Origin of the sequence: Sporosarcina limicola, from assembly GCF_014873855.1 — a bacterium.
Taxonomy (GTDB): Bacteria; Bacillota; Bacilli; order Bacillales_A; family Planococcaceae; genus Sporosarcina; species Sporosarcina limicola.
The window spans coordinates 1-92,503 of sequence record NZ_JADBEL010000005.1; the positions used below are offsets into that span (position 1 = coordinate 1).

Sequence of the window (92,503 nt, forward strand, 5' to 3'; positions counted from 1 at the left end):
CGATACTTAAAAGGTTGAACCGCCGTATACCGAACGGTACGTACGGTGGTGTGAGAGGTCGGCTGATCAAATAATGATTAGCCTCCTACTCGATTGTACCGCCCATCCGCTTTATTGCATATAATAAGGATGTGAAAGTATGTCGATTATATTTTGGGGAAATGAAAGGGGATTGAGTGGATAATTCTACAGGGAATGAAAAGCATATAGTAGAAGAGAACAGTAAGGATCAGCAGTTGGCACAGTTTCGTGTGAATAATTATGGAACAAAGATGACGACGAATCAGTCGGTGAAAGTTTCAGAAGATGAACAATCGTTGAAGGCAGGTATACGAGGTCCGACGTTGTTAGAGGATTTTCATTTCCGTGAGAAAATTACTCATTTCGATCATGAGCGTATTCCTGAGCGTGTTGTTCATGCACGAGGCTATGCAGCGCACGGTGAATTCGAATTGTATGAATCAATGAAGGAATTTACCAAAGCGGGATTTTTACAGCAAGCGGGATCGAAAACACCAGTGTTCACGAGATTTTCAAATGTCGTAGGGAGCCGTGGGTCTGTAGATACAGCAAGAGATGTGCGAGGATTTGCTGTTAAATTTTATACAGAGGAAGGGAACTACGATCTTGTAGGCAATAATATTCCTGTTTTCTTCATACAAGATGCGATTAAGTTTCCTGATCTTATCCACGCGATACAGCCGGAACCGCATAATGAAATGCCTCAAGCTGCTTCTGCACATGATACATTTTGGGATTTTGTAGCGAATAATCAGGAATCGGCACATATGGTCATGTGGCAAATGTCAGATCGGGCTATACCGAAAAATTTCCGGATGATGGAAGGGTTTGGTGTTCATACATTCCGCTTCGTTAATGCCGAAGGTAAAGCCCATTTTGTGAAATTTCATTGGAAACCTGCGCTCGGTATACATTCACTCGTATGGGATGAAGCCCAAAAAATTGCAGGGAAAGATTCGGATTACCAACGACGAGACCTATGGGAGTCAATCGAACACGGAAACTTTGCGGAATTCGAACTGGGTGTACAGATGATTGAAGAGAAAGATGAATTCATGTTCGATTTTGATATTCTTGACGCAACGAAAATCTGGCCTGAAGAGGTCGTTCCTGTGAAAATATTTGGGAAAATGACATTGAATCGCAATGTTGACAACGTGTTTGCAGAAACAGAGCAAGTTGCATTCCATCCGGGGAATGTCGTTTCTGGAATCGATTTCACGAATGATCCGCTTCTTCAAGGAAGGCTGTTTTCTTATTTAGATACACAGCTGATTCGTCTTGGTGGTCCAAACTTTACCGAGATACCTATTAACCGCGCTGTTTGCCCATTTCATAATAACCAGCGTAATGGCTTTAGCCGCCAGCGAATTGATGTCGGGCAAGTCAGTTATCATAAAAACTCCCTTGCGAATAATACACCTTCAACATCCACCGCAGCGGAAGGCGGATTCGTCCACTACGCAGAGAAAGTTGAAGGTCGCATCATCCAGGCACGTAGTGATTCATTCAAAGATCATTTCTCCCAAGCAAGACTTTTCTGGAATAGTATGACACTTCCAGAAAAACAACATATTACAGAAGCATTCATCTTTGAGGTAGGGAAAGTGCAAAGTAAGAGTGTGAGGCAACAAGTTGTCGACATGTTCGTCCATGTTGATAAGGCGATGGCGACGACAATTGCCGATGCTGTCGGGGTTGATCGACCAACAGGTGAGCAATCGACTGTTACCGCCTCATCTCCAGCGCTCAGTCAAGCGAACACGATAAGAGTTCCGCAAACATTAAAAGTGGGCGTATTAATTGGTAACGGATTCAACGGGGCAGAGGTGAAAGCAACTGTTAAAACATTCAGAGATAATGGAATTACCGTTGATATTGTTGGGGAGAGATTAGGATGGATCCAAGGTTCAGATGGACTTAGGGTAATGGTTAATGAATCGTTTGTCACAACAGATTCTGTGTTGTTCGATTCGATTTATGTTGTTGGAGGAACAGCTGTTAATCAAGCGAAATTCGATAGTGATATCGTGTCCTTCATTAATCAAGCGTTCATGCATTATAAACCAATCGGGATAGCGACGACTGGTGAATCGTTCTTTAAAGCCTCAAATGCAACGGCGGGTCCAGGGATTGTTTTTGCGGAAGGAAATCCGAGTTTTGACCAAATATTTGTGAAAGCAATTGCGCAGCAACGCTTTTGGAATCGTGAAATCTATTGAGACATGCCAGGCACCAACTCAATTCGGAATTAGTCGAATTACGCTGATGTCTGGCACTTTTTATTCGTGTATACTTAAGCTAAAAGGAGATGTTTGTTTTATGATAAAGGCAATTATTTTCGATTTGGATGATACGTTGCTATGGGATAATAAAAGTGTAGCAACTGCATTTAAAATGACTTGTAAACATGCTGTAAATACATATGATTTGGATCCGACGTCACTTGAAGAAGCTGTCAGATTAGAGGCAAGAGAACTTTACGCGTCATATGAAACGTATGCATACACGCAAATGATTGGCATTAACCCGTTTGAAGGGTTATGGGGAACCTTTGACGATGAAGGAGAATCTTTTCAAAAAATGAAGGAAATCGTACCAAGCTATCGTCAGGAAGCGTGGACAAGAGGCCTCAATAGAATTGGGATTGAAGACGCTAAACTGGGGGGGGAGTTAGCGGAATTGTTCCCACAAGAGCGAAAGAGACGTCCATTCGTTTACGAGGAAACATTTTCAGTGCTTGATAAGCTGAAGGGGAATTATAAACTTGTTCTATTAACAAATGGTTCAACAAGTTTGCAACATACGAAACTTGAAATCACACCTGAAATTTCACCTTACTTTGATCATATTATCATTTCAGGAGCTTTTGGAAAAGGGAAGCCAGAGCCGACGATTTTTGAACATGTACTAGCACTTAATGATGTAACCGCAGATGAAGCGCTTATGGTAGGCGATAATTTAATGACGGATATTCTGGGCTCTTCTCGAGTTGGAATGAGATCTGTCTGGATTAATCGAGAGCAGAAAGAGCGAAGCGGAGAAATTATTCCGACATATGAAATCGATAATCTTGAAATGCTTTTTCCAATCTTACAGAAACTATAAGAAAGAGAGGCGTTCCGGTGATAAGTTCACTAGACGCCTCTTTTTTTATAGGATAAGTGTTGAGGCCATTACAATCCGCACAACGCAGCGACCAATCTTCCGCTTAAGCGACCGATTCGCCCATCGAAGCGACCATTCTCTCAATGAAGCGACCAATTCGCCCATCGAAGCGACCAATCTCTCAATCAAGCGACCGATTCACATGTCGAAGCGACCAATCCCACTTACAAATCAATCACTTTGACATCATAGATATCCGTAAGCTCTTTCAACCGATTTACCTCCGAAGTCTCCACATGATTATCCACGCTCAACATCATGATAGCATCCCCACCGGAGGCTGATCTACCCACTTGCATTGTCGCAATATTGACATTTTCCTGTGCCAACAATGTACCGACGCGACCGATTGCTCCAGGCTGGTCCCAATGTCTGATGAACAGTAAATGTCCTTCCGGAACTACGTCCACCACATAATCATCCACTTTCACAATACGTGGTCCTAATCCGTTGAGTAAAGTACCCGCAACACGTCTTGCGCCTTTTTCAGTGACTATTTCCACCGTAATTAAATTCAAAAAACCTTTTGTCGTTGTTGTTTTATGTTCATTAACTTTGATGCCAAAACGGTCTGCCAGTAACTTTGCATTGACATCATTGACATGACTGCCAAGATTGCGTTTCAACAATCCCTTTACTGTATTGCGTGTGAGTGGGCGCACATCAAAGTTCGCTAGGTCTCCCGCATAATGGATATTGATTTCTTCGATCACCGCGTTTTGCAAGCGAGATAAGAACACACCCATTTTTTCCGCCAAATCGAAGAATGGAGCAATCTTCGCCAATACTTCATTTGAAACAGAGGGTAGGTTTACAGGATTGCGAACAGCTTTTCCACTAAAGAAGTTGACGACATCGATACTCACATCGACGGCTACGCTTTGTTGGGCTTCATACGTACTTGCTCCTAAATGTGGTGTTGCGATGACTTCTGGAAGGGTCAACAGCTTATGGCCGACAAATGGCTCTTCTTCAAATACATCAAGTGCGGCTCCAGCAACTTTCTTTGAGATGATTGCATCATATAATGCCTCTTCATCGATGATACCACCGCGTGCGCAGTTAATGATTCGCACGCCAGCCTTCATCAAATCGAACGCTTCTTTATTGATCATATGGCGTGTTTCCTTTAATAGAGGTGTGTGGACAGTGATGAAATCTGCTGCTTTTAACACATCCTCAACTGTTCCAAAATCGATGCCCATTTTCTTCGCTTTTTCTTCTGTCAAGAATGGGTCATACGCAATGACGTTCATGCGCTGCCCCTTTGCACGGTGAGCCACTTCTGCTCCAATTCTTCCAAGACCTACTACACCAAGTGTTTTGTTTTTCAACTCGACGCCGATGAAAGATTTACGGTCCCATTGTCCATTTTTCAATGAAGTGAATGCTTGCGGAATTTTTCTCGCAAGTGCCATGAGCATTGCCATCGTATGCTCTGCAGCAGAGTTCGTATTGCCGTCGGGTGCGTTGACGACAATGATGCCGTGCTCGGTCGCTGCATCTAAATCGATATTATCCACACCGACTCCGGCACGTCCAATAATTTTCAGGTTCGTTGCTTTTTCAATGATTTCACGTGTTACTTGCGTCTGGCTTCGGACAAGCAATGCATCATATGCCCCGATTTTAGAAGCCAACTCGGCAGTAGTACTTTCCGTGTCGATGACGATATTTAACCCTTCAGCCTGTCTTAATGGATAAATTCCTTCTTCGCTTAGCGGATCGCTAATTAAGATGTTGAAAGCCATTTATACCAGCACTCCTTGGTTGAGATAAATTTGTTGTGCAGCTGCGGTTCCTTTACCTAACTCGATATTTTTTCCAATCTTCATCAAACCAATTTCCATTGCGCTAATGGTTTGCAACACATCTGCGGGTGAGCAATAGCCCATATGACCAATTCGGACTATTTTACCGCTTAAATGTTGTTGGCCGCCTGCGACAGAAAGGCCAAATTCTTTTTTAATTACTTTGCGAAATGCTTCTGCATCGAAATCATTTGGTTGAACAGCGGTAACGGTAGGAGAGGCATCTGCATCGCTCGTCAATAAAGGGATTTCCAATGCTTTAAAAGCGGCCCGTGTCATATTCATCATTAACGTATGTCTTTCATAAACCTGTTCCAAACCTTCCTCTGCCATTAGATTAAGTACTTGTTCCAACCCGAAAAGGAGGGACAATGCAGGTGTGAAGGGAGTCGTATCCTTCAGTAAATTGTCCCGATATTTTGCCAAATCCAAATAGTAACGGGGACGTTCGTTGTTTTCAATAATTTCCCATGCGCGTTCACTTGCTGCGATGAATGTCAGTCCCGCTGGAAGCATGAACGCCTTTTGAGAACCTGTCACCATGACATCGATTCCCCATTCATCCATTTTTGTTTCGACTCCAGCCACACAGGATACGCCGTCGACGATGATGAGCGCATCGGATACTTCACGAACAGCTTCCGCAAGTTTGTTTATGGGATTCAGAACGCCTGTTGATGTTTCACAATATGTAGAGAACACGGCTTTTATTTTTGGATGTGTTTGTACGTATTGTTTGATTTCTGTAGGATTTAAGGCTGTTCCCCATTCGACATCTAATCGGTGCGTGTGGATGTTGTATGCTTCACAAATTTTGGAGAAACGGTCGCCAAATGCGCCAGTGACAATGACTAATACTTCATCGTCAGGTTGAACTGTATTCACGACGGCTGCTTCCAAACCAGCTGTCCCACTGCCTGTAATGATTGCAACTTCTTGTGTTGTGCCAAAAACACGTTTAAGTCCAGGGCCAATATTTTTCAGCATAGCCGAAGTCTCTTGCCCCCGATGGCCAATCATCGGTTGACTCATTGCTCGCTGGACACTTGGCGGGATAGGACTCGGACCTGGGATTCTCAATAACTGTTGATCTGGTAACATTTTCATTCTCCTCTCGATTTTTGAATACAAAAAAAGCCCTTCTCCCCTTACGAATGTAAGGGGCGAAAAGCTGAATTACTCACGCGGTACCACCCTTTTTTACTGCCAAAGAATACCGGCAGTCTGGTTAGCATGCTTAACGGGCATGTGTCGTATAGGCCTACTAAATTGGTTCAGCCTATCTATTCAGAAGTGCTACTTTATTTTGAAATCACTGATTCTCACCAACCATCAGCTCTCTTAAGATCTCGTCACATAAAGTGTATCTCCATCACAATAGTTAGAAGCGTTATGGAATTAGGACTAATCATAACAAAAGAAAATAGAATGTCAACTATTAAATTCTTATATTTCTACATAATTATTCATGAGCGGGGGAAGAGTAATAATTTCTGTGCCTAGCACACAATTAATTATACGAATAGTGTGGTAAAATATGTTGGTAGAGAATGTAAGGAGGAATTTAATTGAGCATAACAACAAAAGTTGAAACAGTTATTGAAAATTTTCACGGAACAGAGGTGCAAGATCCGTATCGTTGGTTGGAAAACCCGGGTGCTAACGAAGTGAAAGATTGGGTGGATGAGCAAAATGAAACGACTCAAAAGTTTTTAGCGATGTATTCAGAACGTGCAGAGGTGAAAGAAAGATTAACAAAATCCTGGAATTACCCTAAATACTCTGTACCACAAAAAGAAGGGGCCTATTACTATTTTTATAAAAACGATGGACTCCAAAATCAAGCTGTATTTTATCGGAATAAGGAGTTAAATACGTCTGAACTTGAAGTAGTTATCAATCCGAACACCTTGAACGAGGAAGGAACCGCTGCGATTACGAATCTGACTTTTACGAAGGATGGGGATCGTTTAGCTTACGGTATTTCTTTGAACGGGAGTGATTGGCAGGAGATAAAGATTCGTGATTTGAAAACTGGCCAGGATGAAACTGACGTTGTGAAATGGTGTAAATTCAGTAGTATTGCTTGGAATGAAGAGGGTACAGGATTTTACTATAACCGCTTTCCTGAACCAGGGACTGTGGATCCTGAAGACGAAAGTAATTTCAACAAGGTTTATTGGCATACAGTTGGAACAGTACAAGAAGAGGATGTTTTAGTGTATGAAGACGCGGGGGATAAAGAACTATCTTTCAGTCCATCACTATCAGATGATTATCGTTATTTGATTTTAACAGTATGGAAAGGTACTGAAAACAAGAGCCGTATTTATTATAAAGATATTAAAAATGATGGAGAATTTGTTTATTTACTTGCGGCTGATGATGGGGAGTATTCATTTATCGGGAATGAAGGTACGCTATTTTATTTCACAACGAGTCATGATGCGCCGAAGCGAAAAGTCATTGCTGTTACTTTGGAAAACCCGGAGCAAGAACAGTGGATAGATGTTATTCCAGAGCAGGAAGATGTCCTGTCGTTCGTGAAGATTATCAACAATCAATTTGTAATCTGCTATTTGCATAACGCCCACTATAAACTTGCTATCTATGGCCTAGATGGGATATACCAACGTGAAATTCCATTGCCAGATTATATTTCAATAGTAGGGGTAACAGGGAAAAAGTCAGCAACAACAATGTTTATAGAGTATACATCATACTTGGTGCCAACTACAATTGCCGGTTATGACTTTGAAAAAGCTGAGCTTACGCCGGTATTTAAAGGTTCAGAGTTAGTTGGAACGGAAAATTTTGAAACGACGCAAGTGTTCTATCCTTCCAAAGATGGGACGCGTATTCCGATGTTCCTAACGCATAAAAAAGGCTTGGAATTGAATGGGGAAAATCCTGTTCTATTATATGGTTATGGCGGTTTCAATGTGAGTTTGACACCAGCATTCTCTCCATCTCAGCGTTTGTGGATTGAGGCGGGCGGCGTGTATGTGGTTGCGAATTTACGTGGAGGCGGAGAATTTGGGGAAGAGTGGTACAAAGCGGGTACATTGGAAAGTAAGCAAAATGTTTTTGACGACTTTATTGCCGCGGCGGAATGGTTGATTGAACAGAATTATACGAACAGCAAGAAGCTCGCGATTATGGGTGGAAGTAATGGCGGTTTACTTGTTGCGGCATGTATTACGCAGCGACCTGAGCTATATGGGGCGGCACTTTGTCTCGTGCCGGTTACGGATATGTTGCGCTATCACAAGTTTACTGTAGGTCGTTACTGGGTGACCGATTTTGGAAATGCAGAAACCAACCCGGAAGATTTCAAGTTTATGTATGCTTATTCGCCGCTTCATAATGTAAAAGCTGGAGTGGAATATCCACCAACATTGGTGACGACAGCTGATACAGATGACCGTGTTGTTCCGTTACATGCTATGAAATTTGCTGCGACTTTGCAGGCGGCGCAACAAGGAGACAATCCGATTCTTCTTCGTGTGGAGAAAAATGCAGGGCACGGACTAGGGAAGCCGACTGTGAAAATTATCGATGAGCAGACGGATATGTATTCGTTCTTGTTTAAGACATTGGAAGTTAAGATCTGATTTTTTGCCAATCACCGGTAATGTTGAAGTTAGTCGGTGATTGGTATTCTATTTAAGGAGGGGAAAGAGCTGGTTCCAGATAATGAATTAATGGAAATGCAAACTGAGGTTTTATTTAAAACTGATAGTTTAGGGAGAATTACAGAAATAAATGAACCGTCGAACTTACCTGCACCTTTATTTTTCCTTGGTCGTACCAAACAGGGCAATAGAATACATTTTAATACATATTTTCCCGAATCTTATAAAAATAAAATAATAGAAGTTATTAACCAAGATCAAACTACTATTAATTTGGCGAAGTTAATAGGGATTTTAAATAAAGTAAAGACAATCAGTAACTTGTGGGTAGGGCCTGCTTATGTCTTTCCTGAAAACTTCATGATGACTTCTAATGCAGTTAAAATTACAAATGAAAATAAGGAATTACTAGAAATCGGATTCCCTAATCTTTTAGAGCAATTTAAATGGAGACAACCCTTTTTTGCCATCATAAAAGATGGTAGAGCTGTGTCTGTATGTTGTAGTGCAAGAAAAAGTACAAAAGCTGCTGAGGCAAGTGTGGAAACGATGGAAGCATATCAAGGACAGGGCTATGGTACGGAAACTGTTATTGCTTGGGCAAATCAAGTACGAAAAGAAGGATTGCTTGCTCTTTACAGTACAGCTTGGGACAATTTCTCTTCACAGGCAATCGCGAAGAAATTAAATCTTTACAGTTACGGCATAGACCTGCATATAAGTTGAAGGTTCTAGAGGTACAACTTCGAAGGTAGCCACGACCGATTAATATGGAGTGCCGTATGTGATGAAAGTGGCTCGTACGGTGTGGAGGATGGGAAGAGAGAAGCGACATTTCAAAGTCTTACCTATTCCCATTAATAAGAAAACGTAGAGGAAGATAATGTAATTTTGTCGAAATCTCTTTTTGTGTTTTCTACGAGGAGGTTCATAATGGAAATTTATGGATTTGATAAAGAGGTTGGTACACATATCTCTAAATTTAACTCGGATTTCATAATATCTCGTATAATTAAGACTACTATGCCAGCTCATATAGGATGTATGCACTTAGAAGCAAGTGGTATTATTGGCTATCATCAAGCTGTTGTCCCCCAATTAGTAGTTATTGTAAATGGAGAAGGTTGGGTTCGAGGAGAAGGGGATACGAATATTTTTGTTAAGAAAGGTGATGTAGTTTTTTGGAAGAAGGGCGAATGGCACGAAACTACAACCGATATGGGTTTAACTGCTATTGTTATTGAAAGTGAGGAGTTAAACCCTTCTTCTCTAATGACATTAAAAGTTAATAATTAAAATGCGCATTTCTTTAACCTTTTTGGCGTTTTACATGATCAGCTGGGAGGGGTTGATTCGGATGTGTGAAACATTTTTGATTGCACGACATATGGGTGTACGGGGTACAGCTATTTTAAAAATAGATAGAGGCAAAGCGATTCAGGTACTTAGAGACAACCGTGGCGTTGATTTTCAGTTAGCTGTGTTAGGTGGGGTTTGTTCCTACTATGGATAAGAGGATTTTCTGACAACCCCAAAATAGGACTGATGGGAGAAATGAAAAGTGAAATCGATAAATGTTTACCATTATGATGCATTTAGTAAAGAACCAAACAAAGGGAATCCAGCGGGAGTAGTTTTAAACGGAGATGATCTAACAGATACGGAAATGCAAGAAATAGCTTTCAAGGTAGGTTTCAATGAGACTGTCTTTCCGGTTAAATCGGATGTAGCCGACCTTAAAATACGTTATTTTACACCGGGACACGAAATGGATTTATGTGGGCATGGAACAATGGCCACCCTTTCCGCCTTAAAGTCTATGGAGTTATTAAGTGCGAAAAGTGAATTGACAATTGAAACAAAAGTAGGCGTTTTACCAATACGTATAGAGACAATAGCGGATGAATTTTCCATAACGATGAAGCAGGCTTCACCACGGTTTGAAGAATTTACTGGTTCATCTGAAGAATTGGCCCATTCGATGGGACTTGAAATAGATGATGTAGATTCTACTTTACCGATTGTCTATGGAAGTACAGGTGCATGGACATTGTTAGTTCCGATTAAGAAACTAAGTTCTTTTAGTAGAATGAAACCTACTAATAAATTGTTCCCAACTATTTTAAAAGAAATGCCCAAAGCATCTGTACATCCTTTTTGTTTGGAAACATATGATGTAAATGCACATATGCATGCTCGCCACTTTTCATCACCTTATTCAGGTACAATTGAAGACCCAGTTACAGGAACTGCTTCAGGTGTAATGGGGGCTTATTATGCGAAATATATAAATAGTAATTTTGAAAAAAATCTAAATCTTATAGTTGAGCAAGGGCATGAAATTGAAAAAAATGGTCGAGTACTGGTTAGCGTTTCTAAAAATAAAGTTAGTTATGATGTAGAGATAACAGGAAACGCAGTGTATGTAAAAGAGTTTGACGTTGTTTATTAATATGTGGAGATATAGTGACACTCTCTTCAATTAAGAACTAATGGGGGATTAATAATGGTAAATTCAGCAGAGAAAATTTTAGAATTAACAACAACGGAACAATGGAAAGAAGCCTTCCCAGTTATGCATCAGCTTCGTATCGATTTAGCGGAAGAGGCGTACCTTGATTTACTTAATGAGATGAAAAAAGAAGGATATCGTCTTTTTGCATTATTTGCTGAAGATCAGATTGTAGCCTTAGCTGGTTTAATCATCAGGGTGAATTTGTATAGTGAACGCCATGTATATTTATATGATTTGGTAACAGATGCATCTCACCGTTCTCTTGGATATGGTGAAAAACTATTAGATTATATTCATAACTGGGCAAGAGAAAATGGAGCGGGATATGTGGCTTTAGAATCGGCAACCCATAGAATAGATGCCCATAGATTCTACGAAGATAAATTTAATTATGATAAATGGTGTTTCTCATTCAGGAAAAAGTTGTGATCTAGTTGTTTAAATTTGAAATAAAGTGCCCCAAAATGATTCGAATTAGAATCGTTTTGGAGCACTTTATTTACTTTTATGATGAATTAGTCCAAGCCGTCTTATAGTTCTTTCTTTATTTCTTTTGTTCAGTAAGACGTATTCTACTCTCTAATAATTCAAATTCTTTATCCTTGCCACATTGCACATACGAAAACACTCCAAAGAGTTGTCGGTATTCCTAGTAGTAAGATAATACAATACAATGAGATTTCCATTTTCAACAGTTGATTTGAAGCCTTTTTTGCGTAGATGAAAGCCGTCACAAACATAACAATACTTAAAATTGTTAGTATATCTACGTAATAGACTGGTGAAACTGCCCAAAAATTATCATTCAAAAAGTAAGCGAACCATTGGGCGAATACACCGAATATAGTTGCTGAAAAAAGTAATCCACCAAACACTAGCCCATGCTTCATTAACTGCACTCCTTCGATAAAATCTTCTACCTATATTGTTAAACAATTGCATTTCTAATAATAGTACGTTCTTAATGAGTAATAAGTTTCATTAATTAGATATAAATAGCTTTTAACTATCATTTTACTTATAGAATCCACAGCGCTTCTATGTTTCACAATATCAGGGAATTGAAACCATCTCAAATAATTGCCGAGATATTTTGTTGACACACCACTAAAATGTTGAATCCAGCCTTTCAAACGGCTGTGATAGTTATTTATATTCCTTTTTCTTATATCAAATAAAACAAAAAAGAAAAAGGAGATGCTTTATTTATGGTATTATCACCGTCGCTAATTGAATTTTCACTTATATTATCAGTTATCGATAATGTTGAATGGAGTTAGTGACTAATGTTTTATTTCCACACAAGAAGATATGGTGTAATTTTCATATAATTGTTGTGGCATTATAAAAAATTCACTTTAGAAGATTGGAGAGAAGCTATTTGGAAATCTTGTTAATCAGACATGGGGAGTCAGAAGCAGATATATTAAATGTACACGAAGGAAGAGCAGATTTTCCCTTAACAGCGAAAGGGCGTAATCAAGTGCATTTAATGGCTGCAAGAGTGAAAAATGAATTTCCACCTGAAATTATTTGGGCTAGCACCCTTCAAAGAGTAAGTGAAACTGCGTCGGTACTTGCAGAAAAAGTCGGTTGTCCAATCCATTTTGAAGAAGAATTAATGGAATATAATAATGGTATCCTAGCCGGTCTATCTTTCAAGGAAGCAAAAAAATATCCTAATCCAAAATACCTTCATGAGAGAATCGAAGGAGGGGAATCTCATATTGAGTTCAGAATGCGAATAGAATCCATCTTCTCAAAGATTCTATCTTCTGCTCAGTATAATAGAATTGCAATTGTTGCTCATGGTGGGGTTATAAATTGTCTTCTCCGTTCATTTTTTCACATGCCAGTTACTAAGGACTTTTATTTTAAAAATGGCGATACGGGTATTAGTTATATTGAAATAACGGAGCAAGATAAAGTTGTTCATTTTTTGAATAGCATAGCTCATTTATCAAAATAAGAATTTCAGGAGGGTGCTTTATGGAAAAATCAATAACTGTAGTTTTACTTATTGTGAGCTTTGTACTTACTTCCTAAAGGATATACCGAATGAATTCAAATGACAAAGAGCTTAAGTACCTCGAGTCTTTGCATGAATCAACTTCTATTGAACTTATTGGATTTCAACAAACCCTCTTCATTAGAAATTCAGAATTCTAACGAATAAGTGTGAAAAGTAAAGATGGGGTGTAGTCTACGGATAGCTCCTGTCATATTTCTTCTTGTTATACTCTAATTATCTGAAAATACTACATTACTTTTGTAAACGCTTTTATTGTGTAAACTATTCGTTATAATAAGGTAGTGAAGGGGGAATGGGAATATGATCAAACAATCAATTATTGAAAATGTATTGGAAGCCGCACTTTCCACAGGGGGCGATTTCTCCGAAGTGTTCATTGAAGACAAATTTACAAACATGATGGAGTTGCAGGGAGGAAAGATAGAAAAAAGTATATCCGGTCGTGACTTCGGTATCGGTATCCGCATCTTTTCCGGACTTCAAAGCATTTACACGTATACGACCGATTTCACGGAAGAAGGATTAGTTAATGCGGCGAAACGTGCAGCACTCGCCATCAAAGGTGGAGGTAGCGGGACGATTCATCCGCTCCGGAAAGAAACATTTCCTACAATTCATAAAATTTCTCAAATGCCGCAAACGGTAGAACATGCACGAAAAGCAGCGGTCATGAAAAAGGCCAATGAAATCGCAAGAAATTATGATGCACGGATCAAGCAAGCTGAACTTCGCTATATTGATGAAGAACAGAATGTGCTCATTGCGAACTCCGAAGGCAAATTCGTTGAAGACACACGTGTTCATAGCAGGCTCTCAATTCAAGCGACAGCTTCCGACGGAATTGAAATGCAAACAGGATTCTATGCACCGGCTGCACATGCTGGTTTTGAATTTATCGAAAACCTGGACCTCAATCATTATGCAGGTGAAGCAGCGCGTATTGCAGTAACGATGCTCGAAGCGGATGAATGTCCAAGCGGGAAGTTCCAGGTCATTATCGACAATAAATTCGGTGGGGTTATTTTCCACGAAGCTTGTGGTCACGGGCTTGAAGCGACCGCTGTTGCGAAAAATAACTCCGTTTTTGCGAACCGCATCGGTGAAAAAGTGGCGTCAGATATCGTCACTTACATCGATGATGGAACGCTGCCGAACGAATGGGGATCCCTCAATGTTGACGATGAGGGTGAAAAAACGCGAAAAAATGTCCTGATTGAAAATGGGATTTTAAAAGGCTATCTTATTGATAAATTTAATGCACGACGCATGAATGCGGAAACAACCGGTTCTTCTCGCCGTGAGTCGTACCGCTATAGCCCGACATCGCGCATGACGAACACATACATTGCTCTGGGTAAATCGACGCCGGAAGAAATCATCGCATCGACAGAACGTGGTATTTACGCGAGATATATGGGTGGTGGCCAAGTCAATCCGGCAACTGGCGATTACAACTTCGCCGTGGCGGAGGCCTACCTGGTGAAAGACGGTAAAATTGACCGTCCAGTACGAGGCGCGACATTAATTGGTAACGGTGCAAAAACGCTACAGCTCGTAGACATGGTGGGTAATAATCTCGCACACGGCGCGGGAATGTGTGGAGCAATGAGTGGAAGTTTGCCTGTCAACGTCGGCCAGCCTATGATTCGCGTCAGTGAAATTACCGTCGGCGGGACGAAGGGGGAATAATTGATGACTATCAACGAATTTCAAAAGAAACTATTAGCCGAAGCAATGGAAACTGGTTTCAAAGAAGCTGAAGTTTATTATGAGAAGTCCGAATCATTCCGCGTCATGATTTTCAAAGGGGAAATCGATAGTTACGAGACATCTGAGGAAGGCGGTCTCGGTTTTCGTGGTCTCTACAACGGGAAAATGGGCTATGCTTATACGGAAAAAATCGAAGAATCCTCGATTGCATTTTTGATTGACAGCGCAAAAGCGAATGCGGATGTACTTGATGAAGACGACGGAACGGATATTTTTGAAGGCAGTGAAATTTACGCAGGGCATGACTTCTATAGCGAAGAGCTTGCGCAAGTGTCTATCCTTGAGAAAATAGAACTAATCAAGTCAATTGAAAGGAAAGTCTTTGCGTATGATTCGCGTATTATCACACTCGACTATTGCATGCTGCAAGACTTTTCTGAAGAGCGTGTTATGGCGAATAACAAAAGTCTTTCATTGAATGAAAAACAAAATGGTCTCATTATCTATATTTCCGCTGTTGTTAAAGATGGAGAAGAAATGAAAACAGGAAGATTTGGTAAAATGACCCGTAATTTCGCTGAGCTTGATGCCGACGCAATTGCGAAAGAAGTGGCGGAAGAAGCGTTGTCAAATCTTGGGGAACAGTCAATTCCAACACGGAAATATCCAATCATCATGCGTCATGATGCATCCGCGTCGTTACTTGCCGCGTTCACGCCGATCTTTTCGGCTGAAAATACGCAAATGGGTCAGTCGTTACTAAAAGGGAAAGTTGGGGAGAAGATTGCCGCCGATACATTCACGCTGCTTGATGATCCATCCCATCCAGACGCAATTGCCGGTTCAAATTTTGACGGTGAAGGTGTAGCAACTAAAAAACGTGCAATCGTCTCATGTGGAACACTCGAAACGCTACTCCATAATCGGAAAACGGCAAAAAAAGATGGTGTTGAAACGACGGGACATGCACATAAGTCTTCATATAAAAGCACACTCACAATTGCTCCACTGAATATGTATATCGCTCCAGGTAACAGGAGCAAGGAAGACTTGATAGCATCCATGGAAGAAGGCGTATTCATCACAGACTTATCCGGCCTTCATTCCGGAGCCAGCACGGTCTCAGGTGACTTTTCAATCGCAGCAACAGGCTTCCATATTAAAGACGGCAAAATTGCATCAGCTGTCAAGCAGATGACAATTGCAGGCAACTTTTTCGATTATTTAAAAGACATCGAAGAGGCGGGATCAGACCTGAAGTTCATGCCAGGCGGTTACGGATCACCATCGTTAGTAGTGAAAGAGCTTTCTGTTACAGTAGATTAAATCGAGTGGCATCCTTCCATATGAAGGGTGTCATTTTTAGTTCTGTTGCGCTTAACAAGTAAACATATAGTCCAAGAGGTATCTTTGGTTTTCACGCTAACGTTTCTTCAATCCGTTTGGCGAATCAACTTCTAACGAACAAGAGTAAAACGTAAAGATGAAGCGCAGTCTACGGACAGCACTTCATCTTTTTTGTAGTGCTAATAATCTCAAAACTGACGAATCGTAGCCTGTCATGAGATAATGCAATTAGAATGTGAGGTTGGTTAGAATGTTATTTCGAGATTTTCGATTAAGTGATGAAATTACACGGGCGCTAGATGGACTTGGTTATTCTGCCCCGACAGAAGTGCAGGAGAAAGTAATCCCAGCAGCATTGGAACGGCATGATTTGGCCGTTAAATCGCAGACGGGGAGCGGAAAGACCGCGGCATTTGGCATTCCGATTTGTGAAATGGTGAAGTGGGAAGAGAATAAACCACAGGCACTTATTTTAACACCGACACGCGAGCTTGCCGACCAAGTGAAGGAAGACATTACGAACATCGGCCGTTTCAAGCGGATTAAAGCTGCCGCTATATACGGAAAACACCCATTTAATTATCAAAAGGAAGAACTGAAGCAAAAATGCCATGTTGTTGTCGGGACGCCGGGGCGCGTAATGGATCATATTGAACGTGGCACACTTGTTTTGGATCAGATTGAATACCTGGTTCTCGATGAAGCCGATGAAATGCTTAATATGGGATTCATCGATCAAGTCGAAGCGATTATCAATAAATTGCCGAAACAAAGAGTGACGATGCTATTTTCTGCTACGCTTTCGAAAAATATTGAACAGCTATGCCGTAAATATATGAAGGACCCAAAACATGTTGAAATCGCATCCACCGTCACACTAACGGATCAAATTGACCACTCGCTTATCGTAGTGAAAGAGCAGCAGAAATTTGGGTTGTTGCGAGATGTGACAGTTGTTGAAAATCCGGATAGTTGTATCATTTTCTGCCGCACGAAAGATCAGGTAGATAGCGTCAATGAACAGTTGGAAAAACTTGATTATACAAGCGATAAATTGCATGGTGGCATGATGCAGGAAGATCGCTTTGCCGTCATGGATGAATTCAAGCGTGGGGAATTTCGTTATTTAGTGGCGACAGACGTTGCGGCGCGCGGGATTGATATTGACAGTATCACCCACGTCATCAATTACGATATACCGTTAGAAAAAGAAAGCTATGTGCACCGAGCAGGCCGAACAGGACGAGCGGGTAAAAAAGGGAAAGCGATTTCGTTCGTCACACCTAACGAAGATAAGTTCCTCGAGGAAATCGAAGCCTATATTGGATTTGAGATTCAACAACGCAATGCGCCATCTCGGCAATCGGTTGATGTAGCAATGGATGAATTCATAAAAAAACTTGAAAGCATTCCTAAGCTAAAAAAGAATAAAAATGAGATCGTAAATAAAGATATACTAAAGTTGTATTTCAATGGCGGCAAAAAGAAAAAGCTACGAGCCTTTGATTTTGTCGGCACAATTACAAGCATTCCAGGCGTTACCGCAGAAGATATCGGCATCATCAAAATCCAGGATACTGTCACATATATCGATATCCTAAATGGCAAAGGCAAACTGGTTCTGAATGAAATGAAAACGAAAACAGTCAAAGGGAAGTTATTGAAAGTGCATATAGCGAATAAATAAGGTCCAGGTACCGATTCAATTCAGAGTCGGTACCTGGTACTTTTAATTTTTCCTATCTCGTTCCCGTTCCCAAAGCCTTAGGGAAGGATACGGATCGAAAGCCCACTCTGTTCGTCCGTCATACTTGTACATGCCGAAATGGAGATGTGGGGGAAATCGTCCGGAGGTTCCTTCTTTACCGTAACCGGAACTGCCAACATAGCCGATAATGGCTCCCGGCTCAACGATATCACCTTCTTTAATGCCTTTATTGAAATAAGCCAAATGGGCAAAATAGTGATAGGTGTTATGATTATCCCGGATTCCGATACGCCAGCCTCCATATTCATTCCACCCCATAATTTCGATGACTCCGTAAGAGGTTGCTAATACGGGAACTCCGTAGCCGGCAAAAAGATCAGTTCCTTCATGTATTCTTCGACCGCCCCAGCCTCTGTTGGCACCCCAAGTTCCTTTGTAACTGTAGTTGTTTTGGGCGGAAATAGGGAAAGCATGTGTATCCAAATCCAGTGTTTCGAAGTGCTCATACAGTTTGGCGATCGACAAAATTTGTTTAACAGTATCTTCGCGTTTGTAATAATCCCATAAGGCCAATTTAAAATTCTCTTCAGTAGGGCCATAGCCACTTAAATAAGTTGCCATTGTGAAAAGTACATCTTCATCATCGGCCAGATTGGCAAAGCCGTCTCCGTTTCCGTCCAGTCCTCGACCATCAAAAAATGTAATCGATTCGGGAAAAGTATCTTCTTTTTGCGGATTAAGAGCTCCCGACCAGTATTCCTTGGAAAATTGAATGGCAACCAAGCCATCCTTTTTCGGAATATCCTTACGCACTTGTTGGATATTACTTTCAAATTGATCGATGGCGGCTAAGTAATACCAAGGGACATCCAAATTCTCGAATTTTAAATAATAAGCCATTCGTACTTCTTTGGTAGGTGGCTCTTTAGCTGAAACGACAGAGAAGAAAAGCAAGGATAATATGATTAAATAAGTGGGTAATAAAAACCAGTGACGCATAGTAAAACCTCCTTTTCATACGACAATTAGCATTCCCAAATTGGAGTTTTTCATTACAGTTTGAAAATCATTAATAATTCACAGAAAGTATGAACGATTAGCTCTTTAAATGTTACAATTAAAATATAGATTCTCGATTGAATTAATTAGATATAAGAGGTGATTATAGGATGATGAAAAGCGGATCGGAAACAGAGTTGTGCAATCACTTCGGAAATCCAAATTTAGAAAACACTTGAATTAGTTAAAAGGAAGCGTTTCAATTTGGAATTCCATGTTGAAAAGCGTAAGGAAGTCTAACAAGTAAAGTGATGAGTACATTAATAGGAGTGAATTGAAGTGGAGAAACTAAAATCAATCGAACAATACGATAAGCTGAAAAATGAGGAGCGGACAATTTTCATGTTTTCCGCAGACTGGTGCCCGGATTGCAGAGTGATTGAGCCGATATTGCCAAGGATTGAAGCGGACTATCCGGAATATAATTTTCTCTATGTAGATCGTGATGAGTTCATTGACTTATGCGGAGAGTTGGATATCTTTGGTATACCGAGTTTTATCGCTTTTCATAACGGTGTTGAAGCAGGAAGATTTGTGAGCAAAGATCGCAAGTCACAAGAAGAGATTGAAAAATTCATAGATGGACTTTCAGTTTAAGTGAAGTAGGGGGATAAATAATGAAACCAGTAATTGGGATTACAACAGATGTTGATAGAGAAAATAGGCACGAATTACCCAATGCCTATATACAGGCGGTCATCCATGCAGGTGGATTGCCATTAATCATTCCAATCGGGATTGAGGAAGATGCCATCCAAATGTTAGGGATAATTGATGGACTCTTATTATCTGGTGGAAATGATATCAATCCGATGTTGTTTGATGAAGAACCGCACGTTCATCTTGGAGAAGTTTCTCCAGGCAGGGATTCATGCGAACTTGAACTCGCACGTCAAATGCTTCAATTAGATAAACCAATCCTCGGAATTTGTAGGGGGCTTCAAATCCTAAACGTCGCTGGTGGCGGAAGCTTGTATCAGGATATTTATAATCAGCTTGATGGACCGATTCTTCAGCATAGTCAAAAGGCGCCTAGAGCCCATCTATCCCATTTTGTCCAATTAGAAAAAGGGAGTATCCTCGAGTCTATCGCAGGAAGTGAACAGCTGAAAGTGAACTCGTTTCATCATCAAGCAGTGAAAGATGTACCAACAAAATTCAAAGTTACGGGTGTTGCGAATGATGGAGTTATAGAGGCAGTCGAAGGTACGGGGAAACAATTTGTTCTTGGTGTGCAGTGGCATCCTGAACAATTAGCTGTACAAGGAGATACAGTCTCTCAGCAGATTTTTAGAAATTTCATCGAAGCATGTACTAAGTGATCAATTGGAAAAGGGATGTTCTCATTTGAGAACATCCCTTTGATTTATTAAGGTAACTGTTAAGTTTTGATGTCAATTTTTCATCCCGACTAGTCGGGGAATAATTTCCGATGAAAGTGTTAACTTTCGGTGCCGCGGTCATTGTTCCACTGGGTGCTTTCTAACTTAAGCAACGCAAACCCTACCTTCTTTTGCGTCCTTGCGACCCTTTAGTCGCGCCAGTGTGAATAAGTATTCTCAAAAACAGTACGTAGAATGCCATATGTTCAAGTCATTAAAGTTACCTTAGTTGTTAACTAGTACATTATTCCATAGATATAGCATTATGTCAAGGGAATTCATTCGGGCATCTGAAAAGAGGCAGCCCATTGTTCTTCTTCCATGATGGCTTGCAAATCATCCGCAGTGATTGTCAGCACTTGATAATCGGAATTCTCAGCATAGCGTTCGGCCGCTTTCTTCACGAATTTAGGGGAGCCTTCATTCTCTTCGTCATAAACAATTAGAATACCGTCCGAATTACGCATGAAAAACTTATCTTTTTCAATAAATTGCCAAGGAGCTTCATACGGTTTTTTCGTTAGACTAATCTGATAATCCGCTTTGGCAACAATAGAATGATAGTTTTCCTTCCTAGTGTCATTCCAATTTTTCTCTTGGTCGAGAAAAGGAGTAATCACTGCATATTTTAATTGAGGATATTCTTTTTTCAATTCAATCACCACTTCAGCGGCCCATGTTTCAACACCCAACTGCCCGCTTAGGATAACCCATTCCAATCCTTCATCGAGCAATGTCGACAGACGTTTATTTAATGCCTTTTTAATGAATTGGATGCCAGGATGTTGTTCATCGAAAATGCCTAGCTCATGCTGCTTATAACCTGTAATCACCAATCTCTTTAGAATTGTATTCGCCTCCAGTTGCTTACAGTAAAAAAATAATCTATATGGGGATTTGGTTTGGATGTATTGTAAAATGAATGTCCAATCGCGGGATGAAATTAAGGTTGAGTTATTCATGAAAGTGAATACCCCGATTTGGTTGTCTAACTTTACTATAACCTATTCTGATGGCGGAATTTTTCCTTTCGCGATTTATCTCTAGGCTAAGACATTTATAGTTTCCTATGTAACAAAAAAGCACCACCCAATTAAGGATGATGCTAGTCTGTAAACCCTGTAGTGCCAACGGTTTAAATTCAGCCGCCTTTGCCGTATCAGATCGTAGAAAGTTTTAAACCACCACTTCTCCAAGTGGGTGTTCGCAGAAACGGTCCTGTATGTCTTAGTTAATAAATTGAACTAAGCTTGCCATTCCAGTTTCTATATAAAACTCCCTGTTACAGTATAAAGGTTAAAACTTAATTACAATACGTACAATGCAGCCTATAGAATCATTTTACATCATCCATTACTTATAATCAAATGAAAAGATTGGAAAATGAAAGAAAGATATTAATAATGAACTCTATGTTGAAAGCTGCAACAAGCTGACGATATAGAAGATAGAGAGAGGGGCGTAATCAATGAACTCTTCGAAGTTAGGTAGACGAATAGTGCTGTACCTTATTAGCATGATTGTCATTCTTGTTGTTGCGTTTTCAATTCTTTTGTATTTGAATACCACATCTACAGTAAATAAATCGGTTGGAAGCCAAGCGATTAATACAGCTACAAATCTGGCAGCGCTACTGGATGCAGAAAAATACAAAAGATTGAGTGAAAACCCTGAGGAATCGGATTTATATTGGGAATTACGTGAAGAACTAAATGAATTACGTTTGAAAAATGGTGTGATGTATGCATATACGTACGCGATTCCTGAACAAGATGATCCAATCACTTTTTTAGTCGACGGGATGCCAATAGATAATATTGAAGGGGTAGCTCCTATAGGTGATATTTCTTTAGTAACCCATTATAAAGATGTGGAGAGAGTTCTTGAAGGTGAAGGTCATCATACAAATTTGCTTGAGGACGATACTTACGGTCAATTCTTGTCGTCATTTGTCCCTTTATTTGATTCGAAAGGAGAAGTTGTTGCAATTGTCGGTGTGGATATCGCAGCAACACAAATTCAACAAATAAAAAATACGATATTATGGACTACGTTGCCGATTTCACTGGTTATTATACTACTCATCAGTTTCATTTCACTTTTTGCTGTTTATTGGTTTATCAAATCATCTACTCAACCTTTGACAACCCTGAAAGAAGGAACAGCTCTTTTTGCAGTAGGTGATATTATCGGAGCAGAATCGATATTAGCAACTATCGATAACAAGCATGATAATGAAATATCGGATTTTGCAAGTGCTTTTTTACAATCGCTATTCCGATTAAAAGATACGTTTTTGAATCTTAATAAGTCCTCAAAATACATGGAAGATGTCGTTGGATCAATTGGACAAGCGATGCACTCTGTCCGTGCATTAAATGATTCGATGATTGAAAGTATTATGCAGATTGCATCTGGAAGTAAGGACCAAAAAGTGAACAACAATGAGGTCGTTAATGCAATGGAAGAGATGACGATTGGCATCCAACGTATTGCAGATTCGTCGAATACCGTCGCTGTATCATCAAATGAAATGACTTCCCTTGTTGAGTCGAGTGTTCATGAGGCGAGAGGGGTTGTCTCACAAATACAACAAGTCGAAACATCTGTCTTGGCTACGGGAGCCCATGTTAAAGATTTGGGCGAAAAATACAAATCGATTGGAAATATGGTAGAAGTTATCACAAATATTGCAGATCAGACAAATCTTCTTGCATTAAATGCGGCAATCGAAGCGGCACGGGCAGGTGAATCGGGCAAAGGGTTTGCGGTTGTTGCAGGTGAAGTTCGAAAGCTTGCCGAATTATCACGGAATTCGGCAGAAGAGATTCGGAGTCATTTGAAACAGTTTGAGGAAGTCACGTTGCAAGCATTGAAAGAGATGGAAACAAGCTCGGGTCAAGTAAGAAGTGGTACTCAAGCAGTTAAAATTATCGGAGAAAATCTTGAACGCGTTCTTGAAACGGTCTTGCGTGTCAATGATGAAATCCAGGATGTGTCAACCGTGACCGAACAAATGTCGGCTAGTTCGGAAGAGGTGCTTGCTTCGACAGAGTATATGAACGGGATTATGGATGACAATGTTTCGAGGACAAACCAAGTAGCCGAAGTGTCAGATGAACAAGTGAAGTTTGTTGATGCGCTCGAGAAAACGATTGAGCAGTTACAAGGGTCTACCCGAAATATGACGGAGTCCATTAATCATTTCAGAGTTCGATAGGAAAATGTGCAAAAAAAGAGGTCACGATTTCCGTGGCCTCTTGTTGACTCAGTTATTGTTCATGATTTCATCTAACAGTATTTCAGCACCGCGTGGGCTTAAATACATACCGTTTGAATAAATCTTATTGTCTGGTGTGATTTCGCCTGTTACGATACAAGCCTCATTGACTGTGTATTTACGTAAGATTATTTTATCTTCTTCCACAAAAATTTCCATAGGAGAACCTGTGTCCAGTTGTAATGTATTTCTTAATTCTTTTGGAATTACGATTCTACCTAGTTGATCAACTTTTCTTACTATACCTAAACTTCGCATAGTACTCTCCTTTAAATAGTATTTTTTGTTAGCATACTTTCCTATTATACTATAAAAAATGAATAAAGCCAAAAAAATGATTCATTATAAAAGAAAATATGAGTTTTTATGATTTTTATTGCATAATTAGTTTTTGCTGAGATGAAGTTAAAGGTTAGCCAATAATAATTATTTGTGCTATTCATTTGAATTTGTGGTTATATTGACGCTTAAGTAACCTGATTACTTGTATTAATATACTATCACTTTATCTAATTCAGAAAATAAAAAATTCCATGATGTAACCTTATTTTTGATAGAATGAATAGGGTGAAAGAGAGGAATCATTTAAATGGCTATACAAAATTTAAAAAAGACGCTCGTATTTGAATATATACAAATCATCTTGGGTGCAGCATTGGTCGGTCTGGCATTCAATATTTTTCTGTTGCCTTCCAGAATTGCGGCTGGTGGTATTTCAGGGATCAGTACGATTTTATATGAACTGTATCAGTTTAACCCTGCTTATGTCCAGTTGTTCATCAATATCCCTCTACTAATATTGGGTGTAATTGTTGCCGGTAAAGATTTCAGTATGAAAACGTTAGTAGGTACAATTTCTGTCCCGACTGTCATCTGGTTGACAGCGGATATAGACCTTCATATTGAAAATCCGTTATTAGCGGCTATTTACGGAGGAATCATGATTGGTGTAGGCTTAGGTATTGTTTATCGTGGGAATGGATCAACCGGCGGCACGGCTTTGATTGCACAATTGGTTAAGAAATTCACAGGATTGTCCAGTGGATTCTCACAGTTGCTTGTAGATGGATTAGTCGTTGTCACGTCCGCGTTGGTCTTTGACTTTGAGCTTGCGTTATATGCGTTGATGGCCATTTATGTGACGAGTAAAGTGATTGACTTTGTTCAGTTGCAGACGTCTCCGACCAAACTGGTGCTCATCATTACGGATAAGGAAGAGGAAGTCCAAGCAATCATTACGAATGAAATAAATCGGGGCTCAACGAAAATCAAAACAATGGGCGGTTACTCCAATCAGGAGAAGACCATGATTCTATGTGTCGTGGAACAATCGGAGGCAGTTTACTTCAAAAAGCTCCTTCAAGCACAGGAACCGACATCATTTGTTATCTTCTTGAATGCATCGGAGATTCTCGGCCGCGGATTTTCCAGGGCGCAATTTGATGAAGAAGATTTAAAATAGTATGAAATAAAGTGACTCGTAGCTATTTAAACAGCTGCGGGTCACTTTTGCTATCTGTAAAAACAGGGTTATGCTGCCTGTCTGTCGAATTAGAATGTATATAACAATCTAATAACATTATAGGGGGAATCGTGATGAAATTTTCAGTTGAGCAAGTAGAAGATTTGAATGCAATCGATATCAGCTCGTTGGTGAAGGAGAGCGAAGTGGAAGGATACCGTTTCTTATCCCGTTTAGTAGATGATTATAAAGATGGTACGAACACATTCAATCAGCTGGGGGAAGCGTTATTCTGTATTCGCGATGAAAGTTCAAACATCGTAGCTGTTGGAGGAGTGAACCAGTCGCCATTCTCTGATGACGACAAAGTGGCAAGGTTACAGCGGTTCTACGTAGAAGCCGATGCTCGCCGTAAGGGTGCTGGATCTCTGTTGCTTAAAGAAATCGTCAATCATTCACGTGGCTATTTTAATGAAATGACGGTAAGAACAGAGTCTTCGAAGGCAGATGCTTTTTATCGATTTAATGGATTTGGTTTGGATGACAGTGCTTCTGAGACAACACATGTGATGAAACTACAGAAGTGATCATACGTATTTTAGCTAGAGGAGGTTGAAGACATGACTTTTCATTATGAAGAGTATGGCAATAAGGAAGGTCCCCTAGTCGTATTTATCCATGGCGGTGGGGTGAGTGGTTGGATGTGGGACAAACAAGTAGAGCATTTCAGCAATTACTATTGTTTGGTTCCTACACTCCAGGGACATGGCTGCCGAAGTGAAGAAACTTCTTTTTCTATCAAGAAAAATGCTCCAGAAATAATTGATTTAATTGAGCAGAAAAGGAATGGAAGAGAAGTCAATGTAGTAGGTTTTTCAATCGGCGCTCAAATCACGGTGGAGATGCTTAGTTTGGCTCCGGATTTGATTCATTCAGCAGTGATAAATAGTGCGCTTGTCACGCCTCTGAAAATGATGAAGTCACTTGTTGCTCCATCTATTAAACTGACCTTTCCACTAATTAAAAATAAATCGTTCTCTAAAATCCAAGCAAAACAACTATATATGGATGGCGAATACTTTGAAAGATATTATCGCGATAGTTTGAAGATGAAGCCGGAAATAGTAATTGAAATGTTAAAAGAGAACATGTCCTATATACTTCCTGATCGTTTTTCTACTAGTACAGCTCGGATTTTAGTGACTGTAGGAGAACGGGAAAGAGGAATTATGAAAAAATCTGCTGCAATGATGGCTCATGGAAATGCCAACTGTGAATCTTTAATCGTACAGAAAGTTGGACATGGATTCTCGGTTGCACAACCTGAATTGTTTAACCAGGTTGTGGAAGCATGGATGCAGGAGAAGTCGATACTAGTATGAATGGCAGTATTTCATTTGAGAGAATCGGGGGGGATTTTGAGGAAGTGGAAAACAATTTGGTCGGAGTATCATTATAAAACCCCATTTGGCAACCTAAGGAAAGATACTTGCGAGCTTCCAAACGGAATGATCATCAATGACTTTTTTGTCCATGAATATGAAGATTGGGTCAATGCAGTCGTTTTGACGAAAGATAATCAGATTGTTCTTGTAGAGCAGTATCGTTATCCTGGTCAAGATTTCTATTTGGAGATTCCGGCAGGGAAAATTGAACAAGGCGAATCTTATGAACAAGGAATTTTGAGGGAATTACGTGAAGAGACCGGTTTCACTTCTTTAATTGCCCCAATAAAACTAGGGGAATTTATGGTGAATCCGGCAACCCAAACGAATAAGGTGGTCATCTTTTTAATTCTAGATGCATTTAAGGCATATGACCAGGAGCTGGATGATACGGAAGAGTTGGAAGTGAGGTTATTGCCTTTCGATTCGATGGGAAAAATGATTCGAGAGAAGAAGATTACACAGCTGTTTTCTGTTAGTGCATATTATATGGCCAAAGACTTTTTGAGAAATTCGATTGCCTCGTCTTCAGAAGAAGAGGGCATTATAGGACAAATTCAACCGTATGAAGAACGACCGAGATAATAGATTAGCGAGGTCAATTAGTAAACTTCATTAGTGAAAAGGGAGAAGTACCATGGGGAAGTTAGAAGAAGCAATTCAGTTAAGAAGTGAAGGGGAACTTGACAAGTCGAATGAGTTGCTTGCTGATTTAATTGCTGATTTTCCAGATGATGCGTTAGTTAACTATCAGTATGCATGGAGTTTCGATGTGCTTGGTTTAGAAGCGAATGCTGTACCTTATTATGAAAAAGCCATCCAGCTTGGCTTAAACAAGCGAGACGAATTGGGCGCATTTATTGGACTCGGTAGTACATATCGCACGTTAGGTGAATATAACAAATCGAAAACAACTTTTGAAAAAGGAATTAAGCATTTTCCGGAAAACAATGCATTGAAAATTTTTTACTCTATGACATTGTACAATGTTGGTGAGCATAGTAAGGCAATGGAAACTTTGTTGACCTGTCTTAGTCAAACAACGAATGATAGTGAGATTCTATCATATAAAAAAGCGATTGAGTTTTATGCTGATAAACTGGATCAAACTTGGTAAATAAGTTCTACTAGAATAGTAAGGAGGTTCAAAGTTAGTATGGAAATCGGCTACGTCAATCAGTTACCCAACGAGATTGATCTCTACGAATTATATGGTGAGCTAAATTGGAATACATTTTTGAAGTTGCCGCCATATAAGCTGCGAAAGGCCTTGGAAAATAGCTTTTATACTGTATCAGCTTATTGTGAAGGGAAGTTGGTCGGAACAGGACGTATTGTTTCGGATGGGGTTATGAATGCATTCATTTGTGGGTTAGGGGTTTCACCAGAATTTCAAGGGAATGGAATCGGTACTCGTTTATTTAAGCAATTGACTGAGCATGCAGAAAGAAATGCTTTGCATATCCAGTTTTTCTGCGAAGATGAAATACTTCCTTATTATGAAAAACTGGGATTCAAAAAATTTGCGAATGGCATGATGAAATGAGGGTGTTTGTGCTGAAACGGAAATATGGAAGCAGATATGACTGGAAACGAGTAACGGAAAGGACTTATACGGAGCTCTTTATTAAGACGGATTCATCCTTCAAGGGATATGTGAGTCTTTTACATATGAAAGAGGTAAGGGAGCCCTTGTACATGACCTTCGGGGAGAGGGCTGTTTGCATAGCAGATTGTGGATATTACTGGATGCAACATTTTCCTGAAGGTCAGAATTATTCAGTTACTACTGTGTTTGATCCCTCTGGTAGTATTGTTCAGTGGTATATCGACATATGCAAGAGGATTGGTTATTGTACTGAGAACGGCCCATGGATGGATGATCTGTATTTGGATCTCATTGTATTACCAACTGGAAAAATCATTGAAAAGGATATTGACGAGTTGGAAATGGCTTTGAAGAACAAAGAAATTTCAACTAATGATTATGAATTAGCTTGGGCAGAGTTTGAACGGCTTAAATCATTACTAGCGGAGGGTTGTTTGAATTTAGAGGATATGACAATGCCTCATTTTCACCTGCTGTCGCGGTCTCTCGACAACATTGGAAGGGATGATTAAAGTGTTAATTCGTAAAGCAGAGCTAGAAGATACAATGGGTATAGCCAAAGTGCATGTGGATAGTTGGAGAACGACTTACAAAGGAATTGTCCCGGATGCTTTTCTAGAAAACCTTTCCTACGAGCAACGGGAGCAGATTTGGAAGGGGGCGGTAAAAGCGAATCATGTATACATAGCGGAAGATGGGGACGGTCAAGTCATCGGATTTTCTACTGGAGGAACCGAACGAACGGGAAAATATGAATTGTATACAGGTGAATTATACGCGATTTATGTCTTGAAGGAGCACCAAGGTAAAGGAATAGGTCGATTACTCGTCCAGTCAGTCGTGGACGATTTGAAAAATATGAAGTTGAATTCGATGCTCATTTGGGCAATCGAAGAAAATCCGGCTTGCCGTTTTTATGAAGCGATTGGCGGAAAGAAGATTGACAGTATGGAAATTGAAATTGCGGGTAAGAAATTGAAAGAAATCGCTTATGGATGGGATGCTAATTCTGAATATTTCAGAACGTGAGATCATTTATATCTTGAAAAAGTGGAACTTATCAATCGAATTTAGATGGTATGTCGATTTTGAAAGGGAGAGAATGATGGATGAACGATTTTTAATTTCTGATGCAGAAAGAGAAAAAGTGCTAGGCAATTACTTTAGACAAGGTTTGAACGGACCAATCGATGTATTTCCAAGTAAGGAAAAAAGGAAGTACATCATTGCCCAGGAAATAATAAAGCGATTTGAAGCAGATAAAATGTATATAGAAAAAGAAATTAACGAATTATTGAGAACGATTCATCCCGACTTTGCTACAATTAGACGCTTTCTTATTGACTATCGTTTTATGAATCGAAGTGACGATGGCAAGCAGTATTGGATTGAAGGAAACTATATGAAAATACATAGAAATGTCGAACTAGATGCTGTTAAGTTGTTTGTCGAGAATGTCTTTGTTGAAAATATAGATTTAAAACAGGATTTTTATGCAAGTATGCAGAGTCGAATGAATGATGGAGTCTATTTCTTTGAAAATGAGAACGGTATAACAATAGCTATTTCTACTCACAGTTCAACTTGGCATCCACATTGTGTCTATGTTCGTCTGGCATATGATTTCAAGTGTTTTGATGAAAGAGCAATTTGTTTCATACTAGATTTCCTGAAAGATGAATTTAAAAAACCATTATTTTTCTTAATTGATGATCGTTCCAGTCGTTTGAGTGAATTACTTAAGAAAAGGAATTTCCAGTTGATACGAAAGACGGAAATTGTAAACATCGAACCAGAAAAATGCTGTTTAGAAAATGACGCCAGTCAAAAAGAGATTGAAACTGTTTCGCAGATTGTAAATGATCCGGCTTTACTGTCCAGCCTCATTGAGTTATGTAAAAAAACATATACCGAAACCCATGTAGATAATCCTGTTGCAAATTTGCCTAATTCCAGTTGGGAAGACGTTATTATGGCTGATCTTTTAAATGAAAATAGCTATGTTGTACTAAATGGAAAACGGGTTATTGCTTTCAGTCTGATGTATAAAGGTATAGAAGGCTGTTGGGAGTTGGGCTGGCTAGGTGTAGACGATGGGACGGATATATACTTATTGGACTTGATATTGAAGCAACAACTTCATGATGCAAACGAACATAATGTTTCGTTCATCGAAAAAGAAGTGGACTCTACATGTCCCTATTCACTACATGTTGTCCAGTTACTTTCATATGAAGTTTCGGAGACTTGTTATGCATATATTGAAAAGTAAGTGACTCTTTCTACCCTTACCAAATAAATCAAAGCTAGGATGAAATAAATGACCATCATAATTGAACCACCTCGTAATATAAAAGATCTTGCAGCTTTTTTAGAAAAGATGAATAGTGTATCAATCCAGCACGTTGGCTATTGCGGAGAAGAAAAAGAGGAAATCTATCAAACACTTCTTCATGAATTCTCAGATTTGGATTTGTCTCAATCATTTGCGGTCGCTTATGAAGGGGGAAGTATTGTCGGGGCTTTGGGATTGGATATCGATAAAGAAGATCAAAGTGCGGAAGTGTGGGGTCCATTTATTAGTGATGAAGAGCACGATACATCTATTGTAGATAAGCTTTTTGAAAACGTGATTTCTAATTCGTCAATTCAGTTTACCCGAATGGATTTCTTTCTGAATAAGGAAAACATAAAAGGAAAAAAATTCGTCCTGAAGCATGGTGGGGTTGAAATAGGACATCATACGGTCTTAATAGCAAACCGCGATGAGCTTGCAGAAGTTGATGTAAATGAAATTGAGACATATAGCCCATTATATGAAAAAGCTTTTTCTAGGCTTCATGCAGCTGAATTCCCTAGTACATATTATAGCGCTCAAGAAATTCTAAGACGTATGAATGAAACGAATCAGTTACTTATCATGAGAAATGACGAAGAACATATAAAGGGATATGTCTACGTAGAGGCTCAGCCGCAACATCATACAGGTTCAATCGAATATATTGCGGTTTCAAATCAAAGTCGAAAACAAGGCGTCGGAACAAAATTGGTTAAATTTGCGTTAGCTCATCTCTTCTCCTACGATGAAATCAAGGAAATTTCGCTATGTGTGGGGAATGAAAATGAAAGCGCTATTAATCTTTATAAAGCAGCAGGTTTCAAAATAGAGCATGAACTTATTCATTTTAAAGTCATATCGCAAGGAAGTATTTTATGATAATCAAAAATGATGAAGACATTATTGCCTTGATTGGCGAAGATAAATGGATGATGGATTTATTGAAATGTGCCAAATCATTAGGTTTACCTGATTGGTGGATATGTGCCGGATTTGTTCGATCCAAAGTTTGGGATGTGTTGCATGGTTTCGATGAAAGGACCGCGATTCCAGATATTGATGTGATTTACTATGATTCATCAAATATTGATGAGGCTGCAGAAAAGGAATTAGAGGAAGTATTGAACAGTCAGTACCCTACTATCCCTTGGTCAGTAAAAAATCAGGTCAGAATGCATATTGCGAATAACATTCCACCCTATTCTTCCTCTGTTGATGCAATCTCGAAATTTCCTGAAACAGCAACAGCTTTAGGGGTAAAGTTAGACGAAAGAAATAATGTCATATTGGCAGCACCCCATGGCATACAAGACGTTGTAAATTTTAAAGTAAAACCGACTCCTTGTTTCAAAGAATCATCGGAGAGGTATCGGATATTTGAAGAAAGAGTTAGGAAAAAGAATTGGCAAGCCATTTGGAGTAAAGTTGAAGTTAAAGGATTGGAGGTGGTTAAAAATGAATGGAGCAGCACAAATCTATTGGGATGAATTTTGGAAGGGTGGAGAGAAACCGGCTTTCGTTAATGCATGGATGTTTGGTAGTTTGCCTGATGAGCTTGCACAGCTTGTAATTGACGGGAAGAAGACAGCAACGTGTTCAGGAAATGTATTCTATGAACTGGAGAACGAACCATTGCCCGCGGTAGGCGAATACAGCATTATATTGAATAGCAACGAACAACCAGTGGCCATCATTAAAATAATAGAAGTATCCCTTGTACCGATGAATGAAGTGACTGAAGAATTTGCGGTTGCTGAAGGGGAAGGTCCATATGAAGCTTGGAAATTGGCTCATGAACGTTTTTTTAAGAGCGAATTACAAAAAGTTGGACTTGAGTTTTCCGAGGACATGCTTCTTGTTTGCGAACGGTTTACGCTGATTGATGTCAAGGAAAAGTGAAGATTTATTAGGGTAAGTATATAGATTTTAGGGAGGCTATAGTGATGTTGGCAACAAGTTTAGAAAATTATCTCGATGATAGAACACCAAAGCTTTCTGTGGAAATTAGACAAGAAATGTTTAAGGAAATTGGGAATCCGGATAGTTATTTACGGGATAACTTAATCTACCAAAGTTTTGTAAAGTTAATTGATTCCAATCAATTAAATGCGAAAGAAATCCAGGATTTGTTGGAAGTGGTCGTGCAGGAAGACTTTCTGTTGTACCGAATTGGTGAGTTGGGAATGGATTCAGTTTTCACACGTTCATTCTCCGCACTCGTCGTTGCTGCGGTTATAGAATATGATATTGAGAAAAAAGTATTGGACCCAGAGATTGTTCCGAACATAGTGAATAAGGTTACTCGTTATATGCTATCTGAGATAGATACACGGGGTTTTATTCATGAGAAGGGATGGGCGCATGCGGTAGCACATGGCGCTGATGCTCTAGACGCCTTGGCAAAACATCCGCAGATTAAAGAAGAGGATATCGGTCGAATTCTTCACGCAGTCCAACGTTCCCTATTCCTACAAGTCGATTATTTGGATGAAGAGGAAGAACGGCTGGCGACAGTAATCGCTTCATTAATTGCGTATCAAAAGGTCGAACAGGACATTTGTTTATGGATTAAAGAATTAACTGGAATAGTCGACACACAAATGGTCGGAAATAAAGGATCAATTGAAACCTATCATGTTAAACGAACCGTAAAGAATTTTTTGAAGTCGGTATATGTGATGTTGAATTCGAAGAAAATAGGCAAGACAGTGAATAAGGACGTCTTTGAAGTTCTGGAAAAGTGGATGTATCTTCGCTAACGTATTGTCATATTCACCTTTCTTCAAAAAAGGAAACTCATGATAAAAACATTTCACACATAAAAAAATGCAGTCGATGACAAATGACTGCATTTTTAAGTGTAAGTAATTCTAATGGAACAGTCCCGATTCCTTTGATTTCTTCAATAACTCTTCGGTTTTCTGATTGACAAACCCTTTCAGGAAAGCACCAATCAGCAAAATGGCGATGGAAAACACGGTTAGGAACAAAACATCGATTCCAACACGTCTCCAAACCATTCCTCCCACCGTTTCCCGCATCAAGTCGATTGCATAGGTAAACGGTAAAGCTGGGTTTATCCATTGGAAGAATGGCGGCAAAAGATCCACTGGGTACGTTCCACCTGAGCCGGCTATTTGTAATACGAGCATAACAATGGCAAGTGCTTTCCCTACATCTCCGAAAATAGAAACGAGCGTATAGACGATTGACATGAAAACTAGGCTGATAAACAAGCCGAATAGGATGAACCAGAAAGGCTCTGCCACTTTTACACCTAGCAACGCGATATCCCCAATTGTCACAATCACTGTTTGCAGTAAACCGATTGTCAAGAAAGTGAACAGTTTGCCAAAGTAAATAGCTCGATCGTTAAGGAGGTCGTCATGCTTGGCTTCAACCGAAAGAAGTGAAATCAGTAACAGACAGCCTACCCATATAGATAGTACCGTGTAGAAAGGCGTCATTCCTGTTCCGTAATTTTCGATTGGAAATAATCGATGCTCATTTAGAAGAATCGGTTCTTCGAAGAAACTCCGTTCAGCTTGTGGATTGTTTATCAATAATTGAATCACTTCATGAAGGTCTGTTTTGCTTTGCATTTTACGGATTTTATCAGCAAGCTGGTTAACCTTGGTATTGATGAACGGAAATTCGTTAAGGGCCTTCTCAATAACAGATTTTCCGTCAGTCACTTGCGTAGCTGAGTTGTTCAGGATTTTCTGCGCTTTAGGTAATGTGGTAGTGACCTCTTTCAATATATTTCTTGCATTTTGTAAAGTCATTTTCGCTTTAGCCACTTCAGTCAATATCGTCGGTTCTATCGTTTGATCGTATTCTTTGATGAATCTGTTCAAATTGACAGAAGTGTTTTCTGTGATTTGCTGTAACTTGTTCAAAGTACTTTTTACTTGTTGTTGGTTATCTTCAATGACACCATTGATGGATTGAACATTTTTTTGTGCCTCTTGAAGGAAGGATTTTGTTGTTGAAGTCGTCTCGATTGCATGAGTCAATTTTTCATCGAGTAAAGACTGATTTGGATTGTCTTTCTCAGGGGAGGCGGCATTTACTGTATTCAAAGCTTTCAAATCGATTAGATCTGACTTGAGTGCACCAAGTTTTCCAATGGCCTGGTCAATCTTTGAATTCAAAATCCCTTTGACTCGATTCACTTCAGTGAAGTCTAGGTTCACAGCTTGCAGTTCTTTGAGAAAGCTGTTCGCTTCCTGTGAGATAGCCTGCACTTTCTCCACATCTTTTTTGATGCTTGGAGCCATTTGATGTAACCGATTTTCCGCTTCGTTCAGAAAATCGATGGTCCGATTGACTGTATCAAGTCCGTCGGCGGTCATCTGGTTCGCTTCAGGCATCATTTTCTGTATTTTAACAATTATAGTTTGTGCTGATTTCAAATCGGTTAAGGAGTCCTTCAGTAAGTTATGAATGCCTGGTAAACCTTTTTCCAACTCAAAGATATAGCTTTCGAATTTCTCGATATCCGGTAAATCCTGTTGAAGCTCCAATCCTAATGAATTGAACATATCGAAGATGACACCATTCACTGTAGCAGTGAATTCTCTGCTTACTTTATCAACAATGACACTTGCACCTTTTTCAGTGATCTTTGGAGCAATCGAGTTAATCTTTTCATTTACATAGTATTCGATATCCGCTTTTTCGGGATTATTGGAAATGACGGACGAAAGCTTGCCGGAAAAGTTTTCAGGGATGACGATTACCGCAAAATAATCTCCATACTCCAGCTTGTCCATCGCTTGCTGACGATTGGTGAATTGCCAGTCCATTTCATCGCTTGTTTTTAAAGTTGCAACTAGGTCTTTTCCTACGTCAATTTCTTTTTCCCGAATAGTTGCACCTTTGTCTTCATTGACGATGGCAACTTTCATCTGGTTTGTCTGGGCATAAGGATCCCAGGAGGCATATATATTTAGCCATGCGTATAGGGAGGGAAGAAATACTAAACCACCGATGAGAACGGCGGCAACCCAGTTTTTACTGATATTTTTGATATCCAAAGTGAAAATGTTCCAACTTTTTTTCATCCAATCAACTCCAACATTGTTTGTAATTATGTTAGTGTATAAAGAAGTGGTACGTATTTCCATAAATTAATTTAAGTAAGCTAAGTGCCTTTTCGTTAAGTATTGCCGTATATATCTTTTCCAGACAATCAGCATACTATCTACTATGGCATAATGATGTGTAGGAGAGGTGGAGGCGAATGTATTATCCTTGTGTACGACAAATAACCCATCAGCAACAAAGGGTTATGACGGTTACTGGTATCGGAAATCTCTCAATTGAACCGAATATTGCTCAGGTCCAGCTCGGTGTTAGTACCGAAAATAAGAATCTTAATCAGGCCCAACAAGAAAATGCTTATGTGATGAATCAAGTTATCGAGTCGCTGCTGGAATTGGGAATCCATAGGGAGGATATAAAAACCGCATCGTACAACATCTTTCCGCAATATGATTATGTCGAAGGTAAACAATCGTTTAGAGGCTACCAAGTTACAAACGTAATTACAGTGAAAATCAGGAATATTGAGCAGGTTGGAAACGTGATAGATGTGGCTGTTCAAAACGGGGCAACCAGTGTATCAAGTATTCAATTCATGGTAGAGGATGAAGAAATGCATTATCAAAAAGCATTGAGCTTGGCGTTAAAAAATGCTTTAGCTAAAGCGCAAACGATTGCTGAAACAATGCAACTTCAGTTTGACCCTACTCCTATTAAAATTGTTGAAGAAGTTAGGGAAGAGCCTATTGCAAGTCGATCATTTGCTGCCAATGAAATGAGTGGATCCACACCGATTGAACCGGGTCAAACAACTATTAAAGCGGCGGTAAAAGTACAGTTTCAGTATTGAAATAGTAGCGTGAAATAGGTGCTACTATTTCACGCTACTATCTTTAAAAGAGAAATCTATCAACTATCTAAATTTACATGGAGGTACTATTTTGAAAACAATCGAGCAACAATATATCGCTGAAGTAATTACACAATTCACACACTTCAAAGAACGAGCAGAACTGGCATTTAGACAACTGACGGAAGATGAATTACATTGGAAACCGAGTGGGGAGTCCAACAGTATTTCGATTATAATCAAGCATATTAGTGGCAACATGAATTCTAGATGGGTGGATTTTTTGACTACGGATGGAGAAAAAGCTTACAGAGATAGGGGAGCTGAATTTTCAGATGAATGGCTGGCGAGGGAAGAGCTTATGAGTAAGTGGGAAGGAGGTTGGAAACACCTTTTCGATACATTGGATAACCTAAAAGAAGAAGATCTACATAAAACAATTACATTAAGGCAAAAGCAACTAACCGTCCTTAGTGCAATTCAGACCGAGATAGCACATATAAGTTACCATCTAGGACAAATTCTTTACATTGGCAAGCAGATAAAAGATGAAGAATGGACAATATTGAGTATCCCGAAAAAGGATTCAAAATAAATAAGAAGTACAGTTGAAATTACAAATACTTGTGTTAATTTCACAACAAATACAACATTCGTTAACCTCTTTCCGATTAAGTGTTGTTTTTTGTATATGCAAGTACAATTACTTGATTAGACAGAAAAATGTTACTTTTTTCTACTTGAAATATGGTAAACTATAAATGTAGCTGAATATTGTGAGGGTGGTTGGTGGTCGCTCTTCTTTCCCTAATGGAAAGGAGGTGAAACCAATGGAGACATTTCTTGAATTTCTTCGCGAAGTTTTGAAGGGAATTGTGCGTGAAATAAGTGCATTTTTCTTTCGGAAGAACGTATTAGAAAAAAAGAAAACCACCCCGCGCCGTAGGAAGCAAAGGGGTGGTTCGCGAAATAAAAACTAAGTTTTGACAACCACCATCTTAACGGTAGTAGCTGCAAGAGGAAGCGTTTGCGCGCTTCTCTCTTTTATTATATGACCATTATACATAAAAGTATTCAGAAATTCAAATTGTTACACTACGCTACTGTAATCACTACTACAATCTATTACTAATAACTGTACGAAAGGAGACTTAATATGGGCTACATAAGGGAATTAAGAAACCTTGTAGGAAATCGGCCGCTCATTATGACGGGGGCAAATGTAATCCTATTGGATAAAGAGAATAAACTTCTTTTACAATTAAGAACAGATAACAAATGCTGGGGGTTAGCAGGAGGAGCGTTGGAACCAGGAGAAACTTTGGAAGAGGTAGCAAAGCGGGAATTATACGAAGAAACCAATTTAGTAGCAAATAAGCTAACTTTGTTTAACGTCTATTCTGGCAAAGAATTTTATTATAAATATCCTCATGGTGATGAAGTTTATAATGTCATCTCTACTTATATTTGTACGGATTATGAAGGCGTTTTAAAAAAGGATGAAGATGAGGTACTGGATTTGCAATTCTTTCATTATGATAATCTTCCGGCTGAACTGAATCCACCCGAGATTCCAATAATAACTGAATTCATTAACACCTTTTTCTTCAAGGAAAACTGAATGGCATGTACCACTTATTGAGGGGGAGTGAATGGAAGAATTTTTATTTGCAATAAACATGTAGAGTCAATCAAAACGGATGGCATTACCATCTTTGAAGATGATTTTGTATATGTTGGTCATATTGATAATAATGAAAACCCAGGTTATTTAGGACATCTTATGATTGATTTGAAGAGACATGTGCCAACTCTCGGGGATATGACTTTGAATGAAGCGAAGGCATTTGGGTGCATTATGGCGCGAGTAAGTAAGGCATTGATGATAAGTGAAAAAGCGGAGCATATCTATTCATTTGTATCCGGTAACACAGTACCACATTTACACATGCATGTAGTCCCGCGATATCCAGACACACCTAAGCAGTTTTGGGGACCGATGTCAGTACGTGAATGGCCAGAGGCGCCGCTAGGAGGAGAGACTGAAGTGAAAGAACTATGTCTGAGGATAAAGTCATATTTGGAAACGCAAGGCCATGAATAGTTACTCATGGGTAGGGAGCGAAAAGGATTTTGTTGATGAACAAGATGTTCGATGGATCAATCGTGTAACCCTTGGTCGTTTTGGTGGAAACTCTTCAGCCGGGCAAAAAAAGAATGAAGATGGATGCATCATCTGGCAGAGTAAGGATTGGGAACTTGCGGCAATTCTTGATGCACATAGCAGTGCCGAAAGCGCGGAACTTGTAATTCGCATACTCGAACAGCATAAAGAAGACTTGTTAGGAATAGTAACTATAAAAGGTCCCCCAGAGTTTAAGCGATTGGAAAAGAGGCTACTGGAGATTTTTCAAAGTGACGATTTTTTGGATGAATGCAGAAATGTATCAGGAGAGACTGCATTTCTTGTCTGTGTAAGAAAAAGTAACTATGTTTGGTGGTTTTCAGTTGGGGATTGCTTGGTCTATGTACTCCATCCAGAATTGATTGCCCTCAACCAATTCCAGCTCAATCAAAGGCAGTTTTTCGAGTGGATTGGTCAAGTTAATACGTTTGAGAAAACCGTTCCTTGCTACACTTCTGGAACAAGGGAATTGAGAAAAGGGGTTAACCTTATTTTCATGACAACGGATGGTTTGGTAGAGTGCCCGGGTGAGCCTTATTCAGATCCTTTAAATCTTGTAGCTACATTGAAAACAGAAAACCTTTATGAAGGTATTTCGAAGATGTTAATGGAGATTGAAAGACTCGATGTAAGGGATAGCACGACGATTGTCTCTTGGACTGTGGATGTAAAAGAGGAAGGTAGCATTCCAAGCGATAATTAGAAACGATTAAAATGAAAAGGATTTATGTGAACAATAGCCCTCCTGTCATAACCTGCATAAGATAATACGACAAGGAGGCTAACAAAGATGGGGTTATTTATAAACAACTATTTTCACCCTGATGTCTTCAAAAATGAAGCGAAGATTGATGAGCCGAATCAAGGGAACTTCAAGGCGGATTTATTGTCGGAGTGGATGGATGAACAGAAACAAGCATATGAATCAATCACTAAGAATTTTATAGCACTTGAAAAATCCATGAAACAACAAAAAAATAATCAAACAAATCAATGGAGAACAGTTCGCAACCGTTTTGATGAGCTAATGGAAAATAGCACCCGCCAACTGAAATTTGAAAATGTTGTCCTAGAGTCATTAACGAAGTTAGATGATAAAAATAAAACGTTACAACGAATGGTGAAAACTAAACGGCTATTGGATCGGGAATTCATTGAGCAAATCAACAAGATAAATCATTCGAATACAGAAATCGTTAATCGGTTGGATAAATCTGATACTACTAATGAAAACCTCTCTTTGAAAATGAATCAGCAAATGGATCAACAAATGCTCTTATCGGACCAAATCTCCAAGCAAGAAATTATTCAAAGTGAAGTAGTAGAGCGTTTGGATGCTCAAGAAGGATTGATGGAAAAACTAGTAAAGCAAATGAATCATTTTCGGTCAATTCTCTTCGAAAGAACCACTTCTCTTGGAGAAAAAATAGATCACATTTACAGTTTTTCTTCCTCTAATCGGACAAAACCAGAGATGGATTCAGAACGCTCATTTGCTTTATACAAGACGAACGAAACACAAAAAGAAAAGCAGGGTACAAACTGACTCATTTCCATTCATTCACTTGACCTGTAGTGCTAAACTAGGCATACGGGTTTTTCTTTTTTTAGGAAAAAGCTATTCACCCCATTTATTGAAATTATACTAACAGAGGTGTTTTGATTGGAGCAGCTACTTATTACTAAAGCGTCAATTGGCGATGCGGAATTGATTCACACAATGCAAGTTGAATCATTCCAACCGCTACTCGATAAATATAAAGACTTTGGGACGAATCCTGCAAATGAGGGGATTGAACGGACGATTGAGCGTTTGAACCAAAAGCAGACAGACTATTATTTAATTTCCTACCAAACCAATCCAGTTGGTGCAATTCGTATAGCTAAAAGGGATAATCACCGCTATAGACTATCCCCGATTTTTATTCTCCCTGAATATCAAGGAAGAGGAATTGCAAAAGCGACAATTCAAATTGTCGAGGAAATATACACTGACTGGCTTGTATGGGAGTTGGATACGATACTTGAAGAGTGTAAATTATGCGGTTTATACGAAAGTCTCGGGTACATAACGACAGGAAAGATAACTGCAATAAATGATAACATGCGTATCGTTTTTTACGAAAAACACAAGGTGTGAATTATGCTCACATAGTAAAAGAAAAAATGTAAATTAAAGATAATTTCGTTTACAATTATCAGTTCAATAGTATAATGGTATCTAATAAAATCAAATGCGCCTTGGCGTATTTGCGCCCGGATTTTGAATTGAGCTTGCTCAATTGCCTCCTTTCAAAATCCATGGTATCCGCCGGAGGCTTTAACTTTATTCAGCAGGTTTTTTGAACCCTCTGCTGAATAGTCTATATACTTTGCATTCATCTCGACACCTTTTAGAGTGGGAGATTTCTGCTGAATGAAATTAAATATTCTTATCAAGAGAAGCTGAGGGATCTGGCCCAATGAAGCTTCAGCAACCCCTGATCCTGTCAGGAAGGTGCTGCCTCCAACAAGATGTCTGTCTTGAGAGATAAGAGCTGAGAGTCTAAATCCAACCCTCTTTTCTTATTTCACAGAAAAGAGGGTTTTTCATTTTGAGTATGAGAATATGAATTGCTAATCGAAAAGGGAGCGAAGATAATTGCCAATAAACATACCAAAACAATTACCAGCAAGAGAGAAACTGTTAGAAGAAAAGATATTCGTAATGGACGAGGATCGTGCGGTGGAACAAGATATCCGTCCATTGAACGTACTAATTCTCAATTTGATGCCTGAGAAGGAAAGAACGGAGCTACAACTTCTCCGGTTATTGGGTAATACACCGTTACAAGTGAATATTACTTTTATGAACATGGCGACCCACGAATCAAAAAATACGAGTAGATCACACTTAGATACGTTTTATGAAACGTTTGAAGAAGTTAAGAATCGCCGCTTTGATGGGCTGATTATTACGGGTGCCCCGATTGAACACTTGGCATTTGAAGATGTGAATTATTGGGCTGAGTTGAAGAAGATAATGGATTGGTCAAAAGACAATGTGACGTCCGTTTTACATATTTGTTGGGGTGCGCAAGCTGCATTGTATCATCATTACGGCATCGGTAAGTTTGAATTGCCTGCAAAATGTTTCGGTGTTTACAAACATAATTTGGCCGATTCGACAATCAAGCTGGCCCGTGGTTTCAACGACGAATTTACAGCACCGCATTCTCGCTATACATCCGTTTCAATTGAGGAGATTGAAAGTGATCCACGTCTGACGTTACTTTCCCAATCTAAGGAGGCAGGGGCGTTCATCATTATCTCAAATGACGAAAAACATATTATGATTACCGGACATTTAGAATATGATGCAACGACACTTGCCGATGAATATAACCGAGACCTTCAAAAAGGGGTAGTTGTTGATTTGCCGGAAAACTATTTTCCGAATGATGATGTAAACGAGCAACCATCGAATACGTGGCGTTCACATACACATTTACTTTTCTCCAACTGGTTGAACTATTATGTCTATCAGGAAACACCATATGAATGGAAATGATCACTAATTAGAATGATAATGAAATCTCTTCCGCAGAACGCCAGTTGTTTTGGAGTTGGGGTTTTATTACCGTTACTTTATCCCGATGTATAGACAGATCTCGATATAGGAATACTTCTGTAAGTGGAGGTGCGTATTCTATATGAATATAGATGAAATGCTGGAATTGGATTTTTGGGAAATGATTTTAAGGACCACGATAACATTTATAGCACTACTCATTCTTGCACGTATTATGGGGAAAAAACAGATATCCCAATTGACTTTCTTTCACTATGTAACAGGTATTACAATCGGTTCCATTGCAGGGAATATCGCGGGTGAATCCGAAACCCCGTTTTTGAATGGTCTTGTTTCGATGATTTGGTGGGCCTTGTTGACATTACTTATGAGTTTTATAGCGCTTAAATCAAGAAAGGCAAGACTCGTTCTCGATGATCAGCCAACAATCGTAATGCGTGAAGGGAAGATATTGGAGGGGTCTTTAAAAAAGTTGCGTCTTCATCTTAACGATTTAAACATGATGCTACGCGAACAAGGGGTCTTTTCGATAAAGGATGTTAACTACGCTGTACTTGAAACGAACGGAAAGTTGAGTATTCTAAAGAAGGTTGGACAGGAGCCTGCAACGAAGCAAGACGTGAAAGCACCTGCACCAATACCGAAATATATTCCATCGGAAATTATTTCGGACGGAAAAATCGTAGAAAAGAATTTACCTGAGCTGAATTTGACAGAAGAGTGGGTTTACGAACAGTTGAAAAAACAAGGAATAGGTAAGGTTGAACACGTATTCTATGCGGAAATCCAAACTGACGGTTCCCTACATGTTGATATGAAGAGTGAGGAAGATCAATGAAAAAAGTAGCCGTAGACTTGATAAAATCAAGTTTACGGCTTTTTGCTAATTTCAAGCTTTCTGTCCTTGTAAAATGAGATTTCTATAAACGGAAACCCCTGAATCCATCGCTGCTTTACCTACCGCCTGTGCAACAATACCTGTAATTCGTTTATCGAAAGGATCCGGAATAATATAATCATCAGACAAATCAGTATCCTCGATCAAACTCGCAATGGCATATGTGGCAGCCAGTTTCATGCTTTCGTTTATTTCGGTTGCTCTGACATCAAGAGCCCCTCGGAAGATGCCTGGAAATGCAAGGACATTGTTCACCTGATTCGGGTAATCTGAACGACCTGTTGCGATTACGCGGACACCATATTCTTTTGCTTTGTCTGGTGCTATCTCGGGAAGTGGATTTGCCAAAGCGAAAACGATTGAATCACTGCCCATACACTCAATAAATTCTTTCGTTAGAATGTTAGCTACTGAAACCCCGACGAATATATCTGCGCCTGTCATCGCATCTTTAAGCGTACCAGTTAATTGCTCGGGATTTGTTATTTCAGCAATCTCATGTTTAATGGGATTCATATCATTTTGGCGGCCTTTGTAGATAATTCCTTTTGAATCACAGATGACAATCTGTTCGAAACCAATACTCCCAAGAAGTTTTGTGATGGCAATACCGGCTGCTCCTGCACCGTTGACGACAACTTTAGCAGTTTTTATTTCTTTTTTGACGACTTTTAACGCATTCAATAATCCTGCGCCAACGACGATAGCGGTTCCGTGTTGGTCATCATGGAACACAGGAATGTTGAGTTCTTCGCGAAGTCTTTTTTCGACTTCAAAACAACGTGGTGCCGAAATATCTTCCAAATTTATAGCGCCAAACGTTGGGCTGATTGCTTTTATGGTCTGGACGATTTCATCAACATCTTTTGTACCCAAGCAAATCGGGAATGAGTCGATATTCGCATATCTTTTTAATAACATTGCCTTGCCCTCCATTACAGGTAGAGCTGCTTCGGGACCGATATCGCCTAAACCTAATACGGCAGTTCCATCCGTGATGACTGCCACTAAATTTCCTTTTATCGTATATTCATACACAAGGGAAGGATCGTTTGCAATCTCCACGCAGGGCTCTGCAACACCGGGAGAGTAGGCTAAACTAAGATCCGTTTTATTTTCTAATGGAACTTTAGAAACAGTTTCCATTTTTCCTTTATGAAGCTGATGCATTTCGAGAGAAGAGTTATATCGTCTTGTCATTGAACATACCCCATTCCAAACAATATTTTCGTTTATAGTTATAAATTATTACCATAGATTAATAAAAATCGCAAGGTGGAAAATTCAGTCGAATCGGAAAATTAGAATAAATGAAGCGTTTACATTCCTATGGCTATCATCTTCGTCATGAAATTTATTTATTCAAAAATATTTATTTAAACTTCATGTTTAAACAAATAAATTGCAAAATCTATTTATTTGATATAAAATGAATGACAGTCAGTCATGTTGAAAGGTGGTATGAATTGATGAATAAAAAAGAGGCAATTGTTCGTGCAGCTATTCAAGTTTTTCGAGAACAAGGCATTGATAAAACGAAAATCTCCGATATTGTGAAAGCAGCTGGAATTGCTCAAGGTACATTCTATTTATATTTCCCTTCAAAATTATCATTAATGCCTGCGATAGCTGAAGTAATGGTAGAAAAAACAATGACGATTGTGCAGGAAACCGTACAAGTGAATGCTTCCTTCCCAGTACAACTTACTCAAATTGTGGATGCGATTTTCATGGTGACGCGTGATTATCACGAGATACAGGCTTTGATTTATTCAGGTCTGGCTTCAACTGAGCATTTAAAAGAATGGGAAACGGTGTATGCACCTTTTTATAATTGGGTTAGCGAACGACTACAAGAAGCGAAGGCAGATGGAATCATCCGTCAATCCATTAATGTCGACCCTACCGCAAAACTAGTTATTGGACTTGTTGAATCGGCTGCTGAACAGATTTACTTATATGATTCAGAACAGGAAGATCAAGCACGTATACAAAAATCGGAGGTCAATATTTTTTTAAAACATGCCCTTGGAATTCGGGAATGAAAAAAACGGGTGGAATAGGTTAATCAATTTCTACCCGTAATTGATTTGTAAAGTAAGATGAATGACAGTCAGTCATATAACGAGGAGAATACGTATGAATAAAGCATGGTTTTATGTTGCGATGACAAGTTTATTTGAGTTGGTTTGGATTTTTGGATTTAATGTTGCAACTGAATGGTGGCATTGGATATTTATCGTCTCATTCATTTTTATCGATTTTCACTATTTGGCGAAAGCATGTGAAAGCCTACCGACAGGCACTGTCTATGCAACTTTCGCCGGCATTGGGACAGTCGGGACGGCCCTGATGGACATCTTCTTTTTTGGTCAGAGTTTGAGTGCAGGGAAAATCTTCTTCATTGCTATTTTGGTTTTTGGGGTGATCGGATTGAACTTGGCTGATGTAGCGGAAGAGAAGAGAGCAACGAAAGGAATTGTATAATTATGGGTTGGTTATTTGTTTTGTTAGCAGCAATAAGTGAAATTACTGGAGTGGTCGGTCTTAAGAAATACAGTCAACAAAAAACAATAGGAAGCGGAATTTTATTTGGAGGTGGTTTCGGCGCAGCATTCGCCTTTCTATATGCCGCGTTCAACTATTTGCAAGTGAGTGTCGCCTATGCGGTTTGGATTGGTGTTGGAACGGCTGGAGCAGTTCTCATCAATATGATTTTTTTCGGGGAATCGAAAAGTATGGGCCGTATAGTTAGCGTTTTGCTTATCGTCATCGGTGTAGTTGGTTTAAAAGCGATATCTTAAAGGAAAATCGAGCATAAACCGTACTTACTAAAGGCGGCAGCAGGAGCAGGAATGGTCGCTTGATTAGAAGATTAGTCGCTTCGATAGAGGAATTAGTCACTTATGGTGAAAAGCGTGAAAACTCATGGATTGTGGCGGACACAAAAACTTATACTTTTTCATCATTTAAAAAAGCGAAGCCAGTAGATGGCTTCGCTTTTTAGATTATGTCCCACTTGCGTTCTTCAGCTATCGTTTGCAATCGAGGTTCGGGACGGACGGCGACGGGATTGCCGACGAGTTCCAATACGGATAAGTCGGAAAAACTATCTCCATAAGCAAAACTGTTTTCCCAGTCGATTTCTTTTCCATCCAATGCCTCCTGGATCTTTTCGTTTTTCCTTGGTCCTTGTATATGATAGATGGGTGTTCGCCTATCGATTGTATCTCCGTTAAAAGGGATATCCGTTCCGATAATCATATCGAACTGTAACCCTTTTGTAACAGATTGCAAGAGTGGGGTATACGCACCTGAAACAAGCATGACGTGTACATCATCGGCAATATGCTGTTCTATCCTGGATAGAACATCTTGATTGAAGCCTTTCCGTACTTCTTCGGCCATTTCTTCAAAATAACTATTCAATTCTTCTTCAGTTAATTTTTGAAGGGCATCCAAGTAAACTTGCATAGAACGCGCTTTCATTTTAGCCTCAGGAAGTAGCTTCAATTTATAGCCAATGAAAGGCGGGATAATGGATCTATAAAACCGTTTATACTTTGGATGATGAACCGGGTGGTACCTTAAGTGTCTCATTAATAGTTGAAATGTTTCTTCCGCATATAATGTCCCGTCAAAGTCAACTATCGCTACACGCATAACAATCACCTTTTCCTTATTAATCAAATACGCCCTGGCATATTTGCGCTCGGATTTTGAATTGTACGAGCCCAATTCAAAATTAATTCTTATAATCATCATACAGTGTTTGTATTATGGAGGCAATTTGCGCATAATAGAAGTGTAGAGTGAGGGAGAGTATATATGCGAAAAAATCATAAAAATTCACCAAACAGAAATACCGATTCATCGATTTATAAAGTGGAAGAACCAATCGAGTTATTACCTTTCTTGATAAAGATGATGACCAAGAGTAGCCGGAATTCAGTGAAATCCGTACTGACACGGGGACAAGTGACAGTCGATGGGAAAATGATAAAGCAACATAATCATCCACTCCAGATTGGACAAACAGTGGCGATTCTCAAAAATCAGGCAGCCATGAAAGAGGACGCACTCGTCGGGATTGAGATATTATACGAGGATGATGTGCTTATCGCTGTCAATAAAGATGCAGGTATTCTTTCGGTGGCGGCAAAAAATGAAGAAGAAATGACTGCTTACAGGCAGATTAAGCAATATGTGAAAAAAGAAAATCTGAAAAATAGGGTTTTTGTCGTGCATCGGCTGGATCGGGATACATCGGGCGTCATGCTTTTCGCCAAAAGTGAGGATATTAAGAAGAAATTACAGGAAGCCTGGAATGAGGTTGTAAAAGAACGGACGTATACTGCGCTTGTCGAGGGTGTCGTCAGAAAAAAAGAAGGCACAATTTCATCGTGGCTAAAGGAATCGAAAACATTCAAAGTGCACTCGAATCCGACTGATAACGGCGGCCAACATGCCATTACCCATTACAAAACACTGCAATCGAATAAACAGTTCACGTTACTTCAGGTGCAACTTGAAACTGGACGAAAAAACCAAATCCGTGTTCATATGGAGGAACTTGGCCATCCCGTTGTTGGCGATAAAAAATATGGTTCGACCATTAATCCCATCAAACGTCTAGGTCTCCATGCAACTGCTTTAGCATTAGTGCATCCAACAACAGGAGAACTCATACGTTTTCAAGCGGACGCACCTAAAAATTTCATTTCGAAAACAAAATAAAACCCAGGTACTCACAGTAAATTGAGTGAGTACCTGGGTTTTGTCATTCACACTTATTGTAGATTGTTATTTGGCATTCCAGGTTGGCCCTGCGCCGGTGCGAATGAGTTCAATAGTTGCTGCATATCTTGCTGAGCGAGTTGAGGAACTTGGTAATAATGGTGCTTATTCTGATAAATCGCAAGTTCATATGCCATCTCGATGCAATTCGGTACGGAGTCGGCAAGTACACGGCGAACGACAGGATTGCATGTCTCCATAGCGGCCATTGTTTTCGTGGAGGCTCCAGTTTTTGCGGAACCAAGTAAAAAGCCCGAGATGATTTCATCCGATATTTCCGATTCCGATTGCATAGGTTTTGTCGGTTGCATCGGTTTCATGCCGTAGACAAAGTCATTTCCTTGTGTCATTTCATAACTTTTAGTTGGATGCGAAGGGTCACGGCCTGTCTTGAAACAGTCAACTGTAATATTGTATTCGTCCAATGTAAATCGGTATTGGCGATCTAAAATAGCAAGCAACTCCGGATCTTTTACATGTTGACGTAACAACATTGCTTGGTTTAGCGCCCCAACAGTGCTGGATAATGCTTCGTGGACATCGAACAGTTCGTGACCACCATGATTCATTTGTTGAGAAACAGGTCCCGTATGCATATTCTCGTGCGTTTGTCCGAATGGATTTTGTGTCATTACATATCCTCCTATTATGAATTAATTTTCATCAAAAGTAGTATGGTTTTTGAAATGAAAATTATTCGTAAGAAGTGGGGAAAGAATCGGCCCGATTTAGGCATAATCATCTCTGGACAAAAATAGTCTTAGTAAGAGGGCGTTTTTGTCAATGAAAGGAAGGTGATTAGTTTGCAAATTCATGTTGTTCAAAAAGGACAAAGTCTGTACGGAATCGGGCAGGCTTACGGCATACCTTATCAGGGAATTGCACTAGCGAACGAAATTCCTGACCCTTCACGTCTTGTGGTTGGTCAAGCGTTGGTCATACCAATTGTAGGAAGTTATCATTGGGTTCAGCCGGGTCAATCATTGTATAGTATTTCAAAATTATATGGTTTGACCGTCAATGAACTCGCAACTGTCAATGGATTATCCACATCTAGTATTCTTCACATCGGACAGCGCCTTTATATCCCACCTAGACCCAAATCAACCATTGATGCTTTACTTTATGTTGAGCCGCGGACTCCAGTTAGTCAAACGATGATTGATGAGGTTAAAAGAAGGGTTGATTCACTAACGTATCTGGCCATGTTTAGTTATGAAGCGAAGAGAGATGGCTCACTAAAAGCCCCGACAATCGATAATATACCGTCGATTGCACGTTCTGCGGGGGCAGCCAATGCGCTTGTTGTGACTAATCTGGAGAATTTCGCGTTTAATGCGGATCTTGCTCATGCTCTTTTTACGGATGAGGCGGCTCAGAACCAGCTATTCGGGAATCTCATTCAAGTTGCGAATGAGATTGGCTACAAAGATATTCATTTCGATTTTGAGATGCTTCATCCAGAAGACCGTGAACTGTATAATAGCTTTCTTCGGAAAGCGAGAGATCGGTTCCATGCGGCGGGTTTCACGATTTCAACGGCGCTTGCCCCGAAAACGAGTGATGTGAAGACGGGAATATATGGTGCCCATGATTATGCGGCGCATGGAAAGATTGTAGATTTCGTTTCACTCATGACGTATGAATGGGGTTATACGTATAGTGATCCACAAGCAGTTAGTCCCATTAAGCCAGTTCAAGAGGTTGTAGAGTATGCTGTCAGTCAGATACCGCGCGATAAAATTTTCTTAGGTCAAAATTTGTATGGCTATGATTGGTCACAACCTTACCCAAGTCAAGGAGGGGTAGCTGCCAAAGCACTTAGCCCTCAACAAGCAATTGCGATTGCGGTAAGGCAGAACGCAGATATTCAATATGATTATGTAGCACAAGCACCGCATTTTAAGTACACGGATGATAAAGGTGTGCATCATGAAGTATGGTTTGAAGACGCGCGTAGTATTCAAGCTAAATTCGATTTAATCAAACAGTTTAAGTTGCGTGGCATTATGTATTGGAAACTGGGCCTAGCATTTCCACAAAACTGGTTGTTGTTGCAAGATAACTTTAAGATTAGAAAGATTACATGAATATAAAAAATGAACCGAGGTGCACTCTTACTGCACATTCGGTTCATTTTGTTCATTTGGTTAGTCTTTATTGATATAATTAATGAAAGATTGAAGGACTTCCATATCGGGATTAATCAGTAGAGCAGGTAGGAGAATAAAAGTCATTACTAACATTATATTGGCTCCTATGAATACACGGGCCATTTTTTTGAAGTTCATAAATCTTCCCCTCTTTCCCTAAGCTAGCATTTTCAAATGACGGATTTAAACCGCTGATTGAATAGACTAATAATACCCCCTTTTTAAAAGAAAGTAAATATTTTTCTCATAAGTATACATAAATATGACACAAACAAGTATAATTATTGATTCGAACATAAAAAAATGTTGTAACAAACCATATTTTCAGCGATAATACAAAAAATGAAGAAGTTTTTGAAATATCAATTTTAAGTTACCTGTGGAGAGGCGTTAGCTTCTCCTTTAGTATATTCAAGAAAGGGATGAGTACGGATGACAAGAATAGTTGGAGTTCAAACGAACAATAAAAATAGAGCGAATGATTACGTCCATGGAGTATATGAGTTAGTGAAGAAAAGAAATCCTGATGAAAAAGAGTTTTTACAAGCTATAAGAGAAATATTCGACTCCCTTCGTCCCATCTTTTCTAAACATCCAGAATTTATTACGAATGGTATACTTGAACGCATTACAGAACCGGAACGCATCATTACATTCCGTGTTGCTTGGGAAGATGACCAAGGTAAAGTTCATGTGAACCGTGGTTTCCGGGTACAGTTCAACAGTGATCTTGGACCGTATAAAGGCGGAATTCGATTCCATCCTTCTGTAAATAGTAGCATCATGAAGTTCCTTGCCTTTGAACAAATTTTTAAAAATGCATTGACGGGTCAACCAATTGGTGCTGGTAAGGGTGGTTCCGATTTTGATCCGAAGGGTAAATCGGAGCGTGAAATCATGCGCTTTACCCAAAGCTTTGTAACGGAGTTAAGTAAATATATAGGTCCGGATGTTGACGTTCCAGCAGGGGATATAGGCGTTGGAAAAAGAGAGATTGGTTATATGTTTGGGCAATATAATCGCTTGAAAGGTGGATACGAAGCAGGCGTTTTCACCGGTAAAGATCCGAATCATGGCGGAAGTCTAGGACGTAAAGAGGCGACTGGGTATGGTACTGTCTATTTCGTTGATGAGATGTTGAAGGGGGAAGGTAAAAGCTTTGAGGGAGTTACCGTTGTCGTTTCTGGTTCTGGGAATGTCTCCACATATGCAATGGAGAAAGCCATTCAGCTCGGTGCGAAAGTCGTTGCGTGTAGTGATTCAGGCGGCTATATTTACGATGAAAACGGTATTGATATAGAAATGGTAAAGCAACTTAAAGAATATGATAACAAACGGATTTGGGAATATACAAAAGCATATCCACATGCGAAATATCATGAGAATTGTTCTGATATTTGGTCAATTCCATGTGATATCGCCCTTCCTTGTGCGACCCAGAATGAGCTAGATGAGATTGCAGCTCATCTGCTTATTGCAAATGGAGTGAAAGCGATTGGAGAAGGGGCAAATATGCCATGTACACAAGAAGCAATGACATTATTTCATGAGAATGGCGTCTTATTTGCTCCAGGAAAAGCTGCGAATGCTGGTGGTGTTGCGGTATCTGCTATGGAAATGTCTCAAAACAGCATGAGGCTCTCTTGGACAGTTGAAGAAGTCGATGAAAAACTTCAGCACGTTATGAAAAATATTTACAGTAGCTGTTTGTCAGCGGCAGAAAGTTTTGGTCATCCTGGCAATCTAGTAATTGGTGCAAATATCGCTGGATTTTTAAAAGTCGCTAATGCGATGGTTGCACATGGCATTAATTAATTAAGTATATGGTAGCGCGAATAAAACGGGTACACAATCGATTCATTGTGTACCCGTTTTTGATTTAGTTGAAAATGATTTGAAACCTTTTAAAAGTAAATTCGTCATAAAGATTAGAAATAATAGTAAAATTTTCAGGAGTTTCATAGCTATTAAGTCTAGAATCTTATACCAAGAAAGGACGCAATTATGAGAATTTATACTATTTTAATAAGTATGATGATACTACTAACTGGGGTACTAACAGGATGCAATTCTACTAATTCTACTGAAGAAATGGACGAGCTTTCCTTACCTCAACCAGAAAAGAAAGTTATTGTCGAAACAGAAGTCATTAAACAAGGGGACTTATATTCGGAAAAGAGGCTATCGGGTCAAGTAATTTCAATTGAAGAATCAGACGTATACGCAAATATTGGTGGTAGAGTTACGAAAATGGTCTTTAAAGAAGGACAGGTTGTGGAAAAAGGACAGGTAATTGCACAGCTTGATTCAGAAGAGCAGGAAACAGCGATTAATCAAGCGAACGATGCAGTAGATCAAGCACAGATTCCGATTGATCAAGCAATACAGCAACTACAAAATGCGGAAACCGGAAAATTACAAGCAACTAAACGTCATGAACAAGTAAAATTAGCATTTGCAAGACTTGAAGAAAAATACAGTAAGTCGCAGAAGCTTCAAGTTGAAAGTATAGAGGATACGCCCCAAAAAATTGATTTAGCAGAATTGAAAAGTCAATGGGACAGTGCGATTAAAAACGTTGAAAAGTCAACAAGGCTTTATGAGAAAGAGATTATTCCTCGAAAAGAAGTAGAGCAGGCACAATCACAAGAAGAAAGTGCAAGAAGAACCTATGAAAAAGGCTTACTGACTGCAAAGGAAGCCTTGCTCACTGCAAAAGAATCCTCCAAAGAGATAGAGGGCACAATAGAAAACGATAAAATCAGTTTAATGATTTCCGAAATGGAGCTTAAACAATCTGATGCGGCAATCGAGCAGGCAAAAATAACGCTCGCACAGGCAAAACACGCTGCCCAGCAGGTTAGTAAGACTGCCGCGAAAGCAAAAAGTAAGCTTAGTGAATCAGTCATTCGTGCACCTTTCACAGGTGTTGTGAAAAAAATACATATACGCGAAGGTGGCTACATAGCGCAGCAAGCTCCAATTGTAACTATGTTTAATCATCAGAAACTAAAAGTTGTTGCTTCTGTTTATCCTTCACAGAAAAAAGATTTTTCTAAAGGACAAAAATTACAAATACTAGATGTAAATGGTGAAGTGAATGATGAAGGAGAAATCGTACATATTTCTCCTTATGTAGATGAGAAGGGTTTCTTTCAAATCGAGGCTTCTATAAAAGGAAATCAAACAAACTTTATTGTCGGAGAATACAGGGAACTGCTAGTAGAAACAATTGCAGATAAGAATCAATTATTAATACCGACAAAAGCAATTACGGAAAACGACGGAGATGCATTTATTTATGTAATAAAAGATTCTAAAGCTGTTTATAAGGAAGTAGAAGTATTACAAATGCAAGCGGAATGGACTTCTGTGAAAGTGAATAGTAAACCAGGGGAAGAAGTTGCTGTTAAAGGTATGGTGTTACTTTCAGATGGTTTGGATGTGCAAGTTCTTGGTAAAAACAAGCCTGTAGAAAAAGAACTAAAAAAAGAAAAAGAACCGGTCGCCTCGCCAAGCGAGAAAGACGGAAAGGTCGCCTCGCCAAGCGAGAAAGACGGTGAGTCGAAATGATTACTTGGGCAGTAAAGCATTCAGTCGCCGTAACTTTGCTACTACTAGGAATAGTGGTAGCAGGGGTGCTCTGTATCCAAAAGTTTAATGTGGAATTGATGCCTCAAATTAAAGATCCAATGGCATATATCAATTCAAGCTATCCAAATGCATCTGCTAAAGAGGTCGACAAAACGATTACGGAACCACTGGAGCGAATGCTTAAAGAAGATGGAGATGTTAAAAAGGTATCTTCCTACTCGTCCAAAGAATCTTCCGGTATTAACATCTCGTTTAAATCGAATGTAGATATTGATAAGAAAATTCTAGATCTTCAAAAGAAGATTTCTGAAAGTAAAAGCACGATGCCAGCAGGTGTACAAAACATAGAAATCTCTTCGATTAGTCAACAGATGGGTGCATCTCCGATTCTGGGATTCTCGATTTTAGGAGCAAAGGGAGACGAAGCGTTTCTTAAGAATATAGAAAAAGAGATAGCCAAAATAGAAGGTGTGGCAAAGGTCAATTTACTGGGAAGCAAAGTAAGAGAAATGCAAATTCAATTGGACTCACAAAAGCTCGCAAATAATAAATTAACGATTACGGATGTATTGAATGCATTCAAAAAAGATCCAATGCAAACGATTGGCAACATAAAAAAAGGAGAAAATAATTTACAAATCATTGTGCCAGAGGAACAATATACAGTAAATAATATTGAACAAACAATGATCACAACGGCGGAGGGTTTTATTGTCTCCATTCAGGACATTGCGGAAATAAAAATTTTGAGCGATGAAGAAAAACGCCAATATACAATTAATGACAAGCCTGTTGTCGGATTCTCTGTTTTAAAGGATTCTAATGCTAATATCGTAAAAGTTACGGATGCAGTTGTTGAAAAAATAGATGCGTTAAAAGGAACGTTACCAAAAGGAATTGACATTGAAATTGGGGAAAACTCAGGTATCTTTGTTAAGGAATCGATTGAGCAAGTTACGAATAACTTAATTCTTGGTGGATTTTTAGCTAGTGCGGTTTTATTTTTCTTTTTCAAAAATATTCGCATACTAGCGATTATAACTCTATCCATTCCAATTTCGGTTATAACGGCATTAATTGTTCTCTATTTTTCAGGGCAAACGCTAAATGTGCTTTCTTTAGCAGGACTAGCACTTGGGGTCGGCATGATGGTGGATAGTTCGATTGTCATTCTTGAAAATATTATTAAATACAAACAAAAAGGGATATCGATATATGAAGCTGTAAAGCAGGGAAGCAAAGAACTACGCCCAGCGGTTATTGCATCTACATTAACGACGATCATTGTTTTTTCACCAATATTTTTTATTGATGATATGATGATTAAAAGTATCTTCTTACCCTTTTCTCTTGCCGTAATATTTACGTTAATAGCTTCTCTCATAGCGGCATTAACCATTGTTCCTATGCTATCTTATAAATGGCTTGGGAATGAAAAAGTAGTCATAAAGAAAAATGCCAAGTGGCTTAGAATGCTTATCTTCCATTATCAAAGAGTATTGAAGTGGTCGCTAAAAAAACGTTGGCTCACTGTTATTGTTACGCTAGCCTTAAGCTTTGGAAGCTTGTTTTTGATTCCTATAATCGGCTTTGAGGCAAAGCAAGTGGAGGATGATGGAAGACTTTACATTAGTGCTTATGTAATGGAAAAGCAATCCAAAGATGAGCTAATGGCACTAGTTAAGCAAATAGACGATGCAGTGATGCCTTTTGAAAAAATAATTAATGTGAAAGAGAAGTCTATTGAAGAAGATTATATCTTCTTGGCGATTCAATTAGTGAAGAAGAGTGAGCGTAAAGAAACATTAAAAGAGATTGTTGCACAAATAAAAAAATCATTAACACCTTCGCAAACAATCGATATGTCTGTTAATGGAGAACCCCTTAGAGTTTTCGATATGCCTTGGGAGGATAGAATACAAGTCAATTTAGTAGGGACGGATTATGTTGTTTTAACGGCATTAACGGAACAGGTTACGCTCTTTATGGAAAATACACCTGGGATTGGTAAAATAAACGCACCAAATGTAAGTGGAGAACCACAATTAAAACTGGTTGTAAATAAACCTTTAGCCGCAAAATATGGGTTGGATCGAGAACAAATTGTAACACAAATGCAAGAGGCGGTAATGAAAAATGAGGTGACGCGCTTTACCGAAAATGAGGTTGAGTATCAAGTCTATTTGAAATACTCAGACCAACAAACGGATACTGTTGATTTTTGGCAAAACATGAATTTGAAAACAGCTACCGGTGCAACCATTCCGTTGTTCGCCATAGCGTCTTTTGAACCCACGAGAGGTCCAATATCAATAGAACGCGAAGATTACAAACAAAAAATAACGATTAGTGCAGTTGTTGCTGATGTTGAGAGAATGGGCGAAATAACGGATGAATTCAATCAAATGCTGGAAGAAATACCGTTCCCTCCGGATCACGAATATAAATTATTTGATGATTTCGGTGCTGAAGAAAAAGAGATTGTTAATAAGCTCATACTAGCAATAGTAGCGGCTGTTGTTCTCGTATATTCAGTTATGGCAATCCAATTTAACTCTTATATTCAACCCATTATTATCATGCTAGCTATTCCACCAACATTCATTGGCATAACTATGGGACTTTTACTCACTGGACAACCCTTTTCCCCCATTGCATCTATCGGGGTCATTATTTTGGCAGGAATCGTCGTAAATAATTCTATTATATTAGTTGATTATATTAACCAGCACAAGGAAGAGAACTGGAATCGAACAAAGGTAATTATAGCAGCAGGAAAAGAACGTCTTCGTCCGATTTTGATGACAACGTTGACAACTGTATTGGGGATGATTCCTTTGGCAATTGGATTTGGTGACGGAGCAAGTATGCAACAGCCAATAGGAATTGTAACTATTTTCGGCTTAACTGTATCTACATTGTTTACGCTGATTTTTATACCAGTTGTCTATACTCTATTTGATGACTGTTCAAACTTTATAAAACAATTTCCAAAAAAGATCCGTAAAAAAGCTAATTTATTTTCTAAGAATAAAATAGATGTCGAAAAAACATAATTGAGAAGGAGAGATGTTAAGATGCGTAAAAGTCTAATTGTCATTACCTGTCTTGTCACTTTGCTACCTTATTCAAAGGTATCGGCAAAGGGAAAAACAGAGCAATCATTATCAGAAGTAGTAAATAGCGTAATCAATCAAAGTTTAGATGCAAAATCGCTTATAATGGATAAGGAAATCTCACTATCCGGGGCTGCCTATAGGTATCAAGAAGGGTTTAGCGGATTGAAAGCAATTAACATTGAAATTCAAAATTTAACGAAAAGGTCCACATTGTTGGGTGTCGAATCCGAAGCTAACCAACTAGTGTATGGCTATTATAAAGATGGCCAATCGATTAAATTACAAGAGGATAACTTGAAAGTTACCGAAAAAGAATATCGAAATATTCAAGAAAAATACAATGAAGGACTTTCCGCCAAAGGAGATGTTCTTCGAGCGAAAAAAGGGTTAAGAGAAGCGGAGTTAGCAGTGAAATCAGCAAAATTAAAACTGGACGAAACGACTTTGCAACTAAACCAAAAAATAGGGAAAGAACTTAACGCAGAGCATAAAATACAAATTTTATCTGAATTTAGTTTGCTGAGTTCAACTGAATATGATGCTGAAATAATGGCAAAAGAGATGAAAGACAAACATCCTTCAATTGTTCTAATACGAAAGAAATTACAGGAATACAAAAATATTTTAAACAGAATTGACTCTCTTCCTAATTTGGATGAAGCAAAATACGTAAAACAACTAAATGGTTTTGAACAACAAATTTCAAATTTAACGAACAAAATGGATGATGCAAAAACTATAGCAAAAGAGGAAGAGTTAGATAAGTCGAAGAGTGGAGAAGAAAAAATAGAAATAGAAGCAGTTCATAAGAAGGTTTCTCAAGAATATAATAAGGCGCGAGATGAAGGATCCCTTTCGAAAGTTGAAGAAGAAAATTACTTGAAGAATATAAGTAGTTTTGAAAAGAAAATTAAAAATTTAACAGACAAAATGGATGAAGCGGATTCCGAAATACAAGAGGCAGTGGCAGCGCTAGGTTTATGGCAGAACGAGAGAGTAGAAGTAGAAACAGCCCATGAAGCGGTTTTAAAAGAATATAATAAATCGCTTGAAGAACAAAGAAAAGCTAAGCTGGAGCTCAAAGAGTATTATGCGAACGAAATTCAAAAAACGGAGATTGAACTCGTGAAACAAGAAAGAAGGTTAACTAGTAAAGTCACTCAGTTTGCTACTCAATTTGAAGTTTTACGCGGTCAGATAAAATTAGCGGAAGAAAAAGTAGAGGAAATCAATACCTTATATGATCAGCAAAAGGAATTGTATGACTTTGGAGAAATTATTTTCTTGGACGTACAAAAATCACAACAGTCAGGACTTGCTGATCAGATGGAGTTAGCTAATTATCAACTCGATTATCAAATTTTAAAAGAAGAATTCATCTTATTTAAAAACGGCTATATAATGTAGGATTTTAATTTTTACTAAGTTACTTTAGCGTATTAACTGATGCTATGAAATGCGTTTACTATTGTTTTGGTGGAGGGCTGTCTCTTAGTCGATTTTCCGACGATGAGGTAGCCCTTTACCTATGTACAAAAAATAGTTCAAGGATACCTATTGTGTTTAATTGAAAGTATGTTATTATAAAAATACTTGTTAATGCATAAACATTCAATCGTGTGCTGAAAGGGGATTTTTATTATGACGAAGAAAAAAGTAGTATTGGCTTATTCAGGAGGACTAGATACATCGGTAGCAGTGCAGTGGTTGACAGACCAAGGATATGCGGTTATCGCTTGTTGTTTGGATGTCGGCGAAGGCAAAGATCTGAAGTTCATCCAAGAAAAAGCGTTGCAGGTTGGTGCCGTAAACAGTTATGTTATTGATGCGAAAGAAGAATTTGCCCAGGAGTATGCTTTATTGGCCCTTCAAGCGAGAACCTATTATGAAGATAAATACCCCCTTGTTTCAGCATTATCGCGTCCGCTCATTTCAAAAAAATTGGTTGAAGTAGCCCATAAAGAAAATGCAACAGCCGTTGCGCATGGTTGCACAGGAAAAGGGAACGATCAAGTACGTTTCGAAGTGGCCATCAAGGCCCTTGACCCAACATTGGAAGTTATCGCACCTGTCCGTGAGTGGAGCTGGTCGCGTGAAGAGGAAATAGAATATGCGAGAGAGAAAAATATTCCGATTCCAATCGTTTTGGACAGTCCATATTCAATTGACCAGAATCTCTGGGGACGAAGCAACGAGTGTGGAATTTTGGAAGATCCATGGGCAGCGCCTCCAGAAGATGCATTTGGCCTGACTATTGCAATCGAGGATGCGCCAGATACGCCGGAAATCATTGAAATTGACTTCGAAAAAGGGGTTCCTATTAGTATTAGTGGAGAAAAGTATCCACTTAGTGAACTGATCTTGAAGTTGAATGAACTCGCTGGAAAACATGGCGTTGGAAGAATCGACCATGTAGAAAATCGACTTGTTGGCATTAAGTCGCGTGAAGTATATGAATGTCCAGGGGCTGTTACCTTATTGAAAGCTCATAAGGAACTGGAAGACATTACCCTTGTCAAAGAGCTCGCTCATTTTAAGCCGTTCATTTCCAAGAAATTGAGTGAACTGATTTATGACGGGCTATGGTTCTCGCCGCTTAAAGATGCGCTAGAAGCTTTCATTAAGGAAACGCAACAGTATGTTAACGGAACGGTCCGTGTAAAATTATTCAAAGGGCATGCTATTGTAGAGGGACGTAAATCGACAAATTCACTTTATGATGAAAAACTTGCGACATATACATCCGATGATGAATTCGATCAATCGGCAGCTGTCGGTTTCATTAAACTATGGGGCTTGCCGACAGAAGTGCATAGCATGGTCAATAACAAACAGGCAGTGAAGAATTGATAGTTTACTAATCCAAGAACCTTTCACTCATACGGGTGGAAGGTTCTTCTGAATTGTATTAGTCGTTATCTTACATTAACGGACTGGCCGACGAAAGTCGCTATGATAGAAGAAGAGAGTCTACATGTGTGACTTCGTGTCGCAAGACTGTAATACTAGCTTTCTGATTGCCTTGGCAACGTCCTGTACGAATAATTAGTGGGAATAAGAGCCACTCTCTGATTGAAGTTTCACTTTGCTAATAAAAAATTAACAATTTAAACTAATTAACAAAGGCGCATTTTTCCTGTAGTATGTAGTAAAATCACAAGTGTGGCAGAGAGTAGTAGTTCTCAGAGATTTTTAAAGGGGGAAATAAAAATGGAAAATGAAGTAGGCAAGAAAAAGTCACCAAAGTTGATAATTGCTTTAGTTGTAACAGCATTGGTATTACTCGGTGGAAGTGCATCGGCATTCTTTATTCTCAATAAATCACCGAAAATCGAGTATTTGATGGCAGAAGTGAATACAATCAAACAAATAGGTGAACTTTTCGAAGATCGCTATAAAAATGAAATGCAATGGATGGAAACGCAAAAGAAAAAACCAGTCGAATCAACATTCGATCTCTCGGCAGAATGGAATGACCCAGACATCGACTACGACATGGAGGAAGTCCAAGGTATCATTAATAGTGTTACGCTTTCCATGAGGAATGTATTTGACCCCGTGAAAAAAGAAACTGAATTTGAAATGGCCGGCGAACTTGGAAGCACAGAAGTCAAATTTGGTAAGGTATTTATAACGCCAGAAAAGCTATTAGTAGCATTGCCTTTCATGGATGATCTGATTCGATTCGATGATGATGATTTCGGAAGATTGATGAAAGAACAGGATGTGGATTACGAAGGAAACGAAAAACTCGGACTCTCCCAGCTGTTTGAAGACTCTTTTTCAACGACAGAAGAACTTAATAAACATATCGAAAAAGAATATTTGACGTATTTCTTTAAAGAACTTCCTGAAACAGCGTTTACAAGTGTAAAAGAAGACATCGAAGTGTTTGATAAAAAGATTAATGCCAAGAAAATAGCGATGAATCTTTCCGAAAAAGAAGTCAAAACATTGATGAAAAATATCTTCAAAAAAGTGAAGGAAGATAAGAAGCTGAAAAAAATGTTGGAAGAACAACTGTCGATAGCTTCATTCGGAAGTGAAATCTCACCAAGTGAATTAACGGAACTATTCGAAGTATATGATGAAGGACTTGATGAAGCGATAAAAGGAATAGACTCGTTGTCAATTCCTAACGGTATCCAATCAACGATTTGGCAGCATTCAAACAAAATCGTGAAACGTGATTTTGCTATGGAGATTGGCGAATTTGAGGGCGAAGAAGCAACAATTAAAGTCAGCGGAACTCAACTGCTTGAAAAGAATGAACAAAAGTGGAAGTATACGATTGCAGTCATAGATGCCGACTCAGATGAAGAAGAAGTTGTCAAATTCGTGGGTGATTTAAAATGGAAAGACCAAAAAGCAGAAGACTCGATTACAATATCCGCGGATAGTGTCAAACTTCTCTATAAAGGAAAAGAAAAATTGGATGGGAAAAAACGTACTTTTACGCGCTCATTGAGTCTTGCTGATGGAGATACGTCTCCTAAACTAGTGTGGAGTGGGAGTGCTACACATGAAAGTGATTCGATGAAAGCAAATCACGCATTTACCGTAACTGAACAAGGTATGGAAGAAGACATGTATAATCTTAATGTGAAACAACAAGGAAAAGTCGTTAAAAAAGTAGATATGCCAGTTGAATCGGATGATACGGTTAAGTTGAAAGATATGAATATGACTGAAATTGAAAGTTACATTGAAGATGATCTTGGACCTAAATTCCTAGGATGGTTTATGGAATTGATGGGAGATGTGGAAAGTGAGATTTACAATTAAGAAGGTTGGATGTGAGTAATTTGCAATCCATAAGAACAATAATATTTTTTTTCAATCAATATAATAAGCAGGTGAAGAAGAAGTGGGCGACACTTCTTCTTCTTTTTCTATTCCCAATTTGTTTGATTGGTTTGTTGTTGGGCCTTATTGCTGGACTTATCATGCCGCCAGAAAACACGCTTATTCGAGTAATTCTGGTTGATGAAGATGGAACGAAAGAATCCATGTTGTTCACTAGGTTGCTGGAAGAAACAGCTACAGACAATCAATTCATCCAAATTGTTTCAATGACAAAAGAACATGCAGAAAGGTTAATGGAACAAAATGAGGTCAGTGCGTATTTTTCATTTCCGGAAGGATTTACTGCGGATCTCTATGAAGGGGAGTCTGTCACAATTCCGATTGTCGGAAACCCATCTAAGCCAACAGAAAGTCAAGTAATCAAGCAATTAGTAGACAGTATGGCACGCTTACTTGCGACTGCTCAGGCAAATATACTAACAATTAATGATTATGCCAAAAAGCTGGATATGTCGAAAAGTGAACGCGAGGAAATGTTGTTGCAGCAGTTTATGGATTTCACACTGTACACTTTGGGGAAGAATAAGTTGCTTGATGAAGAAGTCATTGCCAACGTTGCAACGTCCTCACCGAAACATTATTACATATTGGCAGGCTGGTTTACGTTACTATCGATTTGGTTGTTAGCTTTTTATATGGTAGTTGGAAAGGAAGAACATGCCGCGATGCTTGTTCGTATGAAGTTGTTTGGTGTAACAATCTGGCAGCGTATTTTCGCACGTATTCTTGTGTCGTTGAGTGGAAGCCTTCTATTTGCGGCAGTGATGTTCTATGTTATCGAACAGTTCATTCAGTATGACTTATATGTAGTGGATTATTTACGTTTTGGGCTGTTTGCATTTCTTTATGGATTGCTATTTTTGATTGGTGTTGCCGTGATTGATGTCTGGATTTCATCGCGAAAAATTGTGTTGCTGCTGCAAAGTCTATTTACTTTCTTCCTGCTATTCATAAGTGGAGCGGTCATTCCAACATTGTATTTCCCACAAGCGGTTCAAGGTGTTTTGCCGTTTGTTTTTTCCTATGAAACGATGAACTGGCTAATTGACATTGTACTGGAAGAGCGGAATTATGCAGACTTCACAAAAATGATGGTTTCTACCGGCATCGGTCTTGTCCTCTTGCGGCTATCCACGATTGCGAAAGAGAGGTGGTCAAGGTGAGATGGATGGTACTGACCCGATTCAGAAATGAATGGAAAAGCATTGTTTGTTGGTTACTTTTGCCGATTGTCATGACACTGTTGGTGATGAAGAGTGTTGGAGTGTGGCAAGAGGAAACAAAAGTGCCGATTGCGCTTGTCGTGCAGGAAGAGACCCAATTAGCCAAGCAGCTTGTGGATGAGATTGTGAACACGGAACTTCTCCATGTTCATTTCATGGTGTTGGATGAAGCGCTGCATAAACTGGAACAGCATGAGCTTGACAGTGTATTTGTCATTCGGGAAGGCTATGAGGAGAGTGTCCTATCGAATCGGCGCAACCAACTTATTGAAGCTTATTCATCCAACCAATCGTTCGCCTATCAAGCTGTCGTGGAAACGATTACTTCTTTGGCACAACAAGATGTGGCCCGTTCAAAAGCGTCTTTTGTTATCAAACAGTTATTCGTCGACTATGGAAGGGAAAGCGAATGGGATTACGGTGAAATTATTGGAAAAAGTCATGAACGTCAACAAAACGAAGCATTACTTCGGACAAGTTTCTCTTATTATGATAAAGAGGAGACGTCAAATGACTCAACTGCTCCATTACTACAAGTATGGGGTGTCTGGACACTCTTTGCGATGATTACGACATTCTTTCTGTTCGATTGGATGCTGAAAGAAAATCGACCTTCTATGCGCCCACGCTGGCTGTTCACGGCGATTTCCTTTAGAAGATATGCACTCGGCATGCTATTGTTCTATACAGCTATCTTATTTTCAGTAGATGTACTGACGGCATTTATCTTTTTGGCTCTATTCGATGAGGCGGTAACGATACGAATTCTTCTGTCGTTATACGCTTTCCGTTTGACGGTGAATGTCCTTGCTTTTTTACTAGCGAGCGTATACCGCCAATTGTTCATGTACTATGTGAGCGGCATCGCGATCGCATTGTTTTTGATTGTTATCGGTGGGGCGATACTTCCCCTTGATGGGCTTATGCGAAAATGGCCATGGATTGAATTGCTTAGTCCTGTACAATCGTTATTGACCGGGTCTATTCCAATCGGCTGGCTTATTGCATTATCCACATTGCTTGTCCTTTGGATGTGGAAAGGAGGGAAGACAATTGCTTGAAGTGGAAGGCTTGCAAAAAAGGTATAAACAGAAAACAGTTTTGGAAAATTGTTCATTGCAAATGAAACAAGGGGAGATTGTCGGCTTAGTCGGAGAAAACGGTGCAGGGAAATCGACGATGCTTCAATTGTTGGCGACGATTATGCAGCCGACAAAAGGTGAAATCCGGTTGGACGGACTCTCTTATAAAGAGAGTGTTAAAGAGGTTCGTCGGAAAATCGGTTACGTTCCCCAGGATATTTCGATTTGGGAAGAATTCACGGTGGAGCAGAACATGCTGTTTTTTGAGAGACTATCATGGAAAAAACGTACACAAGAAGAGTGCCGACAATTATGCATAGATATGCAATTGACCCATTGGAAAGAGGGCGTTCAGTCACTATCGGGCGGCATGAAACGGAAGTTGAATTTGGCGATCAGTCTTCTCCACGATCCGATTTTACTGTTGTTGGATGAGCCGACAGTCGGCATCGATCTCAAGTCTAAAACGGAAATCGGAACGTATTTGCATAGCTTGGCTAAAAATAAGGGGAAAATGATCATGTACACTTCACATGATATGGACGAAATCACAAATGTGTGTGACCGCGTCTATTCAATTGGAAAAGATTCATTCTATATGGATTTATTGCAGGAGAAGGGAATTCCTGTAGAGCAGCTGCGCTGAATACTATCTACTATCAAGTAAGCCATGTTATTCTAGAGTCAATAGACAAAGCACAGTGAAACGAGTGAATGAGTTGAAAAAATCTATGAAATGGATACTTGTATTGATAATCATAACAGTGATAATCGGATTCGTTTTCTGGGTGCAGGCGGGAAAATGGATGGCTGATGGATTGGATGCTAAGGCGGATGGAACGAATGAGTATGCGATTGTTCTTGGCGCCAAAGTGAGAATAGATGGGCCATCCCTTTCTTTACGTTATCGACTAGAGTCCGCATTGGAGTACGCGAACGACTATCCCGATGTGAAACTAATCTTATCTGGAGGGCAAGGGCCGGATGAGCATATGAGCGAAGCAGAAGCTATGCGAATTTATCTCGTAGAGAATGGCATTGAGGAAGAGCGATTGCTGCTTGAATCGGAGTCGACTTCCACGTATGAAAATATGGTTAATTCGAAAAATTTACTGCCGTCGACTATTCAATCTGTCACAATTATTACAAGCGACTTCCACGTAGCGCGTGCAAGGATGATAGCGAGGAGTCTTAATCTCCAAACAGATGCGGTGGGAGCTAAAACGCCGGAAGTGGTCAAGGTGCAATCGAATGTGAGGGAACGGATAGCGCTTATAAAAACATATATCGTAGGGAAATAAAACACGCATCCGCCAAGACAGTGGCGGATGCGTGTTTTATTGTTTATTAGAGTTTGTCAATCAAATGGAAAGATGGGCTTCCTTTATCAAATGTAGCGATATATTTGAACCCGATGGAATCCAGCAATTGGAGTGAGCTATTAAAATCATATGCGATTTCGGCCGGTCTATGAGCGTCGGAACCGAGTGTGATGATTTCACCGCCACATTGTTTATAAAGTTTCAAAATAGCATCATTTGGTAGACCGCTCGTTAAACCGTAACGTACACCCGATGTATTCAACTCAATTCCTTTGCCTTCCGGAATAATGATGCTGAATATTTCTCGCAATTCATCATGAAAATCGTTGTTGACCTGTTCCTTGGCATAGCGTGTTATAAGATTGATATGGCCAAGTATGTTGTACTGCTTGTAATTTTTCACACAATACAGCAATTCGTCATAATAAGTTTTATACGCCTCGTCAACAGTCTTGCCAATGAAAATATCGCCGTAATGCAATCCCTTCTTCTCAACGGTATGCATCGAGCAGATGACGAAATCGAACGCCTCATTGGCCATCAGCTCGCCGTATTGCTGTAATAGATGAGGCTGGACACCGATTTCCACTCCTTTTTTAATGATGATTTGCTCGTTGTATTTCTCCTGCATCTCCTTCAATTTGTCTGCATACTGCCTTTTATCGAAATCAAAAACAATTGTGTCATCGGGATAATCATAATCGATGTGCTCAGTGAAACAAATCTCGATAAGCCTCTTTTTAATCGATTCTCGAATCATCTCTTCCATTGAAGTCATACAATCTGCCGAAAAAGAACTATGCATATGATAATCAAACATAAAAAACATCTCCTTTAGTGTTGACATTTGTCACTTCTAGATTTATAGTACTATATAACTTTAGTCTAGTAAAGCGATGAAGTGAAATGTGGAAGGTGGAAGATTATAACGTGTATGAAGAGATGCTGTTAAACGATTATGAAAATGATGAACAAATTATTGAGACAATCAGCAAGCGTTTTACAACCTATGGCTATAAACGGATAAAAACATCCGCCTTTGAACACTATGATTTATATTCTAAAGTAAAGAGCGCTATCAATCAAAACGAAATGATCAAAGTGATTGATTCTACAGGAGAAGTATTGGTTTTACGCCCAGATGTCACAATTCCGGTTACGCAGCAACTGGCACAACGTACTGGGAAGCTTTCCAGTGAACTCCGCTATTATTACGTGCAAGAAGTGTTTCGCCAGCCCTTTGAACGCAGTGAAAAAATTGCGAGTACGCAAGCGGGTATTGAATATTTTTGCGAAAGTTCTCCAGAGGCGGATGCAGAAGTAATCGCACTTGCTTGCCATACGATGAAAGACTTAGGATTCAATGATATTAAAATCGAAATAGGACACGCGGCATTTTTTAATGAACTCGTTCAAGACCTTCCGATAACTTCACAACAAGTGGGTCAATTGAAGACGCTTATTCAAGCAAAGAATATCGTGGAAATTGGACCGTTCCTAGAAAATTTTCAAATTGCCAATGAAGTCAAACAGGCAATTGAACAAATTCCATTTTTATATGGCAATCCTTCAGATGTCTATGACAGAGCGAATGGCAATGCATTGACGAAGAAAATGCAGGACACGCTTGACTATATAATGGACGTTTATCGTATCTTAAAAATGTATGGTTTGGAACAGTATATTGTCATCGATTTAGGGTTAATTAATCATATGGATTATTATTCGGATGTTATTTTTCAAGGCTATGTCGGGCGTTTTGGCAAACCGGTGTTAATGGGCGGGCGCTATGATCAGTTAGGGAATGAATTCGGTGCGACGCTTCCAGCGATTGGTTTTGCTTGCGAAATCGAATCGTTAGCCAAGGCTTCTGAAAAATCAAAACGCCCTTCTACCACGATTGATGTGAAAATCGTTTATGAGGATGTTCAAGTAGGGCAGGCCATCCAGATTGCCAATGAATTGCGGGGGCGGGATTATCGGGTTCTGTCATTCCCGAAAAGGAAAGAACAGTCTGACTATCAGCAAAGCGATTATGTGATTCAGTTAACAGAAACGGACAGTTCCCTTCATTATAATGAGGAACTAATTTCATTTTCGAGTATGAAGGAATTACTAGATTTACTTGCAAGCGTGAAAGGGGCTTTATAAATGGACTACATAACAGTCGCTATGGCAAAAGGGCGTACGGCGGATCGGGCATTGGTATTGCTTGAAAAAGCAGGCATCCACTTTTCCGAGTTTCATGATGAAAGCAGAAAACTAGTCGTGTTCGATGACGAAAATTCGATTAAACTCATTTTTGTTAAAGCGGTTGATGTACCGACTTATGTGGAAAAAGGTGCGGCGGATATAGGGATTATAGGAAAAGATACGATTTTGGAAGATCCCCGAGATGTCTATGAACTCCTCGATTTGGGCATCGGAAAATGTAAGCTGGCTGTTGCCGGTTTTCCAGGAACACAAATTACGGGTTCACAATTCTTGACAGTCGCTTCAAAATACCCAAATGCGGCTAAAGATTATTTCGATAAAAAAGGAATCCGTACAGAGCTCATTAAATTGAATGGCTCAATCGAATTGGCCCCACTTATTGGCATGTCGGATGTCATCGTCGATATCGTGGAAACCGGTTCAACATTGAAAGAGAACGGATTGGTCGTGCTTGAAACGATTCGAGACATTAGTGCGAGACTAATCGTCAATAAAGCAAGCTATGCAACGAAAACAGCACGGATTCAACAGTTCATAGCTGATTTGAAAGTGGCATTGGAGGTTCATTCATGAAAATTAGTACGGTGAAGGAATTTACTGATGAAAAAGAACAGAGGAATCGACCGCAGCAAAATGATGTTGATTTGGATAAAGTAGTTCTGGAAATTATTAGACGAGTTCGTGAAAGAGGGGACGAAGCAGTACGTGATTATACTGAGAAATTTGATGGTTTTCGATTAGCCGACTTAATCGTTTCACCAGAGGAATTCGCGGAAGCACGGTCGCTGATTACCGATGAATTCTATGCGGCAATCTGTAAGGCGAAGCACAACATCACTGCTTATCACGAAGTGCAAAAAGAGCGTTCCTGGTTTATCAATCAAGACAAAGGCGTCATGCTTGGCCAGAAAGTGACACCACTCGACAGTGTAGGCATCTATGTGCCAGGAGGGAAGGCGGCATACCCTTCTACGGTGCTGATGAATGCCATTCCAGCTACAATCGCTGGAGTCAGGCGAATCGCGATGGTGACACCGGCGCAAGCGAATGGCAAAGTGAATCCCCATGTACTTGTGGCGGCTGAAGAAGCTGGTGTCGATATCGTTTATAAGATTGGCGGCGCGCAGGCGATTGCAGCGCTCGCGTACGGAACAGAAACTGTACAAAAAGTCGTGAAGATTACGGGTCCTGGAAATGCGTATGTGGCACGTGCAAAAAAATGGGTGTTCGGTGATGTTGCGATTGATATGATTGCGGGTCCAAGTGAAATCTGTGTTGTAGCGGATGAAACAGCTAAACCAGCATTTGTTGCCGCTGATTTATTATCGCAGGCGGAGCATGATGAACGGGCATCAGCGATTTGTGTAACGACAAGCCGTGAATTTGCAGAGGCATTATCAAAAGAAGTGCACGCACAAATGGAACAGCTGGATCGGAAGGGCATCGTTGAAACATCAATTACGGATAATGGACGTATTATTGTCGTTGATTCGCTAGAAGAAGCCTTTCAATTCGTCAATGAATTAGCGCCGGAGCATTTGCAGCTTATGATAGAAAATCCTATGGAGCAGCTACCATTCATTCGTAATGCAGGAGCGATTTTCTTAGGTAATTATTCTCCAGAAGCATTAGGCGATTATATTGCTGGTCCTAATCATACGTTACCGACGAACGGAACAGCGGCATTTTCTTCGCCACTCGGGGTCTATGATTTTATGAAAAAGTCAAGCGTTATCCATTATTCAAGGCAGGCATTACAAGACGTATCAGATGACATCATTACCATTGCAGATGCGGAAGGATTAACCGCACATGCGAATTCAATAAAGGTCAGAAAGGCGGATGAAAATGCGTAGCAAATCAATTACTAGGCAGACAGCAGAGACATCAATAGAACTGGATTTCTCAATCGATGGAAGTGGTAAAACAGCAATCTCTACAGGTGTCGGTTTTCTCGATCATATGTTGACGTTATTCACGAAGCATGGTCGATTCGATTTGACGGTGAAATGTGATGGGGATATCGAGGTGGACCAACATCATACGGTTGAAGATATAGGAATCGTCCTTGGACAGGCTTTCAATGCAAGCATCGGGACGAAAGAGGGAATCGAGCGCTATGCAATGGTGTCAACACCGATGGATGAAGCATTATCAACCGTTTCACTCGACATTAGCGGGCGCCCATTTTTGGTGTATAACGTGGAGGGATTGAAGGATAAGGTTGGCAATTTTGACACGGAATTAGTTGAGGAGTTTTTCCATGCATTCGTCAGTCATTCAAAAGTGACGTTGCATCTCAATTTGAATTATGGGAAAAACAGTCACCATATCATTGAATCGATTTTCAAAGGATTCGGTCGCGCGCTGCGTGTTGCTAGTGCTATCAATCCTGATGTGAAGGGGATTCCATCAACAAAGGGCATGCTATAAAGAGGAGGAGCTATAATGATTTTATTTCCAGCAATCGATATCCGTGGCGGAAAATGCGTCCGTCTTATTCAAGGAGATTATAATCAAGAAATTATTTACAATGATTCACCAACTGCAATGGCGAAAGAATGGGAAAAGCAAGGAGCCGAGTACATTCACGTCGTCGATTTAGATGGTGCGAAGACAGGTAATTCATTGAATCGTGATGCGATTGAACAGATTGCGAAAACTGTGTCGATTCCAGTGCAAGTCGGAGGTGGAATCCGTTCGATGATTCGTGTCGATTCACATATTGCGAGTGGGGTCAGTCGTGTCATTATAGGGACTGCCGCCATTGTGGACAAACAATTTCTGAATGATGCCGTCGAGAAATACGGTGATAAAATCGCAGTTTCAATCGATGCGCGGAACGGTTTCGTTGCAACAGATGGATGGACGGAAATGAGTGAAGTGAAAGCTGTTGACCTACTTGCTGAGTTAGCTGCAATCGGTGTTAAAACGGTTATTTATACGGACATTGCCAAAGACGGCATGTTGCAAGGGCCCAATCTTCATGAACTAGAAATGATGAATGACGCTTCTTCCATCGCCATCATCGCTTCAGGCGGTGTATCTACCGAGGAAGACATTGCGGAGCTAAGAAAACTCGATATGTACGGAGCGATTATTGGAAAAGCATTGTATGAAGGAAAATTATCTTTAGAAAAAATAATGGAGGCGACAATATGACGATTAAAAAAATTATTCCATGCCTAGATGTTGATAATCGGAAAGTTGTAAAAGGGAAAAAGTTTTTGGATGTTCAAGAAGTTGCAGATCCGCTTACATTGGCTAAAAAGTATGTTGCAGATGGTGCAGATGAGCTTGTTTTTTATGATATTTCTGCTTCTACAAAGAATCGTGCTATGTTTCTTGACTTGATTGAAGAGATTGCGAAAGAAGTACCAGTTCCATTCATCGTCGGTGGTGGTATTCGCACAATCGAGGATATTGAAAAGATTTTTAGCATTGGTGGCAACAAAGTGTCCATCAATAGTGCGGCATTAACGAATCCATCCTTAATTGAAGAGGCGGCAAAGAAATTCGGTTCTGAACGCATTATGCTTTCAATGGATGTGAGTGAAGTGGGTCCCTCTAAATGGTCGGTCTTTGCAAATGGGGGCATGGAAGATACGGGGATTGATGCAATTGAATGGGCGAAAAAAGGTGAACAACTCGGCGCGGGTGAACTTGTCGTCAATTGTATCGATGAGGATGGCGTAAGAGATGGCTATAATCTCGCGTTGAATAAAGCCATGGCTGATGCAGTCAGCATTCCGATTATAGCAAGTGGCGGGGCAGGAACACCTGAACATTTCCGCGATGTGTTGACGGAAGGAAAAGCGTCCGCCGCTCTCGCAGCTTCCGTATTCCATTACGAGGAAATCAATATCCGTGAATTGAAAAACTATTTGGCTGAACAAAATATACCGGTTAGGAATGACTGATGATGACACTTGACATGGATACCCTTTCTTATGATAGCAACGGACTCATCCCGGCAATTGTCCAAGATAATCGGACAGGGGAAGTGTTGATGCTTGCCTATATGAATAAAGAAGCGTTACAAAAGACGATTGCAACAAAAGAGACATGGTTTTACAGTAGATCGAGAAAAGAACTTTGGAATAAAGGAGCAACTTCCGGCAATCGGCAGGTCGTTAAGCGTGTGTCCTTGGATTGTGATCAGGATACAGTTTTAGTGCAAGTTGAGCCACTGGGCCCCGCTTGCCATACGGGTGAAAAAACATGCTTCTTTACGACCGCTTTCGAAGAAGAACCATCGATTCGCGAAGTGATCCATGAAGTCGCGGATGAAATTAAAGAGCGTCGCGAAAATCCAGTGGAGGGTTCGTATACAGCGTATTTATTCCGCGAGGGAATCGATAAAATCCTGAAAAAAGTCGGTGAAGAGACGACGGAAGTAGTAATTGGTGCGAAAAACGATGATAAAGAAGAGGTAACGAGCGAACTTGCGGACTTGACGTATCACACACTTGTCTTGATGGAATTATTGGGAGTGCGTATCGACGATGTGAAAAAGGTATTGCGCAATCGGCGTCCGAAAAGCGAAGTGTTAAAAGATGAGTAAATACTGGAGTAGCATGGTAAAGCGAACGGAACCATATGTTCCTGGAGAACAAGTTGAACAACTCGATATCGTGAAGTTGAATACCAATGAAAACCCGTATCCGCCAAGTCCGAAAGTAAAGGACGCAATTAGCGTGGAGATGGAACGTAGCCTTCAATTATACCCTTCCCCGACAGCCGACGAATTGCGTCAAACAATTGGCAATATTTATGGACTGACGGCGGATGAAGTGTTCGTTGGCAACGGATCGGACGAAGTACTAGCGTTTTCGTTCATGGCATTTTTTGAGCCAGGCAAGGTGATTCGCTTTCCAAGCGTTTCGTATAGCTTCTATCCGGTTTATTCAAAGCTGTTTGCTATCACGTATGAAGAAGTTGCGTTGAATGACGACTTCACATTAAGGGTTGGAGAATACTTTCAATCTGAAGGTGGCGTCATTTTACCGAATCCAAATGCGCCGACGAGCTTGTATGCTAAACTGGATTCAATTGAATTGATTGTGAAAAACAACCCGGATCAAGTTGTTATTATCGATGAAGCTTATATCGATTTTGCGTCGGAATCAGCAGTTAAACTCATTCAGAAATATGACAATCTACTGGTTATCCAGACAACTTCAAAATCTCGTTCTTTAGCTGGTTTACGGGTCGGTTACGCGATGGGCAACCGTTCATTGATTGAGGCATTGGTTCGTATTAAGGACTCTTTCAACTCGTATACACTTGACAGGCTTGCCTTAGCCGGTGCAAAAGCGGCGTTTGAAGATGAAGTGTATTTTAAGGAGTCTACAGGGAAAATCATCGCTACACGCGAAAAAACGATGGGAATATTGAAAGGCCTAGGCTTCAATGTCCTCCCTTCACAAGCGAACTTCGTTTTCGTAACGCACGCAACTGTTGCTGCAGAAACACTCTATTTGCAACTAAAAGAAGAAGGCATTCTCGTCAGGCATTTCAATAAGCCATTTATTGAAAACTATTTACGCATTACCATCGGGACGGAAGAGCAGATGGCGCGATTAGTTGAGAAGTTGAAAAAACTCGTCTGAAAATGAAACAACTGTAACTTCTTCTTTCGGGGGGAGTTACAGTTGTTTTCGTGAGCACAGAAAACTGATATACTTATGAAAAGAGTATTTTTTTCCGGGGAGGTTGGCATTTCTTATGAGGGGTTCTAAATATATTGATCTTGGATTAATCATTTTTATGAGTTATTTTGCGTTTACTCGTTTTTCAAATGGGCAAAATGGTTTAGGGATCATGTTTACGGTATTGGCGTTGATGAACGTATTAACATTTGTTATGAAAAGTAAGCAAGGCAAAGAACAAACGGAAACAAAGTGAGAAATTGAGTGAAAAGCAAAGCAAGATACCTCGGCGAAGGTCGTGGGGTCTTGTTTTTTTGAAATGGGGATAAATGGACTTCGGTGACGATTAAAAAAGTTGTTCCATTTTATGATTTCCTGTAGTATAATGTGTGAATTGCATTTTTTGAAATGAGGATATCAAATGAAGAACTCGATATACGGTTTGACAATCGAACAACTGACAGAATGGTTACTCGCACAAGGACAGAAAAAATTCCGCGCGGCACAAATTTGGGACTGGCTTTATAAAAAACGAGTCATGAGTTTTGCTGACATGAAAAATATTAATCAACAATGCATTGACTTGCTGGAAGCAAATTTTGTTATGCGAACGTTGGAGCAGACTGTTAAGCAGGAGTCAGAAGACGGCACAATCAAGTTCCTCTTTAAAATGCAGGATGGTAACTTGATTGAAACAGTATTGATGAAATTTCCTTATGGCCAATCGGTTTGCGTAACGACACAAGTCGGCTGTAACATCGGCTGTAGTTTTTGTGCGAGTGGATTGTTGAAAAAGAGCCGTGATTTGACTGCTGGAGAGATTGTAGAGCAAATCATGGAAGTGCAACATCACCTTGACGCAAAAGCGGAGGATGAGCGCGTAAGCCATATCGTGGTTATGGGAATCGGCGAACCATTCGACAATTATTTGAATTTGATGGATTTTCTTCGTGTCGTCAATGACCAAAAAGGACTTTCCATCGGTGCCCGTCATATTACCGTTTCAACAAGTGGTAATCCGCAACGAATTAAGGACTTTGCAGAAGAAAATATCCAAATCAACTTAGCTGTATCTCTGCATGCGCCAAATAATGAGCTTCGTACCCGTGTCATGAAAATTAACAAAGCATTCCCAATCGAAAAATTGATGGATTCTATCGATTATTATTTGGAAACGACAAACCGCAGAATTACGTTTGAATATATAATGTTGCAAGATGTAAACGATCATGTCGCGGAAGCGCAACAATTAGCGAAACTGCTTGCAGACAAACGCCATCTGTCATATGTCAACTTGATTCCCTACAATCCGGTTGACGAACATGATCAATATCGTCGTAGTACACCTGAAGCGATTAAAGCTTTTTATGAAACACTCAAGAAAAAAGGCATCAATTGCGGCGTGCGTCTTGAGCACGGAACAGACATCGATGCAGCATGTGGCCAGTTGAGAAGTAAGCAGATTAAGAAAGATAAAACTATATAATTAAGGTCAACTAAGGGCATATATATTTAATACAAGTAAACCCATATCAAAGTGATATGGGTTTACTTGAGACGGCCAATAAGAAAATTATGCCCATAATAGGAAGCTTCTATAACTTAAATTCTAATATCTATACGCTCATTTGGTACTATCTTGTTTTCGTGCTTTGTAGCATTATATGTACTATCAAAGATCTTATTAAATTCATTTTTCTTGTCCATTTCTGCCGGTGTCATGGTAAAAGTCCAACCTCCAAGTCCTTGATTAGACGATAATACAATATTTCCACCTACACTAACATCATAATCATAACCACCTCTTGAATTAGAAATTGGTGTAATAGAACCACCAGAAGAGAGAGGATATGGCTTACCGTTTTTTAGATGACTGACAATGCCATCTTTTTCATTTAAATAATCAAGTAAGGTCTTTTCACCTTCGCTATATTCTTTATTTTGCTTTTGACTTCCTATCGTTTGAACGGCTTCTTTATATAAAGTTTTTCTATCCGGTGAAACAGAAGAAAGATATTGTGCAGATAACTTTGCTTCTAGATGATTTACATTTGCAAAGTCTTCATCTGTTACAGCTTCGGCACGCATTGCGGCAAGATCTTTGATTTGTTTAATTAATTCATCTTTTGATGGTGTTTGCATACCTTTATGAGGAATTATTTCCCAATTTGGAGCTTTAATTGCACTAGAATTATTAAAGCTATTATACTGTATTTTATTTGAACCTGATATTGAAATACTCATATTAACCCCCTTAAAAATTAGTATATATGTTATACGCTGTGCTATAATCTTCCTATAACATATATCGACTGAAAGAATTAATAGTCAAGGGTATTTTAAAATTTAACTATATTATGTTAAATTAGGGATTTCACGTTTTTATCAAACTCAATATATTTCGAGTCTAAAATATCATTGTCAGCATTATGAAGCATATTCATGTAACGGATTCGGTTCAGAGATACAAACAATCAACTATATAAGTTGAACGAAAGATCAACGGCCCATTTATACTTGAATAGTTGAAACAAACGCGTCAAACAAGCATATGTAGAATCAACAAAAGGGTAAAACTTAAATTCAACTTATATAGCACATTAAATGGAGCCGCAAACATTATGTTTGCGGCTCCATTTTTTAGATGCTAAACAAGGTTTCAACATCTAAACGGGAAGTCTCATAGCATTTTTTTATGCAACTGAAGTAGCTGGTTAGTCCAATAAGATAATCTGAATTCTATTCGATTTTAAAGGTTACCTCGAAGGTTTCTTTTCATAAGTTCTGCAATTTTTTTATTATTCTCCTCTTGCGTGTTTTCCAGTTCATTAATCACTAATTCCTGTCTATCTATTCTATGGTTTTGGCTTAATTTTTCTACGCCTTCCATTCTGGTTATTTTTATTTTAAAACCTACGATTCCTCGGCTCATTCCCTCAATAAGAGTCGAATCTACTTCTTTTAATCGATAGGAACTGTCGGGTTTTTCGTATTTATTGACCATGGTAAGCAGAGAATTAAATAGTTCTCGTTCATCTTCCACAATTTCTAACTTTCCGTATACATGGACCGCTACATAATTCCATGTTGGCACTGCTTGATTTGTTTCATACCAGGAAGGAGAAATATAACAGTGTGGTCCATGAAAAATCGCTAGCATATTCTGGTTTTCTGCATCATTCCATTGCTTGTTCGGACGTGCAAAATGACCATATAATATCCCTTCTTTTTTATCCACTGTTAAAGGTAGATGCGTGGCAAATGGTTCTTTATTATGTTGAGAAATCAACGTAGCAAATCCGTTTTTTTCAATAATGTCATAGATGATATTTTCATCATCTATTTTAAAGTTCTTAGGTATAAACATATTTTTCCCACCTTTTCTAAAAGTACTTTTAAGTATAACTGACAGAGAAAGTTAAATGGTTTTTTTTGAAATAGAAACTTTTGCAATAACTATTCTATCCCTGCTAGTTGTTTTGTTATATACAGTCATGCTATTCACGATCACGTAGGGCCTTTATAGGGGAATGGAATAGCACCGCTGAATATAATGCCAATTGGAGATTTAATAGGTTGTCGATTAGGATATCCCTTATATCTCTTGATAGGTCACATTTATTGAATTAGCTATTTATTTTCATTTTTAATATGAAGAAGTCAATCGAATACTCGTTGACTTTTTTTGTTTTATGTTTTATGGTGTGTATATCGGTATGCACACCATAACTTATTAGGAGGAGAGTCGTTTGGGAAATTGGAAACAAGCATTGTCGTTAGCCAAATTTGAACTTCGCAATTCAAAAAAAGCACTTGTACTATTGGGGTTTTTATTGATTACATATGTGTTCTTTATCGTCTATTCAGTACCCATTTATTTTAAGACAGGTTTTGTCTTATTCGATTTATTTTTTCTAATGATTACTGGAATGGCGGCAATGTGGGCTAAACCGAAGGGATTTCAAATGAAAAAAGTAGAGAATAATTTAACGGTGACCCCTTACTTTGTCATGTTACACCAGTTGCCGATACCAAAAGAGATTCTTATTAAAAATCGATTTATCATTTACTATGCATACGCTGTTCCGCTCCATACGTTATTTCTTGCGTTAATCTACGTATTTTCAGAAACAATGAGAGCAGAGTTGACATTCCCACAATATATTGCTTTTTCACTTATATGGATTTCGTTTGGTATTTACTGGGGAACGATATATCCTGTGACTGAATTAGGTGAAGTCTCTGGCTCTAGCAACTTGAAAGCTTATCTATATTTGATTTTATATCTCGTCATAATTAGCGTTGGGATTACTTTATTACAAGTGTATACTGGATCTGGAATTATTTATTGGTCGATGAATATAGCGAAAAAGTGGCCGCTCCTGTCCTCGATTCTTTCTGTAGCAGCCGCTGGTTTAAGTACAATTCTTTGGTTACGCGCTGCAAATAAAAAGATAAAAAGAATCGATTATTCAATTTAGGCTAGAAGAAAGAAGGGGAGTGTGTGGAATGGAACTTCCGATTCAATTATCTAAGGATTCTCGAGAACCGATCTATTTTCAAATCGAAGAGCAGATCAAAGCATTGATTGCAAGTGGGCAATTAAGTGCGGGGACTTTACTTCCCTCAATCCGCTCCCTATCCAAGGACCTTGAAGTGAGCATCATAACAACGAGACGGGTCTATCAAAATTTAGAGCAACAGGGATTTGTTCGTTCAACGCAAGGAAAAGGATCATTCGTTGCTGAAATCGAGGAAGGATTGAAGCAAGAAGTGAAAGTGGCTACCGTTCGACTAGCATTTGAAACGGCAATCGAAACTGCTTTCCGTCATGATTATTCAACAAAACAAGTAGAGAAAATATTTTCGGATTTAATTAAGGACTATGAAGACAAAGGAAAGGGGCAGTAACGGTATGGATTATGCAGTCACAATGAGTAATGTACATAAAAAAGTCGACGAATTTCAATTAGAATCGATTGATTTGAAGATTGAAAAAGGAACGATATCCGCACTTATTGGGAAGAATGGATCTGGAAAAAGTACACTTTTAAAAATGGTCATAAATTTAATGAAAACAGATAGCGGAGACATTCGATTACTTGGGCAATTCGTCCTTGGAGATGACGAGTCGTGGAAAATGCATGTCGCCTATTTACCACAAAAACCACCGATGATTGTACCTTTTACAGGTTATGAAATGAAGAACTTAATTTCACAATGGTATCCAACATGGGATGAACCATTGTTTCGGAAAATTGTATCGTTATTTGGAATTGATTTATCAAGAAAATATAGTAAATTGTCACCGGGAGCACAGCAGCAACTGAATTTAGCGCTCGTTATTGCTAGAAATGCGCAGGTGCTCATTCTCGATGAACCGACCGCACATCTTGATATACCATCTAAGCAAATTTTGAATGATTTACTTGTTGAGTGGATGGAAAAGGAGGATAGAACAATCATCTTGGCAACACATCAAGTTGAGGAAATTCGGAAACTAGCGGACTACCTAGTTGTGCTGAAAGACGGACGTATCTTTGGACAGTTTGAAAAAGAAGAGCTTATTGAAATGTATAAACGATACTGGTTTTCACAACCACTCGATTTCCCAGCAGTTCCTGGTGAACAGGAAAGGGGAGAAGGCTCTCTGACGACGAACCTTCCAAACGAAGCAGAAGAGTATCTTCGTAACGAAAATATAGACTGGACAAATGTTCAAACGCTGGAGTTGAATGAAATACTAGCCATTCTGTTGGCGAAGTGAATGAAAGGGAGCGAAAAAAATGACAAATATACTTACTGTGAAAAATCTTGGCAAGTCTTTTAAATCGAAAAGGATTATAGAAAATATCTCATTTGAGGTTCGAAAAGGCGAAATTATGGCGATTTTAGGTCCGAATGGTGCTGGAAAGTCAACGACAATTCGTAACATTATGGGCATCATGTATCCAGATGAAGGAAGTATCGAGTTCAATGGTCATCCTGAAAATACGATTCCGCGTCAGAAGATTGGTTATTTGCCGGAAGAACGAGGGCTATACAAAAACGTCAAAGTGATGGATATGATTTTATATTTAGCAAATTTGAAAGATTACCCAGTGAAAAAGGCGAGAGAACGTGCACTTGCTTATTTGGCGAAGTTTGGACTAGAAGGTAAGGACAAAGTTTCAGTCGAGGAATTATCAAAAGGGATGGCACAAAAAGTTCAATTTATCGCTTCAATCATTCATGAACCAGACTTGCTTATTTTGGATGAGCCATTTTCCGGTTTGGATCCTGTTAGCCAGGAAACGTTTAAACGGGAAATCCGAGAATTAGCGAATAATGGAACGGCCATTCTTTTATCATCACATCAAATGAATGTCGTTGAGGAATTATGCGATCGACTGTTTATGATACAACGTGGTAAAAAAGTGATTTACGGTACGATGGAAGACGTGAAAAATGACTATGCGAACTTCAAATGTACAATCAAAGGCCAAAACGCCCCTGCTTTATTGGAAATGATTCCGGACGTACAACGGATTGAACAAAATGAAGACGTAACAGTGCTATATTTGACGCAAGATGTCAAGATTCCAACATGGATCCGGCAATTACCAGAAGAACTAACAATCCAAGAACTAGTGATCGACCGGATTTCACTTCATGAAATTTTCATCGACGTAGCTACGGACCAACATCAATTGCAAGAAGGAGGCGTACTCAATGCGTAATAGTTTAAAAGTAGCAAAGTGGGAAATTAACCGCAATATGAAGAATAAATCATTTATTATCTCTTTACTTAGCACACCAATTATTTTTTTGGCGTTTATGTTCGTTCCTATGTTATTCAATAGTTTTAGTGCTGACAAGAATGTGAACGTCTATATGCATGATGAATTGGGTGTTTGGGATGCAGTTAGTGAAGCTGTTAAAAACGATGAGCAATTAAATTGGACACTGATACAGTCGCAAGAGGACGAGTCAATAATGCTTGAAGGTCTACCTGAAATGGAGCAGAGCGTTTACATCGTTTTGACGGAAGAGGGATTAGCAAAAGGTCAGATGAACATGTATATGAGTGACGATATGGATAAGTCATTCGGTAATGAAGTTGGCATTTTAGACGAACTGCTCCGTCAGGTACAAATAGAAAGTATCGGATTGACAGATGTACAAAAAGCAACGATTGCACATCGGGTGGTAATCGTTCCGGTCTACGCTGGGGAAACGGGAGCAATCGAGAGTGAATTGAAAGGAACTGTTTTGGAAGCCGCTGACCCTATGAAAAGAATCGTTCCAGGTGTATTTGCGGGAATCATCCTCTTTTCAATTGTGATGACGGGCATGATGATTTTTCAATCAGCTTCACAAGAGAAAAAGGAAAAGGTTGCAGAAATCATATTATCCTCTTTGACACCAACGGAATTGATGCAAGGAAAAATTATAGGTTATTTTATCCTAGGCATAACACAAGTATTCGTATGGCTTGTTGTCGCATTTCCAGTTGTTTTATGGAAATTCGATTTTCCTATTGTGGAATACTTGTTTGTTCCCGAAACACTGCTTCTATTGTTCATCGCATTCTCTGGTTACCTGTTATTTGCGGCAATCTTTGTAGGAATCGGTGCGACAGTAGAGGATATGACCGCTACAAGTAATTTCCAAGGAATGGTCATGATGTTGCCGTTCTTGCCCCTTGTTTTTATTGGTCCAATACTTTCAGATCCAAGTGGCATGGTTGCGAAGGTGGGTTCATTCATACCGATTACAGCGCCGTCGATTTTACTCTTCCGGTTATCTGTTCTTGAGGAATGGCCATGGTTGGAAATTATTATCGCATTAGTTATTCTTGTTGTGAGCATTTGGATTTTCATGAAGCTTGCAGGGAAAATCTTTAAGATGGGTATACTAATGTATGGTAAAAACGCTACACCGAAAGAAATTTGGAAATGGATGTGGGCTTGAATAGAACAAAAGCGGGCAATTCCTTTCACATAGGAATTGCCCGCTTTGTCACTTGTTTTTACGAATAAAGATAATGATGAATTGTACAATGAAAGCAAGCCCTAATCCGAATGAAGTGATGATGAATAAATCCAAGATAGCCCTCAAGGAACCATCATTATTTCTAGCCATTAGCAAATTAAGAAAAAATGCTGTAAAAGCTAGAATTACTGCAATCATGAAAATTCGGAAAGCTATTTTCAATTCATAAAACAATAACAGCGCTGCCATAATTCCTACAATTAACCCGAAGACACCGAATGTTAAATAGTTTTTTACAATAAGTGTTTGACCTAGAATTGTACGTATACCAACTATAAGTAGAACGAAAGATGTCAATCCAGTGAAAAAACCAATCTTCCATAACTTGTTATCCATAACTTGCACCTACTTTCCTATTCTATAATACCGAATAGGAGCTACAATATGCCAATGAATGCATTGGATAATGGAAAAGGCGGAAAAATTGAAAAACCCCATCCGTCTGGATAGCGGAATGGGGGTTGTACATTTATCTTCTATAACTTGCTATTTTGAATTACTTTTTTGCGATTAGGATAAGCTTTCCCTGATCAAGCTCTTTTTCCGCATCTGCCGCTTCCTCCGAAGATAAGCCAACTGCCTCCATTTTGTTTCGTAATTCGTCGCCACGGGAACTGAACATATTTTTCAAACTATCAAGAAATCCTTGTTCTACCACGCCGACTTTTTCTGTATCGAGGGCATCAGTGATGTCATCGCTCCTTTTTTTGTCATGTGCGAATAGATAGATTTCATCATGGGAATAACCTTGTGTTACCAAGTTCTCGATTTCTTTTTTCGCTTGCACAGCATTTTCTACAGTTAGTTTAACTGTCATTAGTAATCCCTCCATTTTTTATGGCTCTTCCTCATATACCACATATAAATCGGTTTTAAACATAATGAAGAAGAAAGGGAAGGAGTGAATGACGATTAACGTAGTTCTTTATATGCCTTGATAAATTCAGCGGGATTGACATCAATTTCAAAAGTAAGGACACCTTGGTTTGTATGTAAATAAAATAATCCAGTACCGCCCGAAAAAGGACGATACGAAATGTCATGGATATGCTCTAACTGAAATGTTTGTTTGGTTGTTGAGATTACATCGGAAAATAGCTGAATCTGATGAATGGATCTATAAACTTTTTGTTCGTACCAATGAGCTATTCGTTCAACGGAAATATATGTGATGCTGGATATAATTGTTTTATCCGATTCATTCATTGTCATACCTCCGATAATCATTGTTGATTTATATTCCCCATTCTAACAGGTATTCATCCATAATTCTTAGATGAGATACTGCGGTTCGTATGAGCAATAAAAAACAGCGCATCCGATAAAATAAGATGCGCTGTTTCTGCATTCACTTCAATAAAGTTAATCTTCAATCAGTGGAGGTTTTCCTCATCCCCCACTGATTGTTAGTTTAACCGTTCGGGCATTTAAAGCGGAATCGAACTATATTCCGCAAGCTCTTCGGGCAGTTAATTCCCCCACTTATTCTTCTTGTTTCCTCGAAGACTTGAAGTGGGGTCTTACTGCCCGTTAATGCGGGATAAATAATAATCTTGACCCTGAATAGTGACGAACCCAACCGATTCATATAAGTGAAGCGCATTATCATTTTTCGTTTCCACATCAAGTTGAATGCTATACCCAGCTTCATGCTCCTGTTTCACAATGTTTCTCAATGCTTTTCGGCCATAGCCTTGTCCTTGGAAATTAGGCAATATGGAAAACCCATAAATATAGGCTTTTTGTTCATCTCTGTGAACCCGCAACTTTCCGATACTTTCCTTATTGACTTCGATTATATAATGATGTTCACCAGGTCTACCCTTAACTTGTTCATGATGATTCCGTGCATCTTCTTCGGTGAAATCAAAAGCAAGAACGTCAAGTTTTATTTCAAGATCATAGTCCCCTGCGAGTGATTTACGTAAAATGATATCACTTGATTCCTCGAGAGGTCGTTCTTCCCATTGCATATGAAACTCGGAGAAATCGTACTGACAAGGCTGTTTAACCAACCATGATTTTGCAGACTCAGACGATGCCGGTGCGTTAAATAAAACCTTTTGAAAACCTTTTTCCTCAATCATTTTTAGTGCCTCTTGCCAAAGCTTGGAGAAATGATGATTCCTTCTCTCGCTCGGTTTTACCATGCCGCAAACTTCAACCGATGATCCAAATTCATATAAGGCTAAATAAGCGACCAGTTCTTCGCCTTCCCACTGGAAGAAATCCATGCACTGGTCATCTCTTTGGCGCAGCATATCCCAATTGAGCTTTAATTGGATGTCGTCTGCTTGCTCACACTCTTTTTGTAGCATTTTAATTGCAGCTAATTGCTCTTTTGTTAACATCGTTTGCCTCCCAATTTCATTGACTATGCCTATTATATATGTAAATAATGGGGAGTGGTAAACTTTTTAGAGAAATAAGAAAATATAAGTTTTAATCAATGTCCAGACTCCGGGCGCCAAGTCGTACGGGTCATAAGTCGCTCCGATTTTGCGGCAAAAGGACATCGCTTCGCCAGCCCATCTTATGTCTGTCGCGTCTGAACAGGCGCTTGTTCTTAAATTTCATATGATTAAGCTTTCTGAGAGGTCAAACTTTCTTCGAAAGCATCAATTATATGAAGGAATCGATCCGCTTCACGGAAGACATGATCGGCGAGAAGAGGATGGATGTTGCTCTTTATGCGGCAAGCTTCGATTAAATCACGTGCAGTTTTCTTGAAGTCACGAAGAGATACAACAGAAACACGGTTTTGGTCAAGAAATTGATCCAAGAGGGGAACGGTTTCTGATTGAGGACGCATATGTTCCAAGTCTTGCGCTTGAAAAAGCAGTTGGTCAAAGTCATGGCTGAACGCCCTTGCTTGGTCAACAAGTTTCCTTTCAGATGGATCGAGCAGATGGCCGATAAATTTCGCATGATCTGCCATGATTTTTAAGAAAAATACATTCTCTTTTATTATTGCTTCAGGTAGTGGCCGTAGTTTTCCTTCATTCAATTCCCTTAATCGTTTAACAAAATACGCAGCTTCCCGACTCGTATGGTCAACGAGTAAAGGATAGTTGTTGGACACAATTTGACAACGTAATATCAATCCAAGTACTTTTCGTTTATATGCCCAGATAGAAGCGGCTGCTTGATACACTTGTATATTTAATTGTCTAATCACTTCAGGGTCTGTTTGCGCATTATAACCAGTAATTTGTTCCTCAATCCGCTCGAAAATAACAATATACTGCTGTGCTTCTAGAATAAGCTTCGTATCATTCGCACTGAATCCGAGACTTAAAAACAAGGCGTGCTCCTTCATAATCCTAGACCAAAAACGTATTTCATCCAATGATTGCGTTACGAAAGTAGGAATCGTCTATTCACTCCTCGTATGGTTTTAAACAATCCCATTGTATGCGAAGGTGGGTAGGTTAATGAGGAAGCGGAGAAGTGGAAAAAAGTTCTCTGTCTTGAAAACACCTCTCAGACGTGAACCAAGAGGTGTTTCAGCTTGCTATTTTTGCAATTTCTTAATATCTTTCATCAAATCTTCAACATAGCTTGTATCTACAAAATTGTATTCCTTTATTTTAAAGCCTTGTTGATCAATTAGATAGAAATTTGTCCCGTGAAGGACTTGATTGGATGTGGCAGGTTTTTGAACAATAGTTTGAAACTGTTCTCTGGCGAAAAGTTCGATTGCTTCTTGAGTGTAACCTGTTAGCAAATGCCAATTGGAATCGTCGTCCGTATATTGCTTAAGATAGTCCTTCAACAGGGTAGGCGTGTCCACGGTTGGATCTACTGTGAATGATACAAACTCGGCTTGTATGCCTTCATCCTTGAATTTCTTTTGTAGAGAAGCCATTTCAATTGTCATCGGGGGACAGACTGTTTCACATTGCGTAAAGATGAAATCAGCAATCCAAATAGACCCTTTCAACTCTTCAGTACCAAATGGTTGTCCCTCTTGATTTGTAAAGGTAAAGGGTGTAATCTCCGTTCCAGTTTGAGTCTTAGCCCCACAAGCGGATAACAGGGATAGGCAAACAAGGACAAAGAGTATCGTTTGAATTTTTTTCATTTTACACATCCTCCTCCATATCCGCCGTAAGACTAGGCAATTGGATTGTAATGGTCGTACCTACAATAGAATCGCTTGCAATTAGAAATGTTCCATTGTGTAATCGGACAATCTCTTTTACAATCGAAAGTCCAAGACCTGTTCCACCAGTTGTGCGTGTTCGTGCCTTATCCGTCCTGAAAAAACGTTCGCCAATACGCTGGAGGTCATCCGTACTAATCACAATCCCCTTATTTATGACTTTGAATTCGATTGACTCCTCATTTTTTCTTAGCTCGATTGCGATGGATCCATCTTTAATTGAATACTTTATGGCATTATCAATCGTATTATAAAATACCTGTTGAATCCGTTTAGGGTCGCCGGATATGATAAGGTCTTCCTCAATGGTCAATCCGAGAGATAGTTTTTTTTCTGAGATGTGAATCTTGAAAAGGTCGATTGTATCGAATAATAATTGTGCAATGGCAATCGGTTGTCTCTCAAGCGAATATAAATCTTCTTGTAGATGGTTTAATTCGACGAGATCATTAATCAGTTTATTCAATCGTTCTGTTTCTTTCTCAATTGTTTGTAAATAACTCTTTGCTTCTTCGGGTGATGAATAGATTTTTTCTTTTAAAACATGTGTGTAGCCACCGATATACGTTAACGGCGTTCTGAGCTCGTGGACGATATTAGATGTGAATTCTTTCTTGCGCTCCTCCTGTTGTTCTAGGGATAGGCTCATCGTATTAAATGCCTCTGTCAGTTGACCAATTTCATCGTTTCGATCCGTTTTAATTCGACTTGAATAATTACCTTTTGAAACCTCATAGGAAAGCTGTTGAAGGTCTTGTAGTGGTCTGAATAAGGATCGCCAAGCTTGATTGACAACTAAAAAAAGAATAACGAAAAAGAAGGTGCCAACGATGACCAATATTGGTATACTCTCACGAAATACATCTTGCACTGCCGCCAGCGGTACATAAATGTAAATAAAACCGATCAGTCCGTCTACGCCTTTTATCGGGAAAATTGCACCTAGGATCTCTCGGTCGAACTCCTCAACATAACCTTTCTTTAGGACATGCGCTCCTTTTTCTAATTCTGCCAAATCAGCAGCATCAACAAGTGTTTTGTAATTTACTTTATAGGGGAAATAAGAGGACAGTTCCTCTACATTATCGACGACGATAATTTCATATTCCGAAACGACGTTATACCATTGGATTTTCTCAATAATCTCGTCACTTAATTCGCCATAATGATAATGGGATGCAGTTCTTTTCCCTTGATAGAGAATGGATTCCTCTATGCTTGCTAAATACAATTCAGAGTATAGATAATGGATGAAGAAGAAGGAGAAAAGTATCGTAAATCCGATACTTGTGCTAAGAACTACCAATATTTTTTTACTTAACGTTAGTTTTTTCATCCTTACACCCCGAACTTATAGCCGACACCCCAAACGGTTTCAATTAAATCTCCTTCACTTTCCATTTTGAGACGCAACGTTTTAATATGTGTATCGACTGTCCGCTCGCTACTTTGATGATCTTCACCCCAAACAATTTGCAACAATTGCTCTCTTGTATAGACGCGACCTTTATTTTTAGCAAGTAAGTAAAGCATGCCAAATTCTTTTAACGTTAATGACAAGGTTGCTCCATTTAGCGTTACGGTATGCGCTTCATTATCAATGACGAGGGGGCCGACTTTCAAAACGTCTTCTGCAGTGTTGTTTTGGTTAGCTCGCCTTAGTACGGATTCGACACGTGCTAATAATTCCCCAGGAAGGAAGGGTTTAACGATATAATCATCCCCTCCAAGTTTTAGACCTTGAATTTTGTCCCACTCTTCTCCTTTGGCAGATAAAAAGATGAGTGGAATTGAGGATGTGCGTTTTACTTCCTTGGCAAAGGTAAAACCGTCCATGAAGGGCATCATTACATCAACAATTAATAATTGTGGTTTTACCTTGTCAACTAAAGACAATGCATGGATTCCATCGGTTGCTTCTATTACTGTGTATCTTTCTTTCTCTAAAAACGTTCGAATTAGTTTTCTCATCTGTGGTTCATCGTCTATAATCATGATTGTAGTTTGATTCAAGAAAAAAACCTCATTTCAATTTTAGATAGGCCATCTTGAACATTTTCCATGAAACAAGTGAAAAATGTGTGAAATGCAGAACTTCACAATTACTTCTAACTTATCTTCTATAATCATACTGGAGTTATCGAATTACGTTAAGTAAAAAGAAATTTGGGGGATTATTTAAATGAAAAGAAAACTATGGATATTAGCACTTGTTTTGGTGTTGGCGTCACTCGCAGCTTGCGGTAAAGATGGTGCTGAGATTTTGCCCCTTGCAGAACCGGATGAGATATTACCTCTTGCAGTTACATTGAGCGTAACGGAAAAAGTAGCTATCGCTGAAAAAGTGAAGATGGAAGCAATCGTTTCACTTGGTGAAGAAAAAGTAGAAGATGCAGACGAAGTGGTGTTTGAGGTGTGGGAAGAAGGTAAAAAAGACGACAGCGTTATGATTGAATCAATAAATGAAAAAGCAGGGTTGTATACGGCGGAAACTACATTTGATCATGATGGTCTTTTCCACATTCAAGTGCATGTGACTGCTCGAAGCATGCATACAATGCCTAAAAAAGAAGTGACTGTTGGACATGGCGCCCAACAGGAAGAAGAACATAAGGAAGACCACGAACACGGAACGACTGAGGGCTTCTCGTTACATTTCATGAAACCTGAACAAGTTAAAGCGACTGAGGAACTAAAGCTCGTCACACATTTACAAATGGACGGCCATCCTTTAGAAAAAGCAAGAGTGCGTTATGAAATCTGGAATGACGCAAATCCTGACAAACGAGATTGGCTTGATGCAGAAGAGAAGGTTGCAGGTGAGTATACAGCTACACAGACCTTTGCGGAAGCTGGCACATTCAAAGTTCAGATCCATGTAGAAGATGAGCATGATTTACACGAACACGAAGAGTTTACAGTTGAAGTGAAATAACAATAGAAACGCTAAAAAGAACCCAAATTCACAACTGAATTGGGTTCTTTTTAACGCTTTAGTATAAGAATTCTTCCTCGCAATCAATTAATTTTTAATTCAAATTGATAATACAATGAACAAGGTTAACTAAGCAAAAAGCCAACGAATATAATGACAATTAATACCCCTGAAAAACACAATGTGAAAATTATGGTAAATACACTTCTAGCCATTGCTTTCCATTCTCTTACATCCTTTAGCCCTATAATGCCAAGAAAAAATGCTATCAACGTTATGCCTAAGACAATATTTAGTGGATGAGGCCCTATGATTTTGATGAAAATACTTTTAAAATTTGCAGATGATATTGCAATAAAAAAGATAGGGATAGAAAATAAAGAAAGAATAAAGGAGAATAGATTAATATTGATTTTCATACATTCTTTTTTCTTGATATTCATCATTGTCTTTCAACCCTTCTTAAAATCCTGTTCAGCTAAGCACCCGTTAGTTGAATATTGGAACGGTTCTATTGATAAGACGTTCTTGACTCTAGAAAGGTACCGTTATTTTGTGATAATCAATTTCCATGGTGTTTTCTCAGTTCATCATTGTATTTGCATCAACCCTTTTTTTGTTGGAAAAACGTACTGTATACTGTCAGAAAATACGTTTAACTGTTAAAGTGGATTTGAAGTGAACGTTCACATTTAGGTTGTAAATGGAGGTAGTTGAAATGGCAGAACATCTTTTTCACTTGAAAGCGGATTGGCCTGGTTGGCGTAATGATGTAGGGACAATTGATGTAGGAAATCTCAAAACGGAAGTATCGATTCCACCTGAGATGGATGGGCCAGGTGTAGGTACGAATCCGGATGAAATGTTGTTGGGCGCCGCTGCAACATGTTATATCATCACACTTGCCGCAATGATGGAACGTAGCAAGTTGGAGAAGGTAAGTTTGACGATGGAGTCCGTTGGCGTAGTTGATGTGACAAATGGTATTATTACATACAAAAAAATACTCCATAAACCACATATCGTATTGTTATCAGATGCGACTGAAAAAGATGCATCGCTCGCAAGAAAACTTGCCGAAAAAGCAGAAACGTCATGTATGATTAGTCGAGCGATTAGAGGGAATGTCGACGTGGAACTGGAAGTTAAAATACTAATAGAATGAATTATTCAATGTAAAACAGAGAAGCCGTCTCTTTTTTGAGTATACGTGGAATAAACAAATAAGTTTGAAAAAAAGGAGGGTATAATGGAAATATATAATAAGTTGAATCGGGTTAGAATTACGAACAAATCAACTACAAAACAAAAAGTCTTTTCAATAGTAAATGCAGTTATTGTTGGGCTTACTTTGGGTTTACTGGCGAAAGTTGTTGATAATCCTTCTTATTTTTACCCAATATTCACTCTTTTAGGTGATTGTCTTGGTATATGGATATTTGTTGCCACACTTTTATCGGTTTTCAGTTATTCTCCCAAATTAGCGGCTGCAAAAGTATTCGCCTTTTTTGGATCGATGCTGACCGTTTATTATGTGTACACAATACTTTTTCTGAATTTTTTCCCGGAAAGAGAAATTATTTTTTGGAGTGTATGCGCGGCTGTATCACCTGTTTGTGCTTATATTATGTGGTATGCGCGTGGAATCGGATTGTTTTCTAATATTATTTTGGCCCTTCCAATCACAGTATTGCTGTCAGAAGGATTTGAATTACGTAACGCTTACTTACCCCATGGAGGCTCAGTGTTGTTGTCAAGTTGTTAAACAGCACATGCTTGATTTGAAGTCATGCTGTTTAAAACCGCTATCTCCCCAGCTGGTTATGCCAGCTTAGTGCACTGGTACACGAGGTGACATTACGTGGTAAATCTATTGGCATTCAATGGTGAAAAAGATGTCACAAGTGGTAAAATCACAAGGCGTAACCAGCACTGTTGTAGCGTATATCTCGGGAAAAGTTGATATCATATTTCACATCTGGCTTGCAAAAAAAGAAATGAGGACTGATTATAATACGTCAGTCCTCATTTCTAGATTCTTCATCGCTATTTAAAACATAATGTTGATTTGGATCAAAATTAGAAGAAGCTACATGTCTAATTAAACCTTTATCTTCAAGTGATCTTAATACTTTTAGTGCATAGCTTTGACTTTTTTCTAATGCTTGAGCTAACTGTTTTGTCTTCAACTTATCTTTTTCATAAGCAATTTCTAGTGCTGTTTTTTCGTCCTCAGTAAGATACTTCCAACTTCTGTTTATTAGGGAGGAAATTCTTTCTTCTCTACGTCGACGACGCATAACAATGTTGTTTTTTAATGTTAGAACTACTGATGTAGGTGTTTCTTCATAAAGAGGAGGATCTAAGAAAAACTGTTCCATATCCTGAAATATTCGCTTCACACCTTCATTGAGTTCCCGAACCCATTCAAAATCGGTCAATGCGCGAGCGATTTTAGGATTTCTTGAATAACGTGTAAATTTAATATTTTCTACACTCACTAGATTGGGTAGTTTTCCTGGACTATGAATTTCTAAGCGATCATCAAACATAAAAACTTTAATGTCATCACCATGGACGTTGTAGGCACGATGGGTAATGGCATTAATCAAACCCTCTTGCCACGCAAATGGGGGATATTCAGGAATAGTGGTGAACTTACCTGTATTTTTATCAAGGGTCATAAACTCTCGCAACTGTGTGTCAATAAATTCTTTCGCCTCTTCAATGAGTGTAGGGATAGGTGCCTCGAATACTTTTTGCTTAGAAATATTAATATTAGTACCGACCTCTGCCTTTATCCCGTCGTATTTGTAAAATCTTAATTTCGCGCTTGGAACAAACATTGTTGGATACTTTGCGAACATGAGGGCTCCGGCAATCGTGACTTTTAATTCACTGTCTATAAGCTTTAAAAATCCTCTTGCCAGTAGGAGTTCTTCAAAATCTCCTTTAAACTTCAGTTTTTCTTTGTACTTATGGAAAACATTCACATCCAAATTTTCCATCGTGCAGGATTCAGCAATCAACTCTTCATAAAGTCGATTTCCCTTATCATATTCGATATCTATTCGTTGCTCAAAGCTAAGTTTTTTTGTTTCATCCCCAACGCGTAAAAAAACATTATCAGCCTCTGTTTTATGCACTTTATCCACGCTTGGTTCAATGTGTAGCAAAAGAATTTCATCTTCTTTTCCGTTCTCTTTAACAATATTAATGCGTTCAAATTTATAGTTAACTGAAGGAAAGCATTTTTCAAAACCGCATTGGATAAAATCATTTACTTTTATATTACCTTGAGAAAGAATACCAAGTGCTTTCCCATTCTCGATACCTATAGCAAGTAACCCGCCATCGGCATTTGCAAAACCAACAATGGCCTCTGCTAACTTTTGAACTTTAATGCTTGCCGATTTACGGTCAAAGTACTGGCTTTCATTCATATCTAATAAAACATCTAACGATAATTTAGAATCATGTTTGGAAAAGACCATAATTTCCCTCCATCTCTTACGTGATGATCTTGTAAAGTGATTCTTGAACAGGTAAATATCTATATTATATCACAATTAACGGCCATCCTTAGCGCTACTACCTAAAATGCATCAAATAAACATGAAACAGTACAAAGGTGCAGCGAGGCATCAGAAACAAGCCTATAATGTGGGGCTATAAAAGATTATCAAAACCATAGGTGATAACGGTAAAACCATAGGTGGTAACAGTTAAACTCTATGTTGTAAAGTGCAAAATAATAAACAGCCATTGGATGTTACTGTAAAATAGCTGTTTATTTTATCGAAATCTATTATTTTCTTGCTACTCGTAGTAAAATCGGAGGCCTTTAATCAAGTGCCTCTCTTTTCCGCACTTGCCGGCTCTATCATCCGCAAGTAGTGCTGGCTCATACTGTACGGAATACTCAATCAAACAGCTATTTTAAGACCCATACTTCGCATTTTGACTATCAAGCTGCTCAAAAATCTAGTTGAGCTTCGTACGAAAAACCAATAAAAGTCTAGTCAAGCCGCTGTTCTAAGTCCCGAGCCTCGTATTTCAGCTATCGAACCTCCTACGAAGCAGGTTGAGCCTCGTACGAAAAACGAATAAAAGTCTAGTCAAACAGCTGTTTTAAGAGCCGAGCCTCGTATTTCAGCTATCGAACCTCCTACGAAACAGCCTGAGCCTCGTACGAAAAACGAATAAAAGTCTAGTCAAACAGCTGTTTTAAGAGCCGAGCCTCGTATTTCAGCTATCGAACCTCCTACGAAACAGC

General features: G+C 39.2%; 95 protein-coding genes, 1 other RNA gene, 1 pseudogene, 1 riboswitch and 1 other annotated feature. Of the genes and pseudogenes, 71 read left to right on the forward strand and 26 right to left on the reverse strand.

The features are described from left to right. Positions 1–176: 176 nt before the first annotated feature. On the forward strand, positions 177–2,243 hold the full coding sequence (locus H4683_RS06130; protein WP_192597969.1) for a catalase: 2,067 nt from the start codon (positions 177–179) through the stop codon (positions 2,241–2,243). A 100-nt stretch (positions 2,244–2,343) separates the two neighbouring features. After that, positions 2,344–3,129, forward strand: a complete 786-nt coding sequence (locus H4683_RS06135) for an HAD family hydrolase (RefSeq protein WP_192597970.1) — start codon at positions 2,344–2,346, stop codon at positions 3,127–3,129. 45 nt (positions 3,130–3,174) lie between these two features. Here H4683_RS06135 and H4683_RS06140 read toward each other — a convergent pair whose 3' ends face one another. Genes H4683_RS06140 through H4683_RS06150 form a run of 3 tightly spaced genes read right to left on the reverse strand, consistent with a single transcriptional unit; the run spans position 3,175 to position 6,101 of the window. Next, entirely contained in the window at positions 3,175–3,318 is a 144-nt protein-coding gene (locus tag H4683_RS06140) for a hypothetical protein (protein WP_192597971.1), read from the reverse strand. A gap of 35 nt (positions 3,319–3,353) precedes the next feature. Beyond that, on the reverse strand, positions 3,354–4,940 hold the full coding sequence (serA, locus tag H4683_RS06145; RefSeq protein WP_192597972.1) for a phosphoglycerate dehydrogenase: 1,587 nt from the start codon (positions 4,938–4,940) through the stop codon (positions 3,354–3,356). Then, positions 4,941–6,101, reverse strand: a complete 1,161-nt coding sequence (locus tag H4683_RS06150) for a pyridoxal-phosphate-dependent aminotransferase family protein (RefSeq protein WP_192597973.1) — start codon at positions 6,099–6,101, stop codon at positions 4,941–4,943. A 55-nt stretch (positions 6,102–6,156) separates the two neighbouring features. Continuing rightward, positions 6,157–6,385: a binding site (T-box leader), on the reverse strand. Between the two features lie 183 nt (positions 6,386–6,568). Between H4683_RS06150 and H4683_RS06155 the strand changes: the two genes are divergently transcribed. From H4683_RS06155 to H4683_RS06180, 6 genes are all read left to right on the forward strand, one after another. After that, a complete protein-coding gene (locus H4683_RS06155) occupies positions 6,569–8,614 on the forward strand; it encodes a prolyl oligopeptidase family serine peptidase (protein ID WP_192597974.1) in 2,046 nt (681 codons plus the stop codon). Between the two features lie 36 nt (positions 8,615–8,650). Further along, positions 8,651–9,361: a GNAT family N-acetyltransferase gene (locus tag H4683_RS06160; protein WP_338062406.1), complete on the forward strand. Its 711-nt coding sequence runs from the start codon at positions 8,651–8,653 to the stop codon at positions 9,359–9,361. 207 nt (positions 9,362–9,568) lie between these two features. Beyond that, complete coding sequence (locus tag H4683_RS06165; RefSeq protein WP_192597975.1) at positions 9,569–9,931, forward strand: cupin domain-containing protein; 363 nt, start codon at positions 9,569–9,571, stop codon at positions 9,929–9,931. Positions 9,932–9,992: 61 nt separating this feature from the next. Continuing rightward, the gene (locus H4683_RS06170) at positions 9,993–10,148 is read left to right on the forward strand and encodes a hypothetical protein (protein ID WP_192597976.1); all 156 of its coding nucleotides are present in this window, start codon (positions 9,993–9,995) and stop codon (positions 10,146–10,148) included. A gap of 48 nt (positions 10,149–10,196) precedes the next feature. Continuing rightward, positions 10,197–11,087: a PhzF family phenazine biosynthesis isomerase gene (locus H4683_RS06175; RefSeq protein WP_192597977.1), complete on the forward strand. Its 891-nt coding sequence runs from the start codon at positions 10,197–10,199 to the stop codon at positions 11,085–11,087. Between the two features lie 54 nt (positions 11,088–11,141). Continuing rightward, positions 11,142–11,579, forward strand: coding sequence for a GNAT family N-acetyltransferase (locus H4683_RS06180; protein ID WP_192597978.1), 438 nt, complete (start codon positions 11,142–11,144; stop codon positions 11,577–11,579). 167 nt (positions 11,580–11,746) lie between these two features. Here H4683_RS06180 and H4683_RS06185 read toward each other — a convergent pair whose 3' ends face one another. Next, entirely contained in the window at positions 11,747–12,040 is a 294-nt protein-coding gene (locus H4683_RS06185; protein WP_192597979.1) for a hypothetical protein, read from the reverse strand. 54 nt (positions 12,041–12,094) lie between these two features. Continuing rightward, positions 12,095–12,310 (reverse strand): annotated as a pseudogene (locus H4683_RS06190) (IS1595 family transposase); the annotation flags it as partial. Positions 12,311–12,531: 221 nt separating this feature from the next. Between H4683_RS06190 and H4683_RS06195 the strand changes: the two are divergent. The 4 genes from H4683_RS06195 (at position 12,532) to H4683_RS06210 (ending at position 17,926) form a co-directional block, all read left to right on the forward strand. Then, positions 12,532–13,119, forward strand: coding sequence for a histidine phosphatase family protein (locus H4683_RS06195; protein WP_192597980.1), 588 nt, complete (start codon positions 12,532–12,534; stop codon positions 13,117–13,119). Between the two features lie 363 nt (positions 13,120–13,482). Then, the gene (locus H4683_RS06200; protein ID WP_192597981.1) at positions 13,483–14,871 is read left to right on the forward strand and encodes a TldD/PmbA family protein; all 1,389 of its coding nucleotides are present in this window, start codon (positions 13,483–13,485) and stop codon (positions 14,869–14,871) included. A gap of 3 nt (positions 14,872–14,874) precedes the next feature. Next, positions 14,875–16,218 (forward strand): TldD/PmbA family protein, encoded by a 1,344-nt coding sequence (locus tag H4683_RS06205; RefSeq protein WP_192597982.1) that lies wholly within the window; start codon positions 14,875–14,877, stop codon positions 16,216–16,218. Positions 16,219–16,489: 271 nt separating this feature from the next. After that, positions 16,490–17,926 carry a DEAD/DEAH box helicase gene (locus H4683_RS06210; protein ID WP_420826546.1) on the forward strand — a complete coding sequence of 479 codons (1,437 nt, stop codon included), beginning with the start codon at positions 16,490–16,492 and terminating at the stop codon, positions 17,924–17,926. Between the two features lie 42 nt (positions 17,927–17,968). On the opposite strand, the gene H4683_RS06215 is transcribed toward H4683_RS06210, so the two are convergent. Then, the gene (locus H4683_RS06215; protein WP_192597984.1) at positions 17,969–18,946 is read right to left on the reverse strand and encodes a M23 family metallopeptidase; all 978 of its coding nucleotides are present in this window, start codon (positions 18,944–18,946) and stop codon (positions 17,969–17,971) included. A 339-nt stretch (positions 18,947–19,285) separates the two neighbouring features. Between H4683_RS06215 and H4683_RS06220 the strand changes: the two genes are divergently transcribed. Beyond that, on the forward strand, positions 19,286–19,603 hold the full coding sequence (locus H4683_RS06220; protein WP_192597985.1) for a thioredoxin domain-containing protein: 318 nt from the start codon (positions 19,286–19,288) through the stop codon (positions 19,601–19,603). Between the two features lie 20 nt (positions 19,604–19,623). Next, positions 19,624–20,328, forward strand: a complete 705-nt coding sequence (locus H4683_RS06225; RefSeq protein ID WP_192597986.1) for a gamma-glutamyl-gamma-aminobutyrate hydrolase family protein — start codon at positions 19,624–19,626, stop codon at positions 20,326–20,328. A gap of 338 nt (positions 20,329–20,666) precedes the next feature. Here H4683_RS06225 and H4683_RS06230 read toward each other — a convergent pair whose 3' ends face one another. After that, on the reverse strand, positions 20,667–21,236 hold the full coding sequence (locus H4683_RS06230) for an SLOG family protein (RefSeq protein WP_192598150.1): 570 nt from the start codon (positions 21,234–21,236) through the stop codon (positions 20,667–20,669). A 290-nt stretch (positions 21,237–21,526) separates the two neighbouring features. Further along, a non-coding RNA gene (gene ssrS / locus H4683_RS06235) (6S RNA) lies at positions 21,527–21,721 on the reverse strand. Positions 21,722–21,856: 135 nt separating this feature from the next. On the opposite strand from ssrS, the gene H4683_RS06240 reads away from it, so the two are divergent. Continuing rightward, positions 21,857–23,608 carry a methyl-accepting chemotaxis protein gene (locus H4683_RS06240; RefSeq protein ID WP_192597987.1) on the forward strand — a complete coding sequence of 584 codons (1,752 nt, stop codon included), beginning with the start codon at positions 21,857–21,859 and terminating at the stop codon, positions 23,606–23,608. Positions 23,609–23,656: 48 nt separating this feature from the next. On the opposite strand, the gene H4683_RS06245 is transcribed toward H4683_RS06240, so the two are convergent. Continuing rightward, positions 23,657–23,926 carry an AbrB/MazE/SpoVT family DNA-binding domain-containing protein gene (locus H4683_RS06245; RefSeq protein WP_192597988.1) on the reverse strand — a complete coding sequence of 90 codons (270 nt, stop codon included), beginning with the start codon at positions 23,924–23,926 and terminating at the stop codon, positions 23,657–23,659. Between the two features lie 331 nt (positions 23,927–24,257). On the opposite strand from H4683_RS06245, the gene H4683_RS06250 reads away from it, so the two are divergent. The 13 genes from H4683_RS06250 to H4683_RS06310 all read left to right on the forward strand — a co-directional run bounded on the left by H4683_RS06250 (position 24,258) and on the right by H4683_RS06310 (position 33,281). Next, a complete protein-coding gene (locus H4683_RS06250; RefSeq protein ID WP_192597989.1) occupies positions 24,258–25,130 on the forward strand; it encodes a YitT family protein in 873 nt (290 codons plus the stop codon). A gap of 134 nt (positions 25,131–25,264) precedes the next feature. Continuing rightward, positions 25,265–25,717 carry a GNAT family N-acetyltransferase gene (locus tag H4683_RS06255; RefSeq protein WP_192597990.1) on the forward strand — a complete coding sequence of 151 codons (453 nt, stop codon included), beginning with the start codon at positions 25,265–25,267 and terminating at the stop codon, positions 25,715–25,717. A gap of 33 nt (positions 25,718–25,750) precedes the next feature. Then, positions 25,751–26,512, forward strand: a complete 762-nt coding sequence (locus H4683_RS06260) for an alpha/beta fold hydrolase (RefSeq protein WP_192597991.1) — start codon at positions 25,751–25,753, stop codon at positions 26,510–26,512. Between the two features lie 36 nt (positions 26,513–26,548). Beyond that, positions 26,549–27,160, forward strand: coding sequence for an NUDIX hydrolase (locus H4683_RS06265; RefSeq protein WP_225941931.1), 612 nt, complete (start codon positions 26,549–26,551; stop codon positions 27,158–27,160). A 52-nt stretch (positions 27,161–27,212) separates the two neighbouring features. Then, complete coding sequence (locus H4683_RS06270) at positions 27,213–27,692, forward strand: tetratricopeptide repeat protein (RefSeq protein WP_192597993.1); 480 nt, start codon at positions 27,213–27,215, stop codon at positions 27,690–27,692. A gap of 39 nt (positions 27,693–27,731) precedes the next feature. Next, positions 27,732–28,121 carry a GNAT family N-acetyltransferase gene (locus H4683_RS06275; RefSeq protein WP_192597994.1) on the forward strand — a complete coding sequence of 130 codons (390 nt, stop codon included), beginning with the start codon at positions 27,732–27,734 and terminating at the stop codon, positions 28,119–28,121. A gap of 8 nt (positions 28,122–28,129) precedes the next feature. Further along, positions 28,130–28,696, forward strand: a complete 567-nt coding sequence (locus tag H4683_RS06280; RefSeq protein WP_192597995.1) for a DUF402 domain-containing protein — start codon at positions 28,130–28,132, stop codon at positions 28,694–28,696. Beyond that, positions 28,689–29,213 (forward strand): GNAT family N-acetyltransferase, encoded by a 525-nt coding sequence (locus tag H4683_RS06285; RefSeq protein WP_192597996.1) that lies wholly within the window; start codon positions 28,689–28,691, stop codon positions 29,211–29,213. Before H4683_RS06280 ends, H4683_RS06285 begins: the two co-directional genes overlap by 8 nt. Positions 29,214–29,226: 13 nt before the next feature. After that, positions 29,227–30,456, forward strand: coding sequence for a DUF2087 domain-containing protein (locus H4683_RS06290; RefSeq protein ID WP_225941932.1), 1,230 nt, complete (start codon positions 29,227–29,229; stop codon positions 30,454–30,456). A gap of 48 nt (positions 30,457–30,504) precedes the next feature. Beyond that, positions 30,505–31,401, forward strand: coding sequence for a GNAT family N-acetyltransferase (locus tag H4683_RS06295; protein WP_192597997.1), 897 nt, complete (start codon positions 30,505–30,507; stop codon positions 31,399–31,401). Next, positions 31,398–32,009, forward strand: coding sequence for a nucleotidyltransferase family protein (locus tag H4683_RS06300; RefSeq protein WP_192597998.1), 612 nt, complete (start codon positions 31,398–31,400; stop codon positions 32,007–32,009). Before H4683_RS06295 ends, H4683_RS06300 begins: the two co-directional genes overlap by 4 nt. After that, positions 31,978–32,421, forward strand: coding sequence for an ASCH domain-containing protein (locus H4683_RS06305; protein WP_192597999.1), 444 nt, complete (start codon positions 31,978–31,980; stop codon positions 32,419–32,421). The genes H4683_RS06300 and H4683_RS06305 overlap by 32 nt, the downstream gene beginning before the upstream one ends. Before the next feature lie 44 nt (positions 32,422–32,465). Further along, a complete protein-coding gene (locus H4683_RS06310; RefSeq protein WP_192598000.1) occupies positions 32,466–33,281 on the forward strand; it encodes a DUF2785 domain-containing protein in 816 nt (271 codons plus the stop codon). A 111-nt stretch (positions 33,282–33,392) separates the two neighbouring features. On the opposite strand, the gene H4683_RS06315 is transcribed toward H4683_RS06310, so the two are convergent. After that, complete coding sequence (locus H4683_RS06315) at positions 33,393–35,588, reverse strand: YhgE/Pip domain-containing protein (protein ID WP_192598001.1); 2,196 nt, start codon at positions 35,586–35,588, stop codon at positions 33,393–33,395. 179 nt (positions 35,589–35,767) lie between these two features. Between H4683_RS06315 and H4683_RS06320 the strand changes: the two genes are divergently transcribed. The 9 genes from H4683_RS06320 (at position 35,768) to H4683_RS06360 (ending at position 43,012) form a co-directional block, all read left to right on the forward strand. Further along, positions 35,768–36,418 carry an SIMPL domain-containing protein gene (locus H4683_RS06320; RefSeq protein ID WP_192598002.1) on the forward strand — a complete coding sequence of 217 codons (651 nt, stop codon included), beginning with the start codon at positions 35,768–35,770 and terminating at the stop codon, positions 36,416–36,418. 91 nt (positions 36,419–36,509) lie between these two features. Further along, positions 36,510–37,013 (forward strand): DUF1572 family protein, encoded by a 504-nt coding sequence (locus H4683_RS06325; protein ID WP_192598003.1) that lies wholly within the window; start codon positions 36,510–36,512, stop codon positions 37,011–37,013. Between the two features lie 561 nt (positions 37,014–37,574). Beyond that, positions 37,575–38,039 (forward strand): NUDIX hydrolase, encoded by a 465-nt coding sequence (locus tag H4683_RS06330; protein ID WP_192598004.1) that lies wholly within the window; start codon positions 37,575–37,577, stop codon positions 38,037–38,039. Between the two features lie 27 nt (positions 38,040–38,066). Next, positions 38,067–38,522 carry an HIT domain-containing protein gene (locus tag H4683_RS06335; RefSeq protein WP_192598005.1) on the forward strand — a complete coding sequence of 152 codons (456 nt, stop codon included), beginning with the start codon at positions 38,067–38,069 and terminating at the stop codon, positions 38,520–38,522. Beyond that, on the forward strand, positions 38,515–39,306 hold the full coding sequence (locus H4683_RS06340; RefSeq protein WP_192598006.1) for a PP2C family serine/threonine-protein phosphatase: 792 nt from the start codon (positions 38,515–38,517) through the stop codon (positions 39,304–39,306). The genes H4683_RS06335 and H4683_RS06340 overlap by 8 nt, the downstream gene beginning before the upstream one ends. An 87-nt stretch (positions 39,307–39,393) precedes the next feature. After that, positions 39,394–40,149: a hypothetical protein gene (locus tag H4683_RS06345; protein ID WP_192598007.1), complete on the forward strand. Its 756-nt coding sequence runs from the start codon at positions 39,394–39,396 to the stop codon at positions 40,147–40,149. Positions 40,150–40,266: 117 nt separating this feature from the next. Next, positions 40,267–40,743, forward strand: a complete 477-nt coding sequence (locus H4683_RS06350; protein ID WP_225941933.1) for a GNAT family N-acetyltransferase — start codon at positions 40,267–40,269, stop codon at positions 40,741–40,743. Between the two features lie 289 nt (positions 40,744–41,032). Beyond that, positions 41,033–41,140, forward strand: a riboswitch (SAM riboswitch). A gap of 104 nt (positions 41,141–41,244) precedes the next feature. After that, on the forward strand, positions 41,245–42,153 hold the full coding sequence (gene metA, locus H4683_RS06355) for a homoserine O-acetyltransferase MetA (protein WP_192598008.1): 909 nt from the start codon (positions 41,245–41,247) through the stop codon (positions 42,151–42,153). A gap of 142 nt (positions 42,154–42,295) precedes the next feature. After that, on the forward strand, positions 42,296–43,012 hold the full coding sequence (locus H4683_RS06360; RefSeq protein WP_192598009.1) for a YetF domain-containing protein: 717 nt from the start codon (positions 42,296–42,298) through the stop codon (positions 43,010–43,012). Between the two features lie 51 nt (positions 43,013–43,063). Here H4683_RS06360 and H4683_RS06365 read toward each other — a convergent pair whose 3' ends face one another. Continuing rightward, positions 43,064–44,272 (reverse strand): NAD(P)-dependent malic enzyme, encoded by a 1,209-nt coding sequence (locus tag H4683_RS06365; protein WP_192598010.1) that lies wholly within the window; start codon positions 44,270–44,272, stop codon positions 43,064–43,066. A 266-nt stretch (positions 44,273–44,538) separates the two neighbouring features. On the opposite strand from H4683_RS06365, the gene H4683_RS06370 reads away from it, so the two are divergent. The 4 genes from H4683_RS06370 (at position 44,539) to H4683_RS06385 (ending at position 46,079) form a co-directional block, all read left to right on the forward strand. Further along, a complete protein-coding gene (locus H4683_RS06370) occupies positions 44,539–45,117 on the forward strand; it encodes a TetR/AcrR family transcriptional regulator (protein ID WP_192598011.1) in 579 nt (192 codons plus the stop codon). A 94-nt stretch (positions 45,118–45,211) separates the two neighbouring features. Continuing rightward, a complete protein-coding gene (locus H4683_RS06375) occupies positions 45,212–45,559 on the forward strand; it encodes a DMT family transporter (RefSeq protein ID WP_192598012.1) in 348 nt (115 codons plus the stop codon). A 2-nt stretch (positions 45,560–45,561) separates the two neighbouring features. Continuing rightward, positions 45,562–45,876 carry a DMT family transporter gene (locus tag H4683_RS06380; RefSeq protein ID WP_192598013.1) on the forward strand — a complete coding sequence of 105 codons (315 nt, stop codon included), beginning with the start codon at positions 45,562–45,564 and terminating at the stop codon, positions 45,874–45,876. 59 nt (positions 45,877–45,935) lie between these two features. Continuing rightward, positions 45,936–46,079 carry a hypothetical protein gene (locus tag H4683_RS06385; RefSeq protein WP_192598014.1) on the forward strand — a complete coding sequence of 48 codons (144 nt, stop codon included), beginning with the start codon at positions 45,936–45,938 and terminating at the stop codon, positions 46,077–46,079. On the opposite strand, the gene H4683_RS06390 is transcribed toward H4683_RS06385, so the two are convergent. Then, positions 46,076–46,735 carry an HAD family hydrolase gene (locus H4683_RS06390; protein WP_192598015.1) on the reverse strand — a complete coding sequence of 220 codons (660 nt, stop codon included), beginning with the start codon at positions 46,733–46,735 and terminating at the stop codon, positions 46,076–46,078. The two genes, H4683_RS06385 and H4683_RS06390, sit on opposite strands and share 4 nt — an antisense overlap. A 165-nt stretch (positions 46,736–46,900) precedes the next feature. On the opposite strand from H4683_RS06390, the gene H4683_RS06395 reads away from it, so the two are divergent. Beyond that, a complete protein-coding gene (locus H4683_RS06395; RefSeq protein ID WP_192598016.1) occupies positions 46,901–47,809 on the forward strand; it encodes an RluA family pseudouridine synthase in 909 nt (302 codons plus the stop codon). Positions 47,810–47,862: 53 nt separating this feature from the next. Here the strand turns inward: H4683_RS06395 and H4683_RS06400 are convergent, their stop codons facing one another. Further along, complete coding sequence (locus tag H4683_RS06400; RefSeq protein ID WP_192598017.1) at positions 47,863–48,501, reverse strand: spore coat protein; 639 nt, start codon at positions 48,499–48,501, stop codon at positions 47,863–47,865. 171 nt (positions 48,502–48,672) lie between these two features. Here H4683_RS06400 and H4683_RS06405 point away from each other — a divergent pair, with 171 nt between their 5' ends. From H4683_RS06405 to H4683_RS06455, 11 genes are all read left to right on the forward strand, one after another. After that, on the forward strand, positions 48,673–49,959 hold the full coding sequence (locus H4683_RS06405; protein WP_192598018.1) for a glycoside hydrolase family 18 protein: 1,287 nt from the start codon (positions 48,673–48,675) through the stop codon (positions 49,957–49,959). Positions 49,960–50,454: 495 nt separating this feature from the next. Next, on the forward strand, positions 50,455–51,837 hold the full coding sequence (gene gdhA / locus H4683_RS06410) for an NADP-specific glutamate dehydrogenase (RefSeq protein WP_192598019.1): 1,383 nt from the start codon (positions 50,455–50,457) through the stop codon (positions 51,835–51,837). Positions 51,838–52,026: 189 nt separating this feature from the next. After that, positions 52,027–53,595 carry an efflux RND transporter periplasmic adaptor subunit gene (locus H4683_RS06415; RefSeq protein ID WP_192598020.1) on the forward strand — a complete coding sequence of 523 codons (1,569 nt, stop codon included), beginning with the start codon at positions 52,027–52,029 and terminating at the stop codon, positions 53,593–53,595. Continuing rightward, complete coding sequence (locus H4683_RS06420) at positions 53,592–56,672, forward strand: efflux RND transporter permease subunit (protein WP_192598021.1); 3,081 nt, start codon at positions 53,592–53,594, stop codon at positions 56,670–56,672. Before H4683_RS06415 ends, H4683_RS06420 begins: the two co-directional genes overlap by 4 nt. A 21-nt stretch (positions 56,673–56,693) precedes the next feature. Next, positions 56,694–58,142: a TolC family protein gene (locus H4683_RS06425; RefSeq protein ID WP_192598022.1), complete on the forward strand. Its 1,449-nt coding sequence runs from the start codon at positions 56,694–56,696 to the stop codon at positions 58,140–58,142. 231 nt (positions 58,143–58,373) lie between these two features. After that, entirely contained in the window at positions 58,374–59,585 is a 1,212-nt protein-coding gene (locus tag H4683_RS06430; protein WP_192598153.1) for an argininosuccinate synthase, read from the forward strand. Between the two features lie 360 nt (positions 59,586–59,945). After that, positions 59,946–61,520 carry a flagellar basal body-associated FliL family protein gene (locus tag H4683_RS06435; RefSeq protein WP_192598023.1) on the forward strand — a complete coding sequence of 525 codons (1,575 nt, stop codon included), beginning with the start codon at positions 59,946–59,948 and terminating at the stop codon, positions 61,518–61,520. A 20-nt stretch (positions 61,521–61,540) separates the two neighbouring features. Continuing rightward, complete coding sequence (locus H4683_RS06440) at positions 61,541–62,764, forward strand: ABC transporter permease (protein ID WP_192598024.1); 1,224 nt, start codon at positions 61,541–61,543, stop codon at positions 62,762–62,764. Positions 62,765–62,769: 5 nt separating this feature from the next. Next, positions 62,770–63,885 (forward strand): ABC transporter permease, encoded by a 1,116-nt coding sequence (locus tag H4683_RS06445; protein ID WP_225941952.1) that lies wholly within the window; start codon positions 62,770–62,772, stop codon positions 63,883–63,885. 1 nt (position 63,886) lies between these two features. Continuing rightward, complete coding sequence (locus H4683_RS06450) at positions 63,887–64,552, forward strand: ABC transporter ATP-binding protein (protein WP_338062417.1); 666 nt, start codon at positions 63,887–63,889, stop codon at positions 64,550–64,552. Positions 64,553–64,625: 73 nt separating this feature from the next. Then, positions 64,626–65,207, forward strand: a complete 582-nt coding sequence (locus tag H4683_RS06455; protein WP_225941935.1) for a YdcF family protein — start codon at positions 64,626–64,628, stop codon at positions 65,205–65,207. A gap of 46 nt (positions 65,208–65,253) precedes the next feature. Here H4683_RS06455 and H4683_RS06460 read toward each other — a convergent pair whose 3' ends face one another. Next, on the reverse strand, positions 65,254–66,048 hold the full coding sequence (locus H4683_RS06460; protein WP_192598027.1) for a histidinol-phosphatase HisJ family protein: 795 nt from the start codon (positions 66,046–66,048) through the stop codon (positions 65,254–65,256). An 86-nt stretch (positions 66,049–66,134) separates the two neighbouring features. Between H4683_RS06460 and hisZ the strand changes: the two genes are divergently transcribed. From hisZ to rlmN, 10 genes are all read left to right on the forward strand, one after another. Beyond that, the gene (gene hisZ / locus H4683_RS06465) at positions 66,135–67,379 is read left to right on the forward strand and encodes an ATP phosphoribosyltransferase regulatory subunit (RefSeq protein WP_192598028.1); all 1,245 of its coding nucleotides are present in this window, start codon (positions 66,135–66,137) and stop codon (positions 67,377–67,379) included. Continuing rightward, positions 67,380–68,015 (forward strand): ATP phosphoribosyltransferase, encoded by a 636-nt coding sequence (hisG, locus tag H4683_RS06470; protein ID WP_192598029.1) that lies wholly within the window; start codon positions 67,380–67,382, stop codon positions 68,013–68,015. Beyond that, on the forward strand, positions 68,012–69,298 hold the full coding sequence (gene hisD / locus H4683_RS06475) for a histidinol dehydrogenase (protein WP_192598030.1): 1,287 nt from the start codon (positions 68,012–68,014) through the stop codon (positions 69,296–69,298). Before hisG ends, hisD begins: the two co-directional genes overlap by 4 nt. After that, a complete protein-coding gene (hisB, locus tag H4683_RS06480; RefSeq protein ID WP_192598031.1) occupies positions 69,291–69,875 on the forward strand; it encodes an imidazoleglycerol-phosphate dehydratase HisB in 585 nt (194 codons plus the stop codon). Before hisD ends, hisB begins: the two co-directional genes overlap by 8 nt. A gap of 15 nt (positions 69,876–69,890) precedes the next feature. Then, positions 69,891–70,604: a 1-(5-phosphoribosyl)-5-[(5-phosphoribosylamino)methylideneamino]imidazole-4-carboxamide isomerase gene (gene hisA, locus H4683_RS06485; protein ID WP_192598032.1), complete on the forward strand. Its 714-nt coding sequence runs from the start codon at positions 69,891–69,893 to the stop codon at positions 70,602–70,604. Continuing rightward, entirely contained in the window at positions 70,601–71,362 is a 762-nt protein-coding gene (hisF, locus tag H4683_RS06490) for an imidazole glycerol phosphate synthase subunit HisF (protein WP_192598033.1), read from the forward strand. Before hisA ends, hisF begins: the two co-directional genes overlap by 4 nt. Beyond that, positions 71,359–72,006 (forward strand): bifunctional phosphoribosyl-AMP cyclohydrolase/phosphoribosyl-ATP diphosphatase HisIE, encoded by a 648-nt coding sequence (gene hisIE, locus H4683_RS06495; RefSeq protein ID WP_192598155.1) that lies wholly within the window; start codon positions 71,359–71,361, stop codon positions 72,004–72,006. Before hisF ends, hisIE begins: the two co-directional genes overlap by 4 nt. After that, complete coding sequence (hisC, locus tag H4683_RS06500; RefSeq protein WP_192598034.1) at positions 71,999–73,054, forward strand: histidinol-phosphate transaminase; 1,056 nt, start codon at positions 71,999–72,001, stop codon at positions 73,052–73,054. The genes hisIE and hisC overlap by 8 nt, the downstream gene beginning before the upstream one ends. 115 nt (positions 73,055–73,169) lie before the next feature. Next, positions 73,170–73,349 carry a hypothetical protein gene (locus H4683_RS06505; RefSeq protein ID WP_192598035.1) on the forward strand — a complete coding sequence of 60 codons (180 nt, stop codon included), beginning with the start codon at positions 73,170–73,172 and terminating at the stop codon, positions 73,347–73,349. Between the two features lie 165 nt (positions 73,350–73,514). Beyond that, positions 73,515–74,579 (forward strand): dual-specificity RNA methyltransferase RlmN, encoded by a 1,065-nt coding sequence (rlmN, locus tag H4683_RS06510; RefSeq protein ID WP_192598036.1) that lies wholly within the window; start codon positions 73,515–73,517, stop codon positions 74,577–74,579. Positions 74,580–74,695: 116 nt separating this feature from the next. Here rlmN and H4683_RS06515 read toward each other — a convergent pair whose 3' ends face one another. Both H4683_RS06515 and H4683_RS06520 read right to left on the reverse strand, forming a co-directional pair. Further along, on the reverse strand, positions 74,696–75,337 hold the full coding sequence (locus tag H4683_RS06515; RefSeq protein ID WP_192598037.1) for a hypothetical protein: 642 nt from the start codon (positions 75,335–75,337) through the stop codon (positions 74,696–74,698). A gap of 505 nt (positions 75,338–75,842) precedes the next feature. Next, positions 75,843–76,460, reverse strand: a complete 618-nt coding sequence (locus H4683_RS06520) for an FMN-binding negative transcriptional regulator (protein WP_192598038.1) — start codon at positions 76,458–76,460, stop codon at positions 75,843–75,845. Between the two features lie 382 nt (positions 76,461–76,842). Here H4683_RS06520 and H4683_RS06525 point away from each other — a divergent pair, with 382 nt between their 5' ends. The 5 genes from H4683_RS06525 to H4683_RS06545 are packed head-to-tail and all read left to right on the forward strand — an operon-like array spanning position 76,843 to position 81,046. Continuing rightward, on the forward strand, positions 76,843–77,574 hold the full coding sequence (locus H4683_RS06525; protein WP_192598039.1) for a hypothetical protein: 732 nt from the start codon (positions 76,843–76,845) through the stop codon (positions 77,572–77,574). 28 nt (positions 77,575–77,602) lie between these two features. Further along, positions 77,603–78,004 carry a GntR family transcriptional regulator gene (locus H4683_RS06530; protein WP_192598040.1) on the forward strand — a complete coding sequence of 134 codons (402 nt, stop codon included), beginning with the start codon at positions 77,603–77,605 and terminating at the stop codon, positions 78,002–78,004. 4 nt (positions 78,005–78,008) lie between these two features. Further along, positions 78,009–78,860 (forward strand): ATP-binding cassette domain-containing protein, encoded by an 852-nt coding sequence (locus tag H4683_RS06535; RefSeq protein WP_192598041.1) that lies wholly within the window; start codon positions 78,009–78,011, stop codon positions 78,858–78,860. Positions 78,861–78,879: 19 nt separating this feature from the next. Next, a complete protein-coding gene (locus H4683_RS06540) occupies positions 78,880–79,812 on the forward strand; it encodes an ABC transporter ATP-binding protein (protein ID WP_192598042.1) in 933 nt (310 codons plus the stop codon). Further along, entirely contained in the window at positions 79,805–81,046 is a 1,242-nt protein-coding gene (locus H4683_RS06545; RefSeq protein WP_192598043.1) for an ABC transporter permease, read from the forward strand. The genes H4683_RS06540 and H4683_RS06545 overlap by 8 nt, the downstream gene beginning before the upstream one ends. 48 nt (positions 81,047–81,094) lie before the next feature. Here the strand turns inward: H4683_RS06545 and H4683_RS06550 are convergent, their stop codons facing one another. The 8 genes from H4683_RS06550 to H4683_RS06585 form a co-directional block, all read right to left on the reverse strand. Continuing rightward, positions 81,095–81,463: a hypothetical protein gene (locus H4683_RS06550; RefSeq protein WP_192598044.1), complete on the reverse strand. Its 369-nt coding sequence runs from the start codon at positions 81,461–81,463 to the stop codon at positions 81,095–81,097. 160 nt (positions 81,464–81,623) lie between these two features. Next, positions 81,624–81,944: a YflT domain-containing protein gene (locus H4683_RS06555; RefSeq protein ID WP_192598045.1), complete on the reverse strand. Its 321-nt coding sequence runs from the start codon at positions 81,942–81,944 to the stop codon at positions 81,624–81,626. A 95-nt stretch (positions 81,945–82,039) separates the two neighbouring features. Continuing rightward, positions 82,040–82,333 (reverse strand): hypothetical protein, encoded by a 294-nt coding sequence (locus H4683_RS06560; protein WP_192598046.1) that lies wholly within the window; start codon positions 82,331–82,333, stop codon positions 82,040–82,042. A 314-nt stretch (positions 82,334–82,647) separates the two neighbouring features. Beyond that, the gene (locus H4683_RS06565) at positions 82,648–83,478 is read right to left on the reverse strand and encodes a GNAT family N-acetyltransferase (RefSeq protein WP_192598047.1); all 831 of its coding nucleotides are present in this window, start codon (positions 83,476–83,478) and stop codon (positions 82,648–82,650) included. 230 nt (positions 83,479–83,708) lie between these two features. Beyond that, complete coding sequence (locus tag H4683_RS06570) at positions 83,709–84,446, reverse strand: DUF2935 domain-containing protein (RefSeq protein WP_239027698.1); 738 nt, start codon at positions 84,444–84,446, stop codon at positions 83,709–83,711. Between the two features lie 195 nt (positions 84,447–84,641). After that, positions 84,642–85,211: an SCO family protein gene (locus H4683_RS06575; RefSeq protein WP_192598048.1), complete on the reverse strand. Its 570-nt coding sequence runs from the start codon at positions 85,209–85,211 to the stop codon at positions 84,642–84,644. Between the two features lies 1 nt (position 85,212). After that, a complete protein-coding gene (locus H4683_RS06580; RefSeq protein WP_192598049.1) occupies positions 85,213–86,628 on the reverse strand; it encodes a sensor histidine kinase in 1,416 nt (471 codons plus the stop codon). Positions 86,629–86,630: 2 nt separating this feature from the next. Continuing rightward, on the reverse strand, positions 86,631–87,305 hold the full coding sequence (locus H4683_RS06585; RefSeq protein ID WP_225941937.1) for a response regulator transcription factor: 675 nt from the start codon (positions 87,303–87,305) through the stop codon (positions 86,631–86,633). A gap of 169 nt (positions 87,306–87,474) precedes the next feature. Here H4683_RS06585 and H4683_RS06590 point away from each other — a divergent pair, with 169 nt between their 5' ends. Next, positions 87,475–88,227 carry a FixH family protein gene (locus tag H4683_RS06590; RefSeq protein WP_192598050.1) on the forward strand — a complete coding sequence of 251 codons (753 nt, stop codon included), beginning with the start codon at positions 87,475–87,477 and terminating at the stop codon, positions 88,225–88,227. Between the two features lie 125 nt (positions 88,228–88,352). Here H4683_RS06590 and H4683_RS06595 read toward each other — a convergent pair whose 3' ends face one another. Then, positions 88,353–88,673 carry a hypothetical protein gene (locus H4683_RS06595; RefSeq protein WP_192598051.1) on the reverse strand — a complete coding sequence of 107 codons (321 nt, stop codon included), beginning with the start codon at positions 88,671–88,673 and terminating at the stop codon, positions 88,353–88,355. Between the two features lie 272 nt (positions 88,674–88,945). Here H4683_RS06595 and H4683_RS06600 point away from each other — a divergent pair, with 272 nt between their 5' ends. Both H4683_RS06600 and H4683_RS06605 read left to right on the forward strand, forming a co-directional pair. Then, positions 88,946–89,392, forward strand: a complete 447-nt coding sequence (locus tag H4683_RS06600; RefSeq protein ID WP_192598052.1) for an OsmC family protein — start codon at positions 88,946–88,948, stop codon at positions 89,390–89,392. Positions 89,393–89,476: 84 nt separating this feature from the next. Further along, a complete protein-coding gene (locus H4683_RS06605) occupies positions 89,477–89,992 on the forward strand; it encodes a hypothetical protein (RefSeq protein WP_192598053.1) in 516 nt (171 codons plus the stop codon). Between the two features lie 253 nt (positions 89,993–90,245). Here H4683_RS06605 and H4683_RS06610 read toward each other — a convergent pair whose 3' ends face one another. Then, on the reverse strand, positions 90,246–91,721 hold the full coding sequence (locus H4683_RS06610) for an ATP-binding protein (RefSeq protein ID WP_192598054.1): 1,476 nt from the start codon (positions 91,719–91,721) through the stop codon (positions 90,246–90,248). Positions 91,722–92,503 lie beyond the last annotated feature (782 nt).

Bases quoted from the DNA above. Each gene is read 5' to 3' on its own strand.
- H4683_RS06200 (WP_192597981.1), top strand. From the start codon at position 13,483: ATGATCAAACAATCAATTATTGAAAATGTATTGGAAGCCGCACTTTCC.
- H4683_RS06595 (WP_192598051.1), bottom strand. From the start codon at position 88,673: ATGATGAATATCAAGAAAAAAGAATGTATGAAAATCAATATTAATCTA.
- hisC (WP_192598034.1), top strand. From the start codon at position 71,999: ATGAGTAAATACTGGAGTAGCATGGTAAAGCGAACGGAACCATATGTT.
- H4683_RS06445 (WP_225941952.1), top strand. From the start codon at position 62,770: ATGGTACTGACCCGATTCAGAAATGAATGGAAAAGCATTGTTTGTTGG.
- H4683_RS06305 (WP_192597999.1), top strand. From the start codon at position 31,978: ATGAATGGAGCAGCACAAATCTATTGGGATGAATTTTGGAAGGGTGGA.
- H4683_RS06395 (WP_192598016.1), top strand. From the start codon at position 46,901: ATGCGAAAAAATCATAAAAATTCACCAAACAGAAATACCGATTCATCG.
- H4683_RS06240 (WP_192597987.1), top strand. From the start codon at position 21,857: ATGAACTCTTCGAAGTTAGGTAGACGAATAGTGCTGTACCTTATTAGC.
- H4683_RS06375 (WP_192598012.1), top strand. From the start codon at position 45,212: ATGAATAAAGCATGGTTTTATGTTGCGATGACAAGTTTATTTGAGTTG.
- H4683_RS06150 (WP_192597973.1), bottom strand. From the start codon at position 6,101: ATGTTACCAGATCAACAGTTATTGAGAATCCCAGGTCCGAGTCCTATC.
- H4683_RS06580 (WP_192598049.1), bottom strand. From the start codon at position 86,628: ATGAAAAAACTAACGTTAAGTAAAAAAATATTGGTAGTTCTTAGCACA.
- H4683_RS06165 (WP_192597975.1), top strand. From the start codon at position 9,569: ATGGAAATTTATGGATTTGATAAAGAGGTTGGTACACATATCTCTAAA.
- H4683_RS06330 (WP_192598004.1), top strand. From the start codon at position 37,575: ATGGGCTACATAAGGGAATTAAGAAACCTTGTAGGAAATCGGCCGCTC.
- H4683_RS06300 (WP_192597998.1), top strand. From the start codon at position 31,398: ATGATAATCAAAAATGATGAAGACATTATTGCCTTGATTGGCGAAGAT.
- H4683_RS06390 (WP_192598015.1), bottom strand. From the start codon at position 46,735: ATGCGTGTAGCGATAGTTGACTTTGACGGGACATTATATGCGGAAGAA.
- H4683_RS06515 (WP_192598037.1), bottom strand. From the start codon at position 75,337: ATGAGTATTTCAATATCAGGTTCAAATAAAATACAGTATAATAGCTTT.
- H4683_RS06560 (WP_192598046.1), bottom strand. From the start codon at position 82,333: ATGAATGAATCGGATAAAACAATTATATCCAGCATCACATATATTTCC.
- H4683_RS06270 (WP_192597993.1), top strand. From the start codon at position 27,213: ATGGGGAAGTTAGAAGAAGCAATTCAGTTAAGAAGTGAAGGGGAACTT.
- H4683_RS06565 (WP_192598047.1), bottom strand. From the start codon at position 83,478: ATGTTAACAAAAGAGCAATTAGCTGCAATTAAAATGCTACAAAAAGAG.
- H4683_RS06210 (WP_420826546.1), top strand. From the start codon at position 16,490: ATGTTATTTCGAGATTTTCGATTAAGTGATGAAATTACACGGGCGCTA.
- gdhA (WP_192598019.1), top strand. From the start codon at position 50,455: ATGACAAGAATAGTTGGAGTTCAAACGAACAATAAAAATAGAGCGAAT.
- H4683_RS06135 (WP_192597970.1), top strand. From the start codon at position 2,344: ATGATAAAGGCAATTATTTTCGATTTGGATGATACGTTGCTATGGGAT.
- H4683_RS06295 (WP_192597997.1), top strand. From the start codon at position 30,505: ATGACCATCATAATTGAACCACCTCGTAATATAAAAGATCTTGCAGCT.
- H4683_RS06555 (WP_192598045.1), bottom strand. From the start codon at position 81,944: ATGACAGTTAAACTAACTGTAGAAAATGCTGTGCAAGCGAAAAAAGAA.
- H4683_RS06540 (WP_192598042.1), top strand. From the start codon at position 78,880: ATGACAAATATACTTACTGTGAAAAATCTTGGCAAGTCTTTTAAATCG.
- H4683_RS06535 (WP_192598041.1), top strand. From the start codon at position 78,009: ATGGATTATGCAGTCACAATGAGTAATGTACATAAAAAAGTCGACGAA.
- H4683_RS06185 (WP_192597979.1), bottom strand. From the start codon at position 12,040: ATGAAGCATGGGCTAGTGTTTGGTGGATTACTTTTTTCAGCAACTATA.
- H4683_RS06460 (WP_192598027.1), bottom strand. From the start codon at position 66,048: ATGTTTGATTATCATATGCATAGTTCTTTTTCGGCAGATTGTATGACT.
- H4683_RS06530 (WP_192598040.1), top strand. From the start codon at position 77,603: ATGGAACTTCCGATTCAATTATCTAAGGATTCTCGAGAACCGATCTAT.
- H4683_RS06505 (WP_192598035.1), top strand. From the start codon at position 73,170: ATGAGGGGTTCTAAATATATTGATCTTGGATTAATCATTTTTATGAGT.
- H4683_RS06285 (WP_192597996.1), top strand. From the start codon at position 28,689: ATGATTAAAGTGTTAATTCGTAAAGCAGAGCTAGAAGATACAATGGGT.
- H4683_RS06570 (WP_239027698.1), bottom strand. From the start codon at position 84,446: ATGAAGGAGCACGCCTTGTTTTTAAGTCTCGGATTCAGTGCGAATGAT.
- H4683_RS06250 (WP_192597989.1), top strand. From the start codon at position 24,258: ATGGCTATACAAAATTTAAAAAAGACGCTCGTATTTGAATATATACAA.
- H4683_RS06520 (WP_192598038.1), bottom strand. From the start codon at position 76,460: ATGTTTATACCTAAGAACTTTAAAATAGATGATGAAAATATCATCTAT.
- hisG (WP_192598029.1), top strand. From the start codon at position 67,380: ATGGACTACATAACAGTCGCTATGGCAAAAGGGCGTACGGCGGATCGG.
- H4683_RS06255 (WP_192597990.1), top strand. From the start codon at position 25,265: ATGAAATTTTCAGTTGAGCAAGTAGAAGATTTGAATGCAATCGATATC.
- H4683_RS06400 (WP_192598017.1), bottom strand. From the start codon at position 48,501: ATGACACAAAATCCATTCGGACAAACGCACGAGAATATGCATACGGGA.
- H4683_RS06310 (WP_192598000.1), top strand. From the start codon at position 32,466: ATGTTGGCAACAAGTTTAGAAAATTATCTCGATGATAGAACACCAAAG.
- H4683_RS06380 (WP_192598013.1), top strand. From the start codon at position 45,562: ATGGGTTGGTTATTTGTTTTGTTAGCAGCAATAAGTGAAATTACTGGA.
- H4683_RS06610 (WP_192598054.1), bottom strand. From the start codon at position 91,721: ATGGTCTTTTCCAAACATGATTCTAAATTATCGTTAGATGTTTTATTA.
- H4683_RS06205 (WP_192597982.1), top strand. From the start codon at position 14,875: ATGACTATCAACGAATTTCAAAAGAAACTATTAGCCGAAGCAATGGAA.
- H4683_RS06360 (WP_192598009.1), top strand. From the start codon at position 42,296: ATGAATATAGATGAAATGCTGGAATTGGATTTTTGGGAAATGATTTTA.
- H4683_RS06345 (WP_192598007.1), top strand. From the start codon at position 39,394: ATGGGGTTATTTATAAACAACTATTTTCACCCTGATGTCTTCAAAAAT.
- H4683_RS06180 (WP_192597978.1), top strand. From the start codon at position 11,142: ATGGTAAATTCAGCAGAGAAAATTTTAGAATTAACAACAACGGAACAA.
- H4683_RS06420 (WP_192598021.1), top strand. From the start codon at position 53,592: ATGATTACTTGGGCAGTAAAGCATTCAGTCGCCGTAACTTTGCTACTA.
- H4683_RS06605 (WP_192598053.1), top strand. From the start codon at position 89,477: ATGGAAATATATAATAAGTTGAATCGGGTTAGAATTACGAACAAATCA.
- H4683_RS06225 (WP_192597986.1), top strand. From the start codon at position 19,624: ATGAAACCAGTAATTGGGATTACAACAGATGTTGATAGAGAAAATAGG.
- H4683_RS06590 (WP_192598050.1), top strand. From the start codon at position 87,475: ATGAAAAGAAAACTATGGATATTAGCACTTGTTTTGGTGTTGGCGTCA.
- H4683_RS06550 (WP_192598044.1), bottom strand. From the start codon at position 81,463: ATGGATAACAAGTTATGGAAGATTGGTTTTTTCACTGGATTGACATCT.
- H4683_RS06575 (WP_192598048.1), bottom strand. From the start codon at position 85,211: ATGAAAAAAATTCAAACGATACTCTTTGTCCTTGTTTGCCTATCCCTG.
- H4683_RS06365 (WP_192598010.1), bottom strand. From the start codon at position 44,272: ATGACAAGACGATATAACTCTTCTCTCGAAATGCATCAGCTTCATAAA.
- hisZ (WP_192598028.1), top strand. From the start codon at position 66,135: ATGTGGAAGGTGGAAGATTATAACGTGTATGAAGAGATGCTGTTAAAC.
- hisD (WP_192598030.1), top strand. From the start codon at position 68,012: ATGAAAATTAGTACGGTGAAGGAATTTACTGATGAAAAAGAACAGAGG.
- H4683_RS06275 (WP_192597994.1), top strand. From the start codon at position 27,732: ATGGAAATCGGCTACGTCAATCAGTTACCCAACGAGATTGATCTCTAC.
- H4683_RS06340 (WP_192598006.1), top strand. From the start codon at position 38,515: ATGAATAGTTACTCATGGGTAGGGAGCGAAAAGGATTTTGTTGATGAA.
- hisF (WP_192598033.1), top strand. From the start codon at position 70,601: ATGACGATTAAAAAAATTATTCCATGCCTAGATGTTGATAATCGGAAA.
- H4683_RS06215 (WP_192597984.1), bottom strand. From the start codon at position 18,946: ATGCGTCACTGGTTTTTATTACCCACTTATTTAATCATATTATCCTTG.
- H4683_RS06600 (WP_192598052.1), top strand. From the start codon at position 88,946: ATGGCAGAACATCTTTTTCACTTGAAAGCGGATTGGCCTGGTTGGCGT.
- serA (WP_192597972.1), bottom strand. From the start codon at position 4,940: ATGGCTTTCAACATCTTAATTAGCGATCCGCTAAGCGAAGAAGGAATT.
- H4683_RS06435 (WP_192598023.1), top strand. From the start codon at position 59,946: ATGGAAAATGAAGTAGGCAAGAAAAAGTCACCAAAGTTGATAATTGCT.
- hisA (WP_192598032.1), top strand. From the start codon at position 69,891: ATGATTTTATTTCCAGCAATCGATATCCGTGGCGGAAAATGCGTCCGT.
- H4683_RS06245 (WP_192597988.1), bottom strand. From the start codon at position 23,926: ATGCGAAGTTTAGGTATAGTAAGAAAAGTTGATCAACTAGGTAGAATC.
- rlmN (WP_192598036.1), top strand. From the start codon at position 73,515: ATGAAGAACTCGATATACGGTTTGACAATCGAACAACTGACAGAATGG.
- H4683_RS06260 (WP_192597991.1), top strand. From the start codon at position 25,751: ATGACTTTTCATTATGAAGAGTATGGCAATAAGGAAGGTCCCCTAGTC.
- H4683_RS06545 (WP_192598043.1), top strand. From the start codon at position 79,805: ATGCGTAATAGTTTAAAAGTAGCAAAGTGGGAAATTAACCGCAATATG.
- H4683_RS06415 (WP_192598020.1), top strand. From the start codon at position 52,027: ATGAGAATTTATACTATTTTAATAAGTATGATGATACTACTAACTGGG.
- hisB (WP_192598031.1), top strand. From the start codon at position 69,291: ATGCGTAGCAAATCAATTACTAGGCAGACAGCAGAGACATCAATAGAA.
- H4683_RS06320 (WP_192598002.1), top strand. From the start codon at position 35,768: ATGTATTATCCTTGTGTACGACAAATAACCCATCAGCAACAAAGGGTT.
- H4683_RS06425 (WP_192598022.1), top strand. From the start codon at position 56,694: ATGCGTAAAAGTCTAATTGTCATTACCTGTCTTGTCACTTTGCTACCT.
- H4683_RS06315 (WP_192598001.1), bottom strand. From the start codon at position 35,588: ATGAAAAAAAGTTGGAACATTTTCACTTTGGATATCAAAAATATCAGT.
- H4683_RS06170 (WP_192597976.1), top strand. From the start codon at position 9,993: ATGTGTGAAACATTTTTGATTGCACGACATATGGGTGTACGGGGTACA.